Below are 112,944 nucleotides of genomic sequence, written 5' to 3'. Positions count from 1 at the left end.
ACGACGGCCTCGGCCTGGTCCTGCGGCAGTTGTGCGATGAGGTGCATGGTGCGGCCGGTGGCCAGGGCTTCCAGTGCCTCGTCCGCGGTGTCGGAGTCGGCGGGCTTGTCGGTGAGTTCGGTCTCGTCGCCGCCGACGGCAGGGCGTCGGCCGCGCATCCGGAGGTGATCGAGGGCGCGGTTGCGGGCGATCCGGGCCGCCCAGCCGCGGAAGCGGTCGGCGTCACCGCTGAAGCGGTCGAGGTCGCGGGCGATCTGCAGCCAGCTCTCGGAGGCGACGTCCTCGGCGTCCGCCTCGCCGACGAGGGTCCGTATGTAGCCGAGGAGCCGGGGATGCACCGCCCGGTACACGGCACGGAAGGCGTCCTCGTCGCCGTCCTGCGCGGCGAGCACTGCGGCCGTCAGCTCCGCCTCGTCCCCCAGCACTCCCCACACCTGTTCGTCGTCGCGCTCATCGCGGCTGGTCGTCACCGCCACGCCGCCCGGGCGCAGCAGAACGCTACGTCCTTTTCGGGCGCCACGTCCACGCGGGTCCCGTTCTTTGTACAACTCGCAACTTCGTACCGCGTCAGCAGGGGCGGAGCGGGGTGTGACAGAAAACGCACGCACGGCGCTGTTAGGAGTACGGGGCCGTGCTGCGGCTCCGCGGACGACGACCGGGGCCTCTCCTGTGGGGGGTGGCGGCCCCGGTCGTCTTCCTTTTCGGGCGCCTCCCCAGAGGCGCCCGTTTGCTTTTGCCCCTTCACCCCCGATCCGCCCACGACCGCCGTCGACTCCCCAACACCAACTGTCAACCACTCGTTGACATGCCTCCACTGTCAACCTAGGGTTGCACCTATGACGAATCCCCTCGGCATGACCAACCCCGTGCGTCTCGACGACCTGATCGACGCGATCAAGAAGTCCCACCCGGACGCCCTCGACCAGCTCTCCGGAGCGGTCATCGCGGCGGACCACCTCGGCGAGGTCGCCGACCACCTCATCGGCCACTTCGTGGACCAGGCCAGGCGGGCCGGCGCCTCCTGGACCGACATCGGCAAGAGCATGGGCGTCACCCGGCAGGCCGCCCAGAAGCGCTTCGTCCCCAAGGACGACAAGGAGGTGGACGCGGCGAAGATGGACCCGAACGCCGGCTTCAGCCGCTTCACGCCGCGGGCCCGGAACGTGGTGATGGCTGCGCAGAACGAGGCCTCCGCGGCCCGTAACGACAAGACGGTCCCGGCGCACCTGACGCTCGGCCTGCTCGCCGAGCCCGACGGGCTCGCCGGGCGCTGGATCGTCGGCCAGGGCGTCGCCCTGGAGCGGATCCGTGAGACGGTCACCGCGACACTGCCGCCGGCGGTCGAGGAGGTGCCCGCGCTCATCCCGTACGACGCGGACGCCAAGAAGGTCCTGGAGCTCACGTTCCGCGAGGCCCTGCGCCTCGGGCACAACTTCGTGGGCACCGAGCACATCCTGCTCGCCCTCATGGAGTTCGAGGACGGCAAGGGCCCGCTCGCGGGGCTCGGCCTCGACAAGGCGCGGGCCGAGCGGGAGATCGCCGAGGCGATCGCCTCGCTGCACATCGAGGAGCCGCGGCCGGAGGCCTGACCCGAGGTCCCGTACGAAGCGCGGGGGTGGCCGGCGCCGGCCACCCCCGCGCTTCGCCGGCTCGGGCCGCGTGGGAGCTCAGGCGGTCCGTGCCCGGCGCGAGACGACCGCGCGCAGCACCCGTCCGCCCTCGATGGACAGCTCGCGGGCCCGGCGCAGACCGGTCGGCCCGTGCGCGGCCGCTTCCAGCACGGCCTGCTGGCGGCGGAGTTCGCCGGCGTGCAGCGGGCCGGCCTCGGTCGCGTCGTACAGGCGGTGCACGGTGAGCGCGATCGTGGAGCACTGCCCGGACCAGTCCCGCAGCGGCCCCTCGGCCCACTCGGCGGGAACGCCGTCGAGCATCGTGCGCACCATCGTGACGACTCCGCCGGCGTCCGCGTCCTCGCCGCCCGCGCCGTCCAGCTCGACCCGCGCCTTGCCGACGGCCTCGGCCCACGCCCCGCCGTCCCCGCGCGCCACCGCGGCCCACACGGGCCGCAACACCTCGGCGCGCTCGGGCGCGAGCAGCGGCAGACACCGGTCCAGGCACGCCAGCCCGGCGGCCGCGAGGCCCCGTGCGTCCGCTCCGTCGATCAGTTCCTGCAGGCTCGTGCTCGTCTCGGACGTCATGGACGCCTCCTCGCCAACGATGCGGACGCCATACTTCCACTACTGCGCCGCCCGACGCTTTTTCGTCACTGCGCGGCCGGAATCATGCCAGTGGTGTTCGTGCCCTGCATAGGGGTCAGACGGCGTACGTAAAGGATCCCGAGGAGAGCGACGACGGCGTTCAGGGCGTCGGCGGCGCCCAGCCACGTCGAGCCCGTGACGAACGCGGGCACGGTGGTGGCGGAGGCGTACCGCCAGGTCCCGACGGCCAGCGCGAGCGCGGCGAGGGCGAGGGCGGCCCACCAGACGCGCCCGGTCCAGCCGGCCTCCACCCCCTTGTCCCGGCCCCGGAACCAGAGCACGAAGAGCGCCGCGGTCGCCGGGAGCACCACGCACTGGGCGGTGCCGGCCATCATCAGGTCCAGGTCGCCGAAGCCCGCCGGGTCGGGGTGGTCCGCGAGCGGGCCGAGGAACAGGCCGCGCACGTCGAAGGCCGCCCACGCGGCCAGGACGTCGGCGGCCGCGGCGGCGAGGAGCAGGGGAGCGACGGCGTACGACCGGCCGTTCGGGTTCGTTCTGGGCATGACCGGAACCTACGAGCCGCCGGAAGGCCGCCGCCACGGCGAAATCACTCAGTCCGGGGTGAGTACGTCAGCGCACCCGCCCCGCGAGCGCCGTGAACGCCTCCCAGCTCAGGACCGGCTTCCGCGCGTCCCACAGCTTCTGGGCCGTCGCCGTCAGGGGCATGCGGATGCCGTTCGCCACCTGGGTCTGGGTCTGCGCGTTCGGGAAGTCGCCCCAGACGGCGAAACTGCCGCCGAGGATCTGGGAGTCGTAGCGCGCGGGGACGGGGGTGCTGCCGCGCAGGACGAGCGGGGTCCACTCCGCGTAGATGCGGCGGCCGGTCGGGTAGGTGAACTTGTTCGGCTGGCCGAGGACGTAGTAGAGGTACTCGTCGTTGTAGTTGAGGAGCTTCCGCCCCGCGCTCAGGTACGAGACGGGCTGGCGGGCGCCGATCTCCTTGCCGGTCCAGTACGCGACCTGCAGGTCCTTGGCCGCGCTCACCACGCCGCCGGTGGAGAAGCCGTCGTTCCAGGCGCGCAGGGCCCTGCCGCTCGGCCGGACGACCGCCGCGCGGTCGTCGAGCCAGCCGGTCGCGAGGTCCTGCACGCGGCCGGACGCGCCGTACTTCGCGGTCGCGGCGCGGGCGAGCTGCGGGTAGGCCGCCTCGGGGTTCTTCGACATCAGGGCCACGTACTCGTCGCCGCCCAGGTGCCAGTCGGCGCCCGGGAACAGTCCCTGGTACTCGCGGAGCAGCTCGTCGACGATCTTCGCCGAGGCGGGCTCGGAGATGTCGACCGCGCCCCGCGGGGTGCGCCCGCTCGCGCTGACCAGCTGGAGCTCGGGGTGGGCGGCGATGACCGCGCCCAGGTGTCCCGGCGAGTCGATCTCCGGGACGACCGCGATGTGCAGGCTCGCGGCGAGGGCCACGATCCGCCGCACCTCGGCCTTGCTGAGGTGCTTCGCGGAAACCACCTCGGGGTGGCTGTCCGAGGCGATGCGGAAGCCCTGGTCGTCGGAGAAGTGCAGGCCGAGCTCGTTGAGCTTGAGGTCGGCCATCTCGCGCAGCCGGCCCTCGATCCAGCCGGCGGTGAAGTACTTGCGGGCGATGTCGACCATCAGTCCGCGCCGCGGCTTCGCGGGCGCGTCGGTGACCACGCCCTCGGGCATCGCGCCGGTGGACCTGACGGACTGCTTGAGCGTACGGGTGCCGTAGAAGACGCCCGCCTGGTCAGGTCCGGTGATCCGGACCCCGCCGTCGCGGACGGTCAGGGTGTACGACTCCGGGGCGCCCTGCCCGTCGAGGGCCAGGCTGACGTCCCCCGGGCGGGCGGCCGCGGTGCCCCGGTACGGGACGCGCAGCTCGCCCGCGATCAGCCGGGCCTCGTCGGCGAGCGCGGCCTCGTCCTTCGCCGGCACGACGACGCCGGCGTCCGGGCCGGGCTTCCAGCCGGGGCCGCGGGCCGCCTCGTGGGCGCGGACGGCGGGGATCACCCGGGGCGCGGCGGAGAGGGGGTAGGTCCTCGTGGGCGTCGGGCTCGGTGGCGGCGCCGCCGAGGTGGGCACCGCGGTCGAGGCGGTGGCGCCCGTGCCGGAGGCGGCGGGCGGCCCCGGGGAGGATCCGTTCGAGCAGGCCGCCACGGTGACCAGTGCCACCGCGGCCGCCATCAGTGCGGGGCCCCTACGGGGCCCCCGTATGGAGTACCGCATCACTCGGAATCCTCCCTCAACGCGCGAATCACGGCATCCCGGGGGTTTCCGGTCCTTCCGTCCACCCCTTCGACGAAACCCACTCGTCCAGGTGAAATTCGCGCATCCGTCGGACACTTCCCCCTTCCCGCCGATAGCGTGGCGTCACATCCACCCCATCGGTCTCCCCTCTCCGCCACCGCTCCCGGAGCCTCCGCTGACCAGCGACACGCATGCCGCCCCCTGTCGGCCCCCGGTCTCCCCCGCCATACCTGCCCAGCAGGGCGCCGGACGGCACCTCAGCGGGCTCGTGCGTTTCAACGCGGCCTCCCCCGAGCTCGCCGAGGGGCTGCTGCTCGACTGCTGCGGAAGCCGCCGCTGGGCCGAACGGGTGGCCGCGCACCGGCCGTACCCGACCCTCGACGCGCTGCTCGCCGCCGCCGACGAGGCCGGCTACGACCTGTCCGGGCCCGATCTGGACGAGGCGCTGTCCTACGAGACCTCGACCCTGCCCCACCCGGACGCGCCGCCGGCCGCCCGCACCGCGCTGCGCGCCGCCCTCGCGGCGTACGAGAGCAGCTTCGGGCACGCCTTCGTGATCAGCCTGGACGGCGTCCCGGCCGGCGAGCGGCTGGACCAGGTCCTGGCGGGCATCCGGTCACGTCTCGGCAACGAAAGGGAGGAGGAACGGGTCGTGGCCGCCGACGAGCTCCGCCGGCTCGCCCGTTCGCGGCTCACCCGTTCGATCGCCACGTGGTGAGTTCGCCCGGTATACGGCGATTCGGGGCCTAACGATAGCCCGTCCGTGCCTGTTTGATCACACCGATGGACCCCGCGCGAGCGAACCGACAAGTCGTCGCTACGATGACCGGGGCCGGTGGACCGTACCCGGCCGGGTCTGACCGACAGAGAAGCCGGCCGGCCCTGATCCCCGCTCCCGGAGGGTTTTTCCGTGCCGGCTGGAACGCTGTACCGCGGCCGGGAAGGAATGTGGTCCTGGGTGGCTCACCGAGTCACCGGCGTCCTCATCTTCTTCTTCCTGTTCGTACACGTGCTGGACACCGCTCTCGTCCGCGTCTCCCCCGAGGCGTACGACGATGTCGTGGCGACGTACAAGACGCCGATCGTCGCACTCCTCGAGTACGGCCTCGTCGCCGCCATCCTCTTCCACGCGCTGAACGGTCTCCGTGTCATCGCCGTGGACTTCTGGTCCAAGGGCCCGCGCTACCAGAAGCAGATGCTCTGGACCGTCGTGGGCATCTGGGTCGTGCTGATGGCGGGCTCGCTGTACCCCGTCCTCGGCCACGCCGCACGTGAACTGTTCGGGAGCTGACGCCAGACATGTCCGCTGACACCACTTCCGCCATCGGTCCCGTCGAGGGCGCGGCCCCGTACGGCGTGGACAACCCGGCCCCGTACATCGAGGCCCCCCGCAAGCGCACCGGCAAGACCCCGCGGGCGACCCGGGGCAACTTCGAGATGGCCGCGTGGCTCTTCATGCGCCTCTCGGGTGTCGTCCTCGTCGTCCTGGTCCTCGGCCACCTGCTGATCCAGCTCTTCCTGGACGGCGGCGTCTCCAAGATCGGCTTCGCCTTCGTGGCCGGCCGCTGGGCGTCCCCGTTCTGGCAGGTCTGGGACCTGCTGATGCTGTGGCTCGCGATGCTGCACGGCGCCAACGGCCTCCGCACGGTCATCAACGACTACGCGGAGCGTGCCAACACGCGCCTGTGGCTCAAGGGCCTGCTGTACACCGCCACGGTGTTCACCATCCTTCTGGGCACGCTGGTGATCTTCACCTTCGACCCGAACATCCGCTAGGCACGGGGCTGAGGTAACCACGTCATGAAGTTCCACAAGTACGACACCGTCATCGTCGGCGCCGGCGGCGCCGGCATGCGCGCCGCCATCGAGGCGACGAAGCGCAGCCGCACCGCCGTGCTGACGAAGCTCTACCCCACCCGCTCCCACACGGGCGCCGCGCAGGGCGGCATGGCCGCCGCGCTGGCCAACGTGGAGGAGGACAACTGGGAGTGGCACACCTTCGACACGGTCAAGGGCGGTGACTACCTGGTCGACCAGGACGCCGCCGAGATCCTGGCGAAGGAGGCCATCGACGCCGTCCTCGACCTGGAGAAGATGGGTCTGCCGTTCAACCGGACCCCGAACGGCACCATCGACCAGCGCCGCTTCGGCGGTCACTCGCGCAACCACGGCGAGGCCCCGGTCCGCCGGTCCTGCTACGCCGCGGACCGCACCGGCCACATGATCCTCCAGACGCTGTACCAGAACTGCGTCAAGGAGGGCGTGGAGTTCTTCAACGAGTTCTACGTCCTGGACCAGCTGATCACCGAGGTCGACGGGGTCAAGCACTCCGCCGGTGTGGTCGCCTACGAGCTGGCCACCGGCGAGATCCACGTCTTCCAGGCGAAGGCCGTGATCTACGCGTCCGGCGGCACCGGCAAGTTCTTCAAGGTGACCTCCAACGCCCACACCCTGACCGGTGACGGCCAGGCCGCGTGCTACCGCCGCGGTCTGCCGCTGGAGGACATGGAGTTCTTCCAGTTCCACCCGACGGGCATCTGGCGCATGGGCATCCTGCTGACGGAGGGCGCCCGTGGTGAGGGCGGCATCCTCCGCAACAAGGACGGCGAGCGCTTCATGGAGAAGTACGCGCCGGTCATGAAGGACCTCGCGTCCCGTGACGTCGTCTCCCGCTCCATCTACACGGAGATCCGTGAGGGCCGCGGCTGCGGTCCCGAGGGCGACCACGTCTACCTGGACCTGACGCACCTCCCGCCGGAGCAGCTCGACGCCAAGCTCCCGGACATCACCGAGTTCGCGCGTACGTACCTCGGCATCGAGCCCTACACGGACCCGATCCCGATCCAGCCCACCGCGCACTACGCCATGGGCGGCATCCCGACCAACGTCGAGGGTGAGGTCCTGTCGGACAACACCACCGTCGTCCCGGGTCTGTACGCGGCCGGCGAGGTCGCCTGTGTCTCCGTGCACGGCGCCAACCGTCTCGGCACCAACTCGCTGCTCGACATCAACGTCTTCGGCAAGCGCTCCGGCATCGCCGCCGCGGAGTACTCGGCCAAGGCCGACTTCGTCGAGCTCCCGGAGAACCCGGAGTCCATGGTCGTCACGCAGATCGAGAACCTGCGCAACTCCACGGGCAACGAGCGGGTCGCCGACCTGCGCCGCGAGCTCCAGGAGACGATGGACGCCAACGTGATGGTGTTCCGTACGGAGCAGACCATCAAGACGGCCGTCGAGAAGATCGCCGAGCTGCGCGAGCGCTACAAGAACGTGTCCATCCAGGACAAGGGCAAGCGCTTCAACACCGACCTCCTGGAGGCCATCGAGCTGGGCAACCTGCTTGAGCTGGCCGAGGTCATGGCCGTCTCGGCCCTGGCGCGCAAGGAGTCCCGCGGCGGTCACTACCGCGAGGACTACCCGAACCGCGACGACGTCAACTTCATGCGCCACACCATGGCGTACCGCGAGGTCGGCGAGGACGGCTCCGAGACCGTCCGTCTCGACTACAAGCCGGTCGTCCAGACCCGCTACCAGCCGATGGAGCGTAAGTACTGATGGCTACCCCCGTACTGGACAAGGTCGAGGCGGAGTCCGCCGCCTCCCCGTACATCACGGTCACCGTCCGGATCCGCCGCTACAACCCCGAGGTCTCGGACGCGGCGGTCTGGGAGGACTTCCAGATCGAGATCGACCCGAAGGAGCGCGTGCTCGACGCCCTTCACAAGATCAAGTGGGATCTGGACGGCACGCTGACCTTCCGCCGCTCGTGCGCGCACGGCATCTGCGGCTCGGACGCGATGCGGATCAACGGCAAGAACAGGCTCGCCTGCAAGACGCTGATCAAGGACATCAACCCCGAGAAGCCGATCACCGTCGAGGCCATCAAGGGCCTCACGGTGATGAAGGACCTCGTGGTCGACATGGAGCCCTTCTTCCAGGCGTACCGGGACGTCATGCCGTTCCTGGTCACCAAGGGCAACGAGCCGACCCGCGAGCGCCTGCAGTCCGCCGAGGACCGCGAGCGCTTCGACGACACCACCAAGTGCATCCTGTGCGCCGCGTGCACGTCGTCCTGCCCGGTCTTCTGGAACGACGGCCAGTACTTCGGTCCGGCCGCGATCGTCAACGCGCACCGCTTCATCTTCGACTCGCGTGACGAGGCGGGCGAGCAGCGCCTGGAGATCCTGAACGACAAGGACGGCGTGTGGCGTTGCCGCACGACGTTCAACTGCACGGACGCCTGCCCGCGTGGCATCGAGGTCACGAAGGCGATCCAGGAAGTGAAGCGCGCGCTGATCACGCGTCGCTTCTAGCCTTCACGAACGCGCGGACGCCGTCCGCCGGTTCGTGTCCGGGTCCCGTCCCCCTCCAGGGAGGCGGGACCCTTCGCGTTCCCCGGCACACGCTCTCCGCCGACGCGGGCTCATGTGCCAGGATCTGGGGCAGCGTTGAAGCCCAGGAAGGACGGGGAAACATGAGCGAGCCGAACCCTTACAAGGCAGAGGACTCGGGAAGCTACGAGTGGGGACCGGGCCAGCCGGCCGGGACGCCGGGGTACGGCTACCCGCAGACGCCCCCGCCGTCCTACCAGCCGACCGTGGCCGCGGGCGTGCCCGTGCCGCCGCAGCACGCGCCGATGCCGGTGGGGGCGGGCGCGGGGGCCCCGCTGCTGAGCCTCGGTGACATCACGGTGGTCGGCGACCAGATCATCACGCCGGCCGGGGCGATGCCGCTGAAGGGCGCGGTGTGGAACGCGATGGACATGTCGCGGACCGAGGAGAAGATCCCCACGGTCGCGATCGTGCTCGCCATCATCTTCTTCCTGCTGTGCCTGCTCGGTCTGCTGTTCCTGCTGATGAAGGAGAAGCAGACCACCGGCTTCATCCAGGTCACGGTGACGAGCGGCGGCCGGCACCACGCGACGATGATCCCGGCGACCGGCCCGGACACCATCCACTGGGTCATGGGGCAGCTCAACTACGCCCGTTCGCTGAGCGTCTGAGTGGTCCTCAGGGTTGCCGGCCGCGCTTCCCGGTGATCCTCAGGGTCCGCCCTCAGGGGCGGACCAGGGTCGTCCCCGATGGTGCCGGGGGTCGGCCGCGCGGGAACCTTGATCCATGACGAACTCATGGATGAACAAGGCGCGTTGGACGACGGCGGCGGCAGTGGCCGCACTGGTGGTGGCGGGGGCGGCCGTGCCCGCGAGCGCGGCGACGCCGACCCCCTCCGTGGTGGCGCCCGCCGCCGGCAGGGTCGACCCGGCGGCGCTGCGCAAGGCGCTCGCCGGACTGCCCGACGACTACGTGCGGGGCGCCATGGTGAAGGTGACCGGGCGGGACGGACGGTGGACCGGGACGGCCGGCGAGTGGACCGCGCCGACCGAGGCCGAGTTCGCGATAGGCAGCGTCACCAAGCTGTTCACCTCCACCGTCGCGCTCCAACTGGTCGGCGAGGGGCGCCTGTCGCTCGACGACACGGTCCAGGAACTGCTGCCGGGCCTGCTGCCGGACTCGTTCGCACCGATCACCGTCGGGCAGCTCCTCAGCCACACCAGCGGGCTGCAGAAGCCCCGGTGCGCCCGCCCCGGCACGCCGGTGGAGGTCGTCACGTCGGCGGTCTCCTGCGGGACGCCGGCGGCCCCGGGGACGACGGTCCAGTACAACGGCATCAACACCTTCGTCCTCGGGCTCGCGATCGAGAAGGTGACCGGCCGGACGTACGCGGAGGAGCTGCACGACCGGGTGCTGCGGCCGCTCGGCCTGCGGCACACCCGGCTGCCGGCCGACGACTGGGCCTGGGCGGAGGGCGGGCTCGTGTCGAACGCGTCGGATCTGCGGCACTTCACGACGGCGCTGATACGCGGTGGACTGCTGCGCCCGGCCGAGCGGCGGCTGCTGTTCACGACGCCGTCGGTGCCCGGGGCGAACTTCAGCTACGGCGGACTGATGTCGTTCCGGCTCGACAGCGGCCTGGTCGTGTGGGGCAAGACGGGGTCCAACAAGGGTTACACGAGCGGCGTGTTCACCACGCCCGACCTGGACCGCGTGCTCGTGTACTCGCTGCTGTCGACCGGCAAGAGCGCCGACGAGGAGCTCGCGCGGATCAAGGGGATAGCCGCTGCCGCGTTCCGTGGGGCCGAGCGCTAGGAGCGTGGCCTTCTCGATCAGGCCGGATCAGGGAGCGGTGCCGGACGCCCCGAGCCCGACGGTATCGGCGACGCACCCCCGGCTAGCCGTGCCAGGGCTGGGCGGTGGCGTCCTGTTCGGCGACGATCATGATCCGGCGGAGCATGTCGTTGAGGTTCTCCCGCTCCTCGGGTCCCAGGATGCCGAGGAGGCGCTCCTCCTCGTGGCCGAGGACGTCCATGGCGCCGAGCCAGGTCTCGCGGCCGGGCCCGGTCAGTTCGACGATCACGCGGCGGCGGTCGGTCGTGGACTGGGTGCGGCGGACGAAGCCGCGCTTCTCCAGCGCGTCGAGCCGGCCGGTGACGGAGGCGGGGGCGAGGTCGAGGTCCTGGGCCAGCTCGGAGGGGGCGGCGCTGCCGCCGCGGCCGGCGAGCTTGTGCAGCGTGTCGAACTCGTGGCGTTCCAGGTCGAAGTCGACGAGGGACTGCTCGCGCACCCGGCGGAGGTGGACGGAGAGCTTCTTCATCCGGGTGACCGCGCCCTCGACGACCGGGTCGAGGCCGGGCAGGACGGGCTGCCAGCGGGCCACGTGCTCGTCGGTCCAGTCGCGCGGCGCCTCGCGCGGGGTCGCGCGCGGTTCCTCGGTGGGTGGTGCCATGGAGTGATCGTACGTCGGGGGCGGGCCCCATTCGGGGAGGACGCGCAAAAGTATTTCGTTGACGAATTATTCGGCACCGAAATACTCTGCGGCGCATGCCCGCCTTCACCGAGCCCGTCCCCCATCCGCTGCGCACCCGCTCCTTCCGGCTCCTCTTCGCCGGGCGCACGCTCTCCCTCCTCGGCGACGCCGTCATCCCCGCCGCCCTCGCCCTCGCGGTCCTGAAGGCGACCGGCTCCACCTCGGCGCTCGCGCTCGTGCTCGCCTGCTCGATGGTCCCGAAGCTGCTCCTGCTGCCGCTGGGCGGCGTCGTCGGCGACCGGTTCGACGCCCGCACGGTGGCGCTGGCGATGGACCTCGTCCGGTGCGTCACCCAACTCGTCGTCGGGATCCAGCTGCTGAGCGGCACCCCGTCGCTCGCGGTCATCGCGGGCGTCGAGGTGCTCGGCGGCGCGGCCGGCGCCTTCGCGACACCGACCGCCGCGCCGCTGGTCAAGGGCACGGTCCCGGCGGGGTCACTGCAGCGGGCCAACGCGGCGATGGCGGTGGCCTACAGCGTGAGCCGGGTCGGCGGCCCGGCCCTCGCCGGGACGCTGATCCTCACGGTGGGGCCCGGCTGGGCCTTCGTCCTGGACGCGGCGAGCTTCGGCGTCAGCGCCGCCCTGCTGTGCGCCGTGCGGGTGGCGCGGGTGGAGGTTCCGCGGCGCTCGCTCCTGGCCGACCTGAAGGAGGGCTGGCGGGAGGTCCGCACCCGCGACTGGTACTGGACGAGCCTCATCGGGCACAGCGCCTGGAACGGGGCCGCCGCGGTCCTGATGACGCTCGGACCCGCGATCGCCCTGGACCGGCTGGGCGGCGACCTCGCCTGGGCGGTGTTCCTCCAGGTGGGGGCGATCGGGCTGCTGCTCGGCTCGCTGGCCGCCGACCGGATCCGCCCCGGGCGTCCGATCCTCGCCGCGAACCTCGGCCTCGCCACGTACGCGCTGCCGCTGCTGCTCCTGGCCGCCGGGGCGCCCGCGCCGCTCACGATCGGGGCGTACGGGCTCGCGCAGGCCGGCCTGGGCTTCCTCACCCCGGTGTGGGAGACCGCGGTGCAGCGGGCCGTCCCGGAGCACGCGCTGGCGCGCGTGACCTCGTACGACTGGCTGCTCTCCTTCGCGGCGATGCCCCTGGGCTACGCCCTGGCCCCGCCGGCCGCCGCCACCTGGGGGCCCGGACTGCCCCTTGTGGTCGCGGCGGTGGCGGTGGCGGGCTGCTGCCTGGGAACGGCGCTCGTGCCGGGGGTGCGGGGCTTCAGGACCGGTTGAGGAAGTCCTCGACGAGCCGGGTGGTCTCCGCGGGGCGCTCCAGGGCCGGCAGATGGCCGGCCCAGTCCAGTTCGAGGTGGCGGACGTCAGGGAGGAGACCGGCGAGCCGGGTCGCGACGGCCCGGAAGTCCGGGACGTCATGGGCGCCGGTGAGGGCGAGGACCGGGACGTCGATCGCGGCGAGGTCGGCGTCGGTGACCTCCACGGGCCAAGGCGCGAACTCCTCGGGGGCGGCGAGCTGGAGCTCGAAGGCGCGGGCCTGCATGCGCCGGACCAGCTCCCGGGCGTCGGCCCCCGCGTCCGGACCGAGCCAGAAGTCGACGTTGAGGTCGACGGCGCCGGGGAGGTCGTCGGCTTCCAGCAGGGTGTTCTCGCGCCCGAAGAAGTCGCGCAGCTCCGGGCTCGCCTCGTGGCCGGGGGCGGCCGCGCAGAGCAGCGCGAGGGAGGTGGTGCGGCCCGGGTGGCGCACGGCGAACTCCAGGGCGACCTCGCCGCCGAAGGAGGAGCCGACGAGGGCGGCGCGTTCGGCGCCGAGGTGGTCCAGCAGTGCGGCCACGTCGTCGGCGTGGACGTGCGGGCGGTCGACGGGGCTGTCACCGAAGCCCCGGAGGTCGCATCGGACCACGCGGTACCCGGCCGCCGCGAGGGCGGTGAACTGCGCGTCCCACATGCGCCGGTCGCAGACGCCGGAGTGCAGGAGCAGGACGGTGGAACGGCCGTCGCCTGCCACGTCGTGAGCAAGTGTCATGCGGCCGACCCTAGAGCCCGGAGGCCGTCCCCACCAGGAGATTCGCTCTCCCCTCCGCCCCCGCTTGAACATGTTCAAGATGAGGTCTACATTCATGTCCGTCAGCTTTGAACGCGTTCAAGGGAGCGTGAGGGCATGGACCTCACTGTCGTCGCGTACGTCATCTACCTGCTCATCAGCGTCGGGCTCACCGTCTGGGTCGCCCGCACCCTCAGCCGCAACGGCAAGGTCTTCCTGGCCGACGTGCTGCACGGGAACGAGAAGCTCGCGGACGCCGTGAACCACCTGCTCGTCGTCGGCTTCTACCTCGTCAACCTCGGCTTCGTCGCCCTCCACCTGAGCCAGGACCAAGCCGTCGTCGACGCCCGGCAGCTCTTCGAGGCACTGTCGGTGAAGCTCGGCGTCGTCCTGCTCGTGCTCGGCGTGATGCACCTCGCCAACGTCTACGTCCTCAACAAGATCCGCCGCCGGGGCGTCCTGGAGCGCGGCCAGGTCCCGCCGGTGCCGCCGCAGGGCTGGACCGACCCCGCCGGGGGCGGCCACCCGGGCCCCCAGGGGCCCAACCCGTGGGCCACCCCGGCCACCGGCGCCTGAGCCGCCCCCGCCCGCCCGGCCCGGCACCCCGATGACGTCGAGCGCGCCCGTACGGCGCCTGACCGTCCTCTACGACGCGGACTGCCCGCTCTGCGTCCACCTGCGGCACTGGCTGATCCGCCAGCCCCAGCTCGTCCCCCTGGACCTCGTCCCGGCCGGCTCCCGGGAGGCGCGGCGGCGCTTCCCGGCCCTCGACCACGACGCCACCCTGCGGGAGATCACGGCGGTCGGGGACGGCGGCCAGGTCTACCGCTCGACCGCCGCGTGGATCGTCTGCCTCTGGGCCCTGGCCGAACACCGGCCCAAGGCCCACTGGCTGGCCACCCCGGCCGGGCAGCCGTTCGCCCGGGCGACGGTCCTCGCGGCCGCCAGGTGGCGCGAGGCGCTGAGGTCCGAGCGCACCGGCTGCACGGAGGGACAGTGCGAGGCACCCGGCTCGTCCGGCTAGGCTCAGGGCCCGTGGAGGTCGCGATGGAAGAGAAGCAGGGCACGGACGCCGACGGGCAGCCGACGGACAAGCCCGCCAAGGCGCCGAAGAGCGAGCAGACCCGCGCGCTCATCCTGGAGACCGCGCTCCGCCTGTTCAAGGAGCGCGGCTACGACAAGACGACGATGCGGGCCATCGCGCAGGAGGCCGGCGTCTCCGTCGGCAACGCGTACTACTACTTCTCGTCCAAGGAGCACCTCGTCCAGGGCTTCTACGACCGGATCGCCGAGGAACACCAGCGGGCCGTCGAGCCCATCCTCGAGGGCGGCGAGAAGGACCTGACCGCCCGGATCCGCGGGGTGCTGCTCGCCTGGCTCGACATCGCGGAGCCGTACCACGAGTTCGCGTCCCAGTTCTTCAAGAACGCCGCCGACCCGGACAGCCCGCTCAGCCCCTTCTCCCCCGAGTCGGAGGGCCCGCGCGAGGCGGCCATCGAGGTGCACCGGCGGGTCATCCGCGGGGCCGCGGTGAAGGTCGACCGCGAACTCGCGGAGCCGCTGCCGCGGCTGCTCTGGCTCCAGCAGATGGGCCTGGTGCTGTTCTGGGTGTACGACCGCTCCGAGGGCGCCGCCAACAGCCGCCGCCTGGTGGAGCGGCTCGCCCCGGTCACCGCCCGGGCGATCTCGCTGTCCCGCTTCCGGATCCTGCGCCCGCTGGTCACGGACGTCCACGACGTCCTGTCCGACTTCATGCCGACGGCGGCCGGGATGGCGGCCTCGGGCAAGCCCAAGCGGACCGCCGGCCGCAAGTCCTGACGGCGCGGCCGCGCGCAGACCCACGGCGCACGAAAGGGGCCCCGGACCACGGCGGGTGGTCCGGGGCCCCTTTCGAGTCCGTGGGGCGCGGGACACCCCTAGATCCAGCTGAGCTCCCAGAGGCGCCAGATACCGGTGCCGTCCGACAGGTACTGCGATCCGGCGACCTCGTCCGTCGACAGCACGTAGTCCTTCTTCTGCCACAGCGGCACCAGCGGGACGTCCTTGGCGACCTCGTCCTGGATGGCCTTGAAGTCGGCGGTCGCCCGCGCGCGGTCGCTGTACTGCTGCGTCGCGGCGATCAGCGAGTCGATCCTCGCGCTGGAGAACTTGTTGTGCAGGGTGTTGTGCGTGCCGACGAGCGGGGCCGTGAAGCTGTCGGAGTCCGGGAAGTCGGGGAGCCAGCCGACCGTGTAGGCGTCGAACTTGCCCTGCGCGTACTCCTTCTGGAACTCGGTCCACGCGACCGGGACGATCGTGACCTCGAAGAGGCCCGTCTCCTCCAACTGCTTCTTCAGCTCGGCGGCCTCGGCGGCGTAGGTGGCGTCCTTGCGGTAGCCGAGGGTGAACTTCACCGGGGTGTCGACGTCCGCGGCCTTCAGCAGGCTCTTGGCCTTGGCCTTGCTGGGCTCCGGGTAGGTGTCGTAGAAGGCGGTGCTGTGGCCGACGAAGCCCTGCGGGATGAGGGAGTACAGCGGCTCGACGGTGCCCTGGTACGGGCCGGTGGTGATGGCCGGGCGGTCGATGACCGCGGCGACGGCCTGCCGGACCGCCTTCTTCGCCATCGCCGAGTCGGGGCGCACGTTGAAGTTGAGGTTGCGGATCTCGGCGCTCGCCGCCTCGGTGACCTTGATGTCGTCCGGCGTCGACTCGTTGAGCTTGTCGAGGAAGGCCGGCGGCATCTGCCGGTGCGTCACGTCGACCTGCTTGCCCTTCCAGGCGTCGGCGAGCTGCTGCGACTCCTTGAAGTACTTCACGACCACCGGGCGGCCGGCCTTGGTGATGGCGCCCCGGTAGTGGGGGTTGGGCTCCAGACGGGCGCTGACGCCCGGCTGGTACTCCTTCAGGACGTACGGACCCGAGCCGTCCACCACGGTGTCCTTGCGCAGCGACTTGGCCGGGTACGTCGTGTGGTCGACGATCGAGCCGGCACCGGTCGCGAGCTTCAGCGGGAAGGTGGCGTCCCGGCCGCTGAGCTGGAAGGTCACCTTCTGGCCACGGGCCACGACCTTCTGCAGGGTCGGGAAGAGCGGCGCCGGACCGACGTCCGTCCTGATCGTCATCATCCGCTCGAACGAGTAGCGGACGTCGTCGCCGGTGATCTTGCGCCCGTTGGAGAAGGTGAGGTCGTCGCGGAGCGTGCACTCGTACGTCGTCAGCTTCGAGCCGACGAACCGGCAGCTCTTCGCGGCGTCCGGAACCGGCGTGGTGAAGCCCGGCTTGAAGGTCAGCAATGACTGGAAGACGTTGCTGTACATCGCCCAGGAACCGGCGTCATAGGCCCCGGCCGGGTCGAGCGAGGTCACCTCGTCCGTGGTCCCGATGGTGATCGGATCGGAGCGCACGTCATCGGAGGGCAGCAACTGCCAGCCTCCGATCCCCGCGACCACCAGAGCCCCACAAGTGATCAGAATTCGCAGACGGACCGCAGACCGCATCGATCTTCCCTTTTCGCGTTCCCACCCCTGTCGCGGCGGAAAACGACCGGCCGCGATGGCGTCACCCAATCACACGGTCTTCACTAGTGGAAGGGTAAACCTTCACACTGCACGTATATGTCCAGGGATTAGGGATTTCAGGGGACTCAGCGGTACTCGCCAGTACGTATCCGGCACGACGCGCTGCGTGACGCGACCTGTGGGCCGCCTGTGGATCGCCTGTGAACACCCCCGGAACGACCCGTGATTCGGCCCGGTCCCCCGTCCGTCACGCCTGCTTCGAGGCCAGCTCCACGACGGTGATGTCGGACGGCGCGCCGACGCGGACGGGCGGCCCCCAGGCGCCCGCACCCCGCGACACGTACAGCTGGGTGTCGCCGTACCGCTCCAGGCCCGCGACCGTCGGATTGGCCAGCTCCGCCAGGTAGTTGCCGGGCCAGAGCTGGCCCCCGTGGGTATGGCCGGACAGCTGGAGGTCGACCCCGTGGCGCACGGCGTCGTCGATGACGATCGGCTGGTGCGCCAGCAGGACCGCGGTGCGGGCCCGGTCCCGGTCCCCGAGCGCCTTCACGAAGTCCGGCCCCTGCCCCTCGCTCTCGCCCGCGACGTCGTCCACGCCCGCGAGGTCGAAGCCGGCGCCGATCTCGACGCGCGCGTTGCGCAGGGGGTGCAGGCCGAGCTCGCGGACGTGGTCGACCCAGGCGTCGGCGCCGGAGAAGTACTCGTGGTTGCCGGTCACGAAGAACGCGCCGTCGCGGGCCCGCAGGCGGGCGAGCGGCTCGGCGGCTGGGCCGAGGTTCTCGACCGTGCCGTCGACCAGGTCACCGACGACGGCGACGAGATCGGGCTGGGTGGCGTTGATCGTGTCGACGATCCGCTGGGTGTGGGCGCGCCCCAGGATCGGCCCGAGGTGGATGTCCGACACCACCGCGATCCGGTACCCGTGCGCCCCGCGCGGCAGCTTGGCCAGCGGCACGGTCACCCGCTTCACCCGCGGCCCGCGCAGCACCCCGTACGTCCCGTACCCGACGGTCCCGACGGCGACGGCGGCCGCGGTGCCGGTGACGAGCCGGTTGACGAAGAGGCGGCGGGAGAGGTCGGCGCCGCCGCCGGCCACCGGGGCGGCCGGCTCCGCGGCAGCGGCCCCGGTGGCCGGTGTGGTCGGCGCCACGCCCGGCGTCGTCGGATCCGCGGCCGGTGTGGTCGGCTCCGCGGCCGGTGTCCCGGCAGGGGCCGGCACGTCCGCCGGAGCGGACCCCACGGCAGCGGGGACGGCTTCCGGCGCCGGAGCCCGGGTGCCCGCCTGCCGCCGGGCGAGCCACCGCCGCAGCAGCGGCCGCAGCGGCTCCGTCACCACCAGGGCGAGCGTCACGTACAGGAGCAGCGCGAGCCAGAGGAAGCCCGGCCAGGCGACGGCCTGCTGGAGGACGAAGGGGGCGCCGGCCCGCCCCGAGACGAGCGCGGCGAGCGACAGGAGCGGCAGCAGGACCGCCGCCGCCGTACCGAGCCGGCGGGCGGCCCCGCCGGGCACCGTCAGGTCGCGCACGAGGCGCCGCCACACGTACCGGTGGACCGCCCCCAGGAGGGCGAGGACCACGACCAGGACCAGCAGGAAGACGACCACGCCCGAGAACCCCTATCCGCGTTCGTGCCGAAGGGCGCGCACCCCGCGCAACCCGATCACCCCGACGCCCGTCCCCAGAACAAAGGACGTGACGGCCAGCAGCAGGTGCACCCAGAAGTAGGCCGTCGGATCGCCTGCGTCGTCGAAGGCGAGACCGCTTGCGTCGTTCCATAGGTTTTTGACGAAAGTGATCCAGATGAGCCAGCTCCATGCTCCGAACGCGAGCAGGAACCAGGAGACGGGACGGCTGAGCTTCATGGTCCCAGTATCACCGGCCGCCCCACGGCCCCTGCGGACGGGTGGACGAGCGGGGACGAACCGCCCCGCGGGGTTCGGAACCCGCTTCCGGGGATGTACGTTCTCGATCGTGTCCGCTTCGAAGATGACCGCGAAGGCCGCCCTGTCGGCGACCGCCGCCGCCACCCTGCTCCCCTTCCTCGCCGCTCCCGCGCACGCGGACGACAAGGACCAGCAGCCCAAGCCGCCCGCCCTCATGTCCAGCATCGGCGGGACGCGCCTCGCCCAGCCCGGCACCCAGGTGCAGCTGGGCCCCGGCGCCCCGGTGCTGCCGAAGGAGCTCAGCGCGCGCTCGTGGATCGTGGCCGACGCGGAGAGCGGCCAGGTGCTCGCCGCGCACAACGCGCACTGGAAGCTCGCGCCCGCCTCCACGCTCAAGATGCTGTTCGCGGATACCCTGCTGCCCAAGTTCCCGAAGACGCTGAACCACACCGTGCTCCCCCAGGACCTGGCGGGCATGGGCGCCGGGTCCAGCCTGGTCGGCATCAAGGAGAAGCAGACATACAGCGTCCACGACCTGTGGCTCGGCGTCTTCCTGCGCTCCGGCAACGACGCCGTGCACGTCCTGTCGGCGATGAACAACGGCGTCGCGCAGACCGTCGCCGACATGCAGGCGCAGGCGGACGACCTCCAGGCCCTCGACACCTTCGTCGTCTCCCCGGACGGCTACGACGCCCCGCGCCAGGTCTCCTCCGCGTACGACCTCACCCTCATCGCCCGCCACGGGATGCAGAACCCGGACTTCCGGGAGTACGCCGCGACCGCCCGGGCGAAGTTCCCCGGCGAACAGAAGCCCGGCAAGCAGCGCGAGGCCTTCGAGATCCAGAACACCAACCGGCTGCTCACCGGCGACCTCGGCGTTCCCGCGTACCAAGGCATCGCCGGCGTCAAGAACGGCAACACCACGCACGCCGGCGCGACCTTCACGGGCGTCGCGGAGCGCAACGGCCGGGTCCTGCTCGTCACCGTGATGAACCCGTCCTCGAAGGAGCAGCACGCCGTCTACAAGGAGACGGCCCGGCTGCTCGACTGGGGCTTCGCCGCCACCGGCAAGGTGACCCCGGTCGGCGAGCTGGTGCCGCCGAAGTCGGCCCGGACGACCCCGGGGAACGGCGCGGACACGTCGAACGGCACCGCGCCCGCCCCCGGCAAGAACGCCCCGGCGGGCGCCGAGCACGCGGCCGTCGCGAAGGGGAAGTCGGGCGGCGCGGGGATCGCGCTGGCCGTGGCGGGCGGCGTGCTCGTGCTGCTCGCGGGTGCCGCCTTCCTGGTCAACCGCCGCTGGCCGCTGGCCGCTTCGGCCCGACGCCGGAAGCCGCAGGGGGCGGCGGAGCCTTCCGAGGCTCCGGACTCCACGAAGGCCTCGGACTCCACGGACGATGCGGACTCCACGAAGGCCTCGGACTCCACGGGGGGTTCGAGCGCCGAGGAGGGTCCGACGTCCGGTGCCGGGGCTCCGGCATCGTCCGAGGGGGCGGGCTCGCCTAAGGCTTCGGAGGCTGCGGTGTCCCCGGCGTCCCCGGATTCTCCTGAGTCGGCCGAGTCCCCTGAGTCCCCTGAGTCCCCTGAGTCCCCGGCTGCTCCCGCCTCTCCTCCGTCTCCTGCGTCTCCTGCGTCTCCAGTTGACGGGACTCCTGTGAATCCCTGACCCCCGTCGCCGTCCAGGCCGCGCAGAAGAGCAGCAGCTTCGCGGTGAAGTTGATCCACAGCAGCAGGGCGACCGGCACGCCGAACGCCCCGTACATCGACTTCGCCGCGACGCCCTTCATGTAGCCGCCGAGCAGCAGCTTCAGGAGTTCGAAGCCGACCGCGCCGGTCAGCGCCGCGATCACCAGGTCGCGGCGCCGCGGCTCGACGCCCGGCAGCATGGTCAGCACGAACGCCAGGATGAGGAAGTCGGCGACGACCGCGACCACGATCGCGGCGGCCTCCAGGAAGAATCCGCCGGCCCCGGAGTGCGAGACGCCGAGCCGGTCGGCGCTCCAGCCGACGGCGGTCGAGCCGAGCCAGGACGCGGCGAGCGAACCCAGCATGACCGCGCCGAGGCCGAGCAGCACGAGCGTGTCCTTGCCCTTGCGCAGGACCGGGTTGTCCTCTTCGACGTCGTCCAGGCCCCACACGGCGCGCAGGCATTCGCGCATCGAGCCGACCCAGCCGATGCCCATGAAGAGCAGCACGGCGCCGGCGACGAGGCCGACGGTCGCCGCGTTGTCGACGAGGCCGCCGATGTCGAGCTGGTCGGAGATGCCCGGGACCTGCTCGGCGATCTTCGCCTCGATCCGGTCGAGCTGTTCGGGGGAGAGCAGCGCGGCGCCGACCGCGGCACCGACGGTGATCAGCGGGAAGAGGGCGAGGAAGCTGAGGAAGGTGATGGCGGCGGCGAGCCGGGCCCAGTGGACCTCGTCGAGCCGCTCGTACGAACGCCAGGCGTGGGTTCTCATGAAGCGGATGACCCACGGGCCGACGACGGGGAGTTTGGTCAGCCAGTCCATGGCGTACGCGCCTCTTCCTCGGGTGACGGAGTCCGGAACACCAGGGTCCGTGTGCCCCAGAATCGCAGCATGGTCGCCATGACCATGCCCACGCCGAGTCCCGACATCGTGTCGGCGCGGGCCGAGGTGAGTCCGAGGCCGTGGTGGGAGACGGCGAGGCACAGCAGCTGGACGACGGCGCCCGCCACGTTCACGGCGAAGAAGACGCCGTACTCGCGCAGGGCGACGGCCCGCCGCCGGTAGGTGCCGAGTGCGTTGCCGAGGTAGGCGACCGTGCAGCCGGCGAGGAAGGACAGGGCCTTGGCGGTGATCGGGTCGACGCCGAGCGGCCCGCGCAGCCACAGGAAGAGCGCGAGGTCGGCGGCGTACGCGGCGAGCCCGGCGACGGCGAAGCCGAGCACCTCGCGGCGCGTGCCGCGCCCGGGGAGGCTCCGGGGCACCCCGTCGCCGAGGAGGGCCCGGCGCACACCGCCGTCACGGAGCGTCCGGCGCACGCGCCCCGCGGTCGTGCCGCTCACAGGCCCATGACCGCCATGCCGTACATCGCCGCCCACACCAGGCCGATGACGGCGAGCGGTCGGTCGCGCAGGACGACCTCCTCCGGCTCGCCGGCCGTGCCGCGGTCGGCGTACACGGCGTAGCGGAGCACCGCCAGGACGAAGGCGACGACGGAGAGCTGACGCCACGGGAGCAGCGTGCCGGTGGCGACTCCGTCGCCCTCCAGGGCCCACAGGCAGTAGCCGAGGACGGCGACCCCTGCCGCCAACTGCCAGACGAAGCGCAGGTATCCGGTCGTGTACTGGGTGAGCAGCGCGCGGGTCGCGCCTCCCGCGTCCTGCATCTGCACGGCCTCCGAGTAGCGCTTGGCCGCCACCATGAACAGCGCCCCGAAGCCGGTGGTGATGAGGAACCAGCGGGAGAGCGGGATGCCGAGGGCGACTCCGCCGATCACCGCCCGCATGAGGAATCCGGTGGTGACGACGGTGAGGTCGACGACGAGGACGTGCTTGAGGCGGACGCAGTAGGCGAGTTGCATGGCGAGGTAGGCGGTGATCAGCAGCGCTGTCATCGCGTTGCACAGCAGGGCGCTCGCGACCGCGGCCCCGAGCCCGAGCACGGCACCGGTGGCGTGGGCGAGGGGTACGGGGACGAGTCCGGCGGCGACGGGGCGGTGCCGCTTGACGGGGTGGGCGCGGTCGGCGTCGGCGTCGCGGGCGTCGTTGACGAGGTAGACGGCCGAGGCGGCGGCCGTGAAGAGGGCGAAGACCAGTCCGAGTCGGGCAGCGTGGTGCCAGGAGCCGAGCTGCCCGGCGGCGACGGGCGCGGCGACGACGAGGCTGTTCTTGACCCACTGGCGGGGCCGGGCGGTCCGTACGAGCCCGCGGGCGACGGCGAGGGTCCCGCGCCGGGGGCGGCGCAGCGGCGGGGCGACGGGCGCGTCGAGCAGGGCGGTGGCGGCGCGGCCCGTCGTGGGCTCAGTCACGGGGGCCTCCGGTGACCCAGCGGTGGCCGGCGGCAGCGGCGGCCACACCCAGGAGGGCTCCGGCGGCGACGTCGGTCGGGTAGTGGACGCCGACGACGAGCCGGGAGAGGCACATGGCGGCGGCGGCCGGGACGGCGGCGTGCCGGACGGGCGGATGCAGGGCGGCGAAGGCGACGGCCGCCGCGGCGGCGGAGCTTGCGTGACAGCTGGGGAAGGAGTGCCGGCCGGCGGTGCGGACCAGGGGCGTGTAGTCCTCGGGGCGCGGCCGGGGACGCCGTACGACCCGTTTGACGCCCATGCCCGCGAGGTGGGCGGCGCCGATCACGGCGGTACCGCGCAGCCAGCCCGCACGGCGCGACGGGTCGAGCGCGGCGGCGCTCAGCCCGGCGGCGAGCCACAGCGCCGCGTGCTCGCCGCCGTGGGAGAGCGCCCGGGCGGCGGCGGCCACGGCGGCGTGACGCCCGCAGGAGCGCAGCGCGGCGAGGACCCGCTGGTCGGCCGCGGCCCAGTCCCCGTATCGCATCCGCCTCACTCGCCTCCCCGTTCGCCGTCAACCAGGGGCGACTCTGACGCGCGGAGGTGTCCTACGGGTCGGCACGCTTTCCTGACACTCGTTTAATCACCCATTTCGACGAACCGCCCGCCAATCCCGGCATAAGCGACAGTCCCGGCGATACGGTCGCTTCCATGGCAGCCGAGACCGACATCGAGACGGGTGTCGCGCCCCCCTACGACGCGGCCGACTCCGTCGACGGCGACACCGACGCCGACACCGACGCCGAAGCCGACACCGACGCCGAAGCCGAAGCCGTCGCGGGCGACGGCGGTGCAGCCCACGACGGCTTCGAGGAGCTCGACGCGGACGACGCGGACGACACGTACGACACGCTCACCGGCTGGGGCCGCACCGCCCCCACCCTCGCCCGGGTGGTCCGCCCCCGCACGTACGAGGAGGCCGCCGCCGCCGTGCGCGCCTGCGGCGCCCGCGGGTCGATCGCCCGCGGTCTCGGCCGGGCCTACGGCGACGCCGCCCAGAACGCCGGCGGGTGCGTGCTCGACATGACGGCCCTGGCCCGGATCCGCGCGATCGACGCCGACGCCGGGCTCGTCGTCTGTGACGCCGGCGTCAGCCTGCACCACCTGATGGAGGTGCTGCTGCCGCTCGGCTGGTTCGTGCCCGTCACCCCCGGCACCCGCTACGTCACCGTCGGCGGGGCCGTCGGCGCCGACATCCACGGCAAGAACCACCACGTCTCCGGCTCCTTCGCCCGGCACGTCGTCTCCCTCGACCTGCTCACCGCCGACGGACAGGTGCACACGCTCGCCCCCGGCACCCCGCTCTTCGACGCCACCGCCGGCGGCATGGGCCTGACCGGCGTGATCCTCTCCGTCACCCTCCGGCTGCTGCCCGTCGAGACCTCGCTGATGTACGTCGTCACCGAGCGCGCGGCCGACCTCGACGACCTGATGGCCCGGCTCACCGCCACCGACCACCGCTACCGCTACTCCGTCGCCTGGATCGACCTGCTCGCGCGCGGCGCCGCGACCGGCCGCGCCGTCCTGACCCGCGGCGACCACGCCCCGTACGAGGCACTGCCGCGCCGGGCCCGCCGTGCTCCGCTCGACTTCCGGCCCGGCCGGCTGCCCGCCGCCCCCGCGTACGTCCCCGAGGGCCTGCTCGGCCGCACCGGCGTGGGCGTCTTCAACGAGCTCTGGTACCGCAGGGCGCCCCGCCGGCCCACCGGCCGGCTGCAGCGGCTCTCCTCGTTCTTCCACCCCCTCGACGGCGTCCCGCACTGGAACCGGGTCTACGGGCGGAGCGGCTTCGTGCAGTACCAGTTCGTCGTCGGGCACGGGCACGAGGAGACCCTGCGCCGGGTCGTGCGGCGGATCGCGAGCCGCGGCTGTCCGTCCTTCCTCGCCGTGCTGAAGCGCTTCGGCGAGGCCGACCCCGGCTGGCTCTCCTTCCCGCTGCCCGGCTGGACCCTCGCGCTCGACATCCCGGCCTCGCTCAGCGGCCTCGGTGCCTTCCTCGACGAGCTCGACGAGGAGGTCGTGGCCGCCGGCGGCCGGGTCTACCTCGCCAAGGACTCGCGGCTGCGGCCCGAGCTGCTCGCCGCGATGTACCCGAGGCTCGGCGACTTCCGCGAGCTGCGCGCCACCCTCGACCCGCGGTCGGTCTTCGTCTCCGACCTGTCGCGGCGTCTGGGGCTCTGACCCCCGCCCCCCCACCCGTCCCTTCCCGAGGAGCGTGAACGCCATGAAGGACGCCTTCGGCGCCCCCCAGTCCCTGCTCGTTCTCGGCGGCACCTCCGAGATCGGCCTCGCCACCGCCCGCCGCCTGGTCGCCCGCCGCACCCGCACCGTGTGGCTGGCCGGCCGCCCCTCCCCCGCCCTGACCACCGCCGCGGACTCGCTGCGGGCGCTCGGCGCGGACGTGCGCACCGTCCCCTTCGACGCGCTCGACACCGAGTCCCACGAGGAGCGGCTCGGCAAGCTCTTCACGGAGGGCGACATCGACATGGTGCTGCTCGCCTTCGGCGTGCTCGGCGACCAGGCGCGCGACGAGTCCGACCCCCTCGCGGCCGTCCGGGTCGCCCAGACCAACTACACCGGCGCGGTCTCCGCGGGCCTGGTCTGCGCCCAGGCCCTCCAGGCGCAGGGGCACGGCTCGCTCGTCGTGCTCTCGTCGGTGGCCGGCGAGCGGGCCCGACGGGCCAACTTCATCTACGGCTCGTCGAAGGCCGGCCTCGACGCCTTCGCACAGGGCCTCGGGGACGCGCTGCACGGCACCGGCGTGCACGTCATGGTGGTCCGGCCCGGGTTCGTCCGCTCGAAGATGACCGCGGGCCTCGACGAGGCCCCGCTGGCGACCACCCCGGAGGCGGTCGCGACGGCCATCGAGCTCGGGCTGCGGCGCCGCTCGGAGACGGTCTGGGTGCCGGGTGCGCTCCGCGTGGTGATGTCGGCGCTGCGGCACGTGCCGAGGGGGATGTTCCGGCGGCTGCCGGTGTAGCCCGGGGCGGGGCGTGCGGCGGGGCGCAGTCGCTCGGGCGGGCGGGCCGACAGCGGTCGGGCCGGGTCGGGCGCGGTCGCTCGGGCGGGGCGGGCCGGAAGCGGTCGGCCCCGGCGGGGCGGCCCGGGAGCGGGCGGCCCGGGTCGGGCCGACCGGGGCGGGCGGGAGCGGGAGACGCTGGGCGAGCGGCGCCGCGCGGGCAGCCGCGCGGGGCCCGCACCACCGGATACGGCCAGGTGAAGGGGGGTCGGTGCGCCCGGCGCGGGGCTAGAGGGTGGCGGTCGGCTCGTCGACCGGGCTGCCGCCCTGCGCCGGCACGGCGGTGACGGCGGTACCCGCCCGGCCGCTGCCGAACTCGTAGTCGTACAGCTTGCGCCACACCTCGTCCGCGCCCTGCTCGTACAGGGCGAAGGAGCAGCAGGTCCAGTCCGCCGCGTAGTCGGCGAGCTCCTCGAAGGCGCGGTCCATCGCCGGGTCGGGGATGCCGTGGGCGACGGTGACGTGCGGGTGGTACGGGAACAGGAGCTCGCGCGGGACCGGGCCGGCCGCGTCCCGGATCCGCTGCTGGAGCAGGTCGCAGCCTTCGGCGCCCTCGACGAGCTTGACGAAGACGACCGGGGAGAGCGGCCGGAAGGTGCCGGTGCCGTCGAGCCGCATCGCGAAGGGGTCGCTCAGCGCGGCGATGCCGGCGAGGTGAGCCTCGATCTCGGGCAGGCGGTCCTCGTCGACCTCGGTCGGCGGGAGCAGGGTGACGTGCGTGGGGATGCCGTGCGCGGCGGGATCCCCGAAGCCCGCGCGCCGCTCCTGGAGCAGGCTGCCGTGAGGCTCCGGGACCGCGATCGAGACGCCGATCGTTACGGTCCCCACGTCGTTCTCCTCCGTCGTCCGTCGAAACGTGTCTGGTGGTGCAGCCGCCAGTGTGCGGCCTGCACCACCCTTTCGGCCAGGGTCCTTGGGCCCCGTGCCCGGCTCAGTGCTTGGCGGGCAGGAAACCGATCCGCTCGTAGGCCTGCGCCAGCGTCTCCGCGGCGACCGCGCGCGCCTTCTCCGCACCCTTGGCCAGGACCGAGTCCAGCGTCTCCGGGTCGTCCAGGTATTCCTGGGTCCGGGTCCGGAAGGGAGTGACGAAGTCCACCATGACCTCGGCGAGGTCGGTCTTCAGGGCGCCGTACATCTTGCCCTCGTAGCTCTTCTCCAGGTCGGCGACCGACGTGTCGGTGAGCACGGACATGATGGTGAGGAGGTTGGAGACGCCGGCCTTGTTCTCCGGGTCGAAGCGGATGACCGTGTCGGTGTCGGTGACCGCGCTCTTGACCTTCTTCGCCGTCGTCTTCGGGTCGTCGAGCAGGTTGATCAGGCCCTTGGGGGTGGACGCCGACTTGCTCATCTTGATCGCCGGGTCCTGCAGGTCGTAGATCTTCGCCGTCTCCTTGAGGATGTACGGCGCCGGGATCGTGAACGTCTGGCCGAAGCGCCCGTTGAAGCGCTCGGCGAGGTCGCGGGTCAGCTCGATGTGCTGGCGCTGGTCCTCGCCGACCGGGACCTGGTGGGCCTGGTAGAGCAGGATGTCGGCGACCTGGAGGATCGGGTACGTGAAGAGGCCGACGGTCGCGCGGTCGGCACCCTGCTTGGCGGACTTGTCCTTGAACTGCGTCATGCGCGAGGCCTCGCCGAAGCCGGTGAGGCAGTTCATGACCCAGCCGAGCTGGGCGTGCTCGGGGACGTGGCTCTGGACGAAGAGGGTGCAGCGCTCCGGGTCGAGGCCCGCGGCGAGCAGCTGGGCGGCGGCGAGCCGGGTGTTGGCGCGCAGCTCGGCCGGGTCCTGCGGGACCGTGATCGCGTGCAGGTCCACGACCATGTAGAAGGCGTCGTGGGATTCCTGCAGAGCCACCCACTGGCGCACGGCGCCGAGGTAGTTGCCGAGGTGGAACGAGCCTGCGGTGGGCTGGATTCCGGAGAGCACACGAGGTCGGTCAGAGGCCATGCTCATCATTCTCTCAGGTGTGGGAACCGATCCCGGACTGCCGGTGTATCAAAGGTGTGGGGACGCGGGAGGGGGGCCTGGTCGAGGACGAGGCCGCGGTGATCGCACGGGTATGCGCCGGGGAGCCGGAGGCGTACGCGGAGCTGGTCCGCGCTCATACGGCGGTGGCGCTGCGGGCGGCGGTGGCCTGTGGGGCGGGGGTGGACGCCGAGGACGTGGTGCAGCAGGCCTTCTTCAAGGCGTATCGCTCGCTGGGGCGGTTCAAGGAGGGGGCGTCGTTCCGGCCGTGGCTGCTCAGCATCATCGCCAATGAGACGAGGAACACACTCCGCTCGGCCGGTCGGCAGCGGGCCGTGGCGGGGCGTGAGGCGGAGCTGCTCGCGGGCGAGCCGCTGATACCGGAGGGCGCGGACCCGGCGGTGGCGGCGGAGGAGGACGAGCGGCGCCGGCGGCTGCGGGCGGCGCTGGACGCTCTGGGTGAGGAGCACCGCCAGGTGGTGGTGCACCGCTATCTGCTGGAGCTGGACGAGGCGGAGACGGCCGAGGCGCTCGGCTGGCCTCGCGGGACGGTGAAGTCCCGGCTGAGCCGGGCGCTGAAGAGGCTGGGGACGGCGCTGAAGGGAGGTGACGAGCATGACTGACGGCGGGAAGCGGGGTCTGGAGGAGGAGCTGCGGGCGCTCGGGCGGGACCTGAGAGTGCCGGACGTGGACGGGGCGACGATGGCCGAGCGGGTGCTCGCGCAGCTCCTGGCCGAGGGGGTGCCCGTCCCGGCGCCGCCGCCCGACCGGTGGCGGTGGCTGCGGCGCCGGTGGAAGGCCCTGGTCGCCTCTCTCTCGGGGCTGCTCATGGTCGTGGTGCTCACTCCCCCGGTGCGGGCGACGGTCGTGGAGTGGCTGGGCTTCGGCGGGGTCGACGTGCGGTACGAGCCGGGGGCGCCGCCCGCGCCGGGCCCGGCGGCCGTCCCGGGCTGCCCGGATCCGGTGCCGCTCGCGGAGGCGGGGCGCAGGGCCGGCTTCGCGCCGCCGGTACCCGGGGCGCTCGGGCCGCCGGACGCGGTGACGGTCACGGGTGCGGAGCCCCGCGGGGTGGTCGGGTTGTGCTGGCGGACGGCGGGCGGCCGCGCGGTGCGGCTGGACGCGTTCCCGGCCCGGCTCGACCTCGGCTTCGCCAAGCTCGTGCGGGTCCAGCCGGAGTGGGTGACGCTGCCGGACGGCACGGAGGCGTACTGGTTCGCCCGTCCGCACGTACTGACCTTCCCGATGACGGACGCCTCGGGAGCGGCGTGGACGCACTCGGTGCGCCCGGCGGGCCCCACGCTCCTGTGGACGAGGGGCGGGGGCGCGCTGACGCTCCGTCTGGAGGGGATACCGGACCGGGCGGAGGCGCTGCGGGTCGCCGCCTCCGTCCGGTGAGTCCGGTGGGACGCCGGGGGGCTCAGACCGGCAGACCGGGCGCCGGGAAGGCGCCCATGAGCTCGGCGACCTCGGCGCGGATCACGGCGAGGGCGTCCTCGTCGCCCTTGCCGGCGGCCGCGACACCCCGGTCGATCCAGTCGGCGACCTGCGCCATGTGGGAGGCGTCGAGGCCTCGGGAGGTGAGGGAGGGGGTGCCGATGCGGACGCCGGAGGGGTCGAAGGGCTTCCGGGGGTCGTAGGGGACGGTGTTGTAGTTGACGACGATCCCGGCCCGGTCGAGGGCCTTGGCGGCGACCTTGCCGGGCACCTCCTTGGGGGTGAGGTCCATGAGGATCAGGTGGTTGTCGGTGCCGCCGGAGACCAGGTCGAAGCCGCGGGCGAGGAGTGCCTCGGCGAGGGCCCGGGCGTTGGCGACGACCGCGTGGGCGTAGTCGCGGAAGGAGGGCTGGGCCGCCTCGCGCAGGGCGACGGCGATGGCCGCGGTGGTCTGGTTGTGCGGGCCGCCCTGGAGGCCGGGGAAGACGGCCTTGTCGAGGGCCTTGGCGTGCTCCTCGCGGGACATCAGCATGGCGCCGCGCGGGCCGCGGAGGGTCTTGTGGGTGGTCGTGGAGATCACGTCGACGTGCGGCACCGGGGAGGGGTGGGCGCCGCCCGCGATGAGGCCGGCGATGTGGGCGACGTCGGCGACGAGCACGGCGCCGGCCTCACGGGCGATCTCGCCGAAGGCGGCGAAGTCGATGGTGCGGGGCAGCGCGGTGCCGCCGCAGAAGATCACCTTCGGGCGTTCGGCGAGGGCGAGCTCGCGGACCTGGTCGAAGTCGATGAGCCCGGTGTCCTTGCGCACGCCGTACTGGACGCCGCGGAACCAGGTGCCGGTGGCGGAGACGCCCCAGCCGTGGGTGAGGTGGCCGCCCATGGGCAGGGCCATGCCCATCACGGTGTCGCCGGGCTGGGCGAAGGCGAGGTAGACGGCCAGGTTGGCCGGGGAGCCCGAGTAGGGCTGCACGTTGGCGTGGTCGACACCGAAGAGGGCCTTGGCGCGCTCGACGGCGAGGGTCTCGACCTGGTCGATGTTCTGCTGGCCCTCGTAGTAGCGGCGGCTGGGGTAGCCCTCGCTGTACTTGTTCTGCAGCACGGTGCCGGAGGCTTCGAGGACGGCGGCGGAGACGTAGTTCTCGCTGGGGATGAGCCGCAGGGTCTCGGCCTGGAGCCGTTCCTCGGCGCCGACGAGCGCGGCGAGTTCGGGGTCGGTCGCCGAGAGCGCGGGGTGGTGCGCGGGAAGGTCCGCGTGCTGGGCGGGAAGTTCGGGGTGCTGGCTGGGAAGGGTCATGGCGTCCTCCGGGCAGGGGCCCCGGTGCGGCTGCCTGGCGGCACCACACGGGACCTGGTCGGTCGTCCCGTGATGCCCAGGCGGGCGGCACCTCGTGTGGTCTGCCGCGCACGGCTCCCCCGGGGTCGCTTCCCCGTTCGCCAGTCGCCGCGCGTGTTTCCAGACTAGCGGGCGCGCCGACACGTAGGTTTCCCCGTCCGGCATCCGAGCGACGATAAGAAAAGGGAGCCACACCCGCCCCAGGCCGCAGGACGAACGGAGATCCCGTGTCGAGAACGCAAGACGAGATCGCTGCCGCGGACGCGCACAGCGCCCACAACTACCACCCCCTTCCCGTGGTCGTCGCCTCCGCCGAGGGGGCGTGGATGACCGATGTCGAGGGCCGCCGCTTCCTCGACATGCTCGCCGGCTATTCGGCGCTCAACTTCGGCCACGGCAACCGGCGCCTCCTCGATGCCGCGCGGGCGCAGCTGGAGCGGGTGACGCTCACCTCGCGCGCCTTCCACCACGACCGCTTCGGGGAGTTCTGCACCCGCCTGGCCGAGCTGTGCGGCAAGGAGATGGTGCTGCCGATGAACACCGGCGCGGAGGCGGTGGAGACGGCGGTGAAGACCGCCCGGAAGTGGGGGTACGAGGTGAAGGGCGTGCCGGACGGGCACGCGAAGATCGTGGTCGCGGGCAACAACTTCCACGGCCGCACCACGACGATCGTCAGCTTCTCCACGGACCACGAGGCCCGCGACCACTACGGCCCCTACACGCCGGGCTTCGAGATCGTGCCGTACGGGGACCTGACCGCCCTGGAGACTGCGGTCACCGAGAACACGGTGGCGGTGCTCCTCGAACCGATCCAGGGCGAGGCGGGGGTCCTCGTGCCCCCGCCCGGATACCTGCGCGGGGTACGGGAGCTGACGGCCCGGCGGAACGTGCTGTTCATGGCGGACGAGATCCAGTCGGGCCTGGGCCGTACCGGCAAGACCTTCGCCTGCGAGCACGAGGACGTGGTGCCGGACGTCTACATCCTGGGCAAGGCGCTCGGCGGCGGTGTGGTGCCGGTGTCGGCGGTGGTCGCGGACCGGGACGTCCTCGGCGTGTTCCGTCCGGGCGAACACGGCTCGACCTTCGGCGGCAACCCGCTGGCCTGTGCGGTGGCCCTGGAGGTCATCGCGATGCTGCGGACCGGGGAGTACCAGCAGCGGGCGGCCGAGCTCGGCGAGCACCTGCACGCGGAACTGGGTCTGCTCGTGGGCGGCGGCGCGGTGGAGGCGGTCCGCGGGCGCGGCCTGTGGGCGGGCGTCGACATCGTCCCGGAGAAGGGCACGGGCCGGCAGATCTCGGAGAAGCTGATGGAGCGCGGCGTCCTGGTGAAGGACACCCATGGCTCGACGATCCGGATCGCCCCGCCGCTGGTCATCGGCAAGGAGGACCTGGACTGGGGGCTCGAGCAGCTGAGGGCGGTGCTCTCCGACTGACGGCCCCACAGCCGGGCGCACCGGGGTGTCGCCCAGGAGACCGACGGTCCGGGGCGACGCCAGCAGACCAACGGTCCGGGGCGACGCCAGCAGACCAACGGTCCGGGGCGACGCCAGCAGACCAACGGTCCGGGGCGACTCCCGAGACCGACGGTCCGGGCTGCCGCCCAGGAGACCCGACGGGTTCGCAGGAGAAGGGTCCGGCCGGCCTGGTCGGCCGGGCCCTTCCCCCTCCGGCGAGGGGGAGCGCGCGGGTCCGTTTCACGGGGTGCGGGAGTGGCCGAGTGCACCCATTGACACCCCAGTTGGTCTAGGCCAACGATGGCCGCCATGTCGAGACCCCGTCTGCGTCGCGCGCTGCGCGGCGCGCTCGCCGCACTCGTCCCCGTCGCGCTGCTCGGCGCGTTCGCCGGTTCCGCCCACGCCGCCCCGCGGGCGGCCTGGCCCGAGCCCGTCCCGGTCGTCTCCCACGTCGAGACCACCGACCCCGTCGTCTTCATCACCATCGACGACGGCTGGTACCACGACCCGGCCGCCGCGAGGCTGCTGCTCGACCGGCGGGTGCCCGCCTCGCTCTTCCTGCTGCCGGGCGCCTACTCGTACGACGAGGGCTACTTCCACACGCTGCTCGACCAGGGCCGCTCCCGGGTCGAGAACCACACGGTCGGCCACCCCGACCTGACGACCCTGGACGCCGCCGGCCGGCGGGCCGAGGTCTGCGGCGCACGCGACGCGCACCTCGCCGAGTTCGGCGACGGCCCCCGGCTGCTGCGCCCGCCGTACGGCACGTAAGACGCGACGACCCGGACCACCGCCCGCGCCTGCGGCGCCGAGGCGCTGGTGACCTGGACGCACGACCTGACCACCTGGGGCCCGTGGACCCCGCCGGCACCGAGCCTCAAGGCGGGCGACATCATCCTGCTGCACTTCAACGAAACGATCGAGCAGGACCTGAGGCGGGCGCTCGACCTCGCGGACGCGGCGGGTCTGAAGCCCGCACCGCTGCGGGACTACGTCGCGGATCAGCGCGGGGCGGACCGCCGCCCCGGCGTCGCCCGCAGGCCCAGCTCCCGGACCGTCGCCGTCGCCGTCGCTGTCGCTGTCGCCGTCAGAGGATGACGTGCGGGACGAAGCGGGCGTACTCGTCCGTGATCGGGCCCGCCGACTCCCTGATCCCGAGCCCCGCCGCCTCGTCCCCGACGGTCCACGCGCCGAGCACCACCCGGTTGCCGTCGAAATCGGGCAGCGGAGCCGACTCCTGGTAGCAGCAGGGCTCGTCGTCGCGCCGGGGCACCGGGGCGGCGCCCGGCTCGTGGATCGTGACGCCCGCGCCCTCGCGCCCGAGCAGCGGCTTGGAGACGTAACCGGGGCCGTCGGCGGCGGCGAGCTCGCGCGGGCCGTCGAGGTAGGCGGGGAGCAGGTTGGGGTGCCCGGGGTACAGCTCCCAGAGGAGGGCGAGGAGCGCCTTGTTGGAGAGCAGCATCTTCCAGGCGGGCTCGATCCAGCAGGTGGTGCCCGTGCCGCCGCCGTTGTCGAGGGTGTCGAGGACGTGGGGCCCGAAGCGGTCGGTGGTGAGCCACTCCCACGGGTAGAGCTTGAAGCAGGCGCGGATGAAGCGGAGCCGGTCGTCCACGAAGCGCCCGGAGATCCGGTCCCAGCCGATCCGCTCCACCGACAGCGCCTCCGTGGCGAGACCGGCCTGCTGGGCGGTCTCGCGCAGGTACGCGACGGTCATCAGGTCCTCGCCGAGCTCGTCGCCGTCGGAGTGGACGAAGTGGACGGGGCTGCCGGGCGGCAGCAGGTGCGCCTGGCGCCGCCAGGCGTCGACGAGCCGCTCGTGCAGGGAGTTCCACTGGTCGGCGCCGGGGAAGCGCTCCTCCATCCAGAACCACTGCGGGCTCGCGGCCTCCACGAGGGAGGTGGGGGTGTCGGCGTTGTACTCCAACATCTTGGCCGGCCCCGTGCCGTCGTACCGGAGGTCGAACCGCCCGTAGAGAGTGGGCAGTTCCTCCCGGCGGTGCCAGGCCTCGGCGACCCGCGCCCGGAGCCGGGGGTCGGTGATCCCGAGCTCCGCGAACCGGTCCTTCTCCACGATGTGCGCGGCGGCCGCCAGGCACATGGCGTGCAGTTCCTCGACGACCTCTTCCAGCGCCTCGACCTCGGGGAGGGTGAAGGAGTAGTAGGCGCTCTCGTCCCAGTAGGGGCGCAGCGAGTCGTCGGGGTAGCGGGTCAGCGGGTAGATCAGGCCCTGCTCCTCGACCGTCCGCTGCCAGCCGGGGCGGGGCTCGATGGTGTGGCGCTCCATGGGGCGGTTCAGCCGCCGGAGGAGGAGTGGTGGCCGCCGAAGCCACCGCTGTCGACGGCGGACCTGTCGAAGCTGCCGCCGCTGACCGAGCCGTCGCGGGAGGAGCCGCCGTAGTAGTAGCGGCCGCCGCTGTGGGAGGAGCCGTCGCTGCTGCCGCCGGACTCGCACTTGTAGTCCGGGAGTTCCTTGTACGTCATCGGGTCGATGCACCGGCGGTCGGGCTCGGAGCCGCACGCGGTCAGCGTCGCCGCGAGCATGCTCACGCCGCCGAGTATCACCGTGCCGGACCTCAGTCTGCGCATCGCCTGTCCTCCCCTGTCCGTACGGCGCCGACCCGCGCCTGCTTGCGACCGCACAGTGTAGGCCCGGCCTGAACGCGTGGCCGATCCCCGTCGCACTAGAGTCCCTTTCGTGCTTCTTGGGATGTTGTGCGCACTGGGTTCCGCTTTCTGCTTCGGCGCCGCTTCGGTGCTCCAGGCGATGGGCGCCAGGGCCGCCGAGCCCGGAACGGGCGGCGGGGTCGACGTCACGCTGATGTGGCGGGCGCTGCGGCAGTGGCGGTACGTGGCCGGGCTCGGCCTGGACGGGCTCGGCTTCGTGCTCCAGATCGTCGCGCTGCGGACACTGCCGATCTACGCGGTCGGGGCGGCGCTCGCGGCGAGCCTCGCCGTGACGGCGGTGATCGCCTCACGGGTGCTCAGGGTCCGGCTGCGCCGGATCGAATGGGCGGCCGTCGGTCTGGTGTGCCTCGGGCTCGCCATGCTGGCTCTCGCCTCCGGCAAGGAGGGCCACGAGGACGTCGGGGCGGGCCTGGAGTGGGGGCTGCTCGTCGCGGCCTTCGGCGTCCTGCTGGTCGGGGCGGCGGCGGGTCGCCTGCCCGAGCGGCCCCGGGCCCTGGCGCTCGGCCTCGCGGGCGGCGTGGGCTTCGGGGTCGTGGAGGTCGCCGTGCGTCTGATCGACTCGGCGGACCTCACGGACCCCGCGCTCTACGCCCTCCTCGTGGGCGGTGGCGCGGCGTTCCTCCTGTACACCTCCGCCCTCCACAGCGGCTCGGTCACCACCGCGACGGCCGGGCTCGTGCTCGGCGAGACGATCGGCCCGGCGATCGTCGGCGTCGTCTGGCTCGGCGACCGCACGCGCGAGGGCCTCTCCTGGCTGGCCTTCCTCGGTTTCGCCATCGCGGTGGCGGGGTCCTTGACCCTGGCCCGCTTCGGCGAGGCGCCGTCGACGGCGCGGACCGTCGAGACGGTGGAGACCGACTGAGCGCGGCGCCCACCGCGCGCGGTGGCGGGCGGCGGGCGGCGGGTCTACGGGAGGACGCGGGACAGCGCCTCCAGGACGCCTGACCAGGCGCTGTCCGGCGGGGTCGCGTAGCCGACGACCAGGGCGTCCCTGGTGGGCGGGGTGGAGGGGTGGCGGAAGGCGTCGAGGCCGGTGAGGGCCAGCCCCTGGAAGGCGGCAGAGCGGACGACCGCGGCCTCGGTGCCGGCCGGCAGGTCGAGGACCGCGTGGAGGCCGGCCGCGATGCCGCTGACCCGCGTCTCCGGCGAGCGCGTGGCCACGGCCGCGACCAGCTGGTCGCGGCGGCGCCGGTAGCGCAGACGCATGGCACGCACGTGGCGGTCGTACGCGCCCGACCGGAGGAACTCCGCGAAGGTCAGCTGGTCCGTGACGCTCGACACCCAGTCGACCGCCCCCTTCGCCGCCGCCACCTCGTCCACCAGGTGCTCCGGCAACACCATCCACGCCAGCCGCAGCCCCGGCGCGAGGGACTTGCTCGCGGTGCCCATGTAGACGACCCGTTCCGGGTCGAGGCCCTGGAGCGCGCCGACCGGCTGCCGGTCGTAGCGGAACTCCCCGTCGTAGTCGTCCTCCAGGATCAGCCCCCCGGCGGCCCTCGCCCAGTCGACGGCGGCCGCCCGCCGGTCGGGCCGCAGCGCGCCGCCCATGGGGAACTGGTGGGCGGGGGTCATGAGGACCGCTCCGACCCCTCCGCCCAGCGACCCCAACTCCTCCGTCCGCGTGCCCCTTTCATCGAACGGCAGGGCCGGGATCCGCAGGCCCGCGCGTTCGAGCAGCGCCCAGTGGATGTCGAGGCCGTACGACTCCACGGCCACCTCCCGCACCCCCCGAGCCCGCAGCACTTGCCCCATCAGCATCAGGCCGTGCACGAACCCCGAGCAGATCATGATGCGTTCGGGTCGCGCGTACACGCCCCGCGCCCGCGCCAGGTACTCGGCGAGGACGGTGCGCAGTTCGATCCGGCCACGCGGATCGCCGTACCCGAAGGCCTCGTTGGGTGCCGTCATCAGCGCCTTGCGGGCCGCCTTGAGCCAGTCGGCGCGCGGGAAGGAGGCCAGGTCGGGCGTGCCGGGCCGCAGGTTGTACGTCGGCTTCCCGGTCGCGGCCGGGGCGCCGGCGACCCGGCTCGGCGCCGTACGGCGGCGCGGTGCGGACCGCGGGGCCACCCGCGTGCCGGAGCCCTGCCGTGCCGTGAGCCACCCCTCGGCGACGAGTTCCGCGTACGCGTCGGCGACCGTGTTGCGGGCCACTCCCAGGTCGGCGGCGAGGGAACGCGAGGACGGCAGCCGGGTCCCGGCCGCCAGCCGCCCGCTGCGCACGGCCTCGCGCAGGGCGTCCATCAGCCCGTTGCGGAGGCCCTTCCCGGAGAGCTCCAGATGCAGATCGGCACCGAAAGTGGCCCAGTCATTCGCCATGAGAATGGACCATACCCGGGCGCCATCCGAACCGTACGGTGATCACCATGACGCTCACCGAGACGGCTTCCCCCGCCACCCCCACCGCCTACGCAGCGGAGCACGCGCCCCGGCTCGCGTTCGCCGAGAAGCACCCCGAGTTCTACAAGGCCATGATCGGTCTGGAGATCGCCGCGGCGAAGCACGTCGACCCGACCCTCTACGAGCTGATCAAGATCCGCGCCTCGCAGATCAACAACTGCGGCTTCTGCCTGGACATGCACACCAAGGACGCGCTCGCGGCCGGCGAGACCGTGCAGCGGATCGTCCAGCTGTCCGCCTGGCGCGAGTCGCGGCACTTCTACACGGAGCGCGAGCTGGCCGCCCTCGCCCTGACCGAGGCGGTCACCGTCCTCACCGACGGCTTCGTGCCCGACGAGGTGTACGCGGAGGCCGCCGCGCAGTTCGACGAGACCGAGCTCGCGCACGTCATCGGCGCGATCACGGTGATCAACTCCTGGAACCGGATCGGCGTCACCTGCCGCTTCACCCCGGGCCACTACACCCCCGGGGCGTACAAGCGGTGAGCGGCGACGTGAGCCCGGCCGAGCGGCTGCGCGCCCTGCACGACACGCGGCCCGGCGGCCGCCCCCTCGTGCTGCCCGGCCCGTGGGACGCCGCCACCGCCCGTGTCTTCGAGGAGGCCGGCTTCCCGGCCCTGGCCACCCCGAGCGCGGGCGTCGCCGCCGCGCTCGGGTACGCGGACGGGCAGACCCCGGCCGTCGAGATGTTCGCGGCGGTGGCGCGGATCGTCCGGGCCGTCTCCGTACCGGTCACCGCCGATCTCGAGGACGGCTACGGCCTGTCGGCGAAGGAACTGGTCGCGCGGGTCCTGGAGACCGGGGCGGTCGGCCTCAACCTGGAGGACTCCGAACGCGGCACGCACCGCCTGCGCGATCCGCGCGAGCACGCCGAACGCATCGCGGCGGTACGGGAGGCGGCGGGGCCCGCGCTTTTCGTCAACGCGCGCGTGGACACGTACCTCCACGGCGGGACGCCCGACGAGGCCGCCGAACGCGCCCGCCGGTACACGGCGGCGGGCGCGGACTGCGTCTTCCCGATCCTCGCGCCGGCCGAGGACCTCCCCCGGCTCCGCGCGGCGGGCGTCGAGGGCCCGCTCAACTTCCTGGCCCGGCCCGGCGATCCTTCGCACGCCGAGCTCGGCCGGCTCGGTGCGACCCGGATCACCTTCGGGCACGGACTGCACGCCCGCGCGCTGAGCGAGGTCGGCGAACTGGCCCGTCAGCTCCTCACGGCCTGACCGGTCACGACCGGGCCGGTCACGGCCTGACCCGTCACGACCGGGCCGGTCACGGCCGGGCCGGTCACGGCCGGGCCGGTCACGGCTCGAAGAACTCCAGGGCCGTGTCCAGCGTCTTCCGCTGCTCGGGCCAGGCGCTCTCGGGCCCGGCGGCGAGCACCGCGTACTGCCTCCCGTCACCGCCGACGAAGGCCCGGTCGACGACCTTCCGGCGCCCCTCGGTGCGGTCGTAGGCGTAGACCAGCTCGACGGAGTCGTCGCCCGGCCCGGTCCGCGCGAGGCTGATCTCGCTGTAGCCGGGGTTCTGTGCCGCGAGGTCCCGCGAGGTCAGCCGCAGCGCCTCGTAGGGGGTGATCCCCGGCTCGTCGAGGGGATAGACCTGCACCAGGCTGAGGCCGTCGGGCGCGTTGTAGAAGACGCTCTTCCCGGAGGTGGTGCGGTTCCATCCCTCGGGTACGGCGAGGGCGAAGCCGCTCTCCTCGACGAGCCGGAACCCGGCGGGAGGGGCGCCGGCCGAGGGCGACGGGGAGCCCGACGCCGTTCCGGAGGGCGTCCCGTCCGTCCCGGACGCCGAGCCCGAGGTCGACGCGGACACGCTGGGCGCCGCCGTCGGGCCCCGGCCCGTACCGCCGTCGTTCCCGTCCCTTCCCCACAGGAACCAGCCGCCGACGGACCCGGCGACGAGCACGGCCACGACGACTCCGGCGATCACGGCGTTCCGCCGCCCCGCCCCCGGGCTCCCCGGCGCCCCGGGCGGCGCCTGCGGAGGCATGGGCGGCACGGGCGGCACGGGCACCGCCGGCACCGGCCCGTATCCGGGGACGGCCCCCGGATACGGCACCGGGCCGAGACCCGTTCCCGGAGCCGGTACGGGGCCGGTCCCTGTTCCCGGCCCCGCCGCGCCCGGCCCCTCGGAGCCGGGCGGCGGCGGGGCCGGCACACCGCCGCCGGGCGGCGCCGCACCCGGGCCGGACCCCGCCGGAGGCCGTGCCGGACCCGTCTCCCAGCTCTGCTTCTCGTCGTTCCACCACGCTCCGCCGCCCCCGTCACGGCTCATCTCATCCTCCGAGCAGCACGCCGACGGCCTGGCCGACGGCTGCGGCCGAGGCGAAGATGCCGGTGACGGCGCCCGCGTCGGCCAGGGCCTGGCGCAGGCGGGTGAGGCGGCCGGGACCGGCGGCGCCCGTGCCCTGGATCTCGTCCTCCGCGTCGGAGAGTTCGGCGTCGAGCGCGGTCGTCTGCTCCGAGGCGACGATGCGGGTCAGGTCGGCGCGCAGCTCGCGGACGGCCCGGAGGAGCTCCTCCTGGCGCGGGTCGCGGGCGGGCTCGGAGCCCCGCACCGTGTACGACACCGTGTTGTGGTCGCCGATGGTGACGTTGCCACCGGCGTTGCTGACGTGGATGCCGCCGGCCGCCGGGTTCACGGGATTCTGGTTCTCAGCCACGGTCGCCTCCGGTCTTCGTCGTGGTGAAGGTCTTGCTGCTGACGGTGTTGTGATCGCCGATGGTGACGTTCCCCCTGGTGCCCTCGATGAACGTGGCGCCCTCGGCGATGTGGACGATCTTCTGCTCGAACTCGGCCGTCTCGTATCCGGCCTGACGCAGCGCCACGGTCACGCCGTTCGTGACCCGGTCCTGGATGCTCTTCAGGTAGCGGCTGACGTCCATCTCCTGGAAGAGGGAGGCCTTGTCGTCGGAGCCGAGCTCGCGCACGGAGTGCAGCGGGCCCTCGGGCAGCGCGCCCGCGTACCCCTCGGTGGAGAGCCGCCAGCCGTGACCGAAGGCCTGCCACACGGTGACCATGGCCTGCCCGGCGGACCGCGGGGTCTGCCCGAGGGCCTGGACGGCCCGGCCGAAGTGGTGGTTGTGGCGGTAGCGGTGGGCGTTCCGGTCGGCGTACCGGAACAGTTCGGCCACCGGCCGCAGCACGTGCGGGGCGACCTCCAGCATCAGCATGCCGCCCTGGGTGTGCACGCGGACGAAGACGGTGGTGACGATCTCCTCGCCCCAGCCGCCGACCCTGATCCGCAGGAAGTGGCGGCGGGTCTCGCCGCCCTCCTCGATCGCGCCGGAGCGGTGCCGCTCGAAGCCCTCGGGCGTGTACGGGGCGGCCGCGCGGCTCGGCAGTCCGTCGACGGGCAGGAAGACGACCTCGTCCGTCTCCAGGTGGCGCAACCGGTCCCGTACGCCCGCCTGGAGCTCCGGCGAGCCGTGCGGGGAGGGCAGGCGCAGCGCCTCCACGAGCGGGACGATGTGCCGCATGATCGCGCTGTTGTCGAGCGGCTCGGGCGCGCCGCCGTCCAGGTCCTTGCGGGGCCGGAGCTCGACGGAGAGCGACCACGGCTCGTGCGGTTCACCCGCGCCGCAGAACGGGTTTTCGGAGCGGTACATCACCAGCCGCGCGTGCTGTTCGACCCGGATCCGGTCGCGCAGCCGCCGGTAGCGGGCCCCCTGGGCCCGTTCGGCGGGGTCGCCCTGGAGGTCCGCGAAGCGGTCGCGGTGGAGTTCTCTGGTGAGCGCCCGGGCGAACTGGCCGTGCTGCGCGCCCACCGCGGCGGCGATGAGGAACGGCACCGCGAGGGTGATCCAGACCTCGAGGGAGCCGATGCCCGACCCCGCGGTGCTGTCGAGCAGGAGAGCGGTGAGTGCGTTCGGGTTGCCGTAGCCCAGGTACTCCGAGAGGAGCCACCAGTCGCCCACCTCCTGCCCGAAGGCGGCGGACACCAGCATCACGACGTTCATGAACAGCATCAGCCGGGCGTACCAGCGCAGCAGGAAGGTGGGGACGGCGCGGTACCAGGGCGCGCGGCGCGCGCCGCCGCGGATCCAGCGGGCGACGGCGAGCAGGACGAAGGGCACGGCCAGGAGCATGACAAGGCCCTGGGTGAGGGCGAAGGAGACGACCCAGAGGCCGAGGACAGCGGCCGACCAGCCGAGTTCGATGCGGCGGGCGCGCAGGGCGTGGGCCAGGACGCGGGCCGCGTCGACGCCGAGCGACGGTGCGGCGACGCGTTCCTCGTGGACGTAGAGCTGCTCGATGACGGCGTCGCGGAAGGTCTCGTCGAGGTAGGTGCCGGCACAGAGCAGCCGGGTGGCCTCGCTCGTGGCGGGATTGCCGCGGGCCGCGGCGGGCGACGGACCGGGTTGCTGCGGTAAGAAGGGCGGCGACTGCGTCAATTGATCCCCCGAAGTACCGAACTACGCGTGGATTCCGCCGAGTTGACGGGAACCGGGGGGACAGCATAGAACGCACGGCACCCCCGGCCGAAGGGGCCGGGGGTGCCGTGTGCGTACTGCGGTGGCCGCGGGAGCCGCGGGACCACGGGCGCTCCGGGACTACGAGAGTCCCGGGAGCCGCGGGACTCAGATGAGGCCGAGCTCGCGGACCGCGTCGCGCTCCTCCGACAGCTCCTTGACGGAGGCGTCGATGCGGGCGCGGGAGAACTCGTTGATCTCCAGGCCCTGGACGATCTCGTACGCGCCGTCCTTGCAGGTGACGGGGAAGGAGGAGATCAGGCCCTCCGGGACGCCGTAGGAGCCGTCGGACGGGACACCCATGGAGGTCCAGTCGCCCTCGGCGGTGCCGTTGACCCACGTGTGGACGTGGTCGATGGCGGCGTTCGCGGCGGAGGCGGCGGAGGACGCGCCACGGGCGTCGATGATCGCGGCGCCGCGCTTGGCGACGGTCGGGATGAAGGTGTCGGCCAGCCACGCCTGGTCGTTCACGGCCTCGGCGGCGTTCTTGCCGGCGATCTGCGCGTGGAAGATGTCCGGGTACTGGGTCGCGGAGTGGTTGCCCCAGATGGTGAGGCGCTTGATGTCCGTGACCGGGGAGCCGGTCTTCTGGGCCAGCTGCGTCAGGGCGCGGTTGTGGTCCAGGCGGGTCATCGCGGTGAAGCGCTCGGCCGGGACGCCCTTGGCGGCGGACTGGGCGATGAGGGCGTTGGTGTTGGCCGGGTTGCCGACGACGAGGACCTTGATGTCGTCCGCGGCGTGGGCGGCGATGGCCTCGCCCTGCGGCTTGAAGATGCCGCCGTTCGCGGCGAGCAGGTCGCCGCGCTCCATGCCCGGGCCGCGCGGGCGGGCGCCGACGAGCAGGCCGATGTTGGCGCCCTCGAAGCCCTTGTTCGGGTCGTCGAAGATGTCGATGCCCTTGAGCAGCGGGAAGGCGCAGTCGTCGAGCTCCATGGCGGTGCCCTCGGCGGCCTTGACGCCCTGCGGGATCTCCAGGAGGCGGAGCTTGACCGGCACGTCCGCGCCGAGCAGGTGGCCGGAGGCGATGCGGAAGAGCAGCGCGTAGCCGATCTGGCCGGCCGCGCCGGTCACGGTGACATTCACGGGAGTGCGGGTCATGGCGATCTCCGTAAGACAGCTGGCGGTGGGGGTCCCTGCCCCTGGTGTGGGATACCCCTCTTGATCGATCGGTGTCTCGACGTGAAGAGATATCCAGCGATCAGGCTATCCGACCCGGGCCCCACCCGGTTCCCACCCCCTTGTGGGACGGCTCACTGCCACCCGGCTACCGGACACCAAGTACCGGAATGGTCACTTCCGTGCCACAAGGAACCGGCGGAGCTTGAAGGGCTTTTGGCACGTACATGACCCTTGATCACGGCGGCGCCCGCCCTCCCACGGGGGAGAGGGCGGGCGCCTGTCGCACGACGGGATCACGTCACCGTGAGGTGGAGGACGTCCTCCAGGAACGGGATGCGCAGCCACGGCTCCGGCTGGACCATCAGCGCGAGCAGCACGATCAGGCCGCCCATCACCCCGTACGTGACCATGTCGGTGAACCGGGAGCGCACCGCCAGCATCCCGACCGAGGGCAGCGCGCGACGCAGCGCCGCGCCCGTCAGCAGCGCCCCCCCGACCAGCAGGGTGCCGACCCGGAACGACTGCGGGAACAGGTCGGCGCCGACGATCAGCAGCCCGAGCGCGGTCAGTCCGAGCACGGTCAGCAGCGGCCACTGGCGCGCGGGCGCCGGTGCGTCGCCGGGCGCCGCCCGGCCGCCGCCCTCGGGACGCGCGGTCGTGGTGGTGAGCTTCGCCCGCGGGTGGCGGCGCGGGACGGCAGCACCCTCCGCGGTCTCGTCCCGCGTGTCCGCGTCCGGCTCCTCCGGCGTGTCGGAGGAGGACACCGTCAGAGCACCCCGGCCGCGCGCTCGGCGGCCTCGACGACGTTCACCAGGAGCTGGGCGCGGGTCATCGGGCCGACACCGCCGGGGTTCGGCGAGATCCAGCCGGCGACCTCGGCGACACCCGGGTGCACATCGCCGACGATCTTGCCGTCGGCGTCGCGGGAGACGCCCACGTCGAGCACGGCGGCGCCCGGCTTGACGTCCTCCGGCTTGATCAGATGGCCGACGCCGGCCGCCGCCACGATGATGTCCGCGCGTCGCAGGTGGGCAGCCAGGTCCTTGGTGCCGGTGTGGCACTGGGTCACGGTGGCGTTCTCGGAGCGGCGGGTCAGCAGCAGCGGCATCGGGCGCCCGATGGTGACACCGCGGCCGACGACCACGACCTCGGCGCCCTTGATCTCCACGCCGTGCCGACGCAGCAGCGTGATGACGCCGTTCGGCGTGCAGGGCAGCGGGGCCGGCTCGTTGAGGACCAGCCGGCCGAGGTTCATCGGGTGCAGGCCGTCGGCGTCCTTGGCCGGGTCCATCAGCTCCAGGATGCGGTTCTCGTCGATGCCCTTGGGCAGCGGGAGCTGCACGATGTAGCCGGTGCAGGACGGGTCCTCGTTCAGCTCCCGGACGACCGCCTCGATCTCCTCCTGCGTGGCGGTGGCGGGCAGTTCGCGCTGGATGGAGGCGATGCCGACCTGGGCGCAGTCGCGGTGCTTGCCCGCGACGTACTTCTGGCTGCCCGGGTCGTCGCCGACCAGGACGGTGCCGAGACCGGGCGTGACGCCCCGCTCCTTGAGGGCCGCCACGCGGACGGTCAGATCGGACTTGATCGCGGCTGCGGTGGCCTTGCCATCGAGAATCTGGGCGCTCATGCGGCCATCCTCCCGGATGACCCCCGCCTGATTCCAATTCGGAGCCGGAGATTGCACTTGCACAACCGCGCTGCGTATCGACTGGACAACGGGTGGACGTTTTGACCACGATGATCTGCGCAGTGCCGCGGGCAGTGCCGGGGGGCAGAACCGCTCATACGTGGTGAAACAGATGGTCACTCTTCCTCCGCGCGGGCCGCGTCGTCCCCGCACAAGAATCAACGGAGGAACCTCCCGATGAGCTTCGGCGATCCGAACAATCCTTACGGGCAGCCGCAGGGGCAGCAGCCCGGCTACGGCCAGCCGCAGGGGCAGCCCGGCTACGGCTACCCGCAGCAGACCCCGCAGGGCGTCCCGCCCCAGCAGGGCTACGGCTACCCGGCCGCCCCGCCGGTCGGCCCGTACCCGGGCGGCCCCGGCGGCTACCCCCAGGGTCCCGCGAAGATGCCCGGCCTGATGACGGCCGCCCGCGTGATCCTCTACGTCATCTCCGGCCTGCAGATCCTCGCCGGCATCGGTTTCGGCATCATCTTCGCGGCGGCCTCGGGCACGGCCGACTCGGACATGGAGACGGGCCTCGCCGGCCTCGGCTTCATCGTCGTCGTCCTCCTGCTGCTGCTCGCGGGCCTGGGGATCTTCCTCGGCGTGAAGTTCGCCACCGGCGGCACCGCGATCCGTGTCATCACGATCATCTACGCCTCGCTGATGATCCTCGGCTCCCTCGGCAACTTCACCTCCGGCCAGGCCTCCGGCGCGGTCAGCGGCGTCATCAGCCTCGCCATCGGCGGCATCATCCTCGCTTCGATGGTGACCCCGCAGGCCGGCGCCTGGTTCAACCGCCCGCGCTACTGATCCGGCGCCCGCGCGAAGGGGCCCGGTTCCGTCCTGGAACCGGGCCCCTTCGGCATGTCCGCGGCGTCACTGCCGCTTCAGCACCACGAACTGTCCCGCCTGCGCCGACACCGCGTACCGCGCCTCCGGGTGCAGCTGGGAGGCCAGGCCCACCGGGTCGGTGACCGGCTGGGACCAGCCGGAGCTGAGGTCGAGGGCCAGGTAGTCGGGGCTCACACCCTGCGCGCCGCCGACCCAGTAGACGGTGTGGTCACCGGTCAGGTGCGGCATGAGCGTCACGTTCGTCTCCACGCTGCTGCCCTCCGGCACCGCGGCCACCGCCCGCCGCGCGTCCAGGGTGCGGGCGTCCACCGCGTACGTCTCCGAGCGCAGCAGCTCGCGCAGCGGCATGTCCAGGGCGTGCACGATCGCGATCGCCGTGACCACGGGGACGACGACCTTCCCGTACGCCGCGAGCCAGGGCCGCGGCGAGGTGCGCACGGCGCGGACCCCGTCGACCAGGGCCAGGAAGACCACCGGCATGAGGATCGCGTTGTAGTGCCAGAACATGCCCCAGTGGTTGGGGTCGTGGGAGAGGAAGCGCCAGGCGAGCGTCGGCAGGACGAGCAGCATCAGCGGGGAGCGCAGGCAGAGGAAGCCGGTGATGCCGACGAGGAAGAGGACCATCTCCCACTTCTCGCCGTGCTGGAAGGCGCCGACGACGGAGTCGAGGAAGGAGACGTTCGCGCCGTCACCGGACTTCTCGATCTTGGCCCAGTAGTCGTACTGGCCGACCCGGCTCGCGGCCGGGATGAGGACGAGCACGGTGAGCGCGAAGAAGACGGTGCCGAAGCCGGCGAGGGCGGCACCGAGGCGCTTCTGTCCCTTGACGAAGAGGACCGCGCCGACCATGGCGACGGTCAGGCCCATGTCCTCCTTGACGAGGACGAGCGGCGCGGACCAGGCGACGGCCGCGGTCCAGCGGCCCAGGAGCAGCGCCCGGCAGGTGAGGGCGAGCAGCGGGACGGCGAAGGCGATCTCGTGGAAGTCGGACTTGACCGCCTCCTGGAGGCCCCAGGAGAGCCCGTACGCCACGGCGAGGCCGATCCCCGCGGCACGGCTGCCGAGCACCTGCTGGGCGGTGCGGCCGACGACGACGGCGGAGGCGGCGAAGAGCGCGGCCTGGGCGAAGAGAAGAGCGAGCGGGGAGGACCACACCCAGTAGAGCGGCGCGAGGAGCGCGGTCACCGGGCTGAAATGGTCCCCGAGTATGAGGAAGCCGGGGCCCTTGATGTCGACGATCGGGGCACGCAGCTCGGCGTAGGCCCGGACGGACTGCTCGAAGATGCCGAGGTCCCAGGAGGGCGTACGGAAGCGGTCGTACTGGACCCACGAGTAGAGGAAGTACAGGGCGCCGAGGACGGTCGCGAGGACGGCGTACGGGAGCACCGGCGCCGGCGTGGGGCCACCGCCCGGCGGGCCGCCGTCGGCCTCGGGGGCGGAGGGCTCCGCCGCGGAACTGCTCTGCACATCCAACACCGCGCCCCCAGGGACCAGCCGCCGACAAAAGAGCAACCCATTAGAACAGAGTCCACTCGACCGGCGGAATCGACGACTCGGGCGGGCCGGAGCCCGCCCGGGTCGTCGATCAGGGGACCGTCACGGTCCCCGTCACCGTCAGTGGAAGAAGTGGCGCGTACCGGTGAAGTACATGGTCACGCCCGCCTTCTTTGCGGCCTCGACGACCAGCTCGTCGCGGACCGACCCGCCCGGCTGCACGACCGCCTTCACACCGGCGGCGGTGAGGATCTCCAGGCCGTCGGGGAAGGGGAAGAAGGCGTCCGAGGCGGCGTACGAGCCGGCGGCGCGCTCCTCGCCGGCCCGCTCGACGGCCAGCTTCGCGGAGTCGACGCGGTTGACCTGGCCCATGCCGACGCCGACCGAGGCGCCGTCCTTGGCGAGCAGGATCGCGTTGGACTTGACCGCGCGGCAGGCCTTCCAGGCGAAGGCGAGCTCGGCGAGCTCGGCCTCGGAGAGGGCTTCGCCGGTGGCGAGGGTCCAGTTGGCCGGGTCGTCGCCGTCGGCCTGCAGGCGGTCGGTGACCTGGAGCAGGGCACCGCCGTCGATCGGCTTGACCTCGACCGGGTTGGCCGGGGCGCCCTCGGCGCGCAGCACGCGGATGTTCTTCTTCTTGGCGAGGACCTCGACGGCGCCGTCCTCGTAGCCGGGGGCCACGATGACCTCGGTGAAGATCTCGGCGACCTGCTCGGCCATCGCGACGGACACGGGGCGGTTGACGGCGATGACGCCGCCGAACGCGGACAGCGGGTCGCAGGCGTGGGCCTTGCGGTGGGCCTCGGCGACGTCGGCGCCGACCGCGATGCCGCACGGGTTGGCGTGCTTGATGATCGCGACGCACGGCTCGGCGTGGTCGTACGCGGCCCGGCGCGCGGCGTCGGTGTCCGTGTAGTTGTTGTAGGACATCTCCTTGCCGTGCAGCTGCTCGGCCTCGGCGAGGCCGCCCGTGCCGTCGACGTAGAGCGCGGCGCCCTGGTGCGGGTTCTCGCCGTAGCGCAGCACGTTCTTGCGCTCGTAGGTGGCGCCCAGGAAGTCGGGGAAGCCGCTGTCGTCGGCGGCGGCGTAGTCGTCGGCGAACCAGGACGCGACGGCGACGTCGTACGCGGCGGTGTGCTGGAAGGCCTGGGCGGCGAAGCGCTTGCGCAGGCCCAGCGTGAAGCCGCCCTCCTTGACCGCCCGGAGGACCGCGGCGTAGGCGCCGGGGTCGGTGACGATGGCCACGGACGGGTGGTTCTTGGCCGCGGCGCGGACCATGGACGGGCCGCCGATGTCGATCTGCTCGACGCACTCGTCCGGGGTGGCGCCGGAGGCCACCGTCTCGCGGAACGGGTACAGGTTCACGACGACCAGGTCGAAGGGCTCCACGCCCAGCTCGGCGAGCTGCTCGCGGTGCGACTCCAGGCGCAGGTCGGCGAGGATGCCGGCGTGGACGCGCGGGTGCAGCGTCTTGACGCGGCCGTCCAGGCACTCCGGGAAGCCGGTCAGCTCCTCGACCTTGGTGACCGGGACGCCGGCCGCGGCGATCTTCGAGGCGGTGGAGCCGGTGGAGACCAGCTCGACGCCGGCCTCGTGCAGACCACGGGCCAGCTCTTCGAGCCCCGTCTTGTCGTAGACGCTGATCAGCGCGCGGCGGATGGGCTTAACGGTGTCCGTGTTCACCGACATGAACCTTTCGTCCCTCAATGCTGTAGCCGTTGCGGGCGAGGCGCCCCACGACCTCGACGAGCAGCGAGCGCTCGACTTCCTTGATGCGCTCGTGGAGCGCGGCTTCATCGTCCTCGTCCCGCACCTCGACCACGCCCTGGGCGATGATCGGGCCGGTGTCGACACCGTCGTCGACGAAGTGGACGGTGCATCCGGTGACCTTCGCGCCGTAGGCGAGGGCGTCGCGGACGCCGTGGGCACCGGGAAAACTGGGGAGAAGAGCCGGGTGGGTGTTCACGACCTGCCCGCCGAAGCGGGCCAGGAACTCCTTGCCGACGATCTTCATGAAGCCGGCCGAGACGACGAGGTCGGGCTCGTACGCGGCGGTGGCCTCGGTCAGGGCGCGGTCCCACTCCTCGCGGCTCGCGTGGTCCTTCACCCGGCAGACGAAGGTGGGCAGCCCGGCGCGCTCGGCCCGGTCGAGCCCGGCGATGCCCTCGCGGTCGGCGCCGACGGCGACGACCTCGGCGCCGTAACCCTCGGGGTCGGCGGCGATGGCGTCGAGCAGGGCCTGGAGGTTCGTGCCGGAACCGGAGACCAGGACGACGAGGCGGGCGGCAGCCACTGGGTCACTCTTTCCGTGGTGTTTGTGCGGTCGTACGAACGAATCGCGTCCCTCGATACGGGGAACCCTACGAAGGGCCCGACCGTCAGCAACGATACCGGCACTCCGGACGGCCCCCACGGGACGGGGGCGGGACCGGGCGGTAGCGTCAGGGTCCGACGACCCGCCACACCAGGGCCGCGCGCCACACCACACCCGGGCACACCAGACAGAGGGAAGACGTCCAGCACATGCCGGATCGCCAGTCCACGAACGACAACAACCCGTTCGCACCGCCGCCGGAGGGACAGCCGGACCAGCCGTGGCAGCCGCGGCGTCCGGAGGGCCCGGAGGGGCAGGAGGACCCGGAGGGCGGCGGCTCCCCGGCCGGTCCCGGCTGGAGCAGCAGTCAGCCCGGACGATCCTCCGACGGCTTCGGCCGCCGCCCCGAGCGCCCCTCGGGCGGCCAGGGCGGCCCCGACGGCGGCCAGGGCCCCGGCCTGCGCTGGGACCCCACCGACCCGGCGCAGCGGCGGGCCCGGTACGCGGTGCTCTCGGGCATGTGGGCCTTCTTCTTCGCGATCTTCGACATCCCCGAGCTCGCGCTGCTGCTCGGCGCCCTCGGCCTGTACTGGGCGATCAGCGCCCTGCGCGCGAAGGTGAAGGCCGCGGCCGCCGGGGAGGGCGAGGGCCCGCAGACGCCGGCCGCGCCGGGCCAGGCGGCGACCGCGGCCCGGTCGAAGCGGACGGCCGCGATCAGCGGCCTGGTGGCGTCCTCGGTGGCCCTGATGATCGTCGCGAGCGGCTTCGCGATGCACCTCGCCTACCGCGACTTCTACGAGTGCCGGGCGGACGCCCTGACCAAGCAGAGCCGGCTGGCGTGCAACGAACTGCTGCCGAAGCCGCTGCAGGACACGTTCGGGGTACGGGAGTAGGCGTGCGGAGTCACGCCCGCTCGGGCGGCGGGGCCGGGGGCTCCGCCGGGGGCCCGGCGGGCGGTTCCCAGGCGGCGGGCAGGAAGCCGTAGGCCTCGTCGCCGGAGTCGTCGTCGAGGGGGTCGAGCGGGTCGAGGAGGTCGAGGCCGTCCAGGGCGTCGAGCCCGCCGGCCGTCTCCGACAGGGACCGCGGCAAGGGGCCCGTGCCCGCGGTCTCCAGGGCGCCCTGCACACCCGGGGCACCCGGGAGGTCCTGCGGGTCCTCCTCCGGGCTCCCCCCGGCCCGCGCCGGGACGGACAGGTGCAGGAGCGCGGACAGGGCCGCGGACACGGACGAGACCGCGGACGCCGCGGACGCCGACGAGGCCGCGGGCACGGGCAGGGGCGCGCCGGACGCGCCCGTCGCGCCGAGGTCCGGATCCGGCGCGCCCGCCGCGCGTTCCGCCGCCTTCCTGAGACCGCGGAGGCCCCAGGCCCGTACGGCGAGGGCGGTCGGCAGGCCGACGCCCGCGCACCACAGCACGGCCGCCGCGCCCGTCTGCCACCACACGGGGCCGAAGGCCGCGAGCCGTCCCGTGCCGAGCGGCCCGCCGGCCACAGCGGCGAGCACCGCGACCGCCGCGCCGCAGACCGAGGCCCCGGCCAGCACGCTCAGCGCCGTCTCCTGCCCGGACCAGGCGCGGCCCGCCCGCCCGACGCGGCGCCCCAGGGCCAGGGCGGCCAGGGCGGGAACCGCGGCGGCGGCCGCCTGCGGCCAGCCGCCCGGCCCGTGGCCGGGGAGCGCCGCGAGCAGCGGGAAGGCGGGGACCGCGGGAGCGCCGGTGAAGCCGAGGGGGGTGACCAGCGCGCCGGTGCCGAGGGCGAAACCGGGGCCGAGCCCGTAGGCAGCGCCCCAGACGGCGGCGTTCGGCAGCAGCGCGAGCCCGAGGAGGGCGACGGACGCCCGGCCCGACCACTCCCCCGCGAGGCCGTTGAAGGACGCCTGCGCCTCGCCCACGTGCCCCAGCAAGGAGCCCGCCGCGAGCAGCGCGCCGCCGCCGAGCAGCACCACCAGGGCGAGCCCGGCGGCGCGCAGGGCGATCTCGCTCCGCTCCCGTCCCGGCAGCGGCCGGCCGTGCGCCGCCCAGGCGCCGGCACCCGCGGCGGCGAGGACGGCGGCGGGGGCCCAGACTCCCGTGGTGAACAGGTCGGCGGGAAGCGTGCCGGCCTCCGTGTAGACCACGACCACCGCCGCGACCAGCAGGTATCCCGAGGCGACGGCGGCGACCCCGGCGACGGGCGAGGGCGCCGGACGGGCGTCGCCGGGGTCGGCGGTGTCGCGGGCCACCCGGTGCGCCAGCCACAGCGGCAGGGCGCTGAGCAGCAGCGGGGTGACGCCGAGGGGCGCCGGAACGCCGGTGGCGGTCTCCACGCGGATCAGGTCGGCGCCGTGGGCGAGCAGCCAGAGACCGGCGGCGGTGTGCAACGCGCCGCCGGGGCCGCCGTCGGCGTGGGGCGAGGCGATCCAGGCGCCGATGACGAGAACGGCGAACGCTCCGAGGCCGAGCCCGGCCGCGAGGCCGCCGCGCACGAAGGCCGTGGCCAGGGCGGCGGAGCGACCGCCCTGGACCCTGACGTCGGGCGCCGCCGGCGGCGGGTGCGGCTCGGTCACGTGGGTCACGGAGGCCATGCTGCCAGCGACACGCTGTTCGCCCCTGTAACAGGCGAATGGCCGTTGTGTCGCTCAAGATACGTTTATGTACTTTTCCGCCCAGAGAAGCGCCGCGGGAGGTCGACGCCGATGAGTCCGACGAGTCCGTCCTTCTCGCTCCCGTCCCCCAAGGAGCGGCGGCGGCTGCGGGAGGCCCTCTCCCTGAGCGAGGACCAGGTCGCGGAGGCCTTGGGCGTCACCCGGTCCACCGTCCGCTCCTGGGAGACCGGCCGCAGTGCACCCAGAGGGCGTAAGCGGGAGGCATACGCGAAGCTCCTCGGCATCTACGAGGAGCCGGCGTCCCCGGAGCCGGAGAAGCCCGCCCGCCCCTCCCCGGCGCAGACCCGCCCGCGTGCGGCCGCGAAGGGCACGGCCGGCCCTCCGAAGACGCCGCCGGCGTCGAAGGCGGGTCCGGCGGCGCGGGCCGCGGATGCTCCGCGACCGCCGGAGGGGCGCCCGCAGCCGGCCGGGAGCGGCGCCGGGGCGCCCGAGGCCGCCGTGGCGCACGCGGACCGGCCCGCGCCGCTTCCGGCGACCGCGCCGAGCGGCAGCACGGCGCCGGCCTCCACGGACACATCCCCCGGCGCGGCGGTCATCGAGGCACCCCCCGTCGACGCGACTCCCACCGGGTCCGCCGACGCGGTTCTGTCCAGCTCCGCCGCCGGGGTTCCCACGAGCTCCGCCGACGCGGTTCCGACCGGCTCCGCCGCCGGGGTTCCTTCCAGCTCCGCCGACGCGGCTCTCACCACCTCCGCCGACGCGGCTCCCACCGGCTCCGCCACCACGGTTCCCACCGGGCCCGCCACCGCGGCTCTCACCGCGTCCGACGACGCGCGCGCGTCGGTGGACAGCGGCCGGGCCGCGACGTCGCGCCGCGATGCCACGTCGCGCCGCCGCCCGGCCGACGGGCCGGCGTTCGGCGCCGATGCCGGCGCCACGGTCCCGGAGGGCGGCGCAGGAGGCGAGGTGCCGGAGGCCGGTGCCCGCGACGGGCTCACGGCCGAGGAGGCGTTCGACGCCCTCTACGCGTACGCCGCTCCCTCCCTCGTGCACCAGGCGTATCTGCTCACGGGCCGCCGCTCGCTCTCCCGGGAGTCCGTCGAGCACGCGTTCCACTACGCCTGGCAGCACTGGCCCGAGGTCGCGGTCGACCGCGATCCGGTGGGCTGGGTGCGCGCGGCGGCGTACGAGTACGCGCTCTCGCCCTGGCACCGCTTCCGGCGGCGCCACCGGCACCCCGACGCCCCGCCGGCCGAGGCCTCCCGGCGCGCCCTGCTCGACGCACTCCTGGAGCTGCCGCCCCCGTACCGCCGTACCGTCCTGCTCTACGACGGACTCGGCCTCGACCTGCCGGAGACGGCGGCCGAGACCGAGGCGAGCACCCCGGCAGCCGGGAACCGGCTGCTCCACGCCCGTTCGGCCATCGCGCAGCGGTTGCCCGAGCTCGCCGACCCTGAGCTGCTGCACGACCGGCTGAGCGCGCTCGTCGCGGAGGCACCGACGCCGACGCTGCCCGCGGCCCGCAGCGTGCGGTCGGGCAGCGAGCGGCGGGCCCGGCGGCTCACGCGGGCGGTCTTCGGGGTGTCGGTGGCGCTGATCGGCGTCACGGCCTTCACCGTGGCGACCGCGCCGACCCGCTACGTGCCGGTGAACGCGCCCGGCGAGGTCGTCGAGGGCGTCCCGGTCCGCGGCGGCCCGCAGAAGCTGCGCCCCCAGGACAAGGAGCTCCTCGACATGCTGCGTACCGCTCCGCACCCGGGCCCGGAACGGCTGGTGCCGACCGCCGAGTAGAGGAAACGCTTCAGCAGGGCGGCTCCGGCGGCGGCGCGGACGCACAGGGCCCCGCCCCTCCGGTCACCCGGAGGGGCGGGGCCCTTCGCTCACGGCCCGTCGGGCCGTCAGGCTGCTGTGCGATTCAGCCCGCTTCAGCCCGCGAGGATCGCGCGCGCCAGCTTGGCGGTCTCGGTCGGGGTCTTGCCGACCTTGACACCGGCGGCCTCGAGGGCCTCCTTCTTCGCCTGGGCGGTGCCGGAGGAGCCGGAGACGATGGCGCCGGCGTGGCCCATGGTCTTGCCCTCGGGGGCGGTGAAGCCCGCGACGTAGCCGACGACCGGCTTGGTGACGTTGGCCTTGATGAAGTCGGCCGCACGCTCCTCGGCGTCGCCGCCGATCTCGCCGATCATGACGATCAGGTCGGTGTCCGGGTCGGCCTCGAAGGCCGCCAGGGCGTCGATGTGCGTGGTGCCGATGACCGGGTCGCCACCGATGCCGACGGCGGAGGAGAAGCCGATGTCACGGAGCTCGTACATCATCTGGTACGTCAGCGTGCCGGACTTCGAGACCAGACCGATGCGGCCCGGCTTCGTGATGTCGCCCGGGATGATGCCGGCGTTGGACTGGCCCGGGGTGATGAGACCGGGGCAGTTCGGGCCGATGAGGCGGGTCTTGTTGCCCTTCTCCACGGCGTACGCGTAGAACGCGGCGGAGTCGTGGACGGCGATGCCCTCGGTGATGACGACGGCGAGCGGGATCTCGGCGTCGATCGCCTCGACCACGGCGGCCTTGGCGAAGGCCGGCGGGACGAAGAGGACCGAGACGTTGGCGCCGGTCTCCTTCATCGCCTCGGCGACGGTGCCGAAGACCGGGATCTCGGTGCCGTCGAAGTCGACGGTCGTGCCGGCCTTGCGCGGGTTCACGCCACCGACGATGTTGGTGCCGTCACCCAGCATGAGCTTGGTGTGCTTCATGCCCGTGGCACCGGTCATGCCCTGGACGATGACCTTGCTGTCCTTGTTGAGGAAGATAGCCATGGCTGTTCTGTCCCTCTTCCCTTACTTCGCAGCCGCGAGCTCGGCGGCCTTGTCGGCCGCGCCGTCCATGGTGTCCACACGCTGCACCAGCGGGTGGTTGGCGTCCGACAGGATCTTGCGACCCAGCTCCGCGTTGTTGCCGTCGAGGCGCACGACCAGCGGCTTGGTGACCTCGTCGCCACGGGAGGCGAGGAGCTCCAGGGCCTGGACGATGCCGTTGGCGACCTCGTCACAGGCGGTGATGCCACCGAAGACGTTGACGAACACGGACTTGACGTCCGGGTCGCCGAGGATGATCTCCAGGCCGTTCGCCATGACCTCGGCGGAGGCGCCGCCGCCGATGTCGAGGAAGTTGGCGGGCTTCACGCCGCCGTGGTTCTCACCGGCGTACGCGACGACGTCCAGGGTCGACATGACCAGGCCGGCGCCGTTGCCGATGATGCCGACCTCGCCGTCGAGCTTGACGTAGTTGAGGCCCTTGGCCTTGGCGGCAGCCTCGAGCGGGTTGGCTGCGGCCTTGTCCTCGAGCGCCTCGTGCTCGGGCTGGCGGAAGTCGGCGTTGGCGTCCAGGGACACCTTGCCGTCCAGGGCCAGGATGTCGCCGGAGGCGACCTTGGCCAGCGGGTTGACCTCGACGAGGAGGGCGTCCTCGGCGATGAAGGTCTTCCACAGGGTCACGAGGACCTCGGCGACCTTCTCGGCGACCTCGGCCGGGAACTGGGCCTGGGCGACGATCTCACGGGCCTTCTCGATGTCGACACCCTTGTTGGCGTCGACCGGGACCTTCGCGAGCTTCTCGGGGGTCGTGGCGGCGACCTCCTCGATGTCCATGCCACCGGCGACGGAGGCCATGGCGAGGAAGGTGCGGTTGGTGCGGTCGAGGAGGTACGAGACGTAGTACTCCTCGAGGATCTCCGGAGCGGTCTCCGCGATCATCACCTTGTGGACCGTGTGGCCCTTGATGTCCATGCCCAGGATGTCCGTCGCGCGGGCGACGGCCTCGTCCGGGGTGGCGGCGAGCTTGACGCCGCCGGCCTTGCCGCGGCCGCCGACCTTCACCTGCGCCTTGACGACCGACTTGCCGCCAAGCCGCTCGGTGGCCTCGCGCGCCGCCTCAGGCGTGTCGATGACTTCACCGGCCAGCACCGGTACACCGTGCTTGGCGAAGAGGTCCCTCGCCTGGTACTCGAACAGGTCCACGCGCGTCCCTTTTCTAGATGATCGCGGTTCGTTGTCTGCGTGGGCGTGCCGCGAAGGGCAACGTGACTGCGCTGTCACTAGGGAGGCGTACACGGTGTCCGTGGACGCGGCATGTCCGTCTCGCAGGTTATCCCCGAGGGACGTGGGTCCCTAAATCGCAGATCACAACGGGGCGGTGATACGGGTCACAGATCGTAGGGGCGGCGGGGCGTTCCGTAGGGGCGGAGGTGCGGGCCGACCGCACCCTCGGGGCAGGCGGGGAAGGGCCGTTGCCCACCTCACGGCACGCAGGGCGGCCGGGTGAGGACCGCGCGGACGGGATTGTGATATGGGCCTCAGTGACAGGCCGGGCGCGCGTCCGGGTGGCCGACGGACGACGGATTCCGCAGCGGTCGTCACGCCGCCGGTACGGGCAGCGGGCGCTTCTCCAGGGCGGCGGCCATGACCTCGGGGAACAGGTCCGGGGTGCAGGCGAAGGCGGGGGCACCGAGCGCGGCGAGGGCGGCCGCGTGCTCCCGGTCGTAGGCGGGGGCGCCCTCGTCGGAGAGGGCGAGCAGGCAGACGAACTGCACGCCCGAGGCCTTCATCGCGGCGACCCGCTTCAGCATCTCGTCGCGTATGCCGCCCTCGTAGAGATCACTGATGAGGACGACGACGGTGTCGGCCGGCCGGGTGATCCTGGACTGGCAGTGCGCGAGGGCCCGGTTGATGTCCGTGCCGCCGCCGAGCTGGGTGCCGAAGAGGACGTCGACCGGGTCGTCGAGCCGGTCGGTGAGGTCGACGACGGCGGTGTCGAAGACGACGAGGCGGGTGGCGATCGCGCGCATGGAGGCGAGGACGGCGCCGAAGACGGAGGCGTAGACGACGGAGGCGGCCATGGACCCGGACTGGTCGACGCAGAGGACGACCTCCTTCTTGACCGACCGGGAGGCCCGGCCGTAGCCGATCAGACGCTCGGGGACGACCGTGCGGTACTCGGGGAGGTAGTGCGCGAGGTTGGCGCGCACGGTGCGGTCCCAGTCGATGTCCCGGTGCCGGGGGCGGGAGATCCGCGCCGAGCGGTCGAGGGCACCGGTGAGGGTGGAGCGGGTGCGGGTGGCGAGCCGTTTCTCCAGGTCGTCGACGACCTTGCGGACGACGGCCCGCGCGGTCTCCTTGGTGGTCTCCGGCATGGCCTTGCTGAGCGAGAGCAGGGTGCCGACGAGGTGCACGTCCGGCTCGACGGCCGCCAGCATCTCGGGCTCCAGGAGCAGCGTGGACAGACCGAGCCGGTCGATCGCGTCGCGCTGCATGACCTGGACGACGGAGCTGGGGAAGTACGTGCGGATGTCGCCGAGCCAGCGGGCGACGGAGGGCGCGGAGCCGCCGAGACCGGCCGAGCGGTCCGCGCCGCCCCTCCGGTCGCCGTCCCGCCCCCCGTAGAGGGCGGCGAGGGCGCCGTCCATGGCGGCGTCGGTGCCGTCGAGGGCGCGGCCGGTGCCGTCGGCCTCGCCGCCGCCGAGCACCAGCCGCCAGCGGCGCAGCCGCTCGTCGGCGGCGGACGTGGTGGCGCTGTTCATGACGGGACGCTCGGTCCTCATGGTGTCCTCACTGTCCTTCCGTGCCGAGGATGAGGTGGAGCAGGGGCAGCACGCCGTCGGCGCGCTCCTGGTCGGGGGTGGCGGAGAAGCCGGGCGTGGTGACCGCGGGCCCGGTGGGGCCGCCGGTCGCAGGGCCGCGGGCGACGAGCTCGCCGAGCGTCCGGCGGACACCCGGCTCGTACGCGGCGAAGGTGCGGCGCAACAGCGGCAGCACGTCGGTGAACGCCTCGGCCGGCACGGTGCTCAGCCAGTCGTCGACCAGGCCGAGCAGCCGCTCGTCGTGCACGAGGAGCAGCCCGCCTCCGGAGGCCCCACCGACGAAGCCCTCGATCCAGCCGGCGGCGTCGGCGGGCGGGGTCCCGGACGACAGCGCCAGCCCCATCAGCCGGGCGGTCTCGTCGGCCTGGAGTCGCCCGTCGTCCAGCAGCAGCCGAGCGGCCCGCCCTCGCAGCACCCCCGGCACCCGCTCGCGCCCGGCCAGCCGCCGCAGCACTCCGGCCCAGCGATCGGCGAGGCCGGTGGCGGCGAGGTCGGGGGCGGCGAGGCCGTCGGGCCGGTCCGGCCCGCCCGATCCGCCCTCCCCATCCGGCTCACCGGGTCTGCCCGACCCCTCGGGTGCAACGGGGCCGTCCGGCCCCTCAGGTGCATTCGGTCCTGCCGGCCGCTCGGGCCCGGTGGTCAGCAGGGCGAGCGCCGTGTGGACGCCGTCGACGCGTACGCGCATCTCCGCGGCGGCGTCGGCGTCGAGTCCGGTGCAGGCGGGCGGCAGGCCGACGCAGATCCGCTCGGCCAGTCCGGCGGCGACCTCGCCGAGTGCGGCGGTGTCGGTGGCGCGCACGTCCCCGTAGCGCAGGGAACGGGCCAGCGAGGGCAGGGCCTGGGCGAGGTGGGCGACATCGGTGTCGAGGGCGGCCCGGTCGGCGAGGGCGTGCAGCACGGCGGGCAGCGCCTCGGTGAGCCCGGCGAGCAGGCACTGCTCGGCGAGGGCCGTGACGGCGGCGAGGTCGTCGGCCGCCACGGCCTCCGCCTCGGCCCTGGCGGTGGCGGCGCCCTCGACGGTGGTGCCCCACACGCCCGCCTCGGCGACCTGGACGTGCAGCTCGGGCTGCCAGCACAGCCGCCAGGTCTCCCGGAAGGTGCCGGTGGAGCCGCGTCCCGCGACGGGGGCGCCCCAGCCGACGCCGAGCAGCCGGAGCCGGTGCAGCAGTCGGCTGCGGGCGGCGTCGTTGTCCTTGCGCAGATCGAGTTCGAGCTCGCGCTCGTGCGCCTCGGGCTTGAGGCGCAGTCCGCGCTGGAGCCGTTCGAGGTCGCGCTGGAGGGGTACGGCGGGGGCGCCGGCCGGGACGGTGCCCAGGACGTCCCCGACGACGAGCCGGTCGCGGACCAGGTCGAGCGGGACGTCGGAGCCGTCGCACATGACGGCTCGGACGGCGTCGGTGGTCTCGCCGAGCCCGGGCAGCGGGCGGCCGCGCACGACGGCGAGGGTGTCGGCGAGCCGCACGGCCTCGATGACGTGGGCGGAGGACACCGCCAGGTCCTCGTCCCTGAGGAGCCGGGCGACCTCGGTCATCCAGCGCTCGACGGGCCGGTCGGCGGCGGCGAACAGGTGCGCGTACCAGCCGGGCGCCTCGATGCCGGCGCCGTAGCCGGAGCGGCGGGCGAGGCGGCGGTGGGTCCAGGGGACCCAGGTCAGCTCGGTCTTCACCTTGGGCAGGCCCTTGAGCAGGGCCCGGTCGGCGGTGACCGTCGTCCGGCGCCGCAGGGCGGGAACGTGCCAGGCGCCGCAGACGACGGCGACGTCGTCGCCGAACTCCTTCTGCGCGGCGCGCAGCCGGAGCCGCATGTACGCCTCACGTACCAGGTCGCGCGGGTGGCCGCCGTGCCCGTACGCCTCGCGCAGGGCGCCCATCGCCTCGGCGAGGGCCTCGAAGGGGGCGAACGGGTCGGCGCCGCCGCGTAGTTCGACGACGTCCTCCCACCAGCGCTCGGCGTCGTCGTAGCCGGCGGCCTCGGCGAGCTCGGCGATCGGATCGACGCGCAGCCCCTGGTCGGCGGCCTCGTCCTCGTCGCCCCAGGTGGGGTCGGTGGCGGCGAGGGTGTGGGCGGCCGGCAGGTCGATGAAGCGGACCTCGGCGCCGTGCGCGAGGGCCCAGCGGATGGCGACCCACTCGGGCGAGAACGCGGCCATCGGCCAGAACGCGGCGCGCCCCGGGTCGTCGACGGCGTGCGCGAGCAACGCGACCGGGGGCCGCATCTCCTCGTCGGCGGCGAGCGCCACCAGCGCGTCCCCTTCGGGCGGCCCCTCGACGAGCACGGCCTTGGGCCGCCCGGCGTCGAGCGCCGCGCGCACGGCCCGGGCCGACCCGGGCCCGTGATGCCGCACCCCGAGCACGAGCGGCCCGGGCGGGGGCCCGGCGGGGGCGGCATCGCCGGGCGCCGCGGACGGGCCCTTGCGCGCGGACGGGCGTGCGTCGGGGGCCCGGGTCACGCGCTCACCTCGCGGCAGGCGCGGTAGAAGTCCTTCCAGCCGTCTCTCTCGCGGACCACCGTCTCCAGGTACTCCTGCCAGATCACCCGGTCGTTGGCCGGGTCGCGGACCACCGCGCCGAGCAGGCCGGCGGCGATGTCGGCGGAGCGCAGGACGCCGTCGCCGAAGTGGGCGGCGAGGGCCAGGCCGCCGGTGACGACGGAGATCGCCTCGGCCGTCGACAGCGTCCCGGAGGGGGACTTGAGCTTGGTGCGGCCGTCGGTGGTCATCCCGTCGCGCAGCTCGCGGAAGACGGTGACGACCCGGCGGATCTCCTCCACGCCCTCCGGCACGGCCGGCAGTTCGAGCGAGCGTCCGATCTGGTCGACGCGCCGCGCCACGATGTCCACCTCGGCGTCCGGGGTCGCGGGAAGCGGCAGCACGACGGTGTTGAAGCGGCGGCGCAGGGCGCTGGAGAGCTCGTTGACGCCGCGGTCGCGGTCGTTGGCCGTGGCGATCAGGTTGAAGCCGCCGACCGCCTGTACTTCCTCGCCCAGCTCCGGGACCGGGAGGGTCTTCTCGGAGAGGATGGTGATGAGCGTGTCCTGCACGTCGGCGGGGATGCGGGTCAGCTCCTCGACGCGGGCCGTCATGCCCTGCGCCATGGCCCGCATGACCGGGCTGGGCACGAGAGCGCCGCGGCTGGGGCCGTGGGCGAGCAGCTGGGCGTAGTTCCAGCCGTAGCGGATCGCCTCCTCGGGCGTACCGGCGGTGCCCTGGACGAGCAGCGTGGAGTCGCCGCTGACGGCGGCGGCGAGGTGCTCGGAGACCCAGGTCTTGGCGGTGCCGGGCACGCCGAGCAGGAGCAGGGCGCGGTCGGTGGCGAGCGTGGTGACGGCGACCTCGACGATGCGGCGCGGACCGACGTACTTGGGTGTGATCACCGTGCCGTCGGGGAGCGTGCCGCCGAGGAGATAGGTGGCGACGGCCCAGGGCGAGAGCCGCCAGCGGGCGGGGCGCGGCCGGTCGTCGGCGGCGGCCAGCGCGGCGAGTTCGTGGGCGAAGGCGTCCTCGGCGTGGGGCCGCAGGGCCGCTGCGCGGGAGGCGTCCGCGGTGGTGGTCGTGGTGCTTTCGGGCAGGGTCATGGGTCCCCCTCCAGATCGTTCGACCTGCTGTGCGATCCACGGTGCACCATCGCACTGACAATCGCCCGGGGCTGTGGACAACCGCGGGCGGGCCGGTGTCCGGGCCCGTTGTCAGTGGCGGCCCGTACGGTCGTTCGCATGACTGAGCAGGGGGTGCGCTGGACGGCGGAACAGGTGCTGGCACTGGCTCCTGACGACGCGTCGCGCAAGGCGGGAAGCAAGCTGGGGACACCCGGCCCGTGGTCCGGCACGGGCACGGCGACCGGGACCGGGACGGCGACGGGCACGGGTACGGGTACGGCGACGGGTACGGGCACGGCTGCGGGTACGGCGACGGGCGGCCAGGGAGTGGTGTGGGGCCTGTGCAGGGGCAGCGGCAGGACGCCGTACCGCACGGTCGTGGACACCACGGGACCGGCGTACCAGTGCAGTTGCCCGAGCCGGAAGTTCCCGTGCAAGCACGCGCTGGGACTGCTGCTCCTGTGGTCCGGCGGGGGCGTCGACGCCGCCGCCGAGGCCCCGGAGTGGGCGGAGGAGTGGCTCGCGGGCCGGCGTACCCGGGCCGGGAGTCCCTCGCGGGCGGAGGCCGGGAGGGACTCCCGGCGTGCCCGGGCCGGGAGTCCCTCGCGGGCGGAGGCCGGGACCGAGGCCGGGCCGGCCGATCCGGAGGCGGCCCGGCGCCGGGCCGAGCGGAGGGCGGCCCGGATCACCGCGGGCGCGGAGGAGCTGGAGCGGCGGCTCGCCGACCTGCTGCGCGGCGGCCTCGCCTCGGCCGAGCGCGCGGGGTACGGGCCGTGGGAGGAGACCGCGGCCCGCATGGTCGACGCACAGGCGCCCGGACTCGCCGGCCGGGTGAGGGAGTTGGGGGCGATCCCGGGCTCCGGACCGGACTGGCCGGTGCGACTCCTGGAGGAGTGCGCGCTGACCCACCTCCTCGACCGTGCCTGGCTGTCCGCCGACCGGCTGCCGGGACCGCTGGCAGCGACGGTACGGAGCAGGGTCGGCCTGTCGGCCCCGCCGGAAGGCCCCACGCTGCGGGACCACTGGCTGGTGCTCGCCCAGTACGACACGGCGGACAGCCGTCTGACGACGCGCCGCATCTGGCTGCACGGCCGGGCCAGTGGCCGCACGGCCCTGCTCCTCTCCTTCGGCGCGGCGGGCCGGGCGCCGCAGCCGGCCTTCCCCGTCGGCCTCGTGCTGGACGCCGAGCTGCGCCCGTACGCATCGGGCGGCGGACTCCGCGCGGAACTGGTCGAGCAGTTCGCCACGCCCGCCGGCGAGGCCGCCCCGCCCGGCGGCGGCCCGGTCGGCGCCGCCCTCGACAGCTACGGCCGGGCCCTGCGGGAGGACCCCTGGCTCGACACCTGGCCGGTCACCCTCGCCGACGTCGTCCCGGCCCGCGCGGAGCACGGCTGGCAGCTCGCGGACGCCCGGCCGCCCGCTCGCGGGGACGACGGCCCGGCCCCCGGTGGTGACGGGGCACTCGTCGACGCCCGCGAAGCCGTACCGCTGACGCGCGCCGCGCAGGGTCGTCCCGGCCTGTGGCGGCTGATCGCGCTGTCGGGCGGCGGACCGGTGACCGTGTTCGGCGAGGTCGGGCACCAGGGCTTCACTCCGCTGGCCGCATGGTCCGCCGACGCGCCCGGCGAGACGGTGCCGCTCGTCTGACCGGTCGCCCGACCGCCGGTCCGGCCGCTCGAAGACCGCCCGGTCGACCGCTCGTCGACTGCTCTCGAACACACCTCTGGAGGAGCCCATGGACGCCTGGGAAGAGCTCGTCACGTCGGCGCTGCTGGGCACCGACCGGAAGCCGCTCGCGGGGAGCGGGAGAAGCGGCGGCGACGCGGCACCGGTCGCGTTGCTCGACGCCGCCGCCGTGCACACCCTGCGGCGCAGGGCGGGGCTGCGCCCCGGGCCCGCCGCGGCTCCGCTGGAGGTCGCCCCCGAGGACGGGCGCAGGCCGTTGCCGGAGCGGGCCCGGCGCCGACTGGGGCAGCTCCTCGCGGGCCGGGCCGCGCCCGCGCCGTCCGGGGGGCGGCGCGGGGCGGCCCCGGACCTGGCCGAGTTGCTGCCCCAGTGGCTGGCCGCCGCCAACGAACACGGCTACCGCCCGCCGGCCGCCGCGCTGCCCGCGCTGCTCGACGCCGCGCGGGCCCGGTCCGATCTGCGGCCGCAGGCCCTGGCCCTCGCCGGGCCGCGCGGACTGTGGCTGGCCCGGCTCAACCCGGAGTGGAAGTTCGCGCTGCGGGGCACCGGCGGGGGCGGCACGCTCCCCGACCCAGGGGACCTCGACGCGGTGCCAGCGCTGTGGGAGGAGGGGCTCTTCGCGGAGCGGGTCGCCCTGCTCTCCGCCGTACGGGCCGACGATCCGGCCCGGGGCCGCGAACTGCTCGCCTCGACCTGGAGCTCGGAGCGGGCCGAGGACCGGCTGATGTTCCTGGACTCGTTGCGGGCCGGCCTCGGTCCGGCGGACGAGGAGTTCCTGGAGGCCGCCCTGTCCGACCGCAGCCGGAACGTCCGGGCCACGGCGGCCGAGCTGCTGTCCGCGCTGCCGGCCTCGGCGCTCGCCGCTCGCATGGCGGAACGGGCCGCGTCGTGCGTGTCCCTGGACCGTACGGAGGGGGCGGAGACGATCGTCGTCGAGGCGCCGCACGAGTGCGACGCGGGCATGCGGCACGACGGGGTGACGCCCACCCCGCCCACGGGGCGCGGCGAGCGCTCCTGGTGGCTCGGGCAGCTGGTGGAGGCGGCGCCGCTGGGCTGCTGGCCCGTGAAGCTCGGCGGGCGGACGCCCGAGGAGATCGTCGCCCTGCCGGTCACGGACGACTGGCGCGGCGAGCTCCACGCGGCCTGGTGCCGCGCCGCCGTGCGCCAGCGGAACGCGGCCTGGTCGCGCGCCCTGCTGGGCTCCCCGGCGGCCCCGCAGGCCACCGGCCCGGGCACGTCCTCGCTGGCGGAGCGCGCCCAGCTCCTCTCGACGCTCCCGGAGGAGGAGCGGGCCGCCTGGGTGGCCTCGTTCATCGCGGCACACGGCCTCTCGGAGGCGTTCCAGCTGCTCGGCGTGTGCACGGTGCCGTGGTCGGAGGCGCTCGGCCGGGCGGTCGTCGACGCGCTGGACATCGCCCGGGACGCGGGCAGCTACCCGTGGAGCTTCAGCGGCGTGATGGGCCTCGCCGAGCGCTGCCTGTCACCCGCGACCGCCCCCCAGCTCTCCGCCCTGACCGCGCTGCCCGCCGAGCCCGAGGACGCCTCCCCCGGGGCCGGCGCCTACTGGTCCGAGGCCTTCCAGCGCCTCGTCTCCACCCTGGAGCTCCGGGCCGCGATGCACGCGGAGCTGTCCGGGGCGTCCTGACGTCCTCGGCCGTGGGCCCACGGCGCCGTCGCCCGGCCCCGTCCCCGCGACGCCCGCCCGGGGCGGCTGCCGCACCGCACGCGCAGCCCCGCCGTACCCGCACACCTGCCCCCCACCGCGAAAGGGGCGACCCCGGGCCTCGGCCCGGGGTCGCCCCGAATCGTCTACGCGCCGTCGTCCCGGCCGCCGCGGCTCAGGCCGCCACGCGGACGTTCGCGTTCACCCAGTCCACGATCGACGTCGTCGTCGCGCCCGGCGTGAAGATCTCCGCCACGCCCTTCTCCTTCAGCGGCGGGATGTCCGCGTCCGGGATGATGCCGCCGCCGAAGACCTTGATGTCCTCCGCGTCGCGCTCCTTCAGGAGCTCCAGGACCTTCACGAACAGCGTGTTGTGGGCGCCGGAGAGGATCGAGAGGCCGATCGCGTCGGCGTCCTCCTGGATCGCGGTGTCGACGATCTGCTCGGGCGTCTGGTGGAGCCCGGTGTAGATCACCTCCATGCCGGCGTCGCGGAGCGCCCGCGCGATCACCTTGGCCCCGCGATCGTGGCCGTCGAGACCCGGCTTGGCGACCACCACGCGGATCGGACCGGTCACACCCATGACTGCCTCCACATGCGACCCCCCGCGCCTCGTTGCCGGGGAGGTGAACGAACGTTATCGCCAGCATCCCGCACCCGGCCGTTTCGCGGTGGGCGGCGAGGGGGAAATCACACGTGGGACATTGCTCGCTCCGCGATGGAGCCGCCACACGGGGTCGCCGTACCACCGCGCCGCCAGCCGCACGGCACGGAGGTGCGGCGCACCGCCGTACGGGACGGAGGTGGTCGGCGATGGATCTCTTCCCCACCGCACTCACCGACCGGATCGCCACTCGGCTGGCCGACCGGATGAAGGCGGGCGCCCTGGAGCTCGCCGTCCTGGCCGGCCGTCTGGTCCTCTACCCCTCCGGCCTGATCACCGAACGTCGTCGGACGACTCCGTCCGAGGAGTCGGGGAGCGGCCCGCGCCCGGTCGCGCTGGTGCACGGCTTCGTCGACAACCGCTCCGTGTTCGTCCTGCTGCGCCGCGCGCTCGCCCGGCACGGCCGTGACCGCGTCGAGTCGGTCGACTACTCCCTGCTGACCTGCGACCTGCGGACCGCCGCCGAGCTGCTCGGGCGCCGCGTGGAGGAGTTGCTCGCCCGGACCGGGCATGCCGAGATCGACCTGGTGGGCCACAGCCTCGGCGGGCTCGTCGCCCGTTATTACGTCCAGTGCCTCGGCGGTGACGCCCGGGTGCGGACCCTGGTCATGCTGGGGACCCCGCACTCCGGCACCACGTTCGTGCCCCTGCTGGGCGACGCCCATCCGCTGGTGCGCCAGATGCGGCCCGGCTCGGAGGTGCTGCGCGAGCTCGCGGGTCCGGCGCCGGGCTGCCGCACCCGGTTCGTGAGCTACTGGAGCGACCTGGACCAGGTGATGGTCCCGGTGGAGACGGCCCGTCTCGACCACCCGGACCTGATCGTCCACAACGTGCGCGTCAGCGGTATCGGGCACCTCGCGCTGCCGGTGCATCCGACCGTCGCGGCGGGCATCCTCGAGGCGCTGGACGACGGCGGTCCGGCCGTCGGCGCGCGGGACGGGTCCGCGGGAGCCGCCTCGGTGGCCTGACGGAGCGCCAGACGGCAACCGTTCTTCGAACGTTCTTCGAACACAGAGCCAAAGCTCTCTCCGTAACCCGCCGAAAGACGGCCGATTGCCCGTTTCCTGGCGGCTCGAAACCCCACGAAGATTGTCGGGCGCGCGTACCGCCGGGTACAGTCACGCCACTGCTTGACCCCCCTGCTGCCGAGGCGAGAGAGAAGTTGGTGAACGACCAGCACCCCCACGCCGGGTACGTCACGGACGCCACCCAGACCACGGGCAGCTACGCCGTCGACCCCCTGTTCGGCACCTACGACACGGGCTACGACGCAGGTCAGACCAGCCACAGCGGTTACGCCGACCAGAGCGCGTACGGCGGCTACACCGACTACAGCGGCCAGTGGGACACCGGTTCCCACGGCGCGTACACCGCCACCGGCCAGTGGGACGCCTCCGCCTGGACCGAGGCGCAGCAGACGGGCCAGTACGAGGCGGCGGCCTTCGCCTCCTACGACGCCACGGCCCAGTGGACGACTCCCGGCTTCGAGACGGGCACGTACGACGCCACCGCCTGGAACCACGCCGCCACCGAGGCGGTCGTCCCGCAGCAGTACACGCCGGAGCAGTCCCCCGAGCCCGCGTACGACTTCTCGCACGAGACCTTCGCGTCCTACGAGTCGTACGACTCCTACGCGTCGCCCGAGACGGCGACCTACGAAACGCCTTCGTACGAGACGTCCTCGTACGAGACGGCCGGGTACGAGACCTCCGGGTACGAGACGGCCGGGTACGAGACGGCCGGGTACGACGCCGCCGCCTACGAGACCGCGGCGTACGAGACCGCCACCTACGACGAGCAGCCGGCCTTCGAGCCCGAGCTCGTCGAGAACGTCGAGCACCTCGACCAGGAGCTCGACGCCTTCCACGACGCCGAGACCATGATCGCCCTGGAGATCGACCCCGATCTCGCCCAGGACCTGGACCCGGCCCCCGACGCCGGCGTCGCCGCTCGCCCCGTGCGCCGTGCCGGCGGCGGCGGCAGCCGCGGTCGGCGCCGTACGCCCGCCAAGCGCTCCGCGCTCCTGACGGTCGCCGTTCCGTCCGCGTGCGTCATGGGCGTCGCCGGCATCGCGGCGGCCTCCGTCAGCGGTCTCACCGACGGCGCCGGCACCCAGGACGACACGACGTCCATGGCCGCCGCCGACCCGGCCTCGGTCAAGCAGGTCGCCGCCAACAGCAAGCTGGACACCCAGCTCGCCGCGCTCAGCGCCGACGCCCGCGACTTCGGCGACCGCGCGAGCCGCACCCAGGAGCGCATCGACCTGAAGTTGCGCCAGGACGCGGAGCGGAAGAAGCGCGAGGAGGAGGCCGCCCGCAAGGAGGCCCTCCGCCCCAAGTTCATGCTCCCGGTCAAGCTGCACCAGCTCAGCGCCCGCTTCGGTCAGGCCGGCGTCAACTGGATGTCCACGCACACCGGCATCGACTTCCCCGTGCAGTACGGCACGAAGGTGATGGCCGCGACCGACGGCACCGTGCGCACGCAGTGGAACAGCGCCTACGGCAACATGGCGATCGTGACCGCCCCGGACGGCACGGAGACCTGGTACTGCCACCTGAGCAGCACCAAGATCCGTTCCGGGAAGGTGAAGGCCGGCGAGGTCATCGCCTACTCCGGCAACTCCGGCAACTCCACCGGCCCGCACCTCCACTTCGAGGTCAGGCCGAACGGCGGCGCGGCCATCGACCCGCTGCCCTGGCTGCTCAGCCACGGGCTCAACCCGCTGAGCTGACCCCCGCGTCCGACGCCAAGGGGAAGGGCCCCGCCGAACTCCGGCCGGGGCCCTTCCTCTTGCGCACGGCGTCCGGTGCCCGGCGCACGGCGTCCGGTGCCCGGCGCCGGGCATCCAGCTCCCGACGCCGGTGGCCGGGCGCCTACAGCTTCTCGACCGGCGCGTACCGCAGCAGCAGCCGCTTCGGCTTCTCGCCGCCGAAGTCGATCGTCGCCTGCGCGTCCGCGCCCGCGCCCTGCACACCCATGACCGTGCCGAGGCCGAACTGGTCGTGGGTGACCCGGTCGCCGACCTGGAGCGAGATCACCGGCTTGTCGCTCGTCCGGCGGGTGGCGAAGCCCGACGGGCCGGACCGGGTGCGCGAGGAGGACAGCGAGGACGTGATGCCCGAGGTCGGCCCGGCCGGCTTGGCCATCGGTCCGGTCCGCTTCCACTCCAGGTACGCGGTGGGGATCTCCTCCAGGAAGCGCGAGGCCGGGTTGTACGAGGGCTGGCCCCAGGCGCTGCGCATCGCGGAGCGGGTCAGGTAGAGGCGCTCGCGGGCGCGCGTGATGCCCACGTACGCGAGCCGCCGCTCCTCCTCCAGCTCCTTGGTCTGGCCGAGGGCGCGCATGTGCGGGAAGACGCCGTCCTCCATGCCGGTGAGGAAGACGACCGGGAACTCCAGGCCCTTGGCGGTGTGGAGGGTCATCAGGGTGATGACCCCCGCGCCCTCCTCGTCCTCGTCGGGGATCTGGTCGGAGTCGGCGACGAGCGCGACCTGCTCCAGGAACTCGGAGAGCGTGCCGCCCTCTTCGCCGCGCTCCTGCTCGAACTCCAGGGCCACGGCCGCGAGTTCCTGCAGGTTCTCGATGCGGGTCTCGTCCTGCGGGTCCGTGGAGGCCTGCAGTTCGGCCAGGTAACCGGTGCGTTCGAGCACGGCCTCCAGGACCACGGCCGGTCCGGCGCCCGAGTCGACGATGGTGCGCAGCTCCTCCATGAGCGTGTTGAAGCGCTTGACGGCGTTGGCGGAGCGGGCCGCCATCCCGTACGCCTCGTCGACGCGCTTGAGCGCCTGCGGGAAGGTGATCTTCTCGCGCAGCGCGAGGGCGTCGATCATCGCCTCGGCGCGCTCGCCGATGCCCCGCTTGGGGACGTTGAGGATGCGGCGCAGCGGCACGTTGTCCTCGGGGTTGGCGAGGACGCGCAGGTAGGCGAGGACGTCACGGACCTCCTTGCGCTCGTAGAAGCGCACGCCGCCGACGACCTTGTAGGGGAGTCCGACGCGGATGAAGATCTCTTCGAAGACGCGGGACTGGGCGTTCGTGCGGTAGAAGACGGCGACGTCGCCGGCCTTGGCCTCGCCCGCGTCGGTGAGCCGGTCGATCTCGTCGGCGACGAACTGGGCCTCGTCGTGCTCGGTGTCGGCGACGTAGCCGGTGATCTGCGCGCCGGCACCCGCGTTGGTCCACAGGTTCTTGGGGCGGCGGGACTCGTTGCGCTCGATGACGGCGTTGGCGGCGGACAGGATCGTCTGCGTGGAGCGGTAGTTCTGCTCCAGGAGGATCGTCGTCGCGTCCGGGTAGTCCTCCTCGAACTGGAGGATGTTGCGGATGGTGGCACCGCGGAAGGCGTAGATCGACTGGTCGGCGTCGCCGACGACGCACAGCTCGGCCGGGCCGAGGTCCTCGTATCCGGTGCCGACCAGCTCCCGTACGAGCGTGTACTGGGCGTGGTTGGTGTCCTGGTACTCGTCGACCAGGACGTGCCGGAAGCGGCGGCGGTAGTGCTCGGCGACGTCCGGGAAGGCCTGCAGCAGGTGGACCGTGGTCATGATGATGTCGTCGAAGTCCAGCGCGTTCGCCTCGCGCAGCCGGGCCTGGTACATCCGGTAGGCCTCGGCGAGGGTCTTCTCGAAGCCGTCGGCGGCCTGGTCGGCGAAGGTCTCCTCGTCGATGAGCTCGTTCTTGAGGTTGGAGACCTTGGCGCTGAAGGACTTCGGCGGGAAGCGCTTGGGGTCGAGGTCCAGGTCGCGGCAGACCAGGGACATCAGACGCTTGGAGTCGGCGGCGTCGTAGATCGAGAACGAGGACGTGAAGCCGAGCTTCTTCGACTCGCGGCGCAGGATGCGCACGCACGCGCTGTGGAAGGTGGACACCCACATGGCGTTGGCACGCGGGCCGACGAGCTGCTCGACGCGCTCCTTCATCTCGCCGGCGGCCTTGTTGGTGAAGGTGATCGCCAGTATCTGGCCGGGGTGGACGTGCCGGGTGGCCAGGAGGTGGGCGATGCGGTGGGTGAGCACCCGGGTCTTGCCGGAGCCGGCACCGGCGACGATGAGCAGCGGGGAGCCGGTGTGCACGACGGCGGCGCGCTGCTGCTCGTTCAGCCCGTCCAGGAGTGCGGCGGGGTCCACGACGGGGCGGTGGGCGCCGTCGCGGTAGTACGGGTCCCGTCCGGCCGGGGGCGCGTCGAAGTGCTCCCCGAAGAGGTCGTGCGGGACCTCCTCCACGGCCGGGGCGCCGTGCTCGTCGTCCTCGGGAAGGGGCGGAGGCTCCTCCGAGGAGTGGTTCTGGAGGCTCGCCAGGAAGCTGTCGTCAAAGAGGCTGCTCATCGCCTCCCGAGTTTAGGCCGCCGGACCGACAGGCGGTTGCCCCGTCCGAAAGTGACCGAAGGGAGGCGGAAGGATGCGGAGGGTATCGGTCCACATCAGGTCACGAAAATGTATCGGACATAAGGCGCACCGGGCTTCCCACCCGTCCCACGGCTCGCTAGCGTGCTCGCCCAAGCGGCCCGTCCCCTATCCCTCTCCACCGTCGGCGAACCGCGCCGAGCGGGAAGCCCACGCCGATCCAGGCCCGCCTCCCCCACGGCCGACACCGCGCGGCCGGGTGCCTCTCGGCGTCCAGGAAGGAGATGCCGGCCTTGGCGTCCCATCGCAAGCCGCGCACGACCCGCCCCCACGCCCCCGCCGTCGGTGTCACGACGGCCGCCCTCGCCTCCGTGACGCTGCTGTCCGGACAGAGCGCCCACGCCGTGCCCACGCAGCCGGCGAAGCCCTCGGTCGAGGAGGTCCAGAAGAAGGTCGACCGGCTGTACCGGGAGGCCGGAGCGGCGACGCAGGAGTACGACCGCGCCAAGGAGGCCACCGACCGGCAGCGGCGCGCGGTCGGCCGGATGCTCGACGAGGCGGCCCGCCGCACGGAGGAGATCAACGAGTCGCGCCGGGCCCTCGGCGCGTTCGCGGCGGCGCAGTACCGGGCCGGCGCGGTCGGCCCGACCGCCACCCTGATCTTCGCGGACAGCCCGCAGGACTACTTCGACCAGACGCACCTGATGGACCGCCTCTCGCAGAAGCAGCGCACGGCGGTCGCGGACTACGAGGCGAAGCGCGCCGCCGCGGCGAAGCAGCGGGCGGCCGCCGCCCGGAGCCTGACGGAGCTGACCGCCGCGCAGAAGAAGCTGCGCGGCACCAAGGAGACCGTGCAGGCCAAGCTCGCCGAGGCGCGCACGCTGCTCGCGAAGCTGACGGCCGAGGAGAAGGCGCGGCTCGCCGAGCTGGAGCGGAAGCGGCAGGCCGAGGCCCGCCGGAAGGCGGAGGCGCAGGCCGAGGCGGAGGCGGCGAAGGCGGCGGCCGAGGCCGAGCGCAGGCGGCAGGAGCAGACCCGGCCGACGCCCACGCCGACGCCGGATCCGAGTACGCCGCCGCCCTCGGGTTCGGGTTCCACGTACGCGGCGAAGGCCGCCGAGGCGCTGGCCTTCGCGCGCGCCCAGATCGGCAAGCCGTACGTGTGGGGGGCGACCGGCCCCAGCTCGTACGACTGCTCCGGGCTCACCCAGGCCGCCTGGCGCGCGGCCGGGGTCGACCTGCCGCGGACCACCTGGGACCAGGTGAAGGTCGGCGACCGGATCGCCACGGGCGACCTGCTCCCCGGCGATCTGGTCTTCTTCTACGACGACATCAGTCACGTCGGCATCTACATCGGCGGCGGCAAGATGATCCACGCGCCGAAGCCGGGGGCGTACGTGCGCGAGGAGTCGATCTACTACATGCCGATCTACGGGAGCGTGCGCCCGGTCTGAGCGTGCGCCCGGACCACGGCCCGCACGCCGCGGGCCGCGGTCACACCCAGAGCGTGGCGATGAAGATGTTCGCGACGGTCAGGCCGCCGACCGCACCGAACAGCGCCTTGTCGACCTTCTCGTCGTCGCGCTTGACGTAGACGAGGCCGAGGATCACGACGAGGACGGCGAGCTTCACGCCGATCTTGACGTTGTTCACCGTCTGGTCGTCGGCCTGGTTGAGGCCGACGAGGGCGACGCCGGTGATCAGCATGGTCAGGGCGCCGTGCAGCATCGCCGGGGTGAAGCGGGCCGTACCGGCCCCCATCGCCTTCATCTGGGTCAGGAATCCGCCGAGCAGGGCGCCGATCCCGATGATGTGCAGGGCGACGAAGACATGAATGAGTACGTCCATGGGGCGGAGCCTAACCGGGGCCATATCACCGGCCCCGGGCCGGGTCCACCTTCTCCCGGGCTTCGGTCAGGGGGCTGCCGGAAGCACCGCGGGCGCGCCGCCCGCGCGAAAGAGAACGGTCCCGGAGAGCCATCCGCCGCCAATAGCGGTCAACGCACCGCCGCCGGGCGGCCGCCAGGTTTAGCGTCCTCCCCCAGGTGACCGGCTCCCCACCACCGCCGGACTCCGACGGCTGTCGGTCACCCCCGCCGAGAAAACCGGCGGCGGCGCGTTCCCCTGTGCGGGCCGCCGCCGGCCCCGGCGGGCGGCGTCCCCCACAGGGAGAGGATGTGACCCGCCCTCGTGGCAGCGCACCGCAAGCCCAAGCAGTCCCCGCTCGGCGGCCAGGCCGCCCGCACGGCCGCCACCCTGGCCCTGGCCTCCGCCGCCACCGCGACCGTCTTCGAGGGATCCGGGCACGCCGCGCCCCGCCCGACCCCCGCTCAGGTCAAGACCGAGGTGGACCGGCTGTACGAAGAGGCCGAGGTCGCGACCGAGAAGTACAACGGCGCGAAGGAGCAGGCCGACCTGGCGCGGGCCGGCTTCGACCGGCTGCGCGACGAGGCCGCCCGCAGGACCGACCGGCTCAACCGCTCGCGCGAGGCGCTCGGCTCGATCGCCGCCGCGCAGTACCGCTCCGGCGGGCTCGACCCGGCGATCCAGCTCGCCCTGACCTCCGACCCCGACCAGTACCTGGAGCGGGCCGCGCTGGCCGAGAAGGCCGGGGACCGGCAGGCGGCGGCCATCGCGTCGGTACGGCGCGAGCTGACGGCCGTACGGCAGCTGCGCGGCGAGTCGGAGGTGCGGCTGCGGGAGCTGCGGACGCACGAGGCCGAGCTGCGGCGGCAGAAGGCCGCCGTGCAGGGGAAGCTGGACGCGGCCCGCGCCCTGCTCGCCCGGCTCACCGCCGAGGAACGGGCCCGTTACGAGGCCTCCGTGGCAGGCGGATCGCATGACGCTTCCCGCGCGTCGGGCGGCTCGGGGACGGTGGACCGGGCCGACCGGGACTCCCTGCCGCGCGGCCCGATCACAGCACCCACCAGCCGCGCCGCCGAGGCCATCGCCTTCGCCCGGGCCCAGCTCGGCAAGCCGTACGTGTGGGGGGCGACGGGCCCCTCCGCCTACGACTGCTCGGGGCTCACCCAGGCCTCGTGGCGCGCGGCGGGGGTTTCGCTGCCGCGCACCACGTACACCCAGATCAACGCCGGCCGCCGGGTCTCGCGCTCCGAACTGGCCCCGGGCGACCTGGTCTTCTTCTACTCCGGCATCAGCCACGTCGGCCTCTACATCGGCGGCGGGCAGATGATCCACGCCCCGCGCCCCGGTGCCCCCGTCCGGGTCGCCCCGATCGACGAGATGCCCTTCGCCGGCGCCACCCGGGTGGGGTGAGCCGGGCTCCGGCTCACGCCACCGGCGCGGCCGGTCAGACCAGACGGCGGGCGGTCGCCCAACGGGTCAGCTCGTGCCGGTTGGAGAGCTGGAGCTTGCGGAGCACCGCCGAGACGTGGGACTCGACCGTCTTCACCGAGATGAAGAGCTGCTTGGCGATCTCCTTGTACGCGTAGCCGCGGGCGATCAGCCGCAGCACCTCGCGCTCCCGCTGGGTGAGCCGGTCCAGGTCCTCGTCGACCGGCGGGGCGTCCGTCGAGGCGAAGGCGTCGAGGACGAAGCCGGCCAGGCGCGGGGAGAAGACGGCGTCGCCCTCCTGGACCCGGAAGATCGAGTCGACCAGGTCGGTGCCGGTGATGGTCTTGGTGACGTAGCCGCGGGCGCCGCCGCGGATGACCCCGATCACGTCCTCGGCCGCGTCGGACACCGACAGGGCCAGGAAGCGGACCGGGTCCTCCGCCGCCGCCATCAGACTCGCGCAGCGGCGCAGCACCTCGACACCGCCGCCACCCGGCAGATGCACGTCGAGGAGGACGACCTCGGGGCGGGTGGCGTTGATCACCGTGACCGCCTGGTCCACGTCGGCGGCCTCACCGACCACCTCGACGCCGGTCACGTCGGTGCGGCCGATCTCGGCCTGCACCCCGGTCCGGAACATGCGGTGGTCGTCGACGAGCACGACCCGTACCCGGCGCTCCGTGCCCCGTGCCTCCGCCGCACTCCCGGTCTCGGTCTCGTCGCTCATCCGTCCGCCCTCTCCATCTCCAGCTCCACTTCGGTGCCCCCGCCCGGTACGGATCTCAGCCGCGCCGATCCGCCGTTGCGCTGCATCCGGCCGATGATCGATTCTCGTACGCCCATCCGGTCGTCCGGCACCGCGTCCGGGTCGAAGCCGGGCCCGCGGTCCTTCACGGAGACGAAGACCGTCCGGCCCTCCACCTCCGCGTAGACCTGCACCGGCCCGCCCTCGCCACCGTACTTGGCCGCGTTGACCATCGCCTCGCGCGCGGCCTGCATCTGCGCGCCCAGTTTCTCGTCGAGCGGACAGTCGCCGACGATCACGACCTCCAGCGGGACGCCGTGCTTGTCCTCGACCTCGGCCGCGGCCCGCTTGACCGCCTCGGCGAGCGTGGCCGGCTCCTCGTCCTCGTCCTTTCCCGTGCCCTCCGGCTTGTACAGCCAGTTGCGCAGCTCCCGCTCCTGGGCGCGGGCGAGCCGGCGGACCTCGCCGGGGTCGTCGGCGTTGCGCTGGATCAGGGTGAGGGTGTGCAGCACGGAGTCGTGGACGTGGGCGGCGACCTCGGCGCGCTCCTGGGCGCGGATGCGCAGCGTGCGCTCCTCGCTCAGGTCCTGCGACATCCGGACCAGCCAGGGCCCGGCGAGCAGCGCTATCCCGGTGAGGACGGCGACGGCGGCGGTCAGCGCCGTGCCGAGCTGGGCGACCGAGCCGCGCACCACGATGAACACGGCGAGTCCCGTGCCGACCAGGGCGACGCCCACGAGCCCGCGCACGAGCTGGAGGACGCGGCGGCGCCGGCCGGGGTCGGTCCAGCTGGCCCGGCGGGCGTTGTCCGCCTGCCGCCAGACGAGGACGACACCGACGCCGATCAGCAGGGACGGCCAGACATAACGGCCGGCCTGCCGGTCGAAGTCGAGATTGCCGAGGAAGAGCGCGATGCCGAGTCCGAGCGCCATCAGCGCGAAGATCTGGCCCCGGTCGGGCTTGCGGAGGCGTCTGCGGCCGTCCGCCGTGGTCTCGAACACGGGCCGCGGGGCGGAGCGACCGCCGACACCGAGCGGCACGACGATCCAGAACACCGCGTAGAGCAGGGCGCCGAGGCCGTCCGCGAGCAGCAGGGCCACGAAGAACGCGCGCACCCAGATCACGGGCAGGCCGAGGTGTCCGGCGAGGCCGCGCGCGACACCGCCGAGCCACCGCCCGTCGGCGCTGCGGTACAGCTTGCGCACGGGCGGTTCGTCGAGGTCCGGGACACGGGCGGCTACGGGCATGGACTGATCGTCACACGTTCGGCCCTCCCCGGGCATCAGGGTCGGCCCGGATATCGACCCTGGAACCGTCTCGGGGTCCCCGCCGACCGGAAGATCAGGGTCAAGGCAGGGTCGGTCCCGGTGCCGCGGGGCGTCACGGGCGGTCACCATGGAGGCATGACGAGTACGACGCCTTCGCCCCACGAGGCCCCGCCGCCGGCGGAGGCCCCGCCCGCCCCGCCGCTGCGGCGCTCGCGCGGGCAGAAGGTCGTGGCCGGCGTGTGCGGCGGTCTCGGCCGGCACTTCGACCTCGACCCGGTGATCTTCCGGATCGCGCTCGGCGTGCTCGCCGTGACCGGCGGCGTCGGGCTGATCTTCTACGGGTTCGCGTGGCTGCTGATACCGCTCGCGGGCGAGGAGGAGAGCGAGGGCCGTCGGCTGCTGACCGGCCGGGTCTCGGGCTCCTCGCTGACCGCCGTGCTGATGGCGCTCGTGGGCTGCGGCGTCTTCCTGTCGATGCTGCACAACGGGGGGACGCTGGCGTTCGCGCTGATCCTGTCCCTCGCGGTGAGCGGCGCGGCGGTCTGGTCGCAGCGGCGGCAGTCGGTCGTGGCGACCGCCGAGGAGGGCGGCCGGATAGACGCGGCCGCGGCGCTCGCGGTCGCCGAGGCCCCGCCGGAGACGAAGGCGCCTCCGCTGGTGGAGTTCCCGTCCTGGTGGCGGGACCCGATAGTGAAGGACGGCTCGACCGGCAAGGTGGCCGTCGGCTATCTGTGGGGCCCGCACGGCGTGCTCGACGAGGACGGCACGATCGACGGCGTGGTGCCGACCCCCGGCAGCCAGTGGGGCCCGGACCCCGAGCGGCCGAGCCGGCCGACGCCCTCGACCCGGGTGCGCACGGGCCCGCCGTCCATCGGGGGCCTGGTGTTCCTGCTCGCCCTGATCGCGGGCGGTCTGGGCACGGGCCTCTCGTGGGACGGGAATCCCCTGGGCACGAGCCTGCAGATCGGCCTGGCGGCAGCCCTCGCGGTGTTCGGTCTCGGCCTGGTCGTCAGCAGCCTCGTCGGCCGGACCGGGTTCGGCACGGTCTTCCTCATGCTCGTCACGGCGGGCCTGCTCGCGGTGGCGTCGGTGCTGCCGAAGGAGATCTCCACGGTCTGGGCGCGGGAGACCTGGCGTCCGGCCACGGTCGCGGCGGTACGGCCGCAGTACGAGCTGGGCACCGGGATCGGCACGCTCGACCTGTCGGGCCTCGTCGTCCCGGCGGGGACGAAGGTGACGACACGGGTGGAGGTCGGCGCGGGCAAGCTGGAGGTGATCGTGCCGCGGAACGTGACGGTGACGCTGCGCGCCCAGGCGGGCCTCGGCGACCTCCGGCTGCCCCCGGACGGCGCGGGGGCGGTCAGGGCAACCCCGGCCACGCCGGCCACGCCGGCCGGCCCCGCCGCCCCGGCCCGGCCGTCCGCAGGGTCCTCGACGTCGGCGCAGGGACAGCCGCCCGTCCCGCCGGCGGCACCGACGCCGCCCGACGTGCCCTCGCAGCCGGGCGACATCGACATCGCGCCGGACCTCGACGAGACCCGCACGCTCACGCCGCCGCCGGGCGTCACCCCGGGCGGCACCGTCGACCTCTTCCTGGAGGTCGGAATCGGACAGGTGGAGGTCACCCGTGCCGGTTCATGAGTTCCGCCCCGGCCGGCTGATCCTGGGCATGGCCGCCCTGACCCTCGCCACCCTCTTCGCCGGGGACGCGGCGGGCGAGTGGTCGGTCGCCTGGTACGTGGTGATCCCGGTGCTGTGCGGGGCCCTCGGCCTGGCCGCCTTCGCCTCCTGGATCGCCTATCTCGTCCGCCGGCGGTCGGCGAGGAGCGCGTCCAGCGAGAGCACGGGAGCACCGGCGAGCAGCAGCGGGAGCCAGGCCATGAGATAGGCGAGGTCGTTGCCGAGGTAGTACGGGTTCACCTGCCAGCTGACGGTCAGCCAGAGGCTCAGCGAGATCAGTGCCCCGCCGAGCGCGGCCACCCGGGCGAAGAGGCCGAAGAGGGTGCCGAGACCGACGGCCAGCTCGCCCAGGGCGATGGCGTAGCCGAAGCCGACCGGGTTCTTGAGGGCCAGGTCGACGAGGGCGGGCAGCGCCGAGGTGTCCCGGACGCCCCGCATCACCTCGCCGATCGAACCGGAGCCCGTGTCGGCGAGGAATCCGGGGTCGGTGAGCTTGTCGAGCCCCGCGTAGATGAAGGTGACGCCGAGGAAGATCCGTAGCGGCACCAGCGCGTAGCGGGAGGCCAGGGCCTTCCAGCCGTCGAGGCCGCCGCCGGCGGCGGCCCCGTATCCGCCGGGGCTCCCGGAGCCCCGGCCCGTCGTTCCGTCCGTCCGTCCCGTCATCTCCGGCCGCCTCTCCACGCCCCTGCCTCTACTACGCGGAACGATTCTCCCCGGATTCCCCGTGCGCGGACATTCCCGGTGCCGCACGAGTCGGCGGGAGACGAGGGCGGACGGACGGTCGCGGGCCGACCTGTCAGTCGAGGACGTCGATCGTGACCCGGTTGGTCTCCACCCCGGCCGCCGTCACGACCGACACCTCCACCCGGCCCGGTTCCACGTCCACCGGAAGGGGGACGGTCAGGGCCGTGTCGGTGGGGTTGGCGAAGCCACCGGGGACGGGGACGAGCGGGACGTGGGCGTGGACCGGGCCGATGCGGACGACCAGCCGGGTGAGCGGATCGGGGCCCGCCGCCCCCGCCGGGACGAAGCCGGTGCCGCGGATCTCGATGTCGTCGCCGGTCCGGATCGGAGCGTCGAGGTCGCCCGCCTCCCGGGCCCGGACGATCGAGAAGATCTTGGGCCGGCCGCCCTCGGCGCACTTGCCGGCGAGGTAGCAGCTCACGGACACGGCGACGAGCAGCACGAGCGCCCAGGGCAGCTCGGGGAGCCGGTCGGGGGCGCGGCCGAGCCGTACGGCGGCGACGACCAGGACGGCGGCGGAGACCAGGACGTACTGGACGTCGGTGAGCGCGGCCCGGCCGTCGTCGTCGCAGAGCAGGTCGGCCGGGCCGGGGCGGTCGGCGCGGACCTTCTGCAACCGCCGGGCGGCGACCCGCAGGACCACGATCAGCCGGGCCGTGACAGCGGTCAGGCCGACCAGGGTGAGCACGGCGAGCAGTCCGGCGCCGCGCCGGAGGCCGAGGTCCACCTGCGGGGCGCCGCCGGCCAGCCGCAGGGACAGCAGGAGCACGGCGAAGACGCAGAGGAGGAGCCAGGCACCGGCGACGGTACGGGAGGTGGAGAGCCGGTTGTCCTCGCCGAGCAGCGGGGCGAGGACCCCACCGCGGTCGCGGTGCAGCCGGGCGACGGCGGTCAGGGCGGCGGCGAGCAGCGCGGCGGCGCCCAGGGCGGCGGTACGGGTGCCGGTCCAGCCGGTACCGACGGCGGTGAGGGCCTGCCCGAGGAGCAGCGCGAGGACGCCGCTCCACACGGCGACGAGGGTGCCGCGGTACACCCGCCCGCGCCGGGCCCCGCCGGCTTCCCGGCCGCGTGCGGTGACGCTGCGGGCGGACTGGGCGAGTTCGTCGGAGACCCACTGGCGGGAGGCGACCGGCGAGTGGGCGAGGACGGCGGGCACCCCGTGTCCGGCGGCGAGCTCGTCGCGCCGGGCGAGGAAGGCGGCGACGGCCCGCCGGTGACCGGAGCTTCCGCAGTGCGGGCAGCCGCCGCCCTCCGGATCCGCTCCGCACTGTCTCGCCTCTTGCACCGCCACGGCGCCGCCCACTTCCCGATCGGTCGTCCGGCCTCAGGTGCCGTCGTCAACTGGCTGGTGATTCCTGGGAATTGTGCCGCACCCATTGCCCGCGCGGAGGGCTCTGCACCCCTCGCGCAGGAGTGATTGAAGAGTCATCACATTGACGTAAGGGCAGCCAAGAGCACCTTCTACGACAGCAGTTCGGGCTCCGTGCGGCTGATCCGCCGCCACAGCGGCTGGTAGTTGATCCAGGCCACCAGGTCGCTGCCGAGCTGTTCGCGGGTGGTGACGGCGTCGCGGTGGTCGATGAGCACCGGCTTGCCCGCCGCCCGCGCGGCCAGCTGCACCTGCGCGCACCGCTCCATGGCGATGAACCACCAGGCCGCCGCGTCGACCGACGAACCGACCGTGAGCAGCCCGTGGTTGCGCAGCACGATCCCCTTGAAGGTGCCGAGGGCGATCGCGATCCTGCGCCCTTCCTCGGGGTCGACGGCGACCCCGGTGTAGGCGTCGTAGAGGGCGTGGTCCTGGTAGAAGGCGCAGGCCTCCTGGGTGATCGGATCGATCAGCTCGCCGAGCGCGGCGAGCGCCCGCCCGTGCGTGGAGTGGGTGTGCGCGACGGCCACGACGTCGGGCCGCGCCCGGTGCACCTGGGCGTGCACGGTGAAGGCGGCCTGGTTGACGTGGTGGGCGCCGTACACGACCTGGCCGTCGCCGTTGACCAGGACGAGGTCGCTCGCGGTGAGCTCGGCGAAGGGGGCGCCGAAGGGGTTCACCCAGTAGCAGTCGGGGTGCTCGGGGTCGCGGGCGGTGATGTGGCCGGACACCCCTTCCTCGTATCCGAGCCGCCCGAACACCCGGAGCGCGGCGGCGAGCCGCTGCTTGCGGTGGGCGCGCTCCTCGCCGGCCGTCGCGTGCACAGGCGGCATCGCGAAGTGGAGCTGCTCGACGGGGACGGGGGCCGGGACGGGTGCCGGTATCTCGGTCATGCGCCGGAAGGTAACGCCCGGCAGGTCAACTCACCAGATCCCGTACGCAGATCCCGTGGCGGATCGGGGACGTACACCCCGGACGGAGACCCCGGGACGGAGACCCCCGGACGGAGACCCCGGGACGGAGACCCCGGGACGGAGACCCCGGGACGGAGACCCCGGGACGGAGATCTCAGGAAAGAGACTCCGAGAAGGAGGTCCGGAACGAGGAGACCCCGGGACGGAGACCCCGGAAAGGAAGCCGCCGCCCCCGGTGGCGTCCGGGGGCGGCGGCTTCACACGCGGCGGGGAGGGATCACTCCCACTCGATGGTGCCCGGCGGCTTGCTGGTCACGTCGAGGACCACGCGGTTGACGTCCGCGACCTCGTTGGTGATGCGGGTCGAGATCCGGGCGAGGACCTCGTACGGCAGGCGCGACCAGTCGGCGGTCATGGCGTCCTCGGAGGACACCGGGCGCAGCACGATCGGGTGGCCGTAGGTGCGGCCGTCGCCCTGGACGCCGACGGAGCGGACGTCGGCGAGCAGCACGACCGGGCACTGCCAGATCTCGCGGTCGAGACCGGCAGCCGTCAGCTCCTCGCGGGCGATGGCGTCGGCCTCGCGGAGCAGGTCCAGGCGCTCCTTGGTGACCTCGCCGACGATGCGGATGCCGAGGCCGGGGCCGGGGAACGGCTGGCGCTGGACGATCTCCTCCGGCAGGCCGAGCTCCTGGCCGACCATGCGGACCTCGTCCTTGAAGAGCTGGCGCAGCGGCTCGACGAGCTCGAACTCGATGTCGTCGGGGAGCCCGCCCACGTTGTGGTGGGACTTGATGTTGGCGGTGCCGGTGCCGCCGCCGGACTCCACGATGTCCGGGTACAGGGTGCCCTGGACCAGGAAGGCGACCTCGGGGCCGTCCTCCTGGAGGATCTCCAGCTGAGCCTGCTCGAAGACGCGGATGAACTCACGGCCGATGATCTTGCGCTTGGTCTCCGGGTCGGAGACGCCGGCGAGGGCGGTGAGGAAGCGCTCCTGGGCGTCGACGACCTTCAGCTGGACGCCGGTGGCGGCCACGAAGTCCTTCTCGACCTGCTCGGTCTCGCCCTTGCGCATCAGGCCGTGGTCGACGTACACGCAGGTGAGCTGCGAGCCGATGGCCTTCTGCACGAGCGCGGCGGCCACGGCGGAGTCGACGCCGCCGGACAGGCCGCAGATGGCGCGCTTGGAGCCGACCTGGGCGCGGATGGCCGCGACCTGCTCCTCGATGACGTTGCCGGTCGTCCAGGTGGGCTCGATGCCGGCGCCGCGGTAGAGGAAGTGCTCCAGGATCTGCTGGCCGTGCGTGGAGTGCAGCACCTCGGGGTGGTACTGGACGCCGTACAGCTTCTTCTCGTCGTTCTCGAAGGCGGCGACCGGCACGACGTCGGTGGACGCGGTGACGACGAAGCCCTCGGGGGCGGCGGAGCAGGCGTCGCCGTGCGACATCCACACCGACTGCTCGACCGGGGTGCCCTCGAAGAGCGTCGAGCCGGCCTTGCTGACGTGCAGCGGCGTACGGCCGTACTCGCGGGCGCCCGTGTTGTCGACCGTGCCGCCGAGGGTGGTCGCCATCAGCTGGAAGCCGTAGCACATGCCGAAGACGGGGACGCCGGCTTCGAAGATCTCGCGGTCCAGGCGCGGGGCGCCCTCGGCGTACACGGAGGACGGGCCGCCGGAGAGGATGATCGCCTTCGGGTTCTTGGCCAGCATCTCGGCCACCGGCATGGTGGACGGGACGATCTCGCTGTAGACCCGGGCCTCACGGACGCGGCGGGCGATGAGCTGGGCGTACTGGGCGCCGAAGTCGACAACGAGGACTACGTCCGGGTTGGTGACGTCGGGCGCGGCAGCGGGGGGCGCTGAGGACACTACGGCGGCCTTCCGGCGGTAGGAGAGGTTCCCCCGAAGGGGGGGCTATTTGTCGATTCTACCGGCGCGCCGCCCTTGCCCTTCGTCTCACCATCCGAACCGGGGTGGCCTTCGTCTCACGATCCGGGCCCGGCTTGCCGCCGAGGCCGGGGCGGGGTCCATACTGACGCCATGCGCAAGCTCTCGACCTTCGTCTTTACCTATGGCACCGGCCGGTCCGGATGCCATGGTCGTGCTGCTTGAGCAACTGACAAGCGACTTCCCAGGCGCCCCGGGCCGACAAGGCCCGGGGCGCTCTGCGTTTCCCGGGCCGTGTCGCTCCGGGGCAACCCCGACCCACCACGAGGAGCCCCCATGAGCGCCGAGACCGCCACCACGACCGCCGAGACCGCCACCACGACCGTCGCGTCCGCCGCCACGACCGTCGCGTCCGCCGCCAAGGCCGCCGCTTCCGCCACCAGGTCCGTCGCCGAGCAGACCGGCGCCCGCACCGACGAGGCCGCGGCCCTGATCGGCGACGCGCGCGAGCGCATCGACGCGCTCGACGACCGGATCATCGGCCTGATCCAGGAACGCATGGCCGTCTCGGCCGTCATCCAGGAGGCGCGCATCTCCTCCGGCGGCCGCCGGGTGAACCTGGCCCGCGAGATGGAGGTGCTCGGCCACTACCGCGACGCCCTGGGCAAGCCGGGCACGGCGCTCGCGATGACGATGCTGGAGCTGTGCCGCGGCCGCATCTGACCGGGGGACTGCCCCGCCCCGGCGCATGTGAGTGCCGTCCCGCACCCGAGTTCGGTCACACCCTCACCCGTACGGCGCGTGACCGGGCGGCGCGCCGCTTCGTTGGTCGTGGTGTCCGTGCCAGCCAGGGGCGGGCCCGATTGAGACCACGCGTGGCTTCGCTGGGGCGTGTGGCGTACCTCCGGTACGCCGTGGGACCTCGCTCCAGCGCGCGTGACCGGACGGCAGGGGACAGCAGCCCGGTCACCCAGAAAGGGCGGTCGGTCCCGGGGACGCCCGGGACCGACCGCAACCGGCCGAACGAACGACCCGAGACCCGCCGTCCCGTTCCCCCACACCCCCGACACCTCCATCCCGACGCGGCGCCCCACCCCCCGGCGCCGCATCCTCGGCACCGCCCGCGCAGCCCTGACGCCGGTGCCGCCTCCAGGGGCCCTGCGTCCGCGACCGGAATCGCGACGCGGGGCCCCTGTGTTGCACGCCCCCGCCCTACGTGACGCGCGTCACATAAAGATCTCGTGAGTCGGCTACAACCAATCCCCCAGGTCACCGGTCATCTATGCAGCACCACCCAAGAGCTGGAGGGGCGCTGCACTCGGAGGGGGGTGCAGCGCCCTTTCACCTTTTCCGGAGTCCACCCGGCCGGCCCCGGGACCGCAGCCGGGCCGGTGTCCCGGAACCACACCCCGGCCGGCCCCGGAACACGCCGGCCGGCGTGCCGGAACCGCACCCCGTGCGGCGTGCCGAAACCGCGCCCGGGCGGCGTGCCGGACCGGCGTGGCGGACCGGCTTGTCGCGCCCCTTCCCGAACCCGCCTGTCAGGCCTTCTTCGGCGGGACCGCGGGGATGCCCAGGAAGGGCAGCTTCAGCGCGCCGAAGGCCTCGGCCGGGACGGCCGGCGACTTGGGCTCGACCGGGGCCAGCCGCACGTACGCCTCGCCCTGGCGCGGGCGCGGGTCCTCCTCCCCCTTGTTGGGCCAGAAGGACATCGCCCGCTCCGCCTGCGCCGTGATGGTCAGGGACGGGTTGACTCCGAGGTTGGCGGAGACCGCCGCGCCGTCGACCACGGAGATGCCCGGGTGGCCGTAGAGGCGGTGGTAGGGGTCGATGACGCCCGCGTCCGCGTCCGCGCCGATCGGACAGCCGCCCAGGAAGTGCGCGGTGAGCGGGGTGCCCATGAGCTCGCCGATGTTGGAACCGGCGAAGCCGTTGATCTCCTCGGCCATCAGGCTGGCGGCCCGGGTCGCGGCCTCGATCTGGGTGGGGTTGGGGGCGCCGTGACCCTGGCGGGCGGTGAGCAGGCCCTTCCCGAGGCCGCCGGGCTTGCGGTAGGTGGTCAGGGAGTTGTCCAGGGACTGCATGACCAGGCCGATGATGGTCCGCTCCGACCAGCGGCGGTTGGACAGCGAGCGGACGGCCAGCGCGGGGTGCTTGACCAGTTCGAGGAGCCAGTTGCGGACCCGGTGCGCGCCGTACGGCACCTGGAGCACGGTCATGCCGCCCATGGAGTTGGAGCCCTTGCCGTAGCGGACCGGCTCGATGTGGGTGTTGTCGTCCGGGTGGATCGACGAGGTGATCGCGACGCCCCTGGTGAAGTCGACCCGGTCCTTGCCGTGCCGCTTCCGGTAGCGGCGGTCGGTGGTCTGCGAGCCGACCAGCGCCTCGGAGTTCGTCCGGGTGAGCTCACCCAGCCGGCCCGAGATGTGGGGCAGCAGCCCGGTGTCCTTCATGCGGTGGAGCAGCGTCTGCGTGCCGTACGTGCCGGCGGCGATCACCACCCGGGGGGCGGTGAAGGTCCGGCCCGCGCCCTTCTTCTTGTTGTCGGTCGGCAGGGTCCTGACGGCGTAGCCGCCGCGCGAGTCCTCGGTGACGGCGACCACCGAGGTCATCGGGTGGACGACGGCGCCGGCCTTCTCGGCGAGGTAGAGGTAGTTCTCGTTGAGGGTGTTCTTGGCGCCGTGCCGGCAGCCGGTCATGCACTCGCCGCACTCGGTGCAGGCCTTGCGGGTGGGGCCCGCGCCGCCGAAGTACGGGTCGGCGACCTCGCCGCCCGGCTTCGCCTTCGCCGCCTCGGCACCGTCGGCGTCGTCACCGTCCCCGAAGAACACGCCGACGGGCGCCATGTGGAAGGTGTCGCCGATCCCCATCGCCTGGGCGGTGGCCTTCAGGTGCACGTCGGAGGGCGTCATCGTCGGGTTGAGCCGCACGCCCAGCATCCGCTTCGCCTGGTCGTAGTAGGGCGCGAGCTCCGTGCGCCAGTCGGTGATGTCCTTCCACTGCGGGTCGTCGAAGAACGGCGCCAGGGGCTCGTAGAGGGTGTTGGCGTAGTTGAGGGAGCCGCCGCCCACGCCGGCGCCGGCGAGCACCATGACGTTGCCGAGCAGGTGGATGCGCTGGATGCCGTAGAGACCGAGGGCCGGGGCCCACAGGAAGTTCTTCAGGTCCCACGAGTTCTTCGGCAGGCTCTCGCGGGTGTAGCGCCGGCCGGCCTCCAGGACGCCGACCCGGTAGCCCTTCTCGGTGAGGCGGAGGGCCGTGACCGAGCCGCCGAAGCCGGAGCCGACGACGATGACGTCGTAGTCGTGGGCGGCGTCCGAGCCGCCCTCGGCCTGATTCTGGGCAGGGGGTACCGCGGTCATGGCTCTCCTCGTACGAGAAAGGGGCGGGTGGGGCGGACGGTCAGCGGAGCCGCAGGGCCTTCATGACCTTCAGGGACGTGCTCATGAAGGCCGCGTACTTCTCGTCGTCCATCCCGAAGGAGGGCGCGAGCGGGATCAGCCGCTGCTGGGCCACGGTCTGGGCCTCGGTGTACTTGAGGATGCCCTCGGAGCCGTGGCGCCGGCCGAGGCCGGAGTCCTTCATGCCGCCCATCGGGGACTGCACGCTGCCGTACGCGGGGGCGTAGCCCTCGTTGATGTTGACGGTGCCGGTGCGCAGCCGGGCGGCCACCGCGTGGCCGCGGCGGGAGTCGGTGGTCCAGACCGAGGAGTTCAGGCCGTACGGGGTGGCGTTGGCGAGGTCGACGACCTCGTCCTCGTCCGTGAAGCGGTAGATCGAGACGACCGGACCGAAGGTCTCCTCGGCGCAGACGGCCATCGGGGTCTCGACGCCGTCGAGGATGGTCGGCTCGAAGAAGTACGGGCCGATGTCGGGGCGGGCGCGGCCGCCGGCGACGAGCTTGGCGCCCTTGGCGAGGGCCTCCTCGACGTGCCGGGTGACGGTCTCCAGCTGGCGCTCGCCGACGAGGGAGCCCATGTCGGCGCCGTAGGCGAGGGAGTTGCCGAGCCGCATGGCCCTCGTGCGGGCGGCGAAGCGGTCGAGGAAGGCGTCGGCGACCGACTCGTGCACGTAGAGGCGCTCGATGGAGATGCACAGCTGGCCGGCGGAGGAGAAGCAGGCGCGGACGGCACCCGCGGCGGCCTTCTCGATGTCGGCGTCCTTCAGGACCAGCATGGCGTTCTTGCCGCCGAGCTCCAGGCTGACGCCGACGAGGCGGGCCGCGGCGCCCTGGGCGACCTCGCGGCCGGTGCGGGTGGAGCCGGTGAAGGAGACGTAGTCGGCGTGCCGGACCACCTCGGGGCCGACGACCGGGCCCTCGCCGAGCACGACCTGGAACACCTCGGCGGGCAGACCGGCCTCGATCAGCAGGTCGCGGGCCCACAGGGCGGTCAGCGCGGTCTCGGTGTCCGGCTTCATGACGACGGCGTTGCCGGATACGAAGGCGGGCAGGGCGTCGCCGACGGACAGCTCCAGCGGGTAGTTCCAGGGCGCGATCTGGCCCACCACCCCGCGCGGCTGGCGCAGTTCGGTGACCTTGGTGAGGGTCGGCACGACGCCGGTGTGGTGCTTGGGGCGCAGGTAGGCGGGGGCCTTGCGGCCGTAGTGGCGCGCGGCGACGGCGACCGCCTGGACCTCCTCGTGGGCGTGCAGGCGGGCCTTGCCGGTCTCCAGCTGGATGAGGTCCAGGACCTCGCCCTGGCGCTGGAGGACCAGGTCGTGGAAGCGCAGCAGCACGGCCGCGCGGGTCTTGACGGGGGTCGCGGCCCACACGGCCTGGGCGGCGCGGGCGCGCGTGAAGGCCGCGGCGACGTCCTCGGGGGTGGCCTCCGGCAGGTCCGCCAGCTTGGCCCCGGTGAAGGGGGTGTGGTTGGCGGTACGGCCCGACCCGGCGACCCCGCGGGTCAGCCGGGCGACCAGCTCGGGCGTGACCACGTCCGCGGCGGTGCGCGCCCCCGCAGGCGCGGGCGCGACCGGGTTGGTGCGGAGGGGGGCCGCGTCGGCGACCTGGGCCGTGGTGGGAAGTGCCTGCGAGTCCGTCATGGGGGCGAGCGTAGGGCGCATTCAGCCCTTTGGGTACCCGTGAGTAACGCGTTTTCACCACGCGCGCACATCGCGCCAGCGATCACTGGCACATAAGCCCTGATCAGGGGCTTACGGCATCTCCAGGGGCTCTCCAGTACTTCTTCACGACGTCGAACTGCTCACGGGTCCGCTCCCAGCTGTCCTCCGGCGAGGCCATGTACAGGGCGTACTCGGTGCCGTCGTCGCCGTAGTACACCTGGTCGATCGCGTGGCGGGGCCCCGGGAAGGTCTGCTTCTCGATCCAGGTGAACTCCCAGACACAGGAATTGACCTGATCACGGAAGGTGTTCTGGGTCAGCCGCACCCGCTGGTACTCGGCCCGCTTCTGCACCGTCTTCTCCAGGTCGAGCATGTGCACGTACGGGTTCTCGAAGTCGGGCGACGGATCGATGCTGATGCGGATGCGGTGGCGTCCGTCGTCCGGCGTGTAGTCGATCTGGTCGCCGTCCATCTGACGCTTCCAGCCGTCCGGGACGAGCAGGCTGAAACCCTCCGGGTCCTCGACCCGGTGCCAGCCGGCGGGGACGCCGCCCTTGGCCGAATCCTTTCCGTCCTTGGCCGTGCCCTGCGTGGGGGGCGTGGCGCCGCCCTTGTCGCCCTTGTCACCCATCTGGGTCATGGCGGCGAAGACCGCACCGCCCGCGAGCAGCCCGGCGACGACCGCCGCGAGCAGCGCGAGCCGCCAGCGGCCCCGGCCTCCGGCGGAGCCGCCGCCACCGCCCGGCAGTCCGGGGACGGTGGCGCCGGCGGGCGCCGGGGCGGGGGTCGCGGAGGCGTGCGCGCGCTCCGTCGGCTCCGGGGACGCGGGCCCGCCCGCCTGGATGGCCGAGGGGTCGTCGTGCGGCACGGGCAGCGGCGTCGTCGCCGACGGCGCGGCGGCGGCCAGTTCCTCCGCGCCCACCCGCTGGGTCGGCACGAAGGCCTGCGCCGCCTGCGGCGCCCGGCCCTCCATGGCGTCGAGCAGCATCCGCTCGGCCTCGTCCGACCCCGGCCGCTGCTCCGGGTCCTTGCGCAGCAACGCCACGATGACGGGGGCGAGCGCGCCGGCCTTCTCCGGGTACGGCGGCTCCTCGGTCACCACGGCCTGCATCGTGCTGATCGGCGAGCCGCGGCGGAACGGCGAGGTGCCCTCCACCGCCGAGTACAGCGTGGCGCCCAGCGACCACAGGTCGGCGGCGGGGCCGGGGGCACCGCCGCGCACCCGCTCGGGCGCCAGGTAGTCGATGGAGCCGACGAGTTCGCCGGTGCGCGTGATCGACGAGTCGCCCTCGATCGCGGCGATCCCGAAGTCGGTGATGAGGACCCGGCCGTCGCGCGCGAGCAGCACGTTGCCGGGCTTCACGTCCCGGTGCAGCACGCCGGCCGCGTGCGCCGCGCGCAGGGCGCCGAGCACGTGCAGACCGATCCGGGCCGCCTCGCGGGGCGCGATCGTGCCGGCCTCCTTCGCCGCGTCCGCGAGCGAGGGGCCGTCCACGTACTGCATGACGATCCACGGCCGGTCGTCGTGCTCCAGGACGTCGTGCACGGTGACCACGCCCGGATGGGTGATCCGGGCCGCCGCGCGCGCCTCCTTCTGCGTCCGGGCGTGCAGGACCAGCCGGTCGGCCTCGGCCACGAACCGGCCCGCCGTCAACTCCTTGACGGCCACGACCCGGTGCAGGACCTCGTCGTGGGCACGCCAAACCTTGCCCATGCCGCCACGCCCGATGGACTCGCCCAACCGGTAGCGTCCGGCGAGCAGCAGCCCGGTGCCGGTGCTCTCAGAATGTTCCACGTGCCCCCGCCTGTTTGCTTCCGAGGCAAGGGTACGGAGGGGGAAGCGGCGCGCGAAACCTCGGGGCGACTTTGGGAACAAGTCTGTGACCAGCGGCGGTTTTCAGCCACTGGCGGTGCACGGACCGGTACGCGGCGCGGTGGTTCGGCCGGGGCGCGCGCGGACGCGCGGACGGCCGGGCGGGCCGGAGGTCCGGGAGGGCAGGTCAGCGGGGCGCGGGACACGGTCTGAGAGGCCGCGGGGCGGGGCCGGCAGGGCGCGGGAACGGGTCGGCGGCAGACGGCGGGCGTCCGGCGAGCGGGCGGGCCGGCGGGCTCAGCGGGTGGCCCGGTACGCCTTCACCGCCTGGTCGTAGATCTCGGAGACCTTGTCCCGTTCGTTCTCCGGCCCGATGACCTGGACGACGTGATAGCGGCCGCCCTCGATCAGCGCCAGATTGCGCACGAAGACCTCACGCCCGGTGCTGTCCTGCCAGGTGAACTGGCCGACCGCCATGGCCTGTCGGCCGATGTCGATCCGGCGCAGCCCCGAGGCGCTGGACCAGGACGAGTCCCGCCAGGGCTGGAGCTCCCGCTCCTTCGTCCGCTGGTACGCCATCGGGTCGGAGCCGTTCGCCTGCACCGTGTCCCGGCCGGGCACCACGATCAGCGTGAAATCGCCGCCCGTGTAGCGCACTTGTCCGGCGTCGTTGATCGGGCTGCGCCGCCAGTCGCGCGGCACTCCGACCTGGAAGCCCTCCGGGTCCTTGCGCAGCACGTAGCCGGCGGCGAGCGCGGGGGCGGACGGGTCGGTGGCCGGCGGCGTGCCCGCGGGAGTCGTGGGCCGGGTGGACGGGCTCCCGGTGGCGGTCGGTGCCGTGCTCCGCGGTGGATTCTGCGTCGGCGAGCCGGACTTCGCCGGCGGCGTGGCCGAACGGCCGCCCTCCTCGCCCCGCTCGGGCATGAACCAGACCGCGTACGCGACCGCTCCGCCGAGCAGCAGGAGGACCAGGAGCAGCAGCGTGCGGCCCAGGGCGCGCGGGGATCCCGAGGGACGCCCCGGCGCCCGGGGGGCTCGCGGGGCGCGCTGCGGGATCTCCTCGTGCACGGGCACGTCGAAGTGCGGCGCGTCGACGTGCGCCGCGTCGGCACGGGGCGGGTACGCCGATCCGCGGGGGGCGCGCCCTCCCCTGCCCTGCCGGTGCCGACCGCCCGACGCGCCGCCGCGCCAGCGCCGCACCAACTCGCCGCGGCGGCGCACGATGGGCAGCTTGGTGGCGTCCGGGGACGGCAGCGGTACGACGCCGATCCCGGCCTCCGGCTCGGGCGCCGAGCGCACCAGGGAGCGCAGCCAGCCGCTCAGCTCCTCCACGTCGGGGCGCTCGGTGGGGTCCTGACGCAGCAGCGACTCCACGACGGGCCGCAGCGGACCGCATTCCTCGGCGAAGGCCGGCGGCTCGGCGCAGACCAGCTGCACCAACTCGGTGGCGCTGTCCTCGGGGTACGGGGCGTGGCCCTGGACGGACCGGTAGAGCAGCGCGCCCAGCGCCCACAGGTCGGTGGCCGGACCGATGGGCGGGGCCAGGCGCCAGTGCTCGTGCACCGGGCCCGCCTGCTCGGGCGCCCAGCGCTCGGTGACCGCGCCGACGACGGCCATCCGGGTCTGCCGGGCCCGCTCGGCGGCGAGCCGGGTCACCGGACCGCGGTACGCGTCGCCGGGGCCGTCCGGCGAGCGGGGCGCGGCGGCGGGCACGAGCGGCGGCTGGGGGGCCGCCGCGGTGTACCCGGCGGGCAGCGCGGGCAGCACGGGCCCCTGGCCCCCGCCACCGGCCGGGACGGAACGCCCGCCGTCGCGGGCGGCGTGCGGGCCGTCGCTCCAGGAACCGGAGAGGTACGCGCGCGGCGGCACGCCGTAGGTGCCGCCCGTCTCGTCGTCGGCGTCGTCTATGTCGTCGTCGTCCTCGCCCACCCGGGACCACCACTGCGGCTCCGGCGCCGCGGGCGGGCCCGCGGGCGGAGGCTCCGGCAGGGCCTCGGAAGACGGGGCATCCGACGACGGGGCATCGGACGGGCTCTCGGACGGGGTCTGCGGCGCGGGGCGCTGCACCGGAAGGGCCCCGGTCTCACCGATCCGCGCCGCGGCGCGCGCACCCGCGCGATAGGCGGCGATGGCCCCGGCGCGGGCCGCCCTCACGTCCGCGGCGGGCGGCACGGCGGGGATGGCGGGGGCGACCGGCGCGGGGGGCAACTCCGGACGGTCTGCACCGTGTCCGGGTCCGTACGGGGTGCCGCCGTCGGGGCCGTAGCCGGCTCGGGACGGGGGACCTGGCGTGGCGGGGGCGTTCGGCTCTGCGGCGCGGTCGCCGCCCCGGCCCGTCCAGTCGGCCCCGTCGTCCCCGGGCTCCGTACGAGTGGGCTCACGGGCGGCGGGCACGGAACCGTAGGGGACGGCGCCGGCCGGGCCGTCGACCGCGGGGATGCGGGCTCCCTGGCCGTAGGCCTCGGGGCCGTAGGAGTCGGGGCCGTAGGAGTCGGGGCCGTAGGAGTCGGGGCCGTAGGAGTCGGGGCCGTAGGAGTCGGCGGCTTCGTAGGCCTCGGAAGCCTCGTAGGGCTCGTAGGGCTCCGGCTCGTCGGCGCCGTGGGCCTCGTAGCCGCCATGCCCGCCGTCCCCGTCGTGCTCACCGTCCCCCTCGTGCTCCGCGTACCCGTCGTGCTCCGCGTACCCGTCGTGCTCGGCGTACGCCCCGGGCTGCTCGTAGGTCTCCCGCAGCTCGCCGTACGCCCCGTACGGCGGGCCCTCGTCCACCGGGACCGGGGCGTAGCCGCAGAGGGCCTCCTCGGCGGCGCCGGCGGCGAGGCCGGTGAGGACGACGCGGCCGTCCTCGCAGACCAGGACCGTGCGGGCGGTGACGTTGCGGTGGGTCCAGCCGTGCGCGTGCAGGGCGCGGAGGGCGGTGAGGAGGTCGGCGCCGATCTCGGCGGCCCGGTAGGGGGTGAGCGGCCCCTCCGCGAGGAGCTGGGAGAGCGGTGTGGCCGCGACGAACTCGCTCACTATCCACAGCGAGCCGGCCTCCGCGAACACGTCGAAGACCTGGTCGAGGCGCGGGTGGTCGGGGATCCGGGCGGCGGCCTGGGCCGCCTCGACGGCACGGCGCACGGCCGGGTCGGCCGGGCTGCGGGTGGCACGGCCGGGGCCCGCGTACGGCTCGTCGTCGACGAGCTCGGCATCGACGACCTCCGGCAGCGGCACCTGGCGGATGCGCACTTCCTGGCCGCTGTACGTGTCGAAGGCGCGCGTCTCGACGAGCTCGTCCGCGTCCGCCGACGGCAGGGGCAGGCGGTAGCGGTCCGCCAGCACTCTTCCCGCGTAGTCGTCCACGACGCCTCCCCACGCGCCCTACGTCCCCCGTGCCCCGCCCTCGCGGACGGGGCCTCTCACGATACGTGCCGCCTGTCAGTCCTTGGGGCTGAACGTGGCGAACGCGGTGTCCCGCAGCGTCTTGCACTCCGCGGCGTCCCACGCGTCGGCGCGGCAGCTCACCATGATCGAGTAGCCGTGCCCGGCGTCGACCTTGAAGCCCCGGTTGAGTATCCGGATCCGCTCGCCGTTCTGGGTGCGCTCGAACTCCCAGTCCGCGACGGTCGGGTAGCCCTTGTACGCGACCGGGTGGATGCCGATGTGCCGGTAGCCGTTGCTGGTCGCGGCGACCGCGGCCATCGCGGCGCGCCAGGCGGCGGCCGCGTCGTCCTTCGGGCTGTCGTTGAAGTCGACCTGGACGCGCGGGAACGCGCCCTTGGCGGCGTTGAAGATGCCGCCCGAGTTCTGGCCCGCTATGTCGGTCATCTTGAAGGACGCGGGCATCGCCATGGTGAAGTGGAAGCGGGCGTTGGTCACCATGACGTAGCCGGGGGGCAGCTGCGGCCCGCCGCCGCCACCGCCGGGCTGATCGCCGCCGGGCGTTCCCGACGGCGTGCTGCCGCTCTGGCCGCCGCTGTTGGCGCCCGGCTTGCCGCCGCTGCCCTGCTGGGACGGGTCGGTGGGCGACTTGTCCGTGTTCTGGCCGTCGGCGCCGCCGGACGCGCTGCCGGCCGAGGCGGTGGTGCCGCCGGACGTCTTGCCCTTGCTCTGGTCGGCGCCGTCCTGGCCGCCGCCGAGGGCGACGTAGAGGATCGTGCCGAGCAGCGCGACGAGCACGACCGCGGCGGTGATCACCAGGGTGCGGCGCGGGACGACGTCGGTGAGCGAGGCCTTGCTCGACGCCGGCCGGTCCGGGGTCCCCGCGCCGGTCCTGCGCTCGGGGGCCGACTTGGCCGCCGCGGCGGCGTTGCGCACCGACTTCAGGGCGCCCCGCATCCGCTCGGCGGCCGCTTCGGCGGTCTTCTCGCGGGCCGGCTTCTGCGCGGCGGGCTTGGCGGGGCCGCCGGCCGGCGGGCCCTCCGGGAGCGGGGGCAGCGGCACGACCCGGGTGGCCTCGGCGGAGGGCTCCGGCGGCGCCTCCGGTGCGTCGAGGACGGCGCGCAGCAGCACCCGCGCGCCGGCGTCGTCGAGCCGCTGCGCCGGGTCCTTGGCGAGCAGGCCGTAGATGACCTTCTCCAGCTCCGGGCCCGCGTTCTTCGGCGGGTCGACGGGCTCGGTCATCACCGCGGTGAGCGTGGCGATCGCGGAGCCCTTGTCGTACGGCGGGGTGCCCTCGACGGCCGCGTAGAGCAGGCCGCCGAGCGACCAGAGGTCGGCGGCGGGGCCGGGCTTGTGGCCGCGGGCGCGCTCGGGCGAGATGTACGAGGGGGCGCCGACGAGCATGCCGGTGGAGGTGATCGAGGGGTCGCCCTCGACCTGGGCGATGCCGAAGTCGGTGAGGACGGCCCGGCCGTCCTCGGCGATCAGCACGTTGGACGGCTTCACGTCGCGGTGGAGGATGCCCTCGCGGTGCGCGGAGCGCAGCACGTCGAGGATGGCGAGACCGACCTCGGCGGCGCGACGCGGGGTGAGCGTGCCGTCCTCGCGCACGGCCTCGGCGAGGGACTTGCCCTCGATGAGCTCCATGACGATCCACGGGCGGTCGTCCTCGTCGACGACGTCGTAGACGGTCACGGCGCCGTTGTTGCGGATCCGGGCGATGGCCTTGGCCTCGCGGAGGGTCCGGGTGATGAGGCGTCGCTTCTCGTCGTCGTCGATGCTGTTGGGGAAGCGCAGCTCCTTGACGGCGACGGTCCGGCCGAGCGTCTCGTCGACCGCGCGCCACACCGTGCCCATGCCGCCGCGGCCCAGGACCACGCCCAGCCGGTAACGTCCGGCGAGCAGCCGGCCCTCGGCCGACGGCGCGTCAGCGCGTCCGGTCCGCGCGCCGGTTCCGGTGGCGTCCGCACCGAACCCTGCGGCCGGCGCGGCTCCGTCGGTCGAGCCGCTGCGCCCGCTCTTCGCGAGTCCCACGCCCGCCCGCGGATCGCGCCCGCGCGCCCCGTCGGCGCCGCCGTCGACCGGCCGCGCGCCCACGGGCTTCACGTCCGCGGGCTTCACGTCCGCGGGCTTCACGTCCGCGGGCTTCGCCGCCTTCGGCTCGGCGTCCGCCGGCTGCTTCGTGAGCTGCGGCTTCGCGTCCCGCGGCGCCGCCGCGTCCGCGGAGCCGCCCGCCGGCGTGCCGGACGCGCCGGTCACCCGGGTGTCACCCGACGCCGCGACGGCGTCGGACCCACCCGGCGCGCCGTCCCGGTCCGCCGGTCCGGCCGCCGAGGCGTCCGCCCCGGAGGTTCCTTCCGGCTCCGCCGGGTCCGGCGCGGCCGCGGCCGCGACCGCGCGCGGCGCGTCCTCGGGCTCCGCCGACGCGGCGTCACCGACGTCCGCCGGCCCGCTCTCCGCCGTGCCCGAGGACCCGCCCGCGCGCGCCTCCACGTCCTCGTTCCGCTCCGCCGTGCGCGCCGCCGGGACCGTGCCCCGGTCGCCGTCGGTCGCGGCGCCCGCGGCGGCGTCCCGCCGGGGTGCCCGCCCCGTGTCCCGCGACTGCTCCGCCTCCGACATGCGTCCCCTCTGCGATCCCTGTTTCCCGCCCGCGTCCGGAGCTCCCGCGCAATGCGGCAACCCGCCCTGGAAGAGAGCTCATTGTCCCTCACTCCGGGACCGCCGGCTCCCCCGGGTCCGGAGTCCGAGAAGGCCCACCTGTCAGATGGGCACGATGTCCGGCGCTCCGAGGCGGGCCGCGTCCGCCGTCAGGTCGTCCGGCTGACGCTGCGACTCGCGCTCCGCCTCCACCCGTTTCTCGTAGTGCTCGACCTCCTTGGCGATCTGCTGGGCGTCCCAACCGAGCACCGGCGCCATGAGTTCCGCGCACTCGGGGGCGCTCAACGTGCCCCGGTCGAAGGTCTCGATGGAGATCCTGGTGCGCCGGGTCAGCACGTCGTCCAGGTGGCGCGCGCCCTCGTGCGAGGCGGCGTAGACGATCTCGGCCTTCAGGTAGTCCTCCGCGGCCGGCAGGGGCGCGGCGAGCGCCGGTTCGGCGGCGATCAGGTCGAGGATCTCCTCCGTCAGGGAGCCGTAGCGGTTGAGCAGATGCTCGACGCGGGCCACGTGGAGTCCGCTGCGGGCGGCGATTCCTGCCCGGGCGTTCCACAGCGCCCGGTAGCCCTCGGCGCCGAGCAGCGGGATGTCCTCGGTGACGCAGGCGGCGACGCGCTTGTCGAGCGCGTGGACGGCCTCGTCGACGGCGTCCTTGGCCATCACGCGGTAGGTCGTGTACTTGCCGCCGGCGACGACGACCAGGCCGGGCAGCGGGTGGGCGACGGTGTGCTCGCGGGACAGCTTGCTGGTGGCGTCGGACTCGCCGGCCAGCAGCGGCCGCAGTCCCGCGTAGACGCCCTCGACGTCGTCGCGGGTGAGCGGTGTGGCGAGCACGGTGTTGACGTGCTCCAGCAGGTAGTCGATGTCGGCGCTGGAGGCGGCGGGGTGGGCCTTGTCGAGGTCCCAGTCGGTGTCGGTGGTGCCGATGATCCAGTGGCGTCCCCAGGGGATGACGAAGAGGACGGACTTCTCGGTGCGCAGGATGAGACCGCTGGTGGAGTGGATGCGGTCCTTGGGCACGACCAGGTGGATGCCTTTGGAGGCCCGCACGTGGAACTGGCCGCGCTCGCCGATGAGGGCCTGGGTGTCGTCGGTCCACACGCCCGTGGCGTTCACGATCTGATGGGCCCTGATCTCGTACTCACCGCCGGTCTCCACGTCCTGGACCCGGGCACCGACCACCCGCTCGCCCTCGCGCAGGAAGCCGACGACCCGGGCGCGGCTGGCGACCTTCGCGCCGTAGCTCGCGGCGGTGCGCACGAGCGTGGTGACGAAGCGGGCGTCGTCCATCTGCGCGTCGTAGTACTGCAGGGCGCCGACGAGGGCGTCCTTCCGCAGGCAGGGGGCGACGCGGAGGGCCCGCCCGCGACTGAGGTGGCGGTGGACCGGGAGGCCGCGGCCGTGGCCCGAGGAGACCGACATCGTGTCGTACAGAGCGACGCCGGAGCCCGCGTACAGCCGCTCCCAGCCGCGGTGCTGCAAGGGGTAGAGGAACGGAACGGGTTTGACGAGGTGGGGGGCGAGGCGTTCGAGGAGGAGGCCGCGCTCCTTCAGGGCCTCGCGGACGAGGGCGAAGTCGAGCATCTCGAGATAGCGCAGGCCGCCGTGGATCAGCTTGCTCGACCGGCTGGAGGTGCCGGACGCCCAGTCGCGGGCCTCGACGAGGCCGGTGGAAAGGCCTCGGGTGACGGCGTCGAGAGCGGTGCCCGCGCCGACGACCCCGGCGCCGACGACCAACACGTCCAGTTCGTGCTCGGCCATGGCCGCGAGCGCATCGGCACGCTCGGCGGGTCCCAGTGTCGCTGTCCTCACCGTTCTTGCCTCCCGTCGTCCCCCGTCTTTCCCGCACGCGAACCGGGCCCCGTGTGGTCCGGCTCACCGTCGATTCTGTCCCGGCCCTCCGACTTCAGCCACCGCCTCGACCCCACCCTGTGGATAACACTCGGCGACCTTCGGCCCCACAATGCCGCATATCGGTCATATTTACGCCTAGTCTGACATTGCGTTCGTCCCCTTCGGTCCACAGGGCTTGCGCACCGCGTCCCCTCCGGCTACTGGGAAGGACGGCCCACCCCCATGCCCGCTGATCTCGCCGTCATCGGCCTCGGCCACCACGGACTCCCCCTCGCCCAGGCGGCCACCGCGGCCGGCATCACCACCGTCGGCTTCGACACCGACCCCCGCCCCCTCGCCGAACTCGCCGCCGGACGACCCCCCGTCGACGGCTCCCTCACCGCCGCCGAGATCCGCCGGATGCTCGCCAGCGGCTTCTCGCCCGCCGGCAACCCGGCCGAACTGGGCCGGGTCCGCACCGCCGTCATCTGCGCGCCCACCCCGCCCGGCCCCGACGGCGCGCTCGACCTCACCGCGGTCACCGACGCCGCCCGCGCCCTCGCCGCCCGGCTCCGCCCCCACACCACCGTCGTACTGGAGTCCCCGGTGCCGCCCGGCACCACCGAGGGCCCCCTGCGCGAGCTCCTCGAAGCCGGGTCGGGGCTGCGCGCCGGGCGCGACTTCCACCTCGCGTACTCCCCCGGCCGGCTCGACCCCGGCGGCCGCGGCCACGGCGGCGCCCACGGCGCGCACGCCCTCGCCGGCACGCCCAAGGTGATCGGCGGCCTGACCCCCGCCTGCACCGAGTCCGCCGCCGCCTTCTACGGCCGGCTCACCGACAAGGTGGTCCGCGCGCGCGGCCCGCGCGAGGCCGAGACCGTGAAGCTCCTGGAGACCAACTTCCGGCACGTCAACATCGCCCTCGTCAACGAGATGGCGGTGCTCTGCCACGAACTCGGCGTCGACCTCTGGGACGTCATCCGCTGCGCCGAGACCAAGCCCTTCGGCTTCCAGGCCTTCCGCCCCGGCCCCGGCGTCGGCGGCCACGGCGCGCCCGTCGACACCATCGGCGGCCACCGCCCGCTGCGCCTGGTCGAACTCGCCGGCCAGGTCAACGAGCGCATGCCGCAGTACGTCGTCCAGCGCTGCGCCACGCTCCTCAACGAGCACGGCAAGTCCGCCCGCGGCGCCCGGGTCCTGCTGCTCGGCGTCACCTACAAACCCGACCTCGCCGACCGGCAGGGGTCCCCCGCGGACGAGATCGCCCGCCGCCTCATGGACCTCGGCGCCGTCGTCAGCTACCACGACCCCTACGTCCCCGACTGGCGCGTCCGCGACCTGCCCGTCCCCCGTGCCGACTCCCTCTACGAGGCCACCGCCCACGCCGACCTGACGCTCCTCCTCCAGCACCACCGCACCTACGACCTCCAGGGCCTGGCGGTGAAGGCCCAACTGCTCCTCGACACCCGTGGCGCGACCCCGGCCGGAGCGGCGCACCGCCTCTGAAGGCCTCCCGGAGGCACCCTCCGTCCCCGGGAAAACCCCTGGGCGCCGTCACGGCGAGCTGCTAGCCTCCGGGCGCTTGATCGCACACTCGTGCGGCACCGTCCCAGGGGGATTCCTTTCCATGAGCCAGTCCGTTCCGCCGCCCGGCAACCCGTTCGCGCAGGGCGTCGAGCCCGGCCAGGCGCCGCTGCCGCCCGCGCCGCCCGCGCCCCCGGCCCGCTCCAACGCGGGGCTCGGCCTGGTGGCGGCCCTCGTCGCCGCACTCGTCGCGGGCGGCGTCTACGGCGCCGTCGCCGGCGGCATCGAGCGGGAGATCGGCTGGGCGGCCGTCGGCGTGGGCTTCCTCGTCGGCTTCGCGGCCGGCAAGGCCGGCGGCAACAACCCGGCCCTGCCGGTGGTCAGCGCCGTGCTCTCGCTCGGCGCCGTCTACCTCGGCCAGCTGCTCGCCCTGGCGATCATCCTCGGCAAGCAGCTGAACGCCTCGGCCACCGACATCGTCCTCGACCACTTCGACGTCCTGACGTCGCTGTGGAAGGAGGAGCTGGACCCTCTGACCTTCCTGTTCTTCGCGCTCGCCGCCTTCGCCGCGTTCAGCGGGTCGAAGAAGGCCGCCGCCTGAGCCGACCGGGCCCCGCCTGAGCCGACCGGGCCGCGGACGACGGGAAGGGCCCCGCACCACCCGGTGCGGGGCCCTTCCCCGTACGTACGCGTACGGCGCGGGTGTCAGCGCTTGTGCTGCGCGTCCGCGACCGTGACCTCCACGCGCTGGAACTCCTTGAGCTCGCTGTAGCCCGTGGTGGCCATCGCGCGGCGCAGGGCACCGAAGAAGTTCATCGAGCCGTCCGGGGTGTGCGACGGGCCGGTGAGGATCTCCTCGGTGGTGCCCACGATGCCCAGGTCGACCAGCTTGCCGCGCGGCACGTCCTCGTGGACGGCCTCCATGCCCCAGTGGTGGCCCTTGCCGGGCGCGTCCGTGGCACGGGCCAGCGGGGAGCCCATCATGACGGCGTCGGCACCGCAGGCGACGGCCTTCGGGAGGTCGCCCGACCAGCCCACGCCACCGTCGGCGATGACGTGCACGTAGCGGCCGCCGGACTCGTCCATGTAGTCGCGGCGCGCGGCGGCCACGTCGGCGACGGCGGTGGCCATCGGGACCTGGATGCCGAGCACGTTGCGGGTGGTGTGGGCGGCGCCGCCGCCGAAGCCGACCAGGACGCCCGCCGCGCCGGTGCGCATCAGGTGCAGGGCCGCGGTGTAGGTGGCACAGCCGCCGACGATGACCGGGACGTCGAGCTCGTAGATGAACTGCTTCAGGTTCAGCGGCTCGGCTGCGCCGGAGACGTGCTCGGCGGAGACGGTCGTGCCGCGGATGACGAAGAGGTCCACACCGGCGTCGACCACGGCCTTGGAGAACTGCGCGGTGCGCTGCGGGGAGAGTGCGGCGGCGGTGACCACACCCGAGTCGCGCACCTCCTTGATGCGCTGCCCGATCAGCTCCTCCTTGATCGGGGCGGCGTAGATCTCCTGCAGACGACGGGTCGCGGTGGCCTCGTCGAGCTCGGCGATCTCGTCGAGGAGCGGCTGCGGGTCCTCGTAGCGGGTCCACAGGCCTTCGAGGTTCAGCACGCCCAGGCCGCCGAGCTCACCGATGCGGATGGCGGTCTGCGGCGACACGACGGAGTCCATGGGGGCGGCCAGGAAGGGCAGCTCGAAGCGGTAGGCGTCGATCTGCCAGGCGATCGAGACCTCCTTCGGGTCCCGGGTGCGCCGGCTCGGTACGACGGCGATGTCGTCGAACGCGTACGCCCTGCGGCCGCGCTTGCCGCGCCCGATCTCGATCTCAGTCACGTTGTGTGGCCTTTCCCTCTGTGTCTGCGCCTACCAGTATCCCCGACACGTGCCGAGGGGGCGGTTCCGGCCACATGCCGGAACCGCCCCCTCACCCGAGCGCGGACTACTTCCTGCTGTAGTTCGGCGCCTCGACGGTCATCTGGATGTCGTGCGGGTGGCTCTCCTTGAGGCCCGCCGAGGTGATCCGGACGAAGCGGCCCTTGGACTCCATCTCCTCGATGGTGGCGGCACCCACGTAGCCCATCGTCTGGCGCAGGCCGCCGACGAGCTGGTGGACGACGGAGGCGAGCGGGCCCCGGTACGGCACCTGGCCCTCGATGCCCTCGGGCACGAGCTTGTCGTCGGAGGTGACGTCGGCCTGGAAGTAGCGGTCCTTCGAGTAGGACCGGCCCTGGCCGCGCGACTGCATGGCGCCGAGCGAGCCCATGCCGCGGTACGACTTGAACTGCTTGCCGTTGATGAAGAGCAGCTCGCCGGGCGACTCCTCGCAGCCCGCGAGGAGGCTGCCGAGCATCACCGTGTCGGCGCCGGCGGCGAGCGCCTTGCCGATGTCGCCGGAGTACTGGAGGCCGCCGTCGCCGATCAGCGGGACGCCCGCGGCACGGGCCGCGAGGCCCGCCTCGTAGATCGCGGTGACCTGCGGGACGCCGATGCCGGCGACCACGCGGGTGGTGCAGATGGAGCCGGGGCCGACACCGACCTTGATGCCGTCGACACCGGCGTCGATCATCGCCTGCGCGCCGTCACGGGTGGCGACGTTGCCGCCGATCACGTCGACGTTCACGCTCGACTTGATCTTCGCCATCCAGCTCAGGGCGTTGCTGTTGTGGCCGTGCGAGGTGTCGACGATGAGGAAGTCGACGCCGACGGCGGCGAGCGCCTGGGCGCGCTCCAGGGCCTCGGGGCTGGCACCGACGGCCGCACCGACGAGCAGGCGGCCCTCGGCGTCCTTGGCGGCGTTCGGGTACTTCTCCGCCTTGACGAAGTCCTTGACCGTGATGAGGCCCTTGAGGACGCCCTTGTCGTCGACCAGGGGCAGCTTCTCGATCTTGTGGCGGCGCAGCAGCTCCATGGCGTCCACACCGGAGATGCCGACCTTGCCGGTGACCAGCGGCATCGGCGTCATGACCTCGCGGACCTGACGGCTGCGGTCGGTCTCGAAGGCCATGTCGCGGTTGGTCACGATGCCGAGGAGCTTGCCGGCCGGGTCGGTGACGGGGACGCCGCTGATGCGGAACTTGGCACAGAGGGCGTCGGCCTCGGCGAGGGTGGCCTCCGGGTGGACCGTGATCGGGTCGGTCACCATGCCGGACTCGGAACGCTTGACCAGGTCGACCTGGTTCACCTGGTCCTCGACGGACAGGTTCCGGTGCAGCACGCCGACGCCGCCAAGACGAGCCATCGCGATCGCCATGCGGGACTCGGTGACCTTGTCCATCGCCGCCGAGAGCAGCGGGATGTTGACCCGGACGTTCCGGGAGATGCGGGACGAGGTGTCGACCGCGTTCGGGAGCACCTCGGAGGCACCCGGCAGCAACAGCACATCGTCGTAGGTCAGCCCGAGTGTCGCGAACTTCTCGGGCACTCCGTCGACGTTGGTCATGACACCTTCCCCAATGGCCTTGATCGGTGCGGATGTCCATGCTAACGGGCCGCAGCCGTGTCTCATTCCACGACCAAGATCAGCGGGAAGCTTTGGACGATCATACGTATACGTGAGGGACATGAGCCCCCCGCAACCCTTACTGCTCGGCCAGCGCCCGCAGTCGGCTCAGCGCACGGTGCTGCGCCACCCGGACGGCACCCGGGGACATGCCGAGCATCTGCCCGGTCTCCTCGGCGGTCAGCCCGACGGCCACCCGGAGGACGAGGAGCTCGCGCTGGTTCTCCGGGAGGTTCGCGAGGAGCTTCTTGGCCCATTCGGCGTCGTCGCTGAGCAGCGCCCGCTCCTCGGGCCCGAGCGAGTCGTCGGGCCGCTCGGGCATCTCGTCCGAGGGCACCGCCGTCGACCCGGGGTGCCGCATGGCGGCCCGCTGGAGGTCGGCGACCTTGTGCCCGGCGATGGCGAAGACGAAGGCCTCGAAGGGCCTGCCGGTGTCCTTGTAGCGCGGCAGCGCCATGAGGACGGCCACGCAGACCTCCTGGGCGAGGTCCTCCACGAAGTGACGGGCGTCACCGGGCAGCCGGTTCAGCCGCGTACGGCAATAGCGCAGGGCGAGCGGGTGCACGCGCGCGAGGAGGTCGTGCGTGGCCTGCTCGTCCCCCTCGACGGCACGGTGAACGAGGGCACCGATCTCCCCCTGCCCGGCGGGCACGGGCGACCCCACGGTCTCGTCGTCGCGCATCGCTCCATGGTGCCCCGGCGCCGCGTCGTTCGCGGCACCGCGTCCGTAGTTGTGCACCGAAGCGTTATGAGCAGGTGCGCCGGGACTCATCTCCTGCGCCCTCCCCTTCCGCTTGTCTTCCGCCGGCTCGCTCGTCTCGTCCCCGAGGAACTCCACGCCTTCAAGGATGCGGCATTCCGCGGGGAAGTGACACAAGCCCACCCCGTCCGCCCCGCGGCGGACGGGGATGCGACCGGTGGCCGCAGGTCAGCGGACCAGGCCCCAGCGGAATCCGAGCGCCACGGCGTGCGCCCGGTCGGAGGCGCCCAGCTTCTTGAAGAGGCGCCGGGCGTGGGTCTTGACCGTGTCCTCCGAGAGGAAGAGCTCGCGCCCGATCTCCGCGTTGGACCGGCCGTGGCTCATGCCCTCCAGGACCTGGATCTCGCGGGCGGTGAGGGTGGGGGCCGCACCCATCTCGGCCGAGCGCAGCCGGCGCGGGGCGAGCCGCCAGGTCGGGTCGGCGAGCGCCTGGGTGACGGTGGCCCGCAGCTCGGCGCGCGAGGCGTCCTTGTGCAGATAGCCACGGGCCCCGGCGGCGACCGCGAGCGCCACGCCGTCCAGGTCCTCGGCGACCGTGAGCATGATGATGCGGGCGCCGGGGTCCGCGGACAGCAGCCGGCGGACGGTCTCCACGCCGCCCAGGCCGGGCATGCGCACGTCCATCAGGATCAGGTCCGAGCGGTCCGCGCCCCAGCGGCGGAGGACTTCCTCGCCGTTGGCCGCGGTGGTCACGCGCTCGACGCCGGGCACGGTCGCGACCGCGCGGCGAAGCGCCTCTCGGGCAAGCGGGGAGTCGTCGCAGACGAGGACGGATGTCATGACTGACCTCCGCGACTCTCGCAGCTGAAGCGCGTCACCTTGAGCCTCCAGGGCTGGTACGTATCGTCACCTGTGCGGTTGACGCCCTCGGACACCTGCCCGAGCGCTTGTTCCTTCAACCGCCTCCGCACTCTCAACGATGGTCACTCGAAAGAGTTACGGGTCGGACGGCCGCCTTCGGCACTCTACGTGAGGGCCCGTAAGCGGAGGAGAGCGTCGCAGGTCATCCGTCCTTCGCTCCGAAGCTATGCCCCATTTAGCGGGTTTTCTTCCCTTTTCGCGGTGTCTGTGGCTAGATTCGCAATGAGTCATATTTACATCTACTCAGTCAGTAGTTGTACGGTCGGGTCGAACCCGCGAGAGCGGGTACCCGAGTCCCACAGGGGGCGAAGGGCCCCCATCGATCAGCCATCCACCCGCCCACCAAAATCCGTTCGACACGGTTTCAAGGGGACTAGCGCAATGGCAGATTTCTCCCGCCTTCCCGGACCCAACGCCGATCTGTGGGACTGGCAGCTCCTCGCGGCCTGCCGCGGGGTCGACAGCTCCCTGTTCTTCCACCCCGAGGGAGAGCGCGGCGCGGCACGGAGTGCGCGCGAGAACTCGGCGAAAGAGGTCTGCATGCGGTGCCCGGTACGCGCCGAGTGCGCGGCACACGCGCTCGCCGTACGGGAGCCCTACGGCGTCTGGGGCGGCCTCACCGAGGACGAACGCGAAGAGCTCATGGGCCGGGCTCGAAACCGCCTGGTCACGACGACGGCCGCGACCGCGGCCCCAGCCGCCGCGACCCGGGCGTCGGCATCGAGCTCGGCAGGCGTGGCCCACGCCTGAAGGAACGTTTTTGCTCCGTGATCTGACGGAGTGACACGACGGGCCCGGTCGCCGCGCCGTACGCGGCCCGGGGGCGTGCGGCGCGCGGCCCCGGCGCGGCCCGGCGCACACACACGCCGCGTCCCGGCGCGGCCCGGCGCACACACACGCCGCGTCCCGGTGCGGTGCGGCCGTCACCCGGACGGCCCGACCCCGAGCGCCCGGACGGCCCCGGCCCGAGCCGGGGATGCCCCCCGAACGGCGCCGTGGCGGCCCCCCGGACGCACACGGACGGGCGCAGCACCTTCACTCCGTCGGCCCGCAGGCCGTCACACGAACGGCCCCGCGCAGGTCACGCGAACGGCCCCGCGAGGGTCACCCCGTCGGCCCCGCACGCTGGGCCGTACGGGACGCCGGATCCACCCGTACGGCGGGTGGGCGGACCACTCGTCCGGCCGCACCGGCGCGTCACTCCAACGGCGCTACGCGCGCGCCGCCGCAAGGCCCGTACCGCGCGCCGCGGCACGCGTGAGCTCGTCGAGCGTGGCGGCGACGGCCGGGACATGGGCCAGGTCCGGAAGGGTCAGTGCCACGATCTCGCGCTCCACCGCGGGCTCCACCGTCACGGTGACGGCCCCCTTGGGCCGTACGGACTCGATCGCGAGCTCCGGCAGCACCGCCACGCCGAGGCCCGCGCCCACCAGGCCCACCACGGCCGGGTAGTCGTCGGTGGCGAAGTCGATCCGCGGGGCGAAGCCCGCTTCCTGACAGACGTCCACCAGTTGGCGGCGGCAGCGCGGACAGCCCGCGATCCAGGGGTCCTCGGCGAGTTCGCCGATCGCGACGGACTCCGCACCGGCGAGCCGGTGCCCCTCGGGGACGAGTCCGACCAGCCGGTCGGCGAGCAGCGGCCGGACCACCAGGTCGTCCCAGGCGTCCGGGCCCGCTCCGTAGCGGAAGGCGAGGGCCACGTCGCAGTCGCCCTCGCGGAGCATCTCGACCGAGCGCGGCGGCTCGGCCTCCACGAGGGAGACCCGGGTCCCGGGGTGGGCGGCGCGCAGCGCGGCGAGCGCGGTGGGGACGAGGGTGGAACTGCCGCTGGGGAAGGAGACGAGCCGGACCCGGCCGGCCCGCAGGCCCGCGATGGCGGCGACCTCCTCCTCGGCGGCGGTGAGCCCGGCGAGGATGCCGGAGGCGTGCCGGACCAGGGCCTCGCCGGCCTGGGTGAGCCGCATCTCGCGGCCGGTGCGGACGAGCAGCGGGGTGCCGACGGAGGCTTCGAGCGCCTTCATCTGCTGGCTCACGGCGGGCTGGGTGCAGCCGAGCTCCCGCGCGGCGGCGGAGAAGGAGCCGGTGGCGGCGACCGCGCGCAGGACGCGGAGATGGCGGGCCTCGATCATGCTTCGAGCATAAGCGACCCTTGGGTGACCCCGCCAATTCCACAGACGGCCTTTGAGGCCTGTCCGTCTTCCGGGACACCCCCTAGGGTGCCCGTATGGAGCTCCTGAGTGTGAATGTCGGACAGAGCCGACCGGTCACTTACACGAACGCCCCGTCGGGGAGGACGGGCATCGACAAGCGCCCGGTCGACGGGCCCGTACGGGTCGACGCGCCCGCTCCCGGCGGGGCGGGCGGGGTCGCCGGGGACGCCGTCTGCGACCTGCGCTTCCACGGAGGCCCCGACCGGGCCGTCTACGCCTTCGCCCGCGAGGACCTGGACACGTGGGAGGCCGAGCTCGGCCGCGCCTTCGCCCCCGGCTCCTTCGGCGAGAACCTCACCACCCTGGGCCTGGACGTCAACAACGCCCTCATCGGCGAGCGCTGGCGGATCGGCGACGAGGTCGTCCTGGAGGTGACCGGCGGCCGCATCCCCTGCCGCACCTTCGCGGGCTTCGTCGAGGAGGACGGCTGGGTGCGCCGGTTCAACGGGTCGGCGGCCGGACCGGGCGCGCTGCTCCGGGTGATCGTCCCGGGTGAGGTCCGGGCCGGCGACCGGATGGAGATCGCGCACCGCCCGGCCCACGGCATCACCGTCGCCCGGCTGCACCACGCCGCGACCGCCGACCGCTCGCTCCTGCCGGAGACGCTGGTCGCGGCCGAGTGGATGGAGTCGGGACTCCTCGAACTCGCGCGCACCTACACGGAGAAGTACGGGCGGAAGGACGCGGAGGACGACGCGGCCCGGGACGGTGCGGAGCATCCGGAGTAGGCCGGTGCCGCCCGGGCGCCGGCCCGCGCCCCGGGCCTGGCGTTCTCCCGCACACGCCGTTCACACGGCGCGGGCTAACGTGCCGCGTATGACGACTGCATTGATTACGGGTGCGACCGCCGGCATCGGCGCCGCCTTCGCGCGGCGGCTCGCCGCGGACGGACATGACGTGGTGCTCGTGGCGCGTGATGTGAAGCGGCTGCGCGAGCAGGCCACCGAGCTGCACGACCGGCACGGGATCGAGGCCGAGGTGCTCGCGGCGGACCTGTCCGAGGAGGAGGGCATCAAGGCCGTCGAGGCGCGGCTCTCCGAGGACAGGCGCCCGGTCGATCTCCTGGTGAACAACGCCGGGTTCGGCAACAAGGGCCGCTTCCTGGAGGTGTCCATGGACGACGAGCTGCGGATGCTGAAGGTGCACTGCGAGGCGGTGCTGCGGCTGACCTCGGCGGCGGCGGAGTCGATGCGGTCGCGGGGCCGGGGCGGGGTGGTGAACGTCGCCTCGGTGGCCGCGTTCGTGCCGCGCGGCACGTACGGGGCGTCGAAGTCCTGGGTCGTGCAGTTCACCCAGGGTGCCGCCCGGGACCTGGCGGGCAGCGGGGTGCGGCTGATGGCGCTGTGCCCCGGCTTCGTGCGGACGGAGTTCCACCAGCGGGCGGGAATGGGGACGGACAACATCCCGGGCTGGATGTGGCTGGACGCCGACAAGCTGGTGGCCGCCGCGCTCGCCGATCTCGCCCGCGGACGGACGCTGTCCATCCCGGATCCCCGCTACAAGGCGCTCATGGGCGTGGTGAAGCTGGCCCCGCGCGGTCTGCTCGGCGGGGTGTCGTCGAAGGCCGGCCGCAAGTACGGGCCGAAGTAGTCCGGTACGCCGTGGGTGCCCGGAAGGGCCGCTACTCAGCGGGAGTTGAGTACGCGGGCTCTGCCCGGGCGCCGGGCACGACAGGACACTCGGACCATGGACCTGAAGCCCCTGAGACTCGTTCCCCTCCTCGTGACGTCCGTCGCGTCGGCCGTGGCCTGGGCCGCGTGGCTGGGCTGGGACCAGCAGCGCGACGTGCACCCGGACGGCTCGGTGACCGGCCCGTACGAGGCGTGGCAGGTCGTCGGACTCGTCCTGACGCTGCTGGTACCGGTGTCCTGGGCGGCGTCCCGGCGGCATGTCGCGGCCGCCGCGCTCGGCACGACGGCCGGACTGACCGCCGCAGCCTTCTACGACTGGTCGGACGACGCCAGCGGACTCTTCGTGATCGGCGTGGGCCTGGTCGCGATGGGGAGTCTCGCGGGGACCTTCGCCGTATCCGCCCTGATCGCGTCCGTCACCCGGCGCGGGCGGTGACTCACCGGTCCACGCCCGCGTCCTGGCCCTCCGGGACGGGGACTGCGAGGGAGAGGCGCGCGGTGGTGCCGTCCTGCCAGGTCACGCACAGGGTCCGGGGGCCCGTGACCCGGACGGTCGCGAGGGTGGGGACGGGGGCGGGCGCGGGTTCGGCGGTGAGGGAGACGAGGGCGACGAAGAGGGCCTCAGGGCCGCTCGTGGTGCCGTGGACGGCGGGGGTACGGGTGGGGCCGGGGCCCTGCAGCGTCGCCCCGGTGGGGAGTTCGGTCACCTCGGCGCCGTAGCCGTGGACGGGATGGAGCTGGGAGACGGGCCCGTCGGCGTGCGTGGCCCAGCCGGTCTGCCGTACCGGGGTCCCCTCCGGGGCGCCGAGGACGACATGGGCGCGGACCTCGGCGCGGCCGTGGGCGAGCGTCGCGGACAGGACGCGGACGCCGGGCAGCGGGGTGTGCAGGGAGGCGGCCCGGTCGGGTCCGGCGCCCAGCGGCGTGGCGGGGCCGCGGACGGTCGCGGTGCCGTCGGACCGGAGCAGCGCGAAGTGGTTGTCGGCCGGGTCGGGGGCGGTGGTCGGTCCGGTACGGGTGGAGTAGGCGTGGCGGGCGTAGCCGGCGTCGTCGTCCTCGCCGACGTGGTTGCTGCCGTGGTTGTGGAGGCGGACGAGTCCGTCGGCGGCGGTGCTCTGGACGAGCAGGCCGGTGGGCCCGAGGGCCCGTACGGTGTCGCCGCGTTCGGCGGGCAGCGGCTCCTCGGTGGCGGTCCACACCGGGTGGTCGGCGGGGAGCAGCAGACCGAGGAAGCCCTTGGACGCCCAGTAGGGGGAGCCGGGGCCCGAGTAGGACTGCACGACGGGCCCGTACGGGCCGTGCCAGCCGAGGGTGAGCAGTCCGCGCCCGTCGGTGGCGCCGCGGTCGAGGAAGTACCGCAGGGCGCCGGAGGCGAGACGGCGGGTGGCGCCGGGGGTGAGCGGGGTGTGCCCGGTGAGGGCGCCGAGCCAGGGCGCCGCGGCGGCGGCGAAGCGGTAGGTCAGGGAACGCCCGTACGGGAGCGGGCCGCCGTCGGCGTCGAAGAGGTGCACGTGGTCGTCGAGCTGGGCGCGCAGCCGGGGGCCGTAGCGGTCGAGGAGGGCGCGGTCGCCGGCGAGGTGGGCGTGCAGCACGGGGTAGAAGTGCAGGGCCCAGGAGTTGTAGTGGTCGAAGGCGCGGTTGTCGCCGTCGCTGTACCAGCCGTCGCCGAGCCACCAGTTCTCGATCCGGTCGAGGGAACGGTCGATCGTGGCGGCGGCCCGGTCGGTCTCGATGCCGGCGTCCTGCAGGAAGCCGGCGACGGTGAGGCCGAACAGCCACCAGTTGTTGTCGACGGGGGACGGTCCGAGGGCGGGGAGCAGCCAGTCGACGGTCCGTCGGCGGACGCGGTCGTCGAGCCGGTCCCACAGGCGGGTGCGGGTGAGGCGCAGGGCGAGGGCGACGGAGGCGGACTCGACGACCGCCTGGCGGGTGTCGGCCATGAGCGGCCAGGAGTCCGGGCCGTCGGTGCCGGGGCGTTCCGTGCCGGCGGCGAGTCCTCCGGCGTAGTGGTCGAGGTGGGCGTCGTCGCCGAGGAGGGCGGCGAGGAGGAAGGTGCGGGCGTAGCCCTCCAGTCCGTCGGAGCGCGGGCCGGACCAGCTGGGGCGGGGCCCGGGGAGGTCGACGAGTCCGCCGCGCGGCGAGGCGTACGGGCGGACGGCCCGCAGGAGGCGGTCGGCGGCGGTCTCCCAGTGGGCCCGGGTCCAGCCGGTGTGGGGGCTGAGCTCACGGTTCTCGGGCACGTCGGCTCCCGGCGCTTCGGCCTGGGGCTCGTCGGCCACCGGCTCGTCGGCCGCCGGCTCACGGTTCTCGGGCGGCGTGGGCATGATGCTCCCTGGAACTCGCTGGGGACGTCGGCGTCGCCCGGAATCCTGAAGACGCTTCGATCGGACGTCAAGAGGGGACGGAGCGAATGATCGAAACTCCTTCCGTTCGATCATTTCGCCCGGACCTGGTCTAAGGTCGGGTGACCACCACCACCGCAAGGGGGACGCACCGTGCGCGAGAGTGCTGCCGAACGACACGACCGCCTGCTGGCCCTGGTGCGCGAGCGCGGCACGGCCCGCGTCTCCGACCTGGCCGGACTGCTCGGGGTCTCCCCCGTGACCGCCCGCCGGGACGTCGAGGCACTGGCCGCCGAGGGGTTGCTCGACCGGGTGCACGGCCAGGTCTCCTGGCCCGGCGGCGCGGGCGCCGGCAGCGGGCCCGTCGCGGCCGGCGGCCTCGTGCTCGGACTGCTCGCCCCCTCCGCCACGTACTACTTCGCGGAGGTCATCCGGGGCGCCCACGAGGCCGCGGCCCGGGCCGGCGCCCGGCTCATCCTGCGGATCTCCGACTACCGGCCCGAGGAGGACCGGGCCCGCACCGAGGGCCTGCTCGCGGCCGGGGCCGAGGGCGTGCTCGTCGCGCCCGGCTGGCGCGGGCCGGAGGACCGGCCCGCCTACGGGGACTGGCTGGCCGAACTGCCGGTGCCGGCCGTGCTCCTGGAGCGCCGGGCGGCCCCGGGCACCCCGCTCGACGGCCTGGACCGGGTGTCCTCGGACCACGCGCACGGCGTGCTGCTCGCCCTGCGCCACCTGCTCGGACTCGGGCACGCGACCCCGCTCCTGGTGGCCCGCGGGGACAGTCCGACGGCGCTCGCGGTGCGGGCGGGGTACGCGGAGGCCCTGGGGACCCTGGACCTGGAGGCCCCGCGCACGGTGATCGAGTCCATGCCGGCGGAGACCGATCCGAAGGGCTTCGAGCGGGCTGTACGGGCCCTGCGCGACGCGGTGACCTCGGGACTCGCGAGCGCGGCGCTGGTCCACAACGACGTGGACGCGATCCAGATGGTGCAGCGGCTCGCCGAGCTGGGCGTGCGGGTGCCGGAGGACCTGGCCCTGATCGCGTACGACGACGAGGTCGCCGCGCTCGCCGACACCCCGCTCACGGCGGTCGCCCCGCCCAAGCGACAGGTGGGCCGGCACGCCACGGAACTCCTGGTCGAGCGGCTGACGGAAGGGGCGGGCGAGGAGTCGGCGAGGCGGCATCTGAGCCTGCTGCCGAGGCTGCGCGTGCGCGCCTCGTGCGGCGCGGGCGCGCAGGCGGGCGAGGGCACGGCCGCAGGCACGGGCACGGGCTCGGGCTCTGGCACCTCACGATCGGTCTGATCTTTTTTCGATCAATCAATCTTTCGCTCTTGACTTCGCTCAGGAAGCGTCCCAGGATCACGGCCAACCCCGTCCACGCCGCCGTGTCAGGAGCCGTGCCGTGAGCCGTAGTTGGAATCCCTGGAGCAGAACGACCCGCGTCATCGCCGGCACCGCCACCGCCCTGGCCGTCCTCACGGCCTGCGGCGGCAGCGGTGACGACACCGGCAAGGGCACGGCGAACGAGCCCGTCACCATCACCTTCTGGGGCTGGGCGAAGGGCTCCAAGGACGTCGTCGAGGCCTTCAACGCCTCCCACAAGAACATCCGGGTGACGTTCGAGGAGATCCCCTCCGGCACCGCCGGCGGCTACGCCAAGATCTCCAACGCCGTGAAGGCGGGCAACGCCCCCGACCTGGTCTCCATCGAGTACTCCTCGCTCCCCGAGTTCGTCTCCTCGGGCGCCCTGCAGGACATCGGCGGCGAGTTCACCGAGCAGGACCGGGCCAAGCTGCTGCCGCAGGCCGTGGAGCTCACCACCCTCGGCGGCAGGACCTGGGCGGTGCCCTTCGACGCCGCCCCGCAGGCCTTCTACTACCGCAAGGACCTCTTCGCGAAGTACCAGGTCGCCGTCCCCACGACCTGGGACGAGTTCAGGACGGCCGCGGAGAAGGTGCGGAAGGCCGACGCCAAGGCCCGGATCGCCACCTTCTTCCCCGACGACCCGACCACCTTCGAGGCCATGGCCTGGCAGGCCGGCGCCCAGTGGTTCAAGGCCGAGAACGACACCTGGAAGATCGACACCACGGATCCGGCCACCACCAAGGTCGCCGCCTACTGGCAGGGCCTCCTCGACGCCGACCTCGTCCACAAGAACGCCTCGTTCAGCCCCGAGTGGACGGGCTCCCTCAAGAACGGCACCACCATCGGCTACCTCGGCGCCTCCTGGGGCGCGGGCGTCCTCAAGGGCACCCTGCCCGAGCAGAGCGACAAGTGGGCCGTCGCGCCCATGCCGAACTGGGGCACCCCCGCCAGCGGCATGCTCGGCGGCACCTCCTTCGCCGTGACGAAGGACAGCGAGAAGAAGGCCGCCGCGGTCGAGTTCGCCGAGTGGATGTCCACGACCGAGGCCGGTGTGAAGGCCCGCATCTCCTCCGGCACCTCCAGCGCCTTCCCCGCCGCCACCTCGCTGCGCCCGGTCGCCAAGTCGGTCTTCGACGCGAGCTACTACGGCGGCCAGGACATCTACGCCCTCTTCGAGGAGGCCGGCGCCTCCATCGACAAGAGCTGGGCGTGGGGCCCGACCACCGGCACCACCAACACCGCCATCAAGGACCAGTTCGGCAAGATCGCCAAGGGCGGCCCCGGCATCAGCGACGCGATCAGGGCCGGCCACGACGCCACCGTCGCCGAACTCACCAAGCGCGGTCTGAAGGTCGAGGGCTGACCCGGTGAAGGCCCGCACCCGCGCGGCGGTGACCCTGCTGACCCCGTTCTTCCTGCTCTTCACCGCGGTGATGGTGGTGCCGATCGGCTACGCGGTCTGGCTCAGCCTCTTCACCGAGAAGCAGTCGGGACTCGGCTTCGGCGGCACCGAGACCGTCTTCAGCGGACTCGACAACTACACCGCGGCGCTGGGTGACCGGGCCTTCCGCGAGGGCTTCGGCGTGCTGCTCGGATACTGCGTGCTCTACATTCCGCTGCTGCTCGCCGGGGCCCTGGGCCTCGCCCTGCTGCTCGACTCCGCGCTCGCCCGCGCCCGCCGCTTCTTCCAGCTCGCGCTCTTCCTGCCGCACGCCGTCCCCGGCATCATCGCCGCGCTGATCTGGGTCTACCTCTACACACCGCAGCTCAGCCCGGTCGTCCAGGCCATGGAGGCAGGGGGCGTCGGCTTCGACTTCTTCTCCCCCGAGGGCTCCCTCCCCTCCGTCGTGAACATCGCGCTGTGGGAATGGCTCGGCTACAACATGGTGATCTTCTACGCCGCGCTCCAGGCCATCGACCGCTCCGTCCTGGAGGCCGCCACCGTCGACGGCGCGGGCTCCTGGCGGATCGCCCTCGCCGTCAAACTCCCGCTGATCAAGGCGTCGCTGGCGATGGTCGCCCTCTTCACCGTC

The 112,944-nt window shown here is 73.3% G+C and carries 98 protein-coding genes, 1 pseudogene and 1 riboswitch (2 of these 100 running past the window's edge); of the genes and pseudogenes, 44 read left to right on the top strand and 55 right to left on the bottom strand.

Annotation, left to right across the window (positions count from 1 at the left end; genetic code table 11):
• Positions 1–425: the 5' portion of an RNA polymerase sigma factor gene (locus tag AB0M16_RS02450; protein ID WP_365337970.1), read on the bottom strand. 244 nt of this gene lie to the left of the window's left edge; only the first 425 of its 669 coding nucleotides appear in the window; the start codon lies at positions 423–425; its stop codon lies off the left edge, out of view.
• A 411-nt stretch (positions 426–836) separates the two neighbouring features.
• Here AB0M16_RS02450 and AB0M16_RS02445 point away from each other — a divergent pair, with 411 nt between their 5' ends.
• Positions 837–1,589, top strand: a complete 753-nt coding sequence (locus AB0M16_RS02445; protein WP_365337815.1) for a Clp protease N-terminal domain-containing protein — start codon at positions 837–839, stop codon at positions 1,587–1,589.
• A gap of 78 nt (positions 1,590–1,667) precedes the next feature.
• Here the strand turns inward: AB0M16_RS02445 and AB0M16_RS02440 are convergent, their stop codons facing one another.
• The 3 genes from AB0M16_RS02440 to AB0M16_RS02430 form a co-directional block, all read right to left on the bottom strand.
• Entirely contained in the window at positions 1,668–2,198 is a 531-nt protein-coding gene (locus AB0M16_RS02440) for a hypothetical protein (protein ID WP_365337813.1), read from the bottom strand.
• 65 nt (positions 2,199–2,263) lie between these two features.
• Positions 2,264–2,761, bottom strand: coding sequence for a hypothetical protein (locus AB0M16_RS02435; RefSeq protein WP_365337811.1), 498 nt, complete (start codon positions 2,759–2,761; stop codon positions 2,264–2,266).
• A gap of 67 nt (positions 2,762–2,828) precedes the next feature.
• Positions 2,829–4,406 carry a glycoside hydrolase family 20 protein gene (locus AB0M16_RS02430; RefSeq protein WP_365337809.1) on the bottom strand — a complete coding sequence of 526 codons (1,578 nt, stop codon included), beginning with the start codon at positions 4,404–4,406 and terminating at the stop codon, positions 2,829–2,831.
• A gap of 370 nt (positions 4,407–4,776) precedes the next feature.
• Here AB0M16_RS02430 and AB0M16_RS02425 point away from each other — a divergent pair, with 370 nt between their 5' ends.
• From AB0M16_RS02425 to AB0M16_RS02395, 7 genes are all read left to right on the top strand, one after another.
• Complete coding sequence (locus AB0M16_RS02425; RefSeq protein ID WP_365337968.1) at positions 4,777–5,187, top strand: 2-oxo-4-hydroxy-4-carboxy-5-ureidoimidazoline decarboxylase; 411 nt, start codon at positions 4,777–4,779, stop codon at positions 5,185–5,187.
• A gap of 192 nt (positions 5,188–5,379) precedes the next feature.
• Entirely contained in the window at positions 5,380–5,760 is a 381-nt protein-coding gene (gene sdhC / locus AB0M16_RS02420) for a succinate dehydrogenase, cytochrome b556 subunit (RefSeq protein ID WP_123954581.1), read from the top strand.
• A gap of 8 nt (positions 5,761–5,768) precedes the next feature.
• Positions 5,769–6,245 (top strand): succinate dehydrogenase hydrophobic membrane anchor subunit, encoded by a 477-nt coding sequence (locus tag AB0M16_RS02415; protein ID WP_365337807.1) that lies wholly within the window; start codon positions 5,769–5,771, stop codon positions 6,243–6,245.
• Positions 6,246–6,269: 24 nt separating this feature from the next.
• On the top strand, positions 6,270–8,024 hold the full coding sequence (sdhA, locus tag AB0M16_RS02410) for a succinate dehydrogenase flavoprotein subunit (protein ID WP_365337805.1): 1,755 nt from the start codon (positions 6,270–6,272) through the stop codon (positions 8,022–8,024).
• The gene (locus AB0M16_RS02405; protein ID WP_365337803.1) at positions 8,024–8,782 is read left to right on the top strand and encodes a succinate dehydrogenase iron-sulfur subunit; all 759 of its coding nucleotides are present in this window, start codon (positions 8,024–8,026) and stop codon (positions 8,780–8,782) included. The genes sdhA and AB0M16_RS02405 overlap by 1 nt, the downstream gene beginning before the upstream one ends.
• Positions 8,783–8,943: 161 nt before the next feature.
• Positions 8,944–9,471 (top strand): hypothetical protein, encoded by a 528-nt coding sequence (locus AB0M16_RS02400; RefSeq protein WP_365337801.1) that lies wholly within the window; start codon positions 8,944–8,946, stop codon positions 9,469–9,471.
• Positions 9,472–9,586: 115 nt separating this feature from the next.
• On the top strand, positions 9,587–10,615 hold the full coding sequence (locus AB0M16_RS02395; protein WP_365337799.1) for a serine hydrolase domain-containing protein: 1,029 nt from the start codon (positions 9,587–9,589) through the stop codon (positions 10,613–10,615).
• Positions 10,616–10,697: 82 nt separating this feature from the next.
• On the opposite strand, the gene AB0M16_RS02390 is transcribed toward AB0M16_RS02395, so the two are convergent.
• Entirely contained in the window at positions 10,698–11,252 is a 555-nt protein-coding gene (locus tag AB0M16_RS02390; RefSeq protein ID WP_365337797.1) for a MarR family transcriptional regulator, read from the bottom strand.
• Between the two features lie 95 nt (positions 11,253–11,347).
• Between AB0M16_RS02390 and AB0M16_RS02385 the strand changes: the two genes are divergently transcribed.
• A complete protein-coding gene (locus AB0M16_RS02385; RefSeq protein WP_365337795.1) occupies positions 11,348–12,559 on the top strand; it encodes an MFS transporter in 1,212 nt (403 codons plus the stop codon).
• Here AB0M16_RS02385 and AB0M16_RS02380 read toward each other — a convergent pair.
• A complete protein-coding gene (locus AB0M16_RS02380; RefSeq protein WP_365337793.1) occupies positions 12,546–13,307 on the bottom strand; it encodes an alpha/beta hydrolase in 762 nt (253 codons plus the stop codon). The genes AB0M16_RS02385 and AB0M16_RS02380 overlap by 14 nt on opposite strands.
• A gap of 135 nt (positions 13,308–13,442) precedes the next feature.
• Here AB0M16_RS02380 and AB0M16_RS02375 point away from each other — a divergent pair, with 135 nt between their 5' ends.
• The 3 genes from AB0M16_RS02375 to AB0M16_RS02365 are packed head-to-tail and all read left to right on the top strand — an operon-like array spanning position 13,443 to position 15,143.
• Positions 13,443–13,901, top strand: a complete 459-nt coding sequence (locus AB0M16_RS02375) for a hypothetical protein (RefSeq protein WP_365337791.1) — start codon at positions 13,443–13,445, stop codon at positions 13,899–13,901.
• Between the two features lie 31 nt (positions 13,902–13,932).
• Positions 13,933–14,349 carry a DCC1-like thiol-disulfide oxidoreductase family protein gene (locus AB0M16_RS02370; protein ID WP_365337789.1) on the top strand — a complete coding sequence of 139 codons (417 nt, stop codon included), beginning with the start codon at positions 13,933–13,935 and terminating at the stop codon, positions 14,347–14,349.
• Positions 14,350–14,372: 23 nt separating this feature from the next.
• Positions 14,373–15,143, top strand: coding sequence for a TetR family transcriptional regulator (locus AB0M16_RS02365; RefSeq protein WP_365337787.1), 771 nt, complete (start codon positions 14,373–14,375; stop codon positions 15,141–15,143).
• A 98-nt stretch (positions 15,144–15,241) separates the two neighbouring features.
• Here the strand turns inward: AB0M16_RS02365 and AB0M16_RS02360 are convergent, their stop codons facing one another.
• The 3 genes from AB0M16_RS02360 to AB0M16_RS02350 all read right to left on the bottom strand — a co-directional run bounded on the left by AB0M16_RS02360 (position 15,242) and on the right by AB0M16_RS02350 (position 18,683).
• On the bottom strand, positions 15,242–16,801 hold the full coding sequence (locus AB0M16_RS02360) for an ABC transporter substrate-binding protein (RefSeq protein WP_365337785.1): 1,560 nt from the start codon (positions 16,799–16,801) through the stop codon (positions 15,242–15,244).
• Positions 16,802–17,069: 268 nt separating this feature from the next.
• Positions 17,070–18,425, bottom strand: a complete 1,356-nt coding sequence (locus tag AB0M16_RS02355) for a metallophosphoesterase (protein WP_365337783.1) — start codon at positions 18,423–18,425, stop codon at positions 17,070–17,072.
• Between the two features lie 12 nt (positions 18,426–18,437).
• Positions 18,438–18,683 carry a hypothetical protein gene (locus AB0M16_RS02350; protein ID WP_365337781.1) on the bottom strand — a complete coding sequence of 82 codons (246 nt, stop codon included), beginning with the start codon at positions 18,681–18,683 and terminating at the stop codon, positions 18,438–18,440.
• A gap of 124 nt (positions 18,684–18,807) precedes the next feature.
• Here AB0M16_RS02350 and AB0M16_RS02345 point away from each other — a divergent pair.
• Positions 18,808–20,022: pseudogene (locus tag AB0M16_RS02345) on the top strand (D-alanyl-D-alanine carboxypeptidase); the annotation flags it as partial.
• A gap of 184 nt (positions 20,023–20,206) precedes the next feature.
• Here the strand turns inward: AB0M16_RS02345 and AB0M16_RS02340 are convergent.
• The 4 genes from AB0M16_RS02340 to AB0M16_RS02325 all read right to left on the bottom strand — a co-directional run bounded on the left by AB0M16_RS02340 (position 20,207) and on the right by AB0M16_RS02325 (position 23,220).
• On the bottom strand, positions 20,207–21,214 hold the full coding sequence (locus AB0M16_RS02340) for a YihY/virulence factor BrkB family protein (RefSeq protein ID WP_365337779.1): 1,008 nt from the start codon (positions 21,212–21,214) through the stop codon (positions 20,207–20,209).
• On the bottom strand, positions 21,202–21,654 hold the full coding sequence (locus tag AB0M16_RS02335) for a GtrA family protein (protein WP_365337966.1): 453 nt from the start codon (positions 21,652–21,654) through the stop codon (positions 21,202–21,204). Before AB0M16_RS02335 ends, AB0M16_RS02340 begins: the two co-directional genes overlap by 13 nt.
• Positions 21,655–21,728: 74 nt before the next feature.
• Positions 21,729–22,634, bottom strand: coding sequence for a decaprenyl-phosphate phosphoribosyltransferase (locus AB0M16_RS02330; RefSeq protein ID WP_365337964.1), 906 nt, complete (start codon positions 22,632–22,634; stop codon positions 21,729–21,731).
• Between the two features lie 55 nt (positions 22,635–22,689).
• Complete coding sequence (locus AB0M16_RS02325; protein WP_365337777.1) at positions 22,690–23,220, bottom strand: phosphatase PAP2 family protein; 531 nt, start codon at positions 23,218–23,220, stop codon at positions 22,690–22,692.
• 164 nt (positions 23,221–23,384) lie between these two features.
• Here AB0M16_RS02325 and AB0M16_RS02320 point away from each other — a divergent pair, with 164 nt between their 5' ends.
• Together AB0M16_RS02320 and AB0M16_RS02315 are read left to right on the top strand one after the other, a co-directional pair.
• Complete coding sequence (locus AB0M16_RS02320) at positions 23,385–24,914, top strand: FAD-binding oxidoreductase (RefSeq protein WP_365337775.1); 1,530 nt, start codon at positions 23,385–23,387, stop codon at positions 24,912–24,914.
• A 43-nt stretch (positions 24,915–24,957) separates the two neighbouring features.
• A complete protein-coding gene (locus AB0M16_RS02315) occupies positions 24,958–25,713 on the top strand; it encodes a decaprenylphospho-beta-D-erythro-pentofuranosid-2-ulose 2-reductase (protein ID WP_365337962.1) in 756 nt (251 codons plus the stop codon).
• Positions 25,714–25,980: 267 nt separating this feature from the next.
• Here AB0M16_RS02315 and AB0M16_RS02310 read toward each other — a convergent pair whose 3' ends face one another.
• The gene (locus AB0M16_RS02310; protein ID WP_365337773.1) at positions 25,981–26,580 is read right to left on the bottom strand and encodes a 2'-5' RNA ligase family protein; all 600 of its coding nucleotides are present in this window, start codon (positions 26,578–26,580) and stop codon (positions 25,981–25,983) included.
• Between the two features lie 103 nt (positions 26,581–26,683).
• The gene (gene trpS / locus AB0M16_RS02305; RefSeq protein WP_365337771.1) at positions 26,684–27,697 is read right to left on the bottom strand and encodes a tryptophan--tRNA ligase; all 1,014 of its coding nucleotides are present in this window, start codon (positions 27,695–27,697) and stop codon (positions 26,684–26,686) included.
• A gap of 56 nt (positions 27,698–27,753) precedes the next feature.
• On the opposite strand from trpS, the gene AB0M16_RS02300 reads away from it, so the two are divergent.
• Together AB0M16_RS02300 and AB0M16_RS02295 are read left to right on the top strand one after the other, a co-directional pair.
• Positions 27,754–28,338 carry an RNA polymerase sigma factor gene (locus AB0M16_RS02300; protein WP_365337769.1) on the top strand — a complete coding sequence of 195 codons (585 nt, stop codon included), beginning with the start codon at positions 27,754–27,756 and terminating at the stop codon, positions 28,336–28,338.
• Complete coding sequence (locus AB0M16_RS02295; protein ID WP_365337767.1) at positions 28,331–29,110, top strand: hypothetical protein; 780 nt, start codon at positions 28,331–28,333, stop codon at positions 29,108–29,110. Before AB0M16_RS02300 ends, AB0M16_RS02295 begins: the two co-directional genes overlap by 8 nt.
• 22 nt (positions 29,111–29,132) lie before the next feature.
• On the opposite strand, the gene glyA is transcribed toward AB0M16_RS02295, so the two are convergent.
• Positions 29,133–30,443 carry a serine hydroxymethyltransferase gene (gene glyA / locus AB0M16_RS02290; protein WP_365337765.1) on the bottom strand — a complete coding sequence of 437 codons (1,311 nt, stop codon included), beginning with the start codon at positions 30,441–30,443 and terminating at the stop codon, positions 29,133–29,135.
• A 67-nt stretch (positions 30,444–30,510) separates the two neighbouring features.
• Positions 30,511–30,601, bottom strand: a riboswitch (ZMP/ZTP riboswitch).
• 108 nt (positions 30,602–30,709) lie between these two features.
• On the opposite strand from glyA, the gene rocD reads away from it, so the two are divergent.
• From rocD to AB0M16_RS02275, 3 genes are all read left to right on the top strand, one after another.
• Positions 30,710–31,915 (top strand): ornithine--oxo-acid transaminase, encoded by a 1,206-nt coding sequence (rocD, locus tag AB0M16_RS02285; RefSeq protein ID WP_365337763.1) that lies wholly within the window; start codon positions 30,710–30,712, stop codon positions 31,913–31,915.
• A 330-nt stretch (positions 31,916–32,245) separates the two neighbouring features.
• Positions 32,246–32,707: a polysaccharide deacetylase family protein gene (locus AB0M16_RS02280; protein ID WP_365337761.1), complete on the top strand. Its 462-nt coding sequence runs from the start codon at positions 32,246–32,248 to the stop codon at positions 32,705–32,707.
• A 48-nt stretch (positions 32,708–32,755) separates the two neighbouring features.
• Positions 32,756–33,034: a hypothetical protein gene (locus tag AB0M16_RS02275; RefSeq protein ID WP_365337759.1), complete on the top strand. Its 279-nt coding sequence runs from the start codon at positions 32,756–32,758 to the stop codon at positions 33,032–33,034.
• On the opposite strand, the gene AB0M16_RS02270 is transcribed toward AB0M16_RS02275, so the two are convergent.
• On the bottom strand, positions 33,024–34,220 hold the full coding sequence (locus AB0M16_RS02270; RefSeq protein ID WP_365337757.1) for a glutathionylspermidine synthase family protein: 1,197 nt from the start codon (positions 34,218–34,220) through the stop codon (positions 33,024–33,026). The two genes, AB0M16_RS02275 and AB0M16_RS02270, sit on opposite strands and share 11 nt — an antisense overlap.
• An 8-nt stretch (positions 34,221–34,228) precedes the next feature.
• Positions 34,229–34,522 carry a hypothetical protein gene (locus AB0M16_RS02265; protein WP_365337755.1) on the bottom strand — a complete coding sequence of 98 codons (294 nt, stop codon included), beginning with the start codon at positions 34,520–34,522 and terminating at the stop codon, positions 34,229–34,231.
• A gap of 121 nt (positions 34,523–34,643) precedes the next feature.
• Between AB0M16_RS02265 and AB0M16_RS02260 the strand changes: the two genes are divergently transcribed.
• On the top strand, positions 34,644–35,483 hold the full coding sequence (locus AB0M16_RS02260; RefSeq protein ID WP_365337960.1) for a hypothetical protein: 840 nt from the start codon (positions 34,644–34,646) through the stop codon (positions 35,481–35,483).
• Between the two features lie 44 nt (positions 35,484–35,527).
• Here AB0M16_RS02260 and AB0M16_RS02255 read toward each other — a convergent pair whose 3' ends face one another.
• Positions 35,528–36,937 carry a PLP-dependent aminotransferase family protein gene (locus AB0M16_RS02255; RefSeq protein ID WP_365337753.1) on the bottom strand — a complete coding sequence of 470 codons (1,410 nt, stop codon included), beginning with the start codon at positions 36,935–36,937 and terminating at the stop codon, positions 35,528–35,530.
• A gap of 47 nt (positions 36,938–36,984) precedes the next feature.
• On the opposite strand from AB0M16_RS02255, the gene AB0M16_RS02250 reads away from it, so the two are divergent.
• Complete coding sequence (locus AB0M16_RS02250) at positions 36,985–37,503, top strand: carboxymuconolactone decarboxylase family protein (protein ID WP_365337751.1); 519 nt, start codon at positions 36,985–36,987, stop codon at positions 37,501–37,503.
• Positions 37,504–37,511: 8 nt separating this feature from the next.
• A complete protein-coding gene (locus AB0M16_RS02245; protein WP_365337958.1) occupies positions 37,512–38,237 on the top strand; it encodes an isocitrate lyase/phosphoenolpyruvate mutase family protein in 726 nt (241 codons plus the stop codon).
• A gap of 79 nt (positions 38,238–38,316) precedes the next feature.
• Here the strand turns inward: AB0M16_RS02245 and AB0M16_RS02240 are convergent, their stop codons facing one another.
• The 6 genes from AB0M16_RS02240 to AB0M16_RS02215 form a co-directional block, all read right to left on the bottom strand.
• Positions 38,317–38,949: a hypothetical protein gene (locus AB0M16_RS02240; protein WP_365337749.1), complete on the bottom strand. Its 633-nt coding sequence runs from the start codon at positions 38,947–38,949 to the stop codon at positions 38,317–38,319.
• Between the two features lie 346 nt (positions 38,950–39,295).
• The gene (locus tag AB0M16_RS02235; RefSeq protein ID WP_365337747.1) at positions 39,296–39,682 is read right to left on the bottom strand and encodes a hypothetical protein; all 387 of its coding nucleotides are present in this window, start codon (positions 39,680–39,682) and stop codon (positions 39,296–39,298) included.
• Positions 39,675–41,414, bottom strand: coding sequence for a hypothetical protein (locus tag AB0M16_RS02230; RefSeq protein ID WP_365337745.1), 1,740 nt, complete (start codon positions 41,412–41,414; stop codon positions 39,675–39,677). The genes AB0M16_RS02235 and AB0M16_RS02230 overlap by 8 nt, the downstream gene beginning before the upstream one ends.
• 186 nt (positions 41,415–41,600) lie before the next feature.
• Positions 41,601–42,590, bottom strand: coding sequence for a malate dehydrogenase (locus tag AB0M16_RS02225; RefSeq protein WP_365337743.1), 990 nt, complete (start codon positions 42,588–42,590; stop codon positions 41,601–41,603).
• Positions 42,591–42,904: 314 nt separating this feature from the next.
• Positions 42,905–43,477 carry a DUF3017 domain-containing protein gene (locus AB0M16_RS02220; protein WP_365337956.1) on the bottom strand — a complete coding sequence of 191 codons (573 nt, stop codon included), beginning with the start codon at positions 43,475–43,477 and terminating at the stop codon, positions 42,905–42,907.
• Positions 43,378–44,238, bottom strand: a complete 861-nt coding sequence (locus AB0M16_RS02215; protein ID WP_365337741.1) for a bifunctional methylenetetrahydrofolate dehydrogenase/methenyltetrahydrofolate cyclohydrolase — start codon at positions 44,236–44,238, stop codon at positions 43,378–43,380. The genes AB0M16_RS02220 and AB0M16_RS02215 overlap by 100 nt, the downstream gene beginning before the upstream one ends.
• A 237-nt stretch (positions 44,239–44,475) precedes the next feature.
• On the opposite strand from AB0M16_RS02215, the gene AB0M16_RS02210 reads away from it, so the two are divergent.
• On the top strand, positions 44,476–45,090 hold the full coding sequence (locus AB0M16_RS02210) for a hypothetical protein (protein ID WP_365337739.1): 615 nt from the start codon (positions 44,476–44,478) through the stop codon (positions 45,088–45,090).
• A 66-nt stretch (positions 45,091–45,156) separates the two neighbouring features.
• Here the strand turns inward: AB0M16_RS02210 and AB0M16_RS02205 are convergent, their stop codons facing one another.
• From AB0M16_RS02205 to purN, 3 genes are all read right to left on the bottom strand, one after another.
• The gene (locus AB0M16_RS02205) at positions 45,157–46,599 is read right to left on the bottom strand and encodes a DUF2079 domain-containing protein (RefSeq protein WP_365337737.1); all 1,443 of its coding nucleotides are present in this window, start codon (positions 46,597–46,599) and stop codon (positions 45,157–45,159) included.
• A 147-nt stretch (positions 46,600–46,746) separates the two neighbouring features.
• A complete protein-coding gene (gene purH, locus AB0M16_RS02200; protein ID WP_365337735.1) occupies positions 46,747–48,312 on the bottom strand; it encodes a bifunctional phosphoribosylaminoimidazolecarboxamide formyltransferase/IMP cyclohydrolase in 1,566 nt (521 codons plus the stop codon).
• Positions 48,287–48,916: a phosphoribosylglycinamide formyltransferase gene (gene purN, locus AB0M16_RS02195; RefSeq protein WP_365337733.1), complete on the bottom strand. Its 630-nt coding sequence runs from the start codon at positions 48,914–48,916 to the stop codon at positions 48,287–48,289. Before purN ends, purH begins: the two co-directional genes overlap by 26 nt.
• Before the next feature lie 230 nt (positions 48,917–49,146).
• Here purN and AB0M16_RS02190 point away from each other — a divergent pair, with 230 nt between their 5' ends.
• Positions 49,147–49,830, top strand: coding sequence for a hypothetical protein (locus AB0M16_RS02190; protein ID WP_365337731.1), 684 nt, complete (start codon positions 49,147–49,149; stop codon positions 49,828–49,830).
• Between the two features lie 10 nt (positions 49,831–49,840).
• Here AB0M16_RS02190 and AB0M16_RS02185 read toward each other — a convergent pair whose 3' ends face one another.
• Complete coding sequence (locus tag AB0M16_RS02185; RefSeq protein WP_365337729.1) at positions 49,841–51,490, bottom strand: DUF6350 family protein; 1,650 nt, start codon at positions 51,488–51,490, stop codon at positions 49,841–49,843.
• 120 nt (positions 51,491–51,610) lie between these two features.
• On the opposite strand from AB0M16_RS02185, the gene AB0M16_RS02180 reads away from it, so the two are divergent.
• Positions 51,611–53,311: a sigma factor-like helix-turn-helix DNA-binding protein gene (locus AB0M16_RS02180; protein ID WP_365337727.1), complete on the top strand. Its 1,701-nt coding sequence runs from the start codon at positions 51,611–51,613 to the stop codon at positions 53,309–53,311.
• Positions 53,312–53,445: 134 nt separating this feature from the next.
• On the opposite strand, the gene sucD is transcribed toward AB0M16_RS02180, so the two are convergent.
• The 5 genes from sucD to AB0M16_RS02155 all read right to left on the bottom strand — a co-directional run bounded on the left by sucD (position 53,446) and on the right by AB0M16_RS02155 (position 60,722).
• Complete coding sequence (gene sucD, locus AB0M16_RS02175) at positions 53,446–54,330, bottom strand: succinate--CoA ligase subunit alpha (protein WP_365337725.1); 885 nt, start codon at positions 54,328–54,330, stop codon at positions 53,446–53,448.
• Between the two features lie 21 nt (positions 54,331–54,351).
• Complete coding sequence (gene sucC, locus AB0M16_RS02170) at positions 54,352–55,530, bottom strand: ADP-forming succinate--CoA ligase subunit beta (RefSeq protein WP_365337723.1); 1,179 nt, start codon at positions 55,528–55,530, stop codon at positions 54,352–54,354.
• A gap of 395 nt (positions 55,531–55,925) precedes the next feature.
• Positions 55,926–57,110 (bottom strand): VWA domain-containing protein, encoded by a 1,185-nt coding sequence (locus AB0M16_RS02165; protein WP_365337721.1) that lies wholly within the window; start codon positions 57,108–57,110, stop codon positions 55,926–55,928.
• A gap of 7 nt (positions 57,111–57,117) precedes the next feature.
• A complete protein-coding gene (locus tag AB0M16_RS02160) occupies positions 57,118–59,502 on the bottom strand; it encodes a DUF5682 family protein (RefSeq protein ID WP_365337954.1) in 2,385 nt (794 codons plus the stop codon).
• A 92-nt stretch (positions 59,503–59,594) separates the two neighbouring features.
• Complete coding sequence (locus tag AB0M16_RS02155) at positions 59,595–60,722, bottom strand: AAA family ATPase (protein ID WP_365337719.1); 1,128 nt, start codon at positions 60,720–60,722, stop codon at positions 59,595–59,597.
• A gap of 138 nt (positions 60,723–60,860) precedes the next feature.
• On the opposite strand from AB0M16_RS02155, the gene AB0M16_RS02150 reads away from it, so the two are divergent.
• Both AB0M16_RS02150 and AB0M16_RS02145 read left to right on the top strand, forming a co-directional pair.
• Positions 60,861–62,390, top strand: a complete 1,530-nt coding sequence (locus AB0M16_RS02150; protein ID WP_365337717.1) for an SWIM zinc finger family protein — start codon at positions 60,861–60,863, stop codon at positions 62,388–62,390.
• Between the two features lie 88 nt (positions 62,391–62,478).
• On the top strand, positions 62,479–64,074 hold the full coding sequence (locus AB0M16_RS02145; RefSeq protein WP_365337715.1) for a DUF5691 domain-containing protein: 1,596 nt from the start codon (positions 62,479–62,481) through the stop codon (positions 64,072–64,074).
• Between the two features lie 193 nt (positions 64,075–64,267).
• On the opposite strand, the gene AB0M16_RS02140 is transcribed toward AB0M16_RS02145, so the two are convergent.
• Positions 64,268–64,675 (bottom strand): cobalamin B12-binding domain-containing protein, encoded by a 408-nt coding sequence (locus tag AB0M16_RS02140; RefSeq protein ID WP_365337713.1) that lies wholly within the window; start codon positions 64,673–64,675, stop codon positions 64,268–64,270.
• A 230-nt stretch (positions 64,676–64,905) separates the two neighbouring features.
• On the opposite strand from AB0M16_RS02140, the gene AB0M16_RS02135 reads away from it, so the two are divergent.
• Complete coding sequence (locus AB0M16_RS02135) at positions 64,906–65,724, top strand: alpha/beta fold hydrolase (RefSeq protein ID WP_365337711.1); 819 nt, start codon at positions 64,906–64,908, stop codon at positions 65,722–65,724.
• 197 nt (positions 65,725–65,921) lie between these two features.
• A complete protein-coding gene (locus tag AB0M16_RS02130) occupies positions 65,922–67,487 on the top strand; it encodes a M23 family metallopeptidase (RefSeq protein ID WP_365337709.1) in 1,566 nt (521 codons plus the stop codon).
• A gap of 142 nt (positions 67,488–67,629) precedes the next feature.
• On the opposite strand, the gene pcrA is transcribed toward AB0M16_RS02130, so the two are convergent.
• The gene (pcrA, locus tag AB0M16_RS02125) at positions 67,630–70,080 is read right to left on the bottom strand and encodes a DNA helicase PcrA (RefSeq protein WP_365337707.1); all 2,451 of its coding nucleotides are present in this window, start codon (positions 70,078–70,080) and stop codon (positions 67,630–67,632) included.
• A 302-nt stretch (positions 70,081–70,382) separates the two neighbouring features.
• Here pcrA and AB0M16_RS02120 point away from each other — a divergent pair, with 302 nt between their 5' ends.
• A complete protein-coding gene (locus tag AB0M16_RS02120) occupies positions 70,383–71,549 on the top strand; it encodes a C40 family peptidase (RefSeq protein WP_365337705.1) in 1,167 nt (388 codons plus the stop codon).
• 40 nt (positions 71,550–71,589) lie between these two features.
• Here the strand turns inward: AB0M16_RS02120 and AB0M16_RS02115 are convergent, their stop codons facing one another.
• On the bottom strand, positions 71,590–71,943 hold the full coding sequence (locus AB0M16_RS02115; RefSeq protein ID WP_365337703.1) for a hypothetical protein: 354 nt from the start codon (positions 71,941–71,943) through the stop codon (positions 71,590–71,592).
• A 342-nt stretch (positions 71,944–72,285) separates the two neighbouring features.
• On the opposite strand from AB0M16_RS02115, the gene AB0M16_RS02110 reads away from it, so the two are divergent.
• The gene (locus AB0M16_RS02110; RefSeq protein ID WP_365337701.1) at positions 72,286–73,371 is read left to right on the top strand and encodes an NlpC/P60 family protein; all 1,086 of its coding nucleotides are present in this window, start codon (positions 72,286–72,288) and stop codon (positions 73,369–73,371) included.
• A gap of 34 nt (positions 73,372–73,405) precedes the next feature.
• On the opposite strand, the gene AB0M16_RS02105 is transcribed toward AB0M16_RS02110, so the two are convergent.
• Together AB0M16_RS02105 and AB0M16_RS02100 are read right to left on the bottom strand one after the other, a co-directional pair.
• Entirely contained in the window at positions 73,406–74,116 is a 711-nt protein-coding gene (locus AB0M16_RS02105; RefSeq protein ID WP_365337699.1) for a response regulator transcription factor, read from the bottom strand.
• Positions 74,113–75,381, bottom strand: a complete 1,269-nt coding sequence (locus AB0M16_RS02100; protein WP_365337697.1) for a PspC domain-containing protein — start codon at positions 75,379–75,381, stop codon at positions 74,113–74,115. Before AB0M16_RS02100 ends, AB0M16_RS02105 begins: the two co-directional genes overlap by 4 nt.
• A 156-nt stretch (positions 75,382–75,537) precedes the next feature.
• Between AB0M16_RS02100 and AB0M16_RS02095 the strand changes: the two genes are divergently transcribed.
• Positions 75,538–77,043 (top strand): PspC domain-containing protein, encoded by a 1,506-nt coding sequence (locus AB0M16_RS02095; protein WP_365337695.1) that lies wholly within the window; start codon positions 75,538–75,540, stop codon positions 77,041–77,043.
• Positions 77,030–77,290: a hypothetical protein gene (locus tag AB0M16_RS02090; protein WP_365337693.1), complete on the top strand. Its 261-nt coding sequence runs from the start codon at positions 77,030–77,032 to the stop codon at positions 77,288–77,290. The genes AB0M16_RS02095 and AB0M16_RS02090 overlap by 14 nt, the downstream gene beginning before the upstream one ends.
• Here AB0M16_RS02090 and AB0M16_RS02085 read toward each other — a convergent pair.
• The 4 genes from AB0M16_RS02085 to guaA form a co-directional block, all read right to left on the bottom strand.
• The gene (locus AB0M16_RS02085; protein WP_365337691.1) at positions 77,200–77,745 is read right to left on the bottom strand and encodes a DoxX family protein; all 546 of its coding nucleotides are present in this window, start codon (positions 77,743–77,745) and stop codon (positions 77,200–77,202) included. The two genes, AB0M16_RS02090 and AB0M16_RS02085, sit on opposite strands and share 91 nt — an antisense overlap.
• A gap of 133 nt (positions 77,746–77,878) precedes the next feature.
• Entirely contained in the window at positions 77,879–79,117 is a 1,239-nt protein-coding gene (locus AB0M16_RS02080) for a hypothetical protein (protein WP_365337689.1), read from the bottom strand.
• Between the two features lie 170 nt (positions 79,118–79,287).
• Positions 79,288–80,088 (bottom strand): class II aldolase/adducin family protein, encoded by an 801-nt coding sequence (locus AB0M16_RS02075; protein WP_365337687.1) that lies wholly within the window; start codon positions 80,086–80,088, stop codon positions 79,288–79,290.
• A 298-nt stretch (positions 80,089–80,386) separates the two neighbouring features.
• Entirely contained in the window at positions 80,387–81,979 is a 1,593-nt protein-coding gene (gene guaA / locus AB0M16_RS02070) for a glutamine-hydrolyzing GMP synthase (RefSeq protein WP_365337685.1), read from the bottom strand.
• A 354-nt stretch (positions 81,980–82,333) separates the two neighbouring features.
• Here guaA and AB0M16_RS02065 point away from each other — a divergent pair, with 354 nt between their 5' ends.
• Complete coding sequence (locus AB0M16_RS02065; protein WP_365337683.1) at positions 82,334–82,720, top strand: chorismate mutase; 387 nt, start codon at positions 82,334–82,336, stop codon at positions 82,718–82,720.
• Positions 82,721–83,538: 818 nt separating this feature from the next.
• On the opposite strand, the gene AB0M16_RS02060 is transcribed toward AB0M16_RS02065, so the two are convergent.
• From AB0M16_RS02060 to AB0M16_RS02035, 6 genes are all read right to left on the bottom strand, one after another.
• Entirely contained in the window at positions 83,539–85,359 is a 1,821-nt protein-coding gene (locus AB0M16_RS02060) for a GMC family oxidoreductase (protein ID WP_365337681.1), read from the bottom strand.
• Positions 85,360–85,399: 40 nt separating this feature from the next.
• A complete protein-coding gene (locus AB0M16_RS02055) occupies positions 85,400–87,040 on the bottom strand; it encodes a succinic semialdehyde dehydrogenase (protein WP_365337679.1) in 1,641 nt (546 codons plus the stop codon).
• A gap of 103 nt (positions 87,041–87,143) precedes the next feature.
• Positions 87,144–88,856 (bottom strand): serine/threonine-protein kinase, encoded by a 1,713-nt coding sequence (locus AB0M16_RS02050; protein WP_365337677.1) that lies wholly within the window; start codon positions 88,854–88,856, stop codon positions 87,144–87,146.
• Between the two features lie 315 nt (positions 88,857–89,171).
• On the bottom strand, positions 89,172–92,213 hold the full coding sequence (locus AB0M16_RS02045; protein ID WP_365337675.1) for a protein kinase: 3,042 nt from the start codon (positions 92,211–92,213) through the stop codon (positions 89,172–89,174).
• 75 nt (positions 92,214–92,288) lie between these two features.
• Positions 92,289–94,850 carry a protein kinase gene (locus AB0M16_RS02040; RefSeq protein ID WP_365337673.1) on the bottom strand — a complete coding sequence of 854 codons (2,562 nt, stop codon included), beginning with the start codon at positions 94,848–94,850 and terminating at the stop codon, positions 92,289–92,291.
• Positions 94,851–94,991: 141 nt separating this feature from the next.
• Positions 94,992–96,698 carry a glycerol-3-phosphate dehydrogenase/oxidase gene (locus AB0M16_RS02035; protein WP_365337671.1) on the bottom strand — a complete coding sequence of 569 codons (1,707 nt, stop codon included), beginning with the start codon at positions 96,696–96,698 and terminating at the stop codon, positions 94,992–94,994.
• A gap of 264 nt (positions 96,699–96,962) precedes the next feature.
• Between AB0M16_RS02035 and AB0M16_RS02030 the strand changes: the two genes are divergently transcribed.
• Together AB0M16_RS02030 and AB0M16_RS02025 are read left to right on the top strand one after the other, a co-directional pair.
• Positions 96,963–98,225 carry a nucleotide sugar dehydrogenase gene (locus tag AB0M16_RS02030; protein ID WP_365337669.1) on the top strand — a complete coding sequence of 421 codons (1,263 nt, stop codon included), beginning with the start codon at positions 96,963–96,965 and terminating at the stop codon, positions 98,223–98,225.
• 121 nt (positions 98,226–98,346) lie between these two features.
• Positions 98,347–98,844 (top strand): hypothetical protein, encoded by a 498-nt coding sequence (locus tag AB0M16_RS02025; RefSeq protein ID WP_365337667.1) that lies wholly within the window; start codon positions 98,347–98,349, stop codon positions 98,842–98,844.
• A gap of 104 nt (positions 98,845–98,948) precedes the next feature.
• On the opposite strand, the gene AB0M16_RS02020 is transcribed toward AB0M16_RS02025, so the two are convergent.
• The 4 genes from AB0M16_RS02020 to AB0M16_RS02005 all read right to left on the bottom strand — a co-directional run bounded on the left by AB0M16_RS02020 (position 98,949) and on the right by AB0M16_RS02005 (position 103,279).
• Positions 98,949–100,073: a GuaB3 family IMP dehydrogenase-related protein gene (locus tag AB0M16_RS02020; protein ID WP_365337665.1), complete on the bottom strand. Its 1,125-nt coding sequence runs from the start codon at positions 100,071–100,073 to the stop codon at positions 98,949–98,951.
• A 106-nt stretch (positions 100,074–100,179) separates the two neighbouring features.
• On the bottom strand, positions 100,180–101,679 hold the full coding sequence (guaB, locus tag AB0M16_RS02015; protein WP_365337663.1) for an IMP dehydrogenase: 1,500 nt from the start codon (positions 101,677–101,679) through the stop codon (positions 100,180–100,182).
• Positions 101,680–101,818: 139 nt separating this feature from the next.
• Positions 101,819–102,421: a sigma-70 family RNA polymerase sigma factor gene (locus AB0M16_RS02010; RefSeq protein WP_365337661.1), complete on the bottom strand. Its 603-nt coding sequence runs from the start codon at positions 102,419–102,421 to the stop codon at positions 101,819–101,821.
• Between the two features lie 246 nt (positions 102,422–102,667).
• Positions 102,668–103,279, bottom strand: a complete 612-nt coding sequence (locus tag AB0M16_RS02005) for a response regulator transcription factor (protein WP_003948568.1) — start codon at positions 103,277–103,279, stop codon at positions 102,668–102,670.
• Positions 103,280–103,741: 462 nt separating this feature from the next.
• On the opposite strand from AB0M16_RS02005, the gene AB0M16_RS02000 reads away from it, so the two are divergent.
• Complete coding sequence (locus tag AB0M16_RS02000) at positions 103,742–104,110, top strand: WhiB family transcriptional regulator (RefSeq protein ID WP_365337659.1); 369 nt, start codon at positions 103,742–103,744, stop codon at positions 104,108–104,110.
• Positions 104,111–104,571: 461 nt separating this feature from the next.
• Here the strand turns inward: AB0M16_RS02000 and AB0M16_RS01995 are convergent, their stop codons facing one another.
• Positions 104,572–105,489, bottom strand: a complete 918-nt coding sequence (locus tag AB0M16_RS01995) for a LysR family transcriptional regulator (RefSeq protein WP_365337657.1) — start codon at positions 105,487–105,489, stop codon at positions 104,572–104,574.
• Between the two features lie 95 nt (positions 105,490–105,584).
• Here AB0M16_RS01995 and AB0M16_RS01990 point away from each other — a divergent pair, with 95 nt between their 5' ends.
• The 3 genes from AB0M16_RS01990 (at position 105,585) to AB0M16_RS01980 (ending at position 107,637) form a co-directional block, all read left to right on the top strand.
• Positions 105,585–106,298: an MOSC domain-containing protein gene (locus AB0M16_RS01990; protein ID WP_365337655.1), complete on the top strand. Its 714-nt coding sequence runs from the start codon at positions 105,585–105,587 to the stop codon at positions 106,296–106,298.
• A gap of 88 nt (positions 106,299–106,386) precedes the next feature.
• On the top strand, positions 106,387–107,160 hold the full coding sequence (locus AB0M16_RS01985) for an SDR family oxidoreductase (protein WP_365337653.1): 774 nt from the start codon (positions 106,387–106,389) through the stop codon (positions 107,158–107,160).
• Positions 107,161–107,256: 96 nt separating this feature from the next.
• Positions 107,257–107,637 carry a hypothetical protein gene (locus AB0M16_RS01980; RefSeq protein WP_365337651.1) on the top strand — a complete coding sequence of 127 codons (381 nt, stop codon included), beginning with the start codon at positions 107,257–107,259 and terminating at the stop codon, positions 107,635–107,637.
• A gap of 1 nt (position 107,638) precedes the next feature.
• Here the strand turns inward: AB0M16_RS01980 and AB0M16_RS01975 are convergent, their stop codons facing one another.
• On the bottom strand, positions 107,639–109,525 hold the full coding sequence (locus tag AB0M16_RS01975) for a DUF2264 domain-containing protein (RefSeq protein WP_365337649.1): 1,887 nt from the start codon (positions 109,523–109,525) through the stop codon (positions 107,639–107,641).
• A 171-nt stretch (positions 109,526–109,696) separates the two neighbouring features.
• Here AB0M16_RS01975 and AB0M16_RS01970 point away from each other — a divergent pair, with 171 nt between their 5' ends.
• The 3 genes from AB0M16_RS01970 to AB0M16_RS01960 form a co-directional block, all read left to right on the top strand.
• Complete coding sequence (locus tag AB0M16_RS01970; protein WP_365337647.1) at positions 109,697–110,848, top strand: substrate-binding domain-containing protein; 1,152 nt, start codon at positions 109,697–109,699, stop codon at positions 110,846–110,848.
• Between the two features lie 100 nt (positions 110,849–110,948).
• Positions 110,949–112,274 (top strand): sugar ABC transporter substrate-binding protein, encoded by a 1,326-nt coding sequence (locus tag AB0M16_RS01965; RefSeq protein ID WP_365337645.1) that lies wholly within the window; start codon positions 110,949–110,951, stop codon positions 112,272–112,274.
• Positions 112,275–112,278: 4 nt separating this feature from the next.
• A protein-coding gene (locus AB0M16_RS01960) for a sugar ABC transporter permease (protein WP_365337643.1) crosses the window boundary here: on the top strand, positions 112,279–112,944 show its 5' portion. 363 nt of this gene lie beyond the right edge of the window; 666 of the gene's 1,029 nt are visible here — the first part of the coding sequence; the start codon lies at positions 112,279–112,281; its stop codon lies beyond the right edge, outside the window.

Origin of the sequence: Streptomyces sp. NPDC051921 (genome assembly GCF_040680975.1) — a bacterium.
In the GTDB taxonomy this organism is placed as follows: domain Bacteria; phylum Actinomycetota; class Actinomycetes; order Streptomycetales; family Streptomycetaceae; genus Streptomyces.
This window is presented reverse-complemented; position numbering and strand designations above follow the sequence as displayed.

Excerpts from the sequence above, each read along its gene's own strand:
- AB0M16_RS02445 (WP_365337815.1), top strand. The coding sequence starts at position 837 with ATGACGAATCCCCTCGGCATGACCAACCCCGTGCGTCTCGACGACCTG.
- AB0M16_RS02440 (WP_365337813.1), bottom strand. The coding sequence starts at position 2,198 with ATGACGTCCGAGACGAGCACGAGCCTGCAGGAACTGATCGACGGAGCG.
- AB0M16_RS02435 (WP_365337811.1), bottom strand. The coding sequence starts at position 2,761 with ATGCCCAGAACGAACCCGAACGGCCGGTCGTACGCCGTCGCTCCCCTG.
- AB0M16_RS02430 (WP_365337809.1), bottom strand. The coding sequence starts at position 4,406 with ATGGCGGCCGCGGTGGCACTGGTCACCGTGGCGGCCTGCTCGAACGGA.
- AB0M16_RS02415 (WP_365337807.1), top strand. The coding sequence starts at position 5,769 with ATGTCCGCTGACACCACTTCCGCCATCGGTCCCGTCGAGGGCGCGGCC.
- sdhA (WP_365337805.1), top strand. The coding sequence starts at position 6,270 with ATGAAGTTCCACAAGTACGACACCGTCATCGTCGGCGCCGGCGGCGCC.
- AB0M16_RS02405 (WP_365337803.1), top strand. The coding sequence starts at position 8,024 with ATGGCTACCCCCGTACTGGACAAGGTCGAGGCGGAGTCCGCCGCCTCC.
- AB0M16_RS02400 (WP_365337801.1), top strand. The coding sequence starts at position 8,944 with ATGAGCGAGCCGAACCCTTACAAGGCAGAGGACTCGGGAAGCTACGAG.
- AB0M16_RS02395 (WP_365337799.1), top strand. The coding sequence starts at position 9,587 with ATGACGAACTCATGGATGAACAAGGCGCGTTGGACGACGGCGGCGGCA.
- AB0M16_RS02390 (WP_365337797.1), bottom strand. The coding sequence starts at position 11,252 with ATGGCACCACCCACCGAGGAACCGCGCGCGACCCCGCGCGAGGCGCCG.
- AB0M16_RS02385 (WP_365337795.1), top strand. The coding sequence starts at position 11,348 with ATGCCCGCCTTCACCGAGCCCGTCCCCCATCCGCTGCGCACCCGCTCC.
- AB0M16_RS02380 (WP_365337793.1), bottom strand. The coding sequence starts at position 13,307 with ATGACACTTGCTCACGACGTGGCAGGCGACGGCCGTTCCACCGTCCTG.
- AB0M16_RS02375 (WP_365337791.1), top strand. The coding sequence starts at position 13,443 with ATGGACCTCACTGTCGTCGCGTACGTCATCTACCTGCTCATCAGCGTC.
- AB0M16_RS02370 (WP_365337789.1), top strand. The coding sequence starts at position 13,933 with ATGACGTCGAGCGCGCCCGTACGGCGCCTGACCGTCCTCTACGACGCG.
- AB0M16_RS02365 (WP_365337787.1), top strand. The coding sequence starts at position 14,373 with ATGGAAGAGAAGCAGGGCACGGACGCCGACGGGCAGCCGACGGACAAG.
- AB0M16_RS02360 (WP_365337785.1), bottom strand. The coding sequence starts at position 16,801 with ATGCGGTCTGCGGTCCGTCTGCGAATTCTGATCACTTGTGGGGCTCTG.
- AB0M16_RS02350 (WP_365337781.1), bottom strand. The coding sequence starts at position 18,683 with ATGAAGCTCAGCCGTCCCGTCTCCTGGTTCCTGCTCGCGTTCGGAGCA.
- AB0M16_RS02340 (WP_365337779.1), bottom strand. The coding sequence starts at position 21,214 with ATGGACTGGCTGACCAAACTCCCCGTCGTCGGCCCGTGGGTCATCCGC.
- AB0M16_RS02325 (WP_365337777.1), bottom strand. The coding sequence starts at position 23,220 with ATGCGATACGGGGACTGGGCCGCGGCCGACCAGCGGGTCCTCGCCGCG.
- AB0M16_RS02320 (WP_365337775.1), top strand. The coding sequence starts at position 23,385 with ATGGCAGCCGAGACCGACATCGAGACGGGTGTCGCGCCCCCCTACGAC.
- AB0M16_RS02315 (WP_365337962.1), top strand. The coding sequence starts at position 24,958 with ATGAAGGACGCCTTCGGCGCCCCCCAGTCCCTGCTCGTTCTCGGCGGC.
- trpS (WP_365337771.1), bottom strand. The coding sequence starts at position 27,697 with ATGGCCTCTGACCGACCTCGTGTGCTCTCCGGAATCCAGCCCACCGCA.
- AB0M16_RS02295 (WP_365337767.1), top strand. The coding sequence starts at position 28,331 with ATGACTGACGGCGGGAAGCGGGGTCTGGAGGAGGAGCTGCGGGCGCTC.
- glyA (WP_365337765.1), bottom strand. The coding sequence starts at position 30,443 with ATGACCCTTCCCAGCCAGCACCCCGAACTTCCCGCCCAGCACGCGGAC.
- AB0M16_RS02280 (WP_365337761.1), top strand. The coding sequence starts at position 32,246 with ATGTCGAGACCCCGTCTGCGTCGCGCGCTGCGCGGCGCGCTCGCCGCA.
- AB0M16_RS02270 (WP_365337757.1), bottom strand. The coding sequence starts at position 34,220 with ATGGAGCGCCACACCATCGAGCCCCGCCCCGGCTGGCAGCGGACGGTC.
- AB0M16_RS02265 (WP_365337755.1), bottom strand. The coding sequence starts at position 34,522 with ATGCGCAGACTGAGGTCCGGCACGGTGATACTCGGCGGCGTGAGCATG.
- AB0M16_RS02260 (WP_365337960.1), top strand. The coding sequence starts at position 34,644 with ATGTTGTGCGCACTGGGTTCCGCTTTCTGCTTCGGCGCCGCTTCGGTG.
- AB0M16_RS02255 (WP_365337753.1), bottom strand. The coding sequence starts at position 36,937 with ATGGCGAATGACTGGGCCACTTTCGGTGCCGATCTGCATCTGGAGCTC.
- AB0M16_RS02250 (WP_365337751.1), top strand. The coding sequence starts at position 36,985 with ATGACGCTCACCGAGACGGCTTCCCCCGCCACCCCCACCGCCTACGCA.
- AB0M16_RS02225 (WP_365337743.1), bottom strand. The coding sequence starts at position 42,590 with ATGACCCGCACTCCCGTGAATGTCACCGTGACCGGCGCGGCCGGCCAG.
- AB0M16_RS02215 (WP_365337741.1), bottom strand. The coding sequence starts at position 44,238 with ATGAGCGCCCAGATTCTCGATGGCAAGGCCACCGCAGCCGCGATCAAG.
- AB0M16_RS02210 (WP_365337739.1), top strand. The coding sequence starts at position 44,476 with ATGAGCTTCGGCGATCCGAACAATCCTTACGGGCAGCCGCAGGGGCAG.
- purH (WP_365337735.1), bottom strand. The coding sequence starts at position 48,312 with ATGTCGGTGAACACGGACACCGTTAAGCCCATCCGCCGCGCGCTGATC.
- AB0M16_RS02190 (WP_365337731.1), top strand. The coding sequence starts at position 49,147 with ATGCCGGATCGCCAGTCCACGAACGACAACAACCCGTTCGCACCGCCG.
- AB0M16_RS02180 (WP_365337727.1), top strand. The coding sequence starts at position 51,611 with ATGAGTCCGACGAGTCCGTCCTTCTCGCTCCCGTCCCCCAAGGAGCGG.
- sucD (WP_365337725.1), bottom strand. The coding sequence starts at position 54,330 with ATGGCTATCTTCCTCAACAAGGACAGCAAGGTCATCGTCCAGGGCATG.
- AB0M16_RS02165 (WP_365337721.1), bottom strand. The coding sequence starts at position 57,110 with ATGAGGACCGAGCGTCCCGTCATGAACAGCGCCACCACGTCCGCCGCC.
- AB0M16_RS02155 (WP_365337719.1), bottom strand. The coding sequence starts at position 60,722 with ATGACCCTGCCCGAAAGCACCACGACCACCACCGCGGACGCCTCCCGC.
- AB0M16_RS02150 (WP_365337717.1), top strand. The coding sequence starts at position 60,861 with ATGACTGAGCAGGGGGTGCGCTGGACGGCGGAACAGGTGCTGGCACTG.
- AB0M16_RS02145 (WP_365337715.1), top strand. The coding sequence starts at position 62,479 with ATGGACGCCTGGGAAGAGCTCGTCACGTCGGCGCTGCTGGGCACCGAC.
- AB0M16_RS02140 (WP_365337713.1), bottom strand. The coding sequence starts at position 64,675 with ATGGGTGTGACCGGTCCGATCCGCGTGGTGGTCGCCAAGCCGGGTCTC.
- AB0M16_RS02135 (WP_365337711.1), top strand. The coding sequence starts at position 64,906 with ATGGATCTCTTCCCCACCGCACTCACCGACCGGATCGCCACTCGGCTG.
- pcrA (WP_365337707.1), bottom strand. The coding sequence starts at position 70,080 with ATGAGCAGCCTCTTTGACGACAGCTTCCTGGCGAGCCTCCAGAACCAC.
- AB0M16_RS02120 (WP_365337705.1), top strand. The coding sequence starts at position 70,383 with ATGCCGGCCTTGGCGTCCCATCGCAAGCCGCGCACGACCCGCCCCCAC.
- AB0M16_RS02115 (WP_365337703.1), bottom strand. The coding sequence starts at position 71,943 with ATGGACGTACTCATTCATGTCTTCGTCGCCCTGCACATCATCGGGATC.
- AB0M16_RS02105 (WP_365337699.1), bottom strand. The coding sequence starts at position 74,116 with ATGAGCGACGAGACCGAGACCGGGAGTGCGGCGGAGGCACGGGGCACG.
- AB0M16_RS02100 (WP_365337697.1), bottom strand. The coding sequence starts at position 75,381 with ATGCCCGTAGCCGCCCGTGTCCCGGACCTCGACGAACCGCCCGTGCGC.
- AB0M16_RS02095 (WP_365337695.1), top strand. The coding sequence starts at position 75,538 with ATGACGAGTACGACGCCTTCGCCCCACGAGGCCCCGCCGCCGGCGGAG.
- AB0M16_RS02085 (WP_365337691.1), bottom strand. The coding sequence starts at position 77,745 with ATGACGGGACGGACGGACGGAACGACGGGCCGGGGCTCCGGGAGCCCC.
- AB0M16_RS02075 (WP_365337687.1), bottom strand. The coding sequence starts at position 80,088 with ATGACCGAGATACCGGCACCCGTCCCGGCCCCCGTCCCCGTCGAGCAG.
- AB0M16_RS02065 (WP_365337683.1), top strand. The coding sequence starts at position 82,334 with ATGAGCGCCGAGACCGCCACCACGACCGCCGAGACCGCCACCACGACC.
- AB0M16_RS02060 (WP_365337681.1), bottom strand. The coding sequence starts at position 85,359 with ATGACCGCGGTACCCCCTGCCCAGAATCAGGCCGAGGGCGGCTCGGAC.
- AB0M16_RS02055 (WP_365337679.1), bottom strand. The coding sequence starts at position 87,040 with ATGACGGACTCGCAGGCACTTCCCACCACGGCCCAGGTCGCCGACGCG.
- AB0M16_RS02040 (WP_365337673.1), bottom strand. The coding sequence starts at position 94,850 with ATGTCGGAGGCGGAGCAGTCGCGGGACACGGGGCGGGCACCCCGGCGG.
- AB0M16_RS02030 (WP_365337669.1), top strand. The coding sequence starts at position 96,963 with ATGCCCGCTGATCTCGCCGTCATCGGCCTCGGCCACCACGGACTCCCC.
- AB0M16_RS02025 (WP_365337667.1), top strand. The coding sequence starts at position 98,347 with ATGAGCCAGTCCGTTCCGCCGCCCGGCAACCCGTTCGCGCAGGGCGTC.
- guaB (WP_365337663.1), bottom strand. The coding sequence starts at position 101,679 with ATGACCAACGTCGACGGAGTGCCCGAGAAGTTCGCGACACTCGGGCTG.
- AB0M16_RS02010 (WP_365337661.1), bottom strand. The coding sequence starts at position 102,421 with ATGCGCGACGACGAGACCGTGGGGTCGCCCGTGCCCGCCGGGCAGGGG.
- AB0M16_RS02005 (WP_003948568.1), bottom strand. The coding sequence starts at position 103,279 with ATGACATCCGTCCTCGTCTGCGACGACTCCCCGCTTGCCCGAGAGGCG.
- AB0M16_RS02000 (WP_365337659.1), top strand. The coding sequence starts at position 103,742 with ATGGCAGATTTCTCCCGCCTTCCCGGACCCAACGCCGATCTGTGGGAC.
- AB0M16_RS01995 (WP_365337657.1), bottom strand. The coding sequence starts at position 105,489 with ATGATCGAGGCCCGCCATCTCCGCGTCCTGCGCGCGGTCGCCGCCACC.
- AB0M16_RS01990 (WP_365337655.1), top strand. The coding sequence starts at position 105,585 with ATGGAGCTCCTGAGTGTGAATGTCGGACAGAGCCGACCGGTCACTTAC.
- AB0M16_RS01985 (WP_365337653.1), top strand. The coding sequence starts at position 106,387 with ATGACGACTGCATTGATTACGGGTGCGACCGCCGGCATCGGCGCCGCC.
- AB0M16_RS01980 (WP_365337651.1), top strand. The coding sequence starts at position 107,257 with ATGGACCTGAAGCCCCTGAGACTCGTTCCCCTCCTCGTGACGTCCGTC.
- AB0M16_RS01975 (WP_365337649.1), bottom strand. The coding sequence starts at position 109,525 with ATGCCCACGCCGCCCGAGAACCGTGAGCCGGCGGCCGACGAGCCGGTG.